A 115,343-nucleotide genomic window follows, 5' to 3' on the forward strand; every position below is an offset into this window, starting at 1 on the left:
TGCGGAGGTGGGACAACGAAATCGAATTCTAACGAATTACCGATTTCTGTCCCACTCTCTTTTAATACAAGAAAAAGACGAGAAATCTCTCGTCTTATTCTTGTTCGATTAGTTTACGAAGTTCAACAATGCCAAGAAGCTTTCTGGATCAAGTGATGCACCACCAACAAGAGCTCCATCAACGTCTGGACAAGCCATGTATTCAGCAACGTTTTCAGGTTTCACTGAACCACCGTATTGAACACGTACTTTGTCAGCTACTTCTTGACCGAAGTCAGCAGCTACAACGTCACGAACAACTTTACACATTTTTTGTGCGTCGTCTTGTGAAGCTGATTTACCAGTACCGATCGCCCAGATTGGCTCGTAAGCGATAACTGATGCAGCAACTTGATCAGAAGTCAAACCAGCCAAAGCAGCAGATACTTGAGCACCTACGAATTCAGCCGCTTTACCAGCTTCGTAAGTTTCAAGACTTTCACCACAACAGATGATTGGAAGCAAACCATTAGCAAAGATAGCTTTTGCTTTTTTGTTGATGTCTTCGTCTGTTTCGTGGAAGTAGTCACGACGTTCTGAGTGACCGATTACCACGTAGTCCGTACCGATTTCTTTCAAAACTTGTGGGCTAGTTTCACCAGTGAAGGCACCAGCGTTTTCAAAGTAACAGTTTTGAGCAGCAACTTTAAGGTTTGAACCTTTAGCAGCAGCAAGAACAGTTGTCAAGTCAAGTGCAGGAGCTGCAATCCCAGCTTCAACAAGATCAGATGAAGGAAGTCTTGATGCTACTGCTTCAACAAATGCTTTTGCTTCTTCTGGGTTTTTGTTCATTTTCCAGTTACCAGCAATAAATGGTTTACGTGACATTTCACATACCTCGTTTTTCTAATTTTATACAACCTATTTTACCATAATTTTCGTGATAATGAAAGGTTGCACAAACTCTTTTACTTTTTAAAACAATAAAAACCCCGTCTTCACGGGGTTTTCTGTCTGTCTATATAATTGTTAATCTGGGAACTAGATCGAATTAAGCTTCGATTTCAGTAACCATACCTGAACCAACAGTACGTCCACCTTCACGGATAGAGAATGTAGTACCTTGTTCAACGGCGATTGGGTGGATCAACTCAACGTCGATAGTCACGTTATCACCAGGCATTACCATTTCAGTACCTGCTGGAAGTTCGATAGATCCAGTTACGTCAGTTGTACGGAAGTAGAACTGTGGACGGTAGTTGTTGAAGAATGGAGTATGACGTCCACCTTCTTCTTTAGAAAGGATGTAAACTTCACCTTTAAATTTAGTGTGTGGGTTGATTGAACCTGGTTTAGCGATAACTTGTCCACGTTCGATTTCATCACGTTGGATACCACGAAGAAGCACACCAACGTTGTCCCCTGCAAGACCTTCGTCAAGTTGTTTACGGAACATTTCAACACCAGTAACAACCGCTTTTTGGATTTCTTCTTTAATACCAACGATTTCGATTTCGTCGTTGACTTTAACGATACCACGGTCGATACGTCCTGATGCTACAGTACCACGTCCAGTGATTGAGAATACGTCTTCGACTGGAAGAAGCAATGGCTTGTCAGTATCGCGTTCTGGTTCTGGGATGTACTCATCAACAGTGTTCATCAAGTCCATGATGATGTCTTCGTATTTAGCATCACCTTCAAGAGCTTTAAGAGCTGAACCTTGGATAACTGGAAGGTCATCACCTGGGAAATCGTATTCTGAAAGAAGGTCACGGATTTCCATTTCAACCAACTCAAGCAATTCTTCATCGTCAACCAAGTCAACTTTGTTCATGAAGACGATCAAGTGTTTAACACCAACCTGACGTGAAAGAAGGATGTGCTCACGAGTTTGTGGCATTGGTCCGTCAGTTGAAGCTACTACAAGGATAGCTCCGTCCATTTGAGCGGCACCAGTGATCATGTTTTTAACGTAGTCCGCGTGTCCTGGAGCGTCGATGTGAGCGTAGTGACGTTTTTCAGTTTCGTACTCAACGTGCGCAGTGTTGATAGTGATACCGCGTTCGCGTTCTTCTGGAGCAGCATCGATAGACGCATAGTCTTTAGGTTGGTTAACTGATGAAGGCAAGCGACGTGCCAAAACAGTTGTGATAGCTGCAGTTAGGGTAGTTTTACCGTGGTCAACGTGTCCGATAGTACCAATGTTAACGTGTGGTTTACTACGATCGTATTTTTCTTTTGCCATTTGAGTAAAAGCCTCCAATAAAATATATTTTATAGATAGACAGTAGGCAATACAGTCTAACTTTCCTTACTATTTTATCAAATTTCGTCTAAATTGCAAGTGTTTTACTAGCTTTTTTTCTTATTTCTTTTTTCTTAAAGGAATTTATCCAAATGAAAGTTTGTGAAATCTCCTTTCCACTTCTTTTTTGAAATAAACAGCTAGATATTTCATTCTTTGTGACCTATTTTACGTGTTTTTTCACAATCATTTTCACTTTATTCCAGTAAAAAACCAATCCCTTTAATCGAGATTGGTTTTAAGGGTTCACGATTAACCAGAATTACGCAATCCTGTCGCGACACCATTGATCGTGATATGAATCAATTTGTCCTGATCAGTAGGCAATTCGCCACGTCTCTGGCGTTTAATTAATTCTAATTGAATATAGTTCAGAACATTAAAGTATGGCATACGATAATCTAAACTATCTTTTAGATAAGGGTTCTCAGCTAAGAGTTCATCATGACCTTCAATCTGTAAAATAACATCCTTAGTCAATTGCCACTCGTCCAGGATAATATTGAAGATGTCACGAACCTCCTCTTCCTCACACAGCTTGGCGTATTCAAAAGCAATGTTCATATTGGCTTTTGAGAGCACCATGTCTACGTTTGAAAGAAGAGACTTGAAGAATGGCCATTTTTGGTACATATAACGCAAGGTTTCAATGTTTTCAGGATCTGCATCAATAAATTCTTTAAAGCTAGACCCTACACCGTACCAACCAGGGAACATCACCCGGCTCTGTGACCATGAGAAGACCCAAGGAATGGCACGCAAGCCACCGATTTCTTTGATAGTCTTTCGGGCTGCTGGACGAGAACCAATATTGAAACTAGAAATAGCCTTAATCGGACTGGATTCGAAGAAGTAATCATAGAAATGCTCATTGCCAAACACCAGTTCACGATAAATATCGTAGCTACGATTGACAATCTGGTCCATTATCTCATTGTACTGATCGGACATGCTCCTTTCACTCTTCTGCTTAGCAATCATGCGGTTAATCGTTGCAGATACCAACATTTCCAAGTTGTAATAAGCTGCATCCTTGTTCCCATATTTATTGCCAATGACCTCACCTTGCTCCGTCAAACGAATGCGGTCATTAATGGATCTCAATGGTTGTGAGGTGATGGCTTCATAGGTTGGACCGCCCCCACGACCAACTGTTCCACCACGGCCATGGAAGAAGGTAATCTTCACACCAAACTCGTCACCAATCGCTGTTAATTGTTGCTGGGCCTTATAAAGAGTCCAACAAGAAGATAGATAACCACCATCTTTGTTACTATCTGAATAACCAAGCATAATTTCTTGGTAGTTATTCTTAGAAGCAATCCAGCGTTTAGCAATTGGAAGTGATAGATACTTTCTCATTGTATCTTCAGATTGATCCAAGTCTTCGATCGTCTCAAAGAGGGGAACAATTTGTACACGTGCGCTTTCCTTGTCAATCAGTCCCACTTCTTTCAACATGATAGCCAACTCAAGCATATCCGATACACTGGTTGCATGAGAAATAATGGTTTGGCGAATAACATCTTCTCCTAAGCGGTCTTTTAATTCACGCGCTGTTTGGAAAATATCTAATTCTTTTTCAAGCAATTCTGATTTTTCTGCATGGGTAGCAGATAAAATACGAGGATCTTCTAACAACTCTTGTAAAAGCAACTCGCACTTTTCGTCTTCTGACAAATCACTGTAATGGTCATTGATTCCAGCTTCTTTGAGAAGTTCCGCAACACAAGCTTCATGGACACTCGAATCTTGACGCATATCGATCGAAGCCAAGAAGAATCCAAAAACTTCTACTGCTTCTAATAACTCAGCAAACTCCCCTGAGATTAAAGCTTCTGCCTTATTTTCAATCAATGACTCTTGAATAAGGGTCAAATCCTGTTTAAATTCTTCAACTGTTTCGTAATAAGGAGGGCGATCTTCTGCCAACTCTTGGATCGCACCACTGATTCGGGTACCGATATAATCGGTAACCACTCCTTGTTGATGGGTGTGAGCACCGAGAAGACGCTCAACCGGATGACGGTCATCTACTGTTGAGCCAACGACAGACCATCCCTTGATATTCAACAAGGTTTGGACCAACTTGGATTGAATATAATGGAAGGCCCGACGGTAGGGCTCCTTCTCTCTAAAGACAGATGTATCACTGGAACGGGCTGCCATCTCTTCAACCGCTTGACTGGTTTTTGAAAGATTGGTAGAGAGGGAGAAGTTCCGATAAAGACTAGAGATTTTCTGAATATAATAGTTCAGAATGACTTCACTTTGAATCGTAGCTGATCGCTTCAAGGTCTCTGCGGTTACAAAAGGATTCCCATCCCGGTCTCCACCAATCCACATTCCCATCGTAATCGGTTTGGGCTGTTGCAACTCAATCCCTTGCTCCTTGGCAAGACGTTTGTATTCCAACATTAAGTTGGGAACAGCCTGAAGGAAGGAACTATTATAGTATTCCATGACGTTGGTAATCTCATTAGTTACCTTGAGTTTCTTTTCACGGATCATATCGGTTTGCATCATAATTTCGATATTACGACGCAAATTATTGTACCATTTAGTCTCGTTCATCAAGCCAGCTTTTACATCTCGGTGTTGGCGTAAAAGACTGTGAATGTGAGTGGTTAAGTCCAACATGGTTTTCCGTTGCACTTGGGTCGGATGAGCGGTCAATACCGGTACTACATTGAGGTGTTCCAAGATTTCCTGAGCATTTTCAGTCTCAGCCACCTGGCGAATGGTGGACGACAGCTTTCCAAGATAGTCCTGTCCCACATTATTTTGATGATTGATTTCAAAAGCCAAATCGACGTCTTCAGAGATATTAATCAACAAGGGAAGAATGGCAAAGTAGCGAGAAATCACAGTCATCTCTTCATTTGATAGCTCTTTGACAATTTGATCCAATTTTAAATAATCTTTTGAAACAGATAGTTTTTTCAATTCAAGAATCTTATCAAGGGTTTCTGGACTCACCAAATTTTTAGCAATATCTTCTAAAATAGTTGTTAAAATCTCAGCTTCTTCTTTGATAATCTCTTTGTTGGTGTAGCTCTCTAGTTTTTGTAAAGTCATGATAACTCCTTTCTTTACTCACTCCGATTTAGTAGTAGCTCTGAATTTTCTGAGGCTTCTCGTAAGAAGGGTCCTCTTGAGTAGCTAGGGCGCGCTTTTCACTCGCATCAATATTCAAGACAAGGGCAATCGCAATGGATAAGACCCACAAACTATTTCCTCCTTGTGAAAGGAAGGGGAAGGTCACCCCTGTCGAAGGAATCAGCCCAGAAATCCCACCAATGTTGATGAAGGTTTGGGTCAGGAGCATCCCTCCTATACCAATCGCCATCATTGAATTAAATGGATCTCTTGCCCGAATCCCGACAAGAATAATGCGCAAAATTAAGAAGAACAACAAGGCTAGGATGAGACTAGCTCCCACAAAACCAAGTTCTTCAATAACGATTGAAAAGACAAAGTCTGTATGAGCTTCTGGCAGATACCCTTGCTTTTCAATCGAATTTCCAAGTCCCAAGCCAAACCAGCCCCCATTACTCATGGCGTAATAAGAATTGGCTAGTTGGTGTCCCGAATCTGATAAATCATTAAAGGGGTTGTAAAAAGCACTGAAACGTTTCGCTACATAGCCAAAGACAGGGATTTTAGAGAAACGCTCTACCCCAATTAGCTGAATGGAATAAAGAAGAACGGTTGAGCCTCCCACTAGTATGGCTAATAGGCTTGAAAACCAGCGGTAAGCTATCCCACTTGCACTAATCATAATTAAGGTTGTCAGTGCAAGAATGGTCGCATTTCCTAAGTCTGGCATGATGACCACAATAGCAATCAGGAAGAGCACCATCCAACGCCAATCCGACAAATCTCGAGGAAGCCATTGATTGTGGGTTAACGCTTGGTAATCATATCGTTGAATTTCTTCTTGCTTTTTAGAGAAGACCAAGGCCAAGTACCAGACGATGATAATCTTCAAATACTCAGCTGGCTGAATAGAGAAACCTCCAAAACTCAACCATCCATGCGCACCATTCACCGTATCTGTGATGAAACGCGATAGCAAAAGAAGGATCGTCTCAGCTATAATGAAAATTCCGATGAAGCCCTTTTTCTTAAGGACATTTAATTTCACCTTATAGGTAATCAGAATAGTGATCAAACTTAGAACAAAAAAGATCCCCTGGCTTCTGATCATCCCGAAAGGACTAAGCCCTTTTTGGATGGCTAAGGCACTCGTTGTCGAGTAGACTACTATCAATCCCAATACTGACAAAAGGAGGTAAGGGATCAGGATCGAATAGTTTAAAAAATGACGTTTTTCTAATTTCATGTAACACCCATACTTCTAATTTTCAAATTTCATTATATCACCTTTCAATAGTAAAAAAAAGGAAAGACCAAATAAGATTCGGTTTTCACTTTCAAAAGATGATCAAACAAACCAGTCTGACTCTTATTTCTACTCCAACTATTGTGAGGAAGCAAAGAAAATCGATCCTCTGATTCACTATCATATCATCTTGTTTTTCCTGTTTTCAGGCCCTTTGTTTTGCCTTTTTCCGTCTTTTACGGTAAAATGATTCTGTATGAGAAAAAGGATTAAACCAATTGTCCTCTTTGTCTTTTTCGCAAGTATCTTTTCCTTTTTGGTAATTTCTAAAACAGTAGCAGATATCCAAAGAAATCAACTTGCTAAAAACAAGACCCTACAAGAGGCAAAGAACACCAATCAAACAAAAATCCCATCTTCCTCTTCTTCTGACTCAGTTGAAGAATTAGATCAAGAATTTTTGAATCGACCAATTATCGATATCTCTGGTTGGCAATTGCCAAGCGAGATTGATTATGATCTCTTAGCACAAAATGTTTCCGGAGTCATTGTTCGAGTTCATAGTGGAGCTCAAGCTAAAAAAGAAAATGCCGCGACTTATTTAAATGGAATAGACAAATCATACGAAACTCATATTAAAGAGTTTCAAAAACGAAATATTCCAGTTGCGGTATATGCTTACGTAGCTGCCAAGGACAAAAAAGAAATGGAAAAGGAAGCAGAAGAGTTCTATCAGGCATCCAAAAAATACAAACCAACCTATTATTGGCTGGATGTGGAAGAAAAAACGATGGGTGATATGAACGCTGGCGTGGAGGCCTTCCGTGCCAAGCTAGAATCATTGGGAGTCAAAAATATCGGAATCTATATCGGGACCTATTTCATGGAAGAACATAGTATCTCCACTGATAAATTTACCGCCCTCTGGATTCCAACTTATGGTCATGATGACGGCTACTACAATGCAGCACCATCTACTGATGACGAGTATGATCTTCATCAGTACACCTCTCAGGGACAATTGAATGGTTTCACCCACTACTTGGACTTGAACCAGATCGCTCCTACACAAAATCGAGAAAAAATCTACCGAAAACTATTTACTGTAGAAAAGAATTAAAAGAGGCAACTGCCTCTTTTTCTCTTGAACGGAAACTCAAATAGTATGATATAATGTTAGGAAATTAAGAGAAAGAGAAGAGTGAGATGGCAAAAAAACAAAAAGTAAAAAAAACATTGGTTGAACAAATACTGCAGAAAGCAAAAATCGACCATACAGGATTGCAAATCAATGCTCTTGAGGGAATCATCCCAGAAGGGATTACGACTGATCAAATCTATAAGACACTGGCTCTAACAGGTGATAAAACTGGTCCTGTCATTGGGATTGTTCCCATCTCTGCCCACTTATCCGAAAAAAAATTGGCTAAACTATCTGGAAATAAAAAAGTTAGTATGATTCCGCAAAAAGACTTGGAAAAGACAACAGGCTATGTCCACGGTGCCAATAATCCTGTTGGCATTCGACAAAAACACAACTACCCTATTTTTATTGACCAGTCTGCCCTGGAACTTGATCAGATGATTGTTTCTGCAGGTGAAGTTGGGCACAGTATTCAAATCAAGGCGCAAGATTTAGCTGATTTTGTCAAGGCTAGCTTCGAAGACTTAGTCGAGTAAAGGATAAAACCAATATGAAATTATATTTTGTCCGTCACGGACGTACCGAGTGGAATGAAGAGGGACGTATCCAAGGGGCAAATGGTGACTCTCCGCTTTTAGAATCTTCCATCCAACAGTTAAAAGCCTTGGGCCAGCATTTATCTCAAACATACTTTGATGCAGCTTATTCAAGTGACTTGCCTAGAGCTGTCCATACTGCTCAAATCATTCTCGAGCAAAATCAACATCCTATCTCCCTCCAAGAGACTCCTGCTCTACGGGAATGGCGGCTTGGTAGCTTAGAAGGTAGAAAAATTGTGGAGTTGAAGGCTCTCTATCCGGAGGAAATGAAGGCCTTTCGTCATAATTTAGCTGAGTTTCACTACGATATTTTCGGAGCAGAATCCGTTGAAGAAACCACCCAACGGACCGGAAATTTTATCAAAAGTTTAAAAGACAAGTCTGGCGAGGCCATTCTAATCGTTGGCCATGGGGCTAATTTAACCGCTTCTATTCGGAGCCTACTTGGCTATAAAACAGAGGAACTCCGTAAAAACGGTGGCCTCAACAATGCTAGTGTGACCATTTTGACAACAGATGATTTTGAGCACTTTTACTTAGAAACTTGGAATGATACTTCTTATTTAAAAGACTAAAAAACACTGATCTTGTGATCAGTGTTTTCTTTTAGCTTATTTCATTGTTGGGAAGAGCAATACGTCACGGATAGTAGTCGTATCAGTAAGGAGCATGCAGAGACGGTCGATACCGATTCCCAATCCTCCTGTTGGTGGCATACCATATTCAAGAGCTTCTACATAATCGTAGTCAATTCCAGTTGCTTCGTCGTCTCCCAATTCTTTGGCACGTGCCTGCGCTTCGAAACGTTCCAATTGGTCGATTGGATCGTTCAATTCTGTAAAGGCATTAGCATATTCCTTGGTCATGATGAAGAGCTCAAAACGGTCCGTGAAACGAGGATCCTCGTCATTCTTCTTAGCCAATGGAGATACAGCTACAGGGTGTCCATAGACAAAGGTTGGTTGTGTCAAGGTTTCTTCTACATATTCCTCGAAGAAGGCATTGATAATATGCCCCACTTCAGTGTAGTGTTTTTCAACTGGCACATGTTTTTCTTTAGCAAGGGCTACTGCTTCTTCAAAGCTCATTTCCTGCCAGAAGTCAACACCAGCAATTTCCTTGATTGCATCCACCATGTGGACACGCTTGAATGGTTCATTGATCTTGATTTCAGTTCCTTGGTAGTTAACAGGACCATCCCCATGAATGGCTTTCGCAGCGTGTTGGATAATCCCTTCCGTCAAGTCCATAATATCTTGGTAGTCAGCATAGGCTTGGTAGACTTCGATGGAGGTGAATTCAGGGTTATGAGTAGCATCCATTCCTTCGTTACGGAAGATACGTCCGATTTCATAGACGCGCTCCATTCCACCAACGATCAAACGTTTCAAGTGAAGCTCGGTCGCGATACGAAGGACCATGTCAATGTTTTGGGCATTGTGGTGAGTGATAAACGGACGCGCAGATGCTCCACCAGCTTCATTGTGAAGAACAGGTGTTTCTACTTCAAGGAAGCCTTGACCATCTAAGTAACGACGGATTTCTGAGATGATTTTCGAACGGGTTACAAAGCGGTTAAAGCTTTCACGGTTCGAAATCAAATCCAAGTAGCGTTTGCGGTAGATGGTTTCCACATCAGACAAGCCATGGAATTTTTCAGGCAAGGGACGAAGGGCTTTAGACAAATGGGTGATGTGAGTAGCTTTGATGGAAAGTTCACCCATGTCTGTCCGCATCACTTCACCTTCTACCCCAAGGAAATCTCCAAGGTCAGCCTTTTTAAAAATTTCATAATTTTCTTCACCGACCGCATCTTTCCGAACGTAAATTTGGATTTGACCTTCACGGTCTTGAAGGTGGGCAAAGCCAACCTTCCCTTTCCCACGTTTGGTTACAAGACGACCCGCAATAATGGCCGTTTCGTTCAAATCATGAAGTTGTTCTTTATCTAATTCTGAATATTTTTCTTTCAATTGACCAGAATCTGCAGTTCGTTCGAATCGCTTTCCAAATGGGTCGATTCCTTGTTCACGAAGGGCCGCCATCTTTTCGCGACGGACAATCTGCTGGTCATTTAATTCTTCCATATGTTCAGTAGTCATTTGGAACCTCCTAAGTTATTCTCCCCTATTTTATCATATTTGACGGGGAAATACACTATTCTTGAGCAGGAAAAATGAAAAAAGGAATGGAAGGAAAGGGTTCCTTCTCCCTTTTCCATCACATTCCATTCATTCATAATCAAATTCTACTTCATCCGAGTCAAGCATGTAGGGCATCCATCCTTATTCATAGCGAAGAGCTTCAATCGGATCGAGTTTTGATGCCTTGCTTGCTGGTAGGATACCGAAGACAATTCCAACGCAAGCTGAGAAGATGATACTTCCGATAGCCACCGACATGGAGACGACTGGTGGTCCTTCTAGAGAACCTGCGGCAGCTGTGGCGATGAGGGCATTGACACCATAGGCCAATCCCAGACCGAGAATTCCTCCCATCATGGTCAAGACCATGGATTCGATGAGGAATTGAATCAAGATTTTTCCACGAGTAGCTCCAAGAGCTTTTCTCAGACCGATTTCACGTGTCCGCTCAGTCACAGATACCAACATGATATTCATGACCCCAATCCCACCAACGAGAAGGGAAATTCCTGCAATCGCACCAATGACTGTTGTCATAATACTGAGCATTTGATTGGTCTGCTCCAAGATACTATCCATGTTAAAGATTTGGAACTCTCCTTGGCGAACTCCCGACAACTCGGTTAACTTTTTCGCCGCTTCGATCCCAGTTGGTTTAATCTGTTTGACATCCGGGATATGCACCACAATAGTAGAAATTTCTTCTGTTCCAAATTCTGAAGCTACTTGGGTATTAGCCATCAAGGCACTTCCTCCAGAAGAAACCCCATATAATGCAGATCCAGCATTTGGATCCTTGAAGATCCCTACCACCCGATAGTTGTTGTCTCCGACAGCAACCACTTGGTTGAGGGCACTTTCCGTTCCAAACAAGGTCGAAGCTAAGCCTTCATCCAACATGATGACCCGTGAGAAACTCTGATAATCTGAAGGATTTAGTTTTCTTCCTGAAACCAATTCAAATTTTCTTACTGAGAAATAAGTATCATTGACTCCCATGATATTGACCCCTTCAGATTTTTTCTTTTGATAGGAGATAGTGGCATTAGCTGTATTACCAACATAGTAGCCATCAATACCAGGAATCTTGGTCAATTCTTTGACCCATTCTTCTTGAACAACGGGTGGTGTTTCAAGGATTGGATTGTCAACGTCCTCGCTACTTTCCTCTCCATAGCCAGCTGGCGGTGACATTCCTTGGTCTCCTTCACTAGCAACACCGCCTTCACCACCACCTTCTTCTGAGACAGGTTCTGGTCCAAGATTAAAACCAGTCATGTAGCCACTCTTTCGGGCGGAATAAGAAATCTGAACATATTGTTGATCCTTGGTAAAGGTCTTAGTCACTCCCGCTTTCATCCCATCTCCGAGAGCCATGATGACAACGACTGAGGCAACCCCGATGATAATCCCTACCATGGTTAAGAACGATCTCATTTTATGTCCCATAATGGAACTAATAGCGAATTTCCAGTTCTGCATCAGGCCCTCCTTTCGTTGCGGCTATCCGAAGAAATCACTCCATCTCGAATGACAATCTGACGTTTGGCATAGGCAGCAATCTCCGTTTCGTGGGTCACCATGATAATGGTTTTGCCTTCTTGATTGAGGGCTGTCAAAAGCTCCATAATCTGATCGCCGGTCTTGGAGTCGAGAGCTCCTGTTGGTTCATCCGCTAAGATAATAGAAGGATGATTGACCAAAGCACGCGCGATGGCCACCCGTTGTTTTTGCCCTCCGGACAGTTCCGAAGGAAGGTGGTGCATCCGCGTATCTAGCTCAACTTTCTTTAAAAATTGTTCAGCTAATTCCTTTCGTTTAGAAGGATTCACTCCTGCATAAATCAAGGGAAGCTCGACATTTTGAAAAGCATTGAGTTTCGATAGAAGAAAGAATTGTTGGAAGACAAAGCCTATTTGCTCATTGCGAACCTGGGCTAATTTCTTCTCACTAAGATTTCCTACTTCTTCCCCCTCTAGCCTATACTCACCGCTGGTCGGACGATCCAGAAGACCAATGATGTTCATTAGGGTAGATTTCCCAGACCCGGAAGGTCCCATGATAGCTAGAAATTCCCCTTCTTCCACATCTAAATGGATATCCTTTAATACCTGTAGGGTTTGATCGCCATTTTGATAACTTTTATTGATGTTTTTCAGCTCAATCAATTTTGTCATATTTTCCGACCTCTTTCCCATCTTCCAAATCGCCAGAAGGGTTGGTGATGACTTGAGCATCCTTGTTCAAACCAGATAAGATTTCTTGATTTTCTGCATCTGCATTTCCTAAGGTAACATTGACTTTTTTAGCCTTGCCAGCTTCAATCGTCCAAACATAGCTTTGATCGCCGTCTGATAAGACACTTGTCACAGGAACCAAAGGATGGATGGTTGAACTTTTTACTTCAATATTGACAGAGAAACCTTGTTTCAAATCACCAATCTCACTGGTAATCTCTACCGTAAACGGATATTTAGCTCCCCCTGTTCCTTGTCCAGAACCTGCGGCATTTGCACCAGCCTGACCAGCTTCTGTCGGATAATTGGCAACGTAGCTAATCTTTCCAGTCCATTTTTTCCCAGGATAGACCTTAGAGGTTAAGGTCACTTCCTGACCAACTGAAATGTTGGCTAGATTGTACTCAGACAACTCACCTTTTACTTGAAGGTTACCGTTGCTGACAATATGAACAAGGGTTTGGTTGGTTCCGGTTGTTGATTTGGAGACATCTTTATTGACTTCTACAACCGTTCCATCTGTACTACTTTTTACGGTTGTAGCATCCAACAAAGCTTTAGCTTTTTCCATATTGGCTACAGCATCCGCACGGGCATCGCGCAAATCACCCACTTGTGTGTCCAAAGAACGTTGGGCTTGAGAGGCTGATTTGCTATCTGCTTCCTCATCCCCTGTTGTATCAATGGTAACTCCATTGGTCATGAGATCGTTCAATTGACGATCTGCCTTATTGACCGCACGTACTGCCGCGTCATAGGCAGTTTGCGCTTCTGTACTACTATATTGAACAATAGCTTGGCCAGCGGTTACTTGATCCCCGACATTCACTAGGATGGATTGCAAATCTCCTTTGGTTCCGTCAAAATAAATATATTGTTCTTGATTGGCTGTGACCTTACCTGTCAATAAAACAGAGGAAGCAATCGAACCTTCTTTCACAGTTTGTACCATAGGTGTCATATCGACCATTTCTTCAGGGCCACTACCTGATTTTCCAAAAGCAAGCCAGCTCCCCATTCCTACAACTGCTATAGCAGCACCAGTCGCTGTAATAATTTGCCATTTTTTAAATTTTTTCATTTCTTTCCTCCAATATTCGAAAGCGTTTCAAATTATAAGTTTAGTATATCATATTTCCTCATTTTTCAATTCAGAATCATCTGTTTTGCACGTTTTTTTTGCTATCTTGTTTTCTCCTCCTATTCAACGATGGCAATTTCTTGATTTTTGTAACCTTTGTTGTTACAATGAAAGTGTAAATCAACAAAGGAGTACTAACCATGAAAGAATTTGATATTATCTCCATTGGTGGAGGTAGCGGAGGGATTGCTACCATGAACCGAGCTGGAGAACATGGAGCCCGAGCTGCTGTTATTGAAGAAAAGCAACTAGGTGGGACCTGTGTCAACAAAGGATGTGTCCCTAAAAAAATTATGTGGTATGGCGCCCAAATTGCTGAAGCCATTCGTGATTACGGTCCAGATTATGGGTTTACTTCTGAACAGACCAATTTTGATTTTGCGACCTTAAGAAAAAATCGCGAAGCTTATATTGATCGGGCTCGTTCTTCTTATGATGGCAGTTTTAAACGAAATGGTGTGGAGTATATCCAAGGTCGCGCTCGCTTTGTCGACGCCCATACAGTCGAAGTCAACGGGGAAACCATCAAGGCTAAACACATTGTGATCGCTACAGGGGCTCATGCTTACATCCCAGATCTACCTGGAGCAGACCTAGGAGAAACCTCTGATGATGTCTTTGCTTGGGAAGAACTACCAAAATCAGTTGCCATTATTGGCGCTGGCTACATTGCGGTAGAACTAGCCGGTGTGCTACATGCCCTTGGTGTTAAGACAGACCTCTTCGTTCGAGGTGATCGTCCTTTAAGAAAGTTTGATTCATACATTGTCGATGGCTTAATGGAGGAGATGGATAAACAAGGATTGCCTCTCCATCCTCACAAGGTTCCTGTCCGACTCACGAAGGAAGAAAATGGTCAAGTCCGAGTCTATTTCGAAGATCAATCATCTTTTGTCGCTGATCATGTCATCTGGGCAACCGGCCGAAAACCAAACGTCCAAGACCTCGATCTAGAAGCTGCAGGCGTCACCTTAAATGAAAAAGGATTCATTGCAGTGGATGAATACCAGAATACGGTTGTTCCTGGCATCTATGCTCTTGGAGATGTCACGGGCGAAAAAGAATTAACTCCTGTCGCTATCAAGGCAGGGCGTACCCTATCCGAACGTCTCTTTAATGGAAAAACCGATGCTAAAATGGACTACGCAACCATTCCGACCGTTATCTTTTCCCATCCCGCTATTGGTACAGTCGGTCTCACTCAAGAAGAAGCCGAAAAACAATATGGAAAAGAAGCTATCAAGGTCTATACTTCAAGTTTCGCCTCTATGTATTCAGCTGTGACCCAGCATCGTCAGTTGGCTAAATTTAAACTCATCACTGCAGGACCGGAAGAAACCGTTGTCGGTCTCCATGGTCTTGGGTATGGGGTAGATGAAATGATCCAAGGATTTGCCGTTGCTATCAAGATGGGAGCGACAAAAGCTGATTTCGATGCGACCGTCGCTATTCATCCAACTGGATCCGAAGAATTCGTTACCATGCGCTAACATTAGAAAAGGTTTGTCTGACAAGCCTTTTTCTTCTGTTTAAATTTTAATGGATCATCATTGGAGCTACCATAGTCTAATCTTTCATTTTAACTCTCTTTCCTTACATTTTTGTAAGATAACAAGGTTTGATAAGATAACCATCAGATTCAAAAATAGATTTCAACATCCATATAAAAGAGCCTGAAGATTCGCTTCAGGCTCTGTTTTTTTAAGGCAAGATAGCAATGGCACGGACAGGTGAACCAGTTGCCTTGTCCCAGTGAGGGAAGGCAATTGAAATCAAGGCACCTACGGCTGGCACTTGATCCAAGTGGTTCAAGACTTCTACTTGGTAGATATTTTGCTCCAAAAGGTAGTATTCATTGACCAAGCCATGCTCTGCTGCTGGAATACCAGCATCTGTGTCGAAGGTTTCATGGCCCACAGCCTTGACATGGCGTTCATGAATCAAGAATTCCAAGGCTTCACGGCTCCATCCTGGACTTTGTTGAACCCCATTTTCATCCAGATTACGCATAGCATCTTGATCTGGCCAACGTTTTGACCAATCACTACGGAAGGCAACAAAAGCACCCTCAGCAATTTGTCCATGTTCAGCTTCAAAATCCAAAATATCTTGTTTGCTCAAGATAAAGTTTGGATTGGCTGCAACTTCTTTAGACTTGTCGATAACATAGAGTGGCAAGAGGAGATCTTTGAGGTCAATCTCATCCAACCAACGACCACCTTCAACAAAGTGAATTGGTGCATCAATATGCGTTCCGTATTGACCAACCACTGTAAATTTTTGAACATGGAAGCCATCTTTTAATGTGAAGAGGTCTTCTTGTTGCAAGGCAGGAAGAGCTGGGAAGTGTGGACTTTCTGCATTAATTTGGTGACTCAAGTCCACCCATTTTTTAGCTTGCAATTCTTTATAAATACTTAATAAATCTGACATATGGATTCCTTTCCTATAAGTGCTACATGAGATAAACGAATAAGGTTATTATAACAGTCTATCCCATCATCCACAATGATTTGCGTTAATCTTGTTTTCTTGAATGGGATATAGTTTCAAACTATAATTATAGAAAGCAGCAAAAAAGAGGCTGGGACAAAAGTCCTAGTCTCTCAATTGTCTATGGATTATCGAGCAAGACGCAGTGGTTGAGGGGGCTCTACCACGCTGATTTCATCAGCTTTTACAACCCTACTCAACTATGCGGAGTTGGGACGACGAAATCGAATTCTAATGAATTACTGATTTCTGTCCCACTCTCTTTCTTACTCAGCCTATTACTGTTTAAATGCATCTAGCAGAACTTGGAATTCTTCATTGGTGAGCGTGATCCCCTTGCCCATCTTCGTATGGTCTGGGCTCCAAGTTCGGATATCATACTTGGCAGGTGCTCCATTAAAGCTAACCCGGTTTAACTCCTTGGTCCATCCTTTTTCATTTTCAGATAAGACCAAGAGTTGTTCTTCAATTTCAAAACTAAAATCTGCCATTTAATACTCCTTTCAATGTCTTTCACCTTAATAATTCGTAAAAAATTTTACAAAATGAATGAAATTTTCTATAATATATTGTATCAACTTATGGAGAATTATGCTATGAAAAGATTTCTTGAGCTTCTCAAGGACCGAGCCAATGAATTTTTCAACGATAAAACCTCTCAACCAGCTCCTTTAGAGGATGGTAAAACGATTCAAATTATTGAACTGGCCCTTCGAAAAAAACAAGGAGTCCATGTCATCTTCCAAAATAAGAGTTTTACAGGCGATATCGTGAAATATGATCAGGAACGAAAACAACTCATTGTCAAGAATTTTAAAAAGAGTATGTCAACTATCATTCGAATTTCAGACATTCAAAAGATTAGTCTCGTTCCACATACGATTCGAATCGCACAACAAAAAACACCGTAAACTTCCAAGCTTGGGAAGCATGCGGTGTTTTTTTTACGTTTTAGGCACGAACTGTTTGGCTAGTTCCATCTTCTTTATAGAGGTTGATCAAGCCCTCTTTGAGTGCACGGATCATATCACCTGGTTCAACTGGTGTTGGCATATGAATGGTCAATAACTCCATCGGATTTGGAGCCCGATCAATTTTATTGCCCTTGGCATCATGCAAATCTTCAATGACTGTTTCAAAATGACGGAACCCAGGTCCGTAAAATTCTACTTGGTCTCCTTCATTGATGACATTCCGTTGTCGAATGGTCGCAATTTGCTTGTCCACATCATAGGCTACCACTTCTCCGACAAACTTGTACTCTGGAATCTTCCGACGAGCCCCAAACAGTTGCTCATTTTCAGATGGTGTTCCGTAATAGAATCCTGTAGCCAACTCACGTTGGGCTACCTTCCACATTTCATCTACTAGATCTTGCTTAATCGCTTCAAACTTCTCAGGACTTTCCAAATAAGCATCAACAGCTGCCTTGTAGCAGTTCGTTACGGTAGAGACATAGTGAATGGACTTCATCCGACCTTCAATCTTGAGACTGTCCACTCCATTTTCAATCATATCAGGGATATGGTCAATCATCGACATATCCACAGCTGACATCGAGAATTCTTCAGGGATTTCCCCTTTGAGACTCTTACGTTCTTGGCCAAATGGCATATCGTAGAGATCGTACTTCCAACGACAAGATTGGGAACATCCTCCACGGTTGGCATCCCGCATACTCATATGATTGGACAAGGTACAACGGCCAGAGTAGGAAATACACATTGCTCCGTGAACAAAGGCTTCAATCTCAACGTCCGTCCGCTTACGAATTTCCGCTAGTTCTTCCATCGAAACTTCCCGAGCCAAAACGACCCGTGTCAAGCCCAAGTCTTTCCAAAACTCTAGAGTTTCATAGTTGGTGGCACTAGCTTGGGTAGAGAGGTGAATTTCCAAACCAGGTGCTTCTGTCGCTGCGATGGTAATCAGGGCAGGGTCTGATACAATGACCGCTGCGATTCCGATATCCCGTAAGCGACGGAACCATTCACCAGCTCCAACTTCATTTCCTTCATGCATGACCATATTGGCTGCAACATAGACCTTGGCTCCATACTTGGCCGCAAATTGGACACCTTCTTCCATTTGCTCAAAGGTGAAGTTTCCTGCACGGCTACGAAGACCATAGGCCTGACCACCGATGAAGACTGCATCCGCACCATAGCGCACAGCAACCTTTAGTTTCTCAAGTGTTCCCGCAGGTGATAGAACCTCAGGACGTTTCAATTGTTTTGTCATCATATCTCCTAGTATATTACAAGTATATTAGTTAGATTATCAATCTTGTCTATTTTATAGCAAATCCAGTCGAAAGGCAATGGTTTGGGAATTGTTTTGACAATTCTCATTCTTTACCATCACCAAAAAGGAAGGCCCGCACTCTTGGCAGGCTTTTCTCCTTTATTTAACCATGTCTGGATCGTAATCATAAAATCCAGTGTCAAGGAAACGATTCTTAGGATGCAATTGGTGAATCTGTTCATCCAATAAGAAGGCTTGATCAGATGTGAAAGTCCCAGCTTCTAGAAGCTCACGCGCTTTCACAAAACACTTGGCAATTTCCACAAAGTTTTGACCAGGTGTATAAATCCCCTCTAACTTCCAGTGGGTGAAATCATGCTCGACTAACTCAGAGAGTTTGGTCATCAAATCCAGGTCATTATTGGCAAAAATATGAGTTCCATGCTTGTCCTCAAAGATAGAATAGTGGCTTTCTGGATCTCCTGGTTCTGCCAAAAAGAGATCGCGCTCTCTCGTCTTTTCGTCATCGATGTGCGTAAAATTGTAGTAATTCTGCAAAAGAGGGCGTTTGGAATGGTGAATCACACTAGCCCCATAAACCAATACCTCAGCAGGAATCTCTAAGATTTCTGGCATCTTGAAAAGCTCTGCAGATGGGATTTCTCGAGCAAGAACAGCTTCTGAAGCACCAGCCTTTTGTCCCCAGAAATTAATCTGACGGCTACTTGTCACCATAGTTGAAGCATCATAAATGGTTTTAAAGCTGTAGCCATCCCGCTTCAATACATAAAAGACGCCTGCATCTCCTACCGTGATATAATCGACGTTAATCGAAGCAAGGAAATCTAAAAATGGTTTGATACGATCCATCATGTCTTGGTGCATCAAGGCATTGACAGCCACTGTCATTTCCTTACCTGCCGCATGGACTAGATCAGAAATTCGACTTAATTCGTCATACGAGAAAGTGTGAGGAAGTCGTAATCCAAATTCCTTTTCTCCGACATAAATACGGTCCACACCTACTTCTAGAAGGGCTTGAACCTGTTCAATACTTTCAGCTGTAGCTGTAATAATTATCTTTTTCATGAAAACTATTATACCAAAAAAGTCATTTTGCTCTCTAAATTTCTTAATTTTGTAAAAATTGTAACAGTTTTGTAACATTTCTATGCTTGAAAACGTGTTAAAATAATAGAGTACTGTTAGGAGAGAGAAATATGCCCGCAAGAAAACTTAGAGTTGTTGAAGAATACGACTATGTCGAAGTCCCTCTTCAACAAGAGAATACAACAACTAATTATGATTTTAACCTTGATACTGAACCAGCTCCGCAATTAAGTGAGCTACTATTTTTCCTTAATATTGCTGTGTTTTGTGTCTTAACTGTTTTATTTAGTTTCGTCTTTTTATCAATGAAGATGAATACCTTCTTTGCTTTTGCCTCAGCAATTGCTTGTAGTTTGGGAAGTATCCAAGCTTTCCGCATTTTCCAGTTAAAACGGAAACAGGACTAAGATTACATTTTTAGCCTCCTTCGGGAGGCTTTTTGGCATTTCCCATCCTCGTTTGTCATTTCATAAAAGAAATCCCTCACCATTGGTGAGGGATTATTGAATATTGACTAACCATTGTGTTACATAAAACAGCTTAACGATTTTCAAAAAATGACTTTTACTTTTTTAGCCATTTGAGAAGATTAAAAACTTTCCGCTGTGAGAAAAGTGCCTGAAACAAAGTTGTTTCAGGCACTCGGGAGTTTTGAGACCTTAGGCTCAAAACTAAGTCATGGAACTTCTTCGAAGTTCGCTGACGTCCGTACTCACCTAAGGGAAGTTTTTCAGAAGACTTTATCTTCAATCTGAATCCCTCACCAATGGTGAGGGATTATTTTATTCTTCTTCTACAGCTGTTTCTTCTAATTCAAGGACAATCTCTTCACTTTCTTTTTCCTGTTTAGGCTGAAAAGGACTTGCTTGATTGCCGGTCTTTTGCTGGATTTTTTCCTTAATCGTTTGGATAGCATCTTGTGAAAATTCTACCACATCCTGCGTCTTATCTTTCACTGTCTCGATAACAGTGTCTTTGTTGATCTCGCCACTTTCAACTTTTTCTTTGGTTTGCTGAATAGCGTCTGATGCTTGCTTGGATAGCTCCATTGCAGATTGTTTCACTGAATCATGAACTTCTTGTGGATTTTCTTGGTATTCTTTTACAAAACCTTTGACTTTCCCAGTCAACTCTTTCCCTTTTTCTGTTGTCAGGAAGTAGGCAACAGATGCGCCAGTGATCGTTCCAATTAACAATGATGATAAACGTCCCATAATGTACCTCTTTTCTTATTTAAATAATTTCATAGCCATGCGAGCTGCTTTTAATCCGACAGATGTTTTAACGGTTTTCCCACCAACTACGACAGCTTTTTTGCTAATCTGACGCGCTTGATCATTCAGATCTGATACAGATACAGACAAATCTGCCACTGCAGTGAAGAGTGGATCAATGGTTGCAACTTTTTGATTCAAATCTTCTGTCAAAACATTCACTTTTGCTAACAACTCATTGGTTTGGTGTAAGGTTACATTCACATCTGATGTCAAGGTCTTAATCGTTACCTGAGTCTCATCTACAACTTTTCCAATCTTTGAAAACAAGATAATCAAGTAGATGACCAAAACTACTAAAGCTAACCCTAAAAGCCCATAGGCAATTTCAATAAACATTTCTTTTCTCCTTAATCTATTTCCGTTCTATAAAATGGTGCATTCTTTTTTCGTTGATAGATCATGATGCTGATTCCAAGTAGGATGAGGATCAGGGAAAGCCATTGTGAAACTCGAATTCCCAAAAACATCAAGCTATCTGTCCGCATTCCTTCAATAATCATTCGACCAAAGCCATACCAGATCAGATAGAAAGCAGTAACTTCGCCCTTTCTCAAAAGTTTCGGACGACGACGCAAGTAAAGAATCAGCACAAAACCAAGCAAGTTCCAACAAGATTCATATAAGAAGGTCGGTTGGCGGTAATGTCCATCAATCAACATCTGATTCCGAATGAAAGAAGGTAAATAATCTAAATTCTTAACAATGGCTCCGTAGGCTTCTTGGTTAACAAAATTGCCCCAACGGCCAATACTTTGAGCAATCATGACACTCGGTGCAGCGATATCTAAAAAATCAACTGGATCAATCAAACGACTGCGTGAAAATAGGTAGAGGACCAGAGCTCCTGCCAGGAGTCCACCATAGATAGCGATCCCACCGTTCCATACGGCAAAAATCTCTCCTGGATTTTCCCTGAAATATGACCATCGAAAAATAACATAGTAGAGACGGGCCCCTATGATCGCTACTGGAAAAGCAATCAGAATGAAATCAATGATATCGTCTGACTCTATCCCTTTACGAGGTGCTTCTTTCATAGACAGGATGACTGCCAAAAGGAGACCGAGGATAATACAAATCGCATACCAACGGATACTAAAGGGACCGAGTTGAATAGCTACTGGATTCATACTTTCACCTCATTTTGATCAATCAACTGGGTCAATCGATCTTCAAAGGTTTTAGTAGCATCATATCCCATTTCTTTGGCGCGGTAGTTCATCGCAGCTGCTTCAATGACAACGGAAATATTGCGACCTGTCTTAACAGGGATGCGAATTCTTGGAATAGTCACTCCACAGAACTCAATTTCTTCTGCATTATTGCCAAGACGATCATAGGTTTGTTCCTTGGTGTAGTTTTCCAAGTAAACCGCGATTTGAACTTGAGAAGAATCTTTCACTGCACTAGCACCATAGAGACTCATAACATCAATGATCCCTACTCCCCGAATCTCTAGCAGATGGCGTAGAATTTCAGCAGGCTCACCCCACAAGGTCATCTCATCACGGGCGAAGACATCTACCCGGTCGTCTGCTACCAAACGATGGCCTCGTTTGACTAGCTCTAACCCAGTCTCACTCTTCCCGATTCCGCTATCTCCTTGGATCAGAACCCCCATACCATAGATATCCATCAAGACACCATGGACACTGGTTCTTTCCGCAAGGAGAGAATCTAGGTAGCTTGATAGTTCACCAGACAATCGACTAGTGGGAACGCGACTGCTGAGAATAGCGATTTGCTTTTCCTCAGCGGCGAGAAGCATTTCTTCGGGAACCTCTAGATCCCGCGCGATGATGAGTACCGGTGTTTCCGGCTGGAACATCTTTCTCAAAACTTGGTGACGATTGTGGGAGGTCATTTTGATGAGGTAAGACCACTCTTTCATCCCAACCAATTGAATTCGTTCTGGAGTATAGTAATCAAAATATCCTGTCATTTCAAGTCCAGGACGTGAAATATCTGCCGTTGTGATTTCTTTTTCAAATAGGCTTTCATTGCCGTACACAACCTTCAAACGAAGCTTATCAATTAAATCTCGGACTGTTATTGCCATAGGCTTCTCCCTTTTTGTTTTCTCTTACTATTATAGCAAATTATCCCAGGTAAGACTTGCTCAAGCATCTTTTTTTGGTATCGAAACTGATGCTATTATTCTCACACTTATTCCAGTACTCTTTGATGTTTCTCTTTATCCTTGTTATCCCATTTTTCCATCGTCCTCTTTTTTAGTTAAAAAAACAAAGATGGAGAAAGGCCAAGCCCTTCTCCACATTCTTATTCGATTCATGAAAATTCTTTAAAAGAATGGATCATCGTCTTTGATTACTTGTGCATCCTTCCGTTTACGAGGTCCGAGGCCATACTTTTCTCTTTCAAGGTCTTCTTTATACGGCAAGGAGAAGGCACACAGGCAATAAATAGCCAAGCCTACAAGCCCATAAGCATGAAAGATACTAAAGAGCACAAAGAGAAAACGCAATAGGTTTGCATCGAGCCCAAATCGATCCGCTAGTCCAGCAAATACTCCGAAAACGATTCTGCCTCGACGTAATTTATAAAAAGTTGGATTCAAGGGCCTACCTCCTATTATTTTAGAACAGTATATCCCGAAATCAAGTCACTGTCATCCGACTCAAGGCCGATTTCCTGGATCAATTGTCCCTTGATACTTAAGTAGTCCTCGACACCGCCCACAGCGGTACTTTTGCAAATCAATCTGCCGCTTTCTCCTGAATTCTTGCCCACAGCTCGTACAAATATAAATCTTATAGTTTCCCTTATCAACTGAAGGGGCATACCGCAAGCCGTCTACCTTTTTGAGCAAGGCCTTGAAATCTTGATCCTGATGGCGATAGCCCTTTTTCATATAGTAGAGATGGTAGTGACACAACTCATGGCGAACAATCTTTCGAAAAATTTCCCAGCCAAATCTTTCTAGGATTCTGGGATTGAAATCCAGATGGCCATCTTTTGGAAAAAACCGACCGCCAGTCGAACGCAAGCGAGGATTCCAGATGGCTTGGTGAAGAAATGGGCGACCAAAATCTTCCAGCGACACTTCTTGAACGTATTTAGTCAGATTCATGTGGTGCCAAGAGGGAAAGATTTACCTTTTCCCGTTCTAAATCAATCTTGTAGACCCAAACGGTCACTAGATCACCAACTGAAACAACTTGACTTGGATGCTTGATAAATTGCTGACTCATCTGTGAAATGTGGATCAAACCATCTTCATGAATCCCAATATCGACAAAGGCTCCAAAGTCAACAACATTGCGGACAACTCCTTCTAGTTTTTGACCAATCTTCAAGTCTTTCAAATCAAGAACATCCTGACGAAGGACAGGAGCATCAAAAGAATCACGTAAATCGCGACCTGGTTTGAGAAGATCTGCGACAATATCTTTCAAGGTTTCAGGGCCAATTTCAAGTTCCTGGGCCATAGAAACCGTGTCAATTTGTTTCAATTTAGCTTGGGCCTCTTCATCCATTTCCCGAATCCCTAGTAAGGTAAAGAGCTTCTTCACTGCAGGGTAACTTTCTGGATGGACCCCTGTCCGATCGAGGAAATTCTCACTTTCTGGAATCCGTAAGAAACCAGCTGCTTGTTCAAAGGCCTTGGCTCCCAGACGAGGTACTTTTTTAATTTGCGCCCGAGAGGTGATTAACCCTTCTTCTTCCCGGTATTTCACGATGTTCTCAGAAATGGTTTTATTGAGACCAGCCACGTGAGACAAGAGGGCTGGACTAGCAGTATTTATATTAACACCGACTTGGTTCACCACAGTATCGACAACAAAATCAAGGCTTTCAGATAATTTCTTCTGGCTGACATCGTGCTGGTACTGGCCGACTCCGATTGATTTCGGATCAATCTTGACCAACTCAGCCAATGGATCCTGCAAACGACGGGCAATGGAGATGGCTGAACGCTTTTCAACCGTCAGTTCCGGAAACTCATGGCGAGCCAATTCACTAGCTGAATAGACAGATGCCCCGCTCTCGTTCACAATGACATAGCTGACATTTGGAACTTCCTTGAGAACTTCCGCAACAAAGGCTTCGCTCTCTCGACTAGCCGTCCCGTTCCCAATCGCAATGATTTCCACGCCGTATTGACGAATCAGCCGTTTCAGTTCTTCTTTGGCCGCTTCAATTTGTGCTGGTTTAGCCGGCGCAACAGGGTAAATCACCTGGGTGGTCAACATCTTTCCTGTCTGATCGACAACAGCTAATTTAGCTCCTGTCCGAAAAGCTGGGTCAAATCCCAAGACCACGCGCCCCTTGAGGGGAGCAATCAGCAAAAGGTGTCGAAGATTTTCAGAGAAAAGCTGAATGGCTCCATCTTCTGCCACTTCTGTCAGTTCTGTCCGAATTCGACGCTCCATAGCTGGTAGCATTTTCTTTTTCAGAGCCTGGTTAATGACTTCTTCAATGTAGCTATTCTTCGATTTAAATCGGGCTTCAAAGTGACGAATCAAACGGTCTACAGGATGCTCAAATCCAACCTTTAATACCCCCAATTTCTCTCCACGGTTTAAGGCCAGGGTTCGGTAGCCCTGCATGTTTGCAATCTTCTCAGAAAAATCATAATAGATTTGGAAGACTTGCTTCTCGTCTTTGCTTTCATCCTTCAAGCTAGAGGTGATTAAAGAGTGTTTGCGAATCTCCTGGTAGGTAAGGTTGCGCAATTGTGGATCTTCTGCAATAGCTTCGACCAAGATATCGATAGCACCAGAAATTGCATCCTTTACAGTTGGAAATCCTTCAGATAGGAATTCTTCTGCTGCTGTTTCCAAGTCCTTTTGATCTTGCAGAATCATCCGAGCAACTGGGAAAAGTCCTGCCTCACGCGCAATGGTTGCCTTGGTCCGGCGTTTTTCCTTGTAGGGGAGATACAATTCTTCCACATCCGCCAATTTTTCAGCTTGCTCAATCGCTTCTTTTAAGACTGGGGTCAGTTTCCCAAGCTCTTCAATCTTAGCGAGAACCGTTTCTTTCCGATCGGCTAAGGCTGTTAAAGACTTGTCCATGTCGATAATAGCTTTGATGGCTACTTCATCTAGATTCCCTGTAGCATCTTTTCGATACCGAGCGATAAAGGGGATGGTGGATCCCTCTGCTGTTAAGGTCAAAACAGTATCAATTTGTTTGAGACTGACACCTAATTCTTGGGCTATTTTTTCATATTTTTCCATAGCTTCTATTATACCATAGAAGGCCTTCTATACTGCTTTTTCATCTTACTTTTAAACTTGATTTTCCCCTCTTTTTTGAGAATTTGATATAATGAGAAAAAAAGAAAAGGAGACCTATCATGGCGATTAAATTTTCAAAAACAGACGATTTAGACAAACTCTTTGAGGAATTTGCTGTCTTCCCAGATCCCCCTCAAGTCACTTTACCAGATGACAAGAAGAATGAAACAACAGGGGAAAAAGAGCAGAAGGATTCTGACAAATGAGTTTCTTCCAACAACTGCCAATCAGTGTCCTTCAGGCTGGAGCGATTTTTCTTTCGATTATGATTGAAGCCCTTCCCTTTGTTTTGATTGGAAGTATCATTTCAGGGGCGATTGATGTCTACATCACCCCTGAAAAAGTCTACCGAGCCCTTCCCAAAAATAAATGGGGGAGAATTCTATTTGGGACCTTGATTGGCTTTATTTTCCCTTCCTGTGAGTGTGGTATCGTCCCCATTATCAATCGCTTTTTAGAGAAGAAGGTGCCTAGCTATACAGCTGTGCCCTTCCTAGTGACAGCCCCAGTTATTAACCCCATTGTCCTCTTTGCCACTTATTCTGCCTTTGGCAATTCTATTCAAATGGCTCTCTTACGAGCGATCGGCTCTATCCTGGTGGCGACTGTTCTGGGAATTTTCCTAGGTTTTTTCCAAACAGCTTCTATTCAACGGGCCAACCGCAAGGAAGTCCATATTCATGACTTTTCAAAACTATCTGCCGGTCAACGCTTCTTCCAAGTGTTTGTGCAGGCCATTGACGAGTTTTTCGACACTGGACGCTATCTGGTCTTCGGTTGTTTATTTGCCAGTGTGGTTCAGGTTTATGTGCCAACTCGCGTGCTAACTTCTATTTCAGCGACGCCACTCCTAGCCATACTCCTCCTTATGCTTCTCTCCTTCCTCCTCTCCTTGTGTAGTGAGGCGGACGCTTTTATCGGCTCTTCCCTTCTCTCGAGTTTTGGCTTAGCTCCCGTTTTAGCCTTTCTGGTTATCGGACCTATGTTAGACGTCAAGAACCTCTTGATGATGAAGAATTATCTGACCAATCGCTTTATTGTCCAATTCATTAGCATCGTCAGTCTCGTTGTCTTGGTTTATGCTTGGTTTGTGGGGGTGGTCCTATGATTCGATTTCTCATTTTAGCAGGCTATTTCGAAATTACTATGTATTTGCAGCTTTCTGGTAAGCTCAACCAATACATTAATATGCATTATTCCTATTTAGCCTATATCTCTATGATTCTTTCCTTCCTCTTGGCTGTCGTCCAGCTCTATATTTGGATGAAGAATCTGCCCGTTCATAGTCACCTCACCAGTAAAAAAGCCAAAGTCATGAGTATTCTTCTGCTCCTGATTCCCTTGATTGTAGGGATTGGCTTCCCGACAGTGACCTTGGATTCCCAAACGGTTTCAGCCAAGGGCTATCATTTTCCCATCGCGGCTGGCTCTTCCAAAGATATTCAAAATGATGAGGGGACAACCAACCAATACCTCAAGCCAGATACTAGCAGTTATTTTACCAAGTCTGCTTATGAATCTGAGATGAGGGCTGCAGCCAAGAAGTACCTCAAGCAAGATCATATCCAGATCACGACAGAAAACTATATGGAAGTCATGGAAGTGATCTACGACTATCCAGATGAATTTGCTGGAAAAGCCTTTACCCTAACCGGCTTCATTTATAAGGATCCCCAGGATCCGGGCAGTCAGTTCCTTTTCCGTTTTGGAATTATCCACTGTATCGCTGATTCAGGAGTCTATGGTTTGTTAACCAAAGGAGCCTCCCAAACCTATGACGATAATACCTGGGTCCAGGCTACTGGAACTCTCAAGATCCAATACCATAAACAACTTGGCCAAACCCTTCCTATCTTAGAAATAAAGGAAGCCCACTCAGTAGAAAAACCTACGAATCCTTATGTCTATCGGGTCTTCTAAAGGACGTTAAACATCTCTCGGTTGTGACCTTTCGGTCCAACCTTTTTTAGTGGCTTCTTCCACTTTCATTCTCTTTTAAAGTCCGAATCCTTTTACTTTCAAAGAGAAATTTTCTGAATTTTATGGTAGAATATGGTTTATCAAGTTAGAAAATAGGTATGAACATGTCCTCAAAAGTAATTGTAACCATTTTCGGGGCCAGTGGAGATTTAGCTCAACGCAAACTCTACCCTTCCCTTTTTAGACTCTATAAAGCCGGAAATCTTTCCGAGCATTTTGCAGTGATAGGAACTGCTCGTCGACCTTGGAGCAAAGAATACTTTGAATCCGTTGTCGTTGAATCCATTTCGGATTTAGCAGACAGTCCTGAACAGGCGCAAGAATTTGCCAGCCATTTTTACTACCAAAGCCACGATGTCAATGATACGGAGCACTACATCAAGCTTCGTGAACTTCAAAATCAGCTCAACGATACCTACCAAGCTGAACATAATAAACTCTTCTTCTTATCCATGGCACCTCAATTCTTTGGTACGATTGCCAAACATTTGAAATCTGAAGGCATTGTGGATGGAAAAGGCTTTGAGCGTTTGATCGTTGAAAAACCATTTGGAACGGATTTGGAAACAGCTAGTCAGCTCAACAAAGAACTGGAAGAAACCTTTGAGGAAGAGCAAATTTTCCGGATCGACCATTATCTTGGTAAAGAAATGATCCAGTCCATCTTTGCCCTCCGCTTTGCCAACCTAATTTTTGAAAACATCTGGAATCGTGACTATATCGACAATGTTCAAATCACTTTCGCAGAACGACTAGGAGTCGAAGAACGTGGTGGCTACTATGATGAATCTGGTGCCCTTCGCGACATGGTCCAAAACCATACCCTTCAACTGCTTTCTCTTTTAGCTATGGACAAACCAGCTTCCTTCACCAAGGAAGACATCCGTAAAGAGAAGGTGAAAGTCTTTGAACAATTGGTCAACCCATCTGATGAAGAATTAAAGAAACAATTTATCCGAGGTCAATACCGTTCTGGAAAAATTCAAGGGAAAAAGGACATCTCTTACCGTAGTGAACCAAATGTCAACCCTGAATCCATGACCGAGACCTTTGCCTCTGGAGCCTTCTTTGTGGATAGCGATCGCTTCCGTGGAGTACCTTTCTTCTTCCGTACAGGAAAACGTCTGACCAAAAAGGGTACCCATGTCAATGTCGTCTTCAAACAAATGGACTCTATTTTTGGTCAGGAAATTGCACCAAACGTGCTTACCATCTACATTCAACCAAATGAAGGTTTCTCTCTCAGTGTCAACGGAAAAGAAGTTGGCGAGCAGTTCCAGATTGCTCCCATTTCCTTCGACTATGTAACAGAAGCTACTGCAACTGGTGCTTCTCCAGAGCCTTACGAAAAGTTGATCTATGATGTCTTGAACAATGACTCAACCAACTTCAGCCACTGGAATGAAGTTAGAGCCTCTTGGCAGTTAATTGACCGAATCGAACACCTGTGGGCTGAAAATCAAGTCCCTCTTCATGAATATAAATCTGGAACCATGGGACCTCAAGCTTCCTTTGACCTCTTGAAGGATTACAATGCGGAATGGGTCTGGCAACCAGCAATTGAAGAATAAATTGTCCGACTGACTAAAAGTGCAACAAAAAAACTCATCTCTTTCTTGAGATGAGTTTTTTGTTTATATCAAGCCTTCTAACAAGCCACGCATAAAGTTTTCAGAATTGAATTCACCGATGTCATCAATTTTTTCACCAAAACCGATTAATTTCACTGGAATATCCAATTCTTCTCGAATGGCAAGAACCACTCCTCCTCGAGCTGTTCCATCAATCTTAGTGAGGACGATACCAGTAATCGGCGTGATCTTAGAGAATTCCTTGGCTTGGACCAGGGCATTTTGTCCTGTAGACGCATCCAAGGCCAAGAAGGTTTCATGAGGGGCTGTAGGATCCACGCGCTTGATAATGCGACCGATTTTTTCTAATTCAGCCATCAGATTGTCTTTATTCTGAAGGCGACCAGCCGTATCAATCATCAAAACATCGACTTGTTCTGCCACTGCTCGTTCCATCCCATCAAAGACCACACTTGCAGGATCTGATTTTTCAGGACCTGTGACAACGGGCACATCCACACGACGTCCCCATTCAGCCAACTGAGCAACAGCTCCTGCCCGGAAGGTATCTGCTGCGACTAGCATCACTTTTTTCCCTTCCTTCTTGTACTTATGAGCTAGTTTTCCGATAGAAGTGGTTTTCCCAACGCCATTCACTCCGACGAAGAGCATGACGGTCAAGCCGTCCTTAAAGTTGATTTGCTCATTGTATTGGCCATCTTTTTCATAGAGATCCACCAATTTTTCAATGATCACTCGACGCAAGGCATCCGGCTTCTTGGCATTTTCCAAGCGTGCTTCATAGCGGAGCTCTTCCGTCAGATTCGAAGCGACTTGGACTCCGACGTCACTCATGATCAAGAGTTCTTCTAACTCTTCAAAGAATTCTTCATCGACAGAACGGAAGTTAGCAAAGAATGCATTAAGGGCAGCACCAAAGCCAGTCCGAGTTTTCTTCAAGCTTCGATTGTATTTTTCTTGAACCGTTTCTGTTGGTTCAGCAATCTCTGGCTCACTTGTCGTTTTTTCTACTAAAGACTCTTCTTCAACTTCTTCTGAAATTTCAGGTTCGCTAGTAGGTTCCTCTACTGACAATTCTGCTTCAAGCTCTTCTGTATCTTCAGGTTCGCTAGTTGTTTCTTCTACTGGAGTGTCTTCTTCAAACTCTCCTGTTTCTTCCTCTGAACTTTCAGTAGTTGCTTCTTCAATTACTTCCTCGGGTTCTTTGGAAAGACTTGAAGTTTCATCTTCTGTTTCATTCTTTGCAAGAACATCTTCTTCAAAGGATTCTTGGGGAAGATCTGATGAAGAATTCAGAGGCTCATCTTCAAGATTCTCTTCTTGTAAAGCTTCTATTTCTATAGTTTGTTCTTCAGGAACAGGGGCAGGCTCGGTTACTTCCTCAGGAGAGCTATCCTGCTTCACTTGAGAAGGGTCCTCTTCCTCGATAGCTGTTTCCTGATTTACAGGCTCTTCTGAAGGAACTTCTTCTTCAATAGATGCTGTCGACTCTTGCGATGATCGCGCTGATTCGGCAGCCATTCGCTCTTTTAATTCTGCATAGTAGGCTTCCATTGCCGAAATCTTTGCTTCATCACTTTGTGAAGCCTTTTGAGATACCGGCTCAGCTGGCGAGCTTGCTTTCTCAGGGCTTTCCACAAGCTCTTCTGTAAGATCCTGAACTTGTGGTTTTGTTTCTTCTTTTCTTCCAAATAGTCGGTCAAATAATCCCATTATTGACCCTCCTTCAATACATATTCTTCAATCGCTCTTCCGACTGCATCTTCATCATTGGTGTAGTCTGAGACTAGTGTGGCAATCTCTTTCACCTTATCCACCGCATTAGCCATGGCGATTCCTAGGCCTGCCCATCTTAACATGCTGGCATCGTTGGCTTCATCTCCACACGCCATGACTTGGCTAGCATCGATTCCTAAATACTCCACCAAAGCTTCCAAGCCTCGATCCTTTTGAACGCCTTTGGGGCACCATTCCAAGAGCATGTCTCTGGATTTAAAAATCTCAAAACGCTCCCTTAATTCAGGAGAAATCTTTGGAATAGCGCCATCCAAATAGTCCTGTTGAAAGGCCGTTACACACTTATTGTAGGAAATCTGACTGGACAAATCTTCAATAGAAACGGGAATAAAGTTCAAGTAAGGATTATAGAGAGGGTAAAGAGATTCTTGATCAGATACAAGTGTATAAACAACCCCTTCGCTGATGGCATCTAGGGGCAAACCAAGGGCCTCTGTCTCCTCATAAATACGGACGACATCATCACGAGAGAAAACTGTCTTCGCAATGATCTCCCCTGTATTCTTTTGTACCAAGCCACCATTAAACGTAATGGTGTATTCATCTGACAAGCCGGCAGTCCCAATCTCTTGAAGCAGAAAATCCATAGCCTTGAGGGGACGACCCGTCGTCAAAACTACCTTGACCCCTTTTTCTTGAGCTGCACGAATGGCAGCTAAGTTCCGAGGGGAGATTTTCTTATCTGAGTTTAAGAGAGTACCGTCCAAGTCTAGTGCGATAACCTTAATCTGACTCATAATTCTTCCTCCATGAAGCGAAGGACAGATCCTGTCGAATGGTGAGCTAATACTTTTTCAGCCAATTCCAAAATCTCTGGACGGGCATTTTCTGGCGCAATTGGATGGCCAACAACCTGCATCATATGAAGATCATTGAGGTTATCCCCAAAAGCTAGGACTTGATCTCGACTAATGCCTAGCTGATCCATTAGTGCTTGGATGGCGACTCCCTTGTCCACATAATCCAAGACAATATCAATGCACTCATAACCAGTGGTCATAGCCTTAACACCCTCAACATTTTGGGTAACCCAGGCTTCCCCTTCCGCTAATACTTCTTGGTCAAAATTGGTGGTCATCTTAAAGACAAGATCATCAATTTCTGAAAAATCAGACACCATTTGAATATTTTCATTGTAGTTTTGTGAAGCAGCTAGATAGTCTGGATCAACGGTTTTTAGAACATAGCTCCCACGTTTTCCCGTTAACAAGCACTTATTTTTATCAAAATAAGGACTTTCTTGTAACTTGGCAAACATGGCTTGGTAAAATTCAGGACTCATGGTCGCTTCATAGACATCTTCACCATGAAACTCAACAACACTGCCGTTTTCAGCTATAAAAATAATCTGATCCTGAACCTCTTTAAAGATTGTCTTCAAAGAGAGGAGAGGCCGACCACTTGCTGCCGCAAAGTAGATCCCTTTTTCTTGAAACTTCTTTAATACCTTTAGGAATAAAGCTTGATCAAATTGATGATTTTCATCCAAAAAGGTCCCATCCATGTCTGTTGCGACTAATTTAATTTCCATTATCCATTCCTTCTATATCTTTCAGCTTCACAGATACAATCTTAGAGACTCCAGATTCTTGCATGGTCACTCCGTAGATGGAATCTGCTGCCGCCATGGTTCCCTTACGGTGGGTGACCACAATAAACTGACTTTCCTTATCAAAACGATTGAGGTAATCCCCAAAACGTTTAACATTGGCCTCGTCTAGAGCCGCTTCTACCTCATCCAAGATGACAAATGGAATAGTCTTGACACGAATGATTGAGAAGAGCAGCGCCAATGCTGACAAAGCTTTCTCCCCACCACTCATCAAATTCAAGGATTGAATTTTCTTACCTGGCGGTTGAACAGAAATCTCGACCCCAGCAGACAAGAGATCCCCATCCGTCAAGATGAGATCTGCTGATCCTCCCCCAAACATCTGTTTAAAGGTTATTCGGAAGGATTCACGAATCGCTTCAAACGTAGACTTAAAGCGTTCTTTCACCTCATCATTCATGTCATTAATGGTTTCAAGAAGAAGATTCTTCGCTGCCAAGACATCTTCTCGTTGACTGGAAAGGAAATCAAACCTAGTCTTGACCTCATCGTATTGTTCGATAGCATCAATATTGACAGGTCCTAAGGCTTTAATCGCTTTTTCCAAGTCTTTTAAGACTTGCTCAGACTGAGCTAGATTTTCTAGTTCGTTGGCCTGATTAGATGCCTCTTCAAAACTCATCTTGAATTCATCGGTCAGAGCTAACATCAATTTATTTAGCTTATCCGCCAAGCGATCACGATTGGATTCTGCTTTGGCCTGTAGGCGAATCCACTCCTCATTTTGACGACGGGCTTGTTCCATATGACCCGCTACATCTTCAGACTGGCCTTCCAAATCCTCTAATTCAAATTGCTTACGAATCACAGCTTGCTCCAGAGCGGTTTTCTCTTGAAGGGTTGCTTGCAGTTGTTTTTCAAGGACAGAAACATCGATTTGCTCATGTCGATCTTCTCCCTGCTCAATCGCATATTGGAGAGCTTGGATTTCCCGTTCAGTAGAAGCCAACTCTTGCTGCAAGCGTTCGGAATCTGTCTGGTCATAGGTCAATCGACTCTTCAACTCTGTTTTTTGTAATTGAAGCTTGGCAATGGCTACTCGTAAATTTTCAATTTTCTCAACAACGACATCTTTATTGAGCTTGACTTCTTCAATCTCAGCAGTGACTTGCTCTTTTTCCGCCTCAATTTCTTTCAGCCGCGCTTGCAAGTGATCCCGTTTTTGGAGGAGCTCCTGGTCGCTACCTTCATCCAGCTCTGTACGGATAAGTTCTAACAGTTCTTGGGCATCCAAGAGTTGCTGGTGAGCTTGCTCAAAAGCTAATTGAAGGCGTTGCTCTTCTAGTCGCGCCACTTCTCCTTGGCCTTTCAAAGATTCTAGTTTTTCTTGTGATTGGCTCACTTGGTCCTGTTGCTCTTGAACCTGCCCTTCTACTTCTCGCAAGTTCTTCTGAAGAGAGGCCAATTCTTGGTGCAAGCGATCCAGTTCTGGCTTGATAAAAATCGAATTATTGGTTCGATTCGCTCCCCCTGCATAGGAACCACCCGTGCGCAGTTCGGTTCCATCGAGCGTCACGATACGAACTTGGTAGGCAACTTTGCGAGCAGCCGACTTGGCGTGCTCAATTGTATCAAAAATAGCTGTGACACCCAAAAGGTTTTGAAAAATCGACTCGAGGGAAGGATCATAGTCCACCAAACTGCTAGCCATCCCTAGGAACCCTGGACAGGCTTCAATCAGTTCTTGATTCTTTCCTGCAAGGTGACGTGGTTTAATGGTTGTCAAAGGAAGGAAGGTTGCCCGACCCGAGCGATTCTTCTTCAGATGTTCGATTGCCCGTGTTGCTGCTCCTTCGTCTTCTACGATAATATGCTGACTGCTAGCTCCTAGAGCAATCTCTAAGGCAGTCTGATACTCTGGTGAGAAGGAAAGTTTTTCACTGACAGCTCCCACGATCCCACCTAAGCGAGCCGCTTCTTGCAAGACACTCTTTACGCCCGCATAAAAATTACTATGATTTTTTTGAATCGCCTCTAAACTGTTAATGCGAGCCTGTTTTTCCTTACTTTGATCCAGTAAATCAAACATCTTGGCTTGCGCTTCTTGATAAGCCTGGCGAGCTTCCTCAAACCGTTTTGCCTCTGATTGATAGGTCTCAAGCAAGTGTTTCAGATGCTCTTGAGCTACTTGATAAGCTTCTTGAGCAACCTGGTCTTTTTCCTGCAATTCTCTTACGATTTGAACTTGCTTTTGAAAGTCTTCTTTCTTGCTCTGAGATAATTGAGCTGAGGCTTCCAGTTGATTTTCAATGGTTGTTAATTCGTTTGATCGCTCCGCTTCATCCTGCATCAAGGCCACGTATTTTTCACGTAAATAATCGATTACCTGATCTGGATCTTCTGAGAAGCTGGCCAACTCTTTCTCCAGACCTTCCAGAGCTACTTGGCTCTTTTGTAGTTCTTCTTGAAGACTCTTTGTATTGGCTTGTTTTTCTTCCAACTGGTTCCGAAGAACTTGTAGGCGCACTTCCAGACTATTGACCCGCTCTTGATTTTCCTGACGACTTCGAGCGACCTGTTGGGACTCCAAGCGTGCCAATTCGATTTGTTTCTCCAAATCACTTAAGAGACGAGTCAATTCCAAGAGGCTAGCTTGATCATCTGACAATTGGTGTTGAAGAGTCTGACGACTCTGTTTCAATCGGAGACTTTCCGCCTCATACTCTTCTCTTTTCTGGTAATAAGCCTTTAATTGCTCTTGGATGGAGGCTTCTTCTTGGACGGCTTGATCATAGTCTTTTTTATTGACTTCAATTTGTGCAATCAAAACATCCAAATAAAGAACCTGGCGTTGTTGATCCAATTCTAAGAAACGTTTGGCCACAAGGGCTTGCTTTTCAAGAGGTTTGATTTGCCCCTCTAACTCAAAAATAATGTCTTCTAGACGGTCCAAATTATCTTGTGTCTGAACCAACTTAGATTCTGTTTCCTTGCGACGCGTCTTAAATTTAAGAACCCCAGCAGCTTCCTCAAAAATAGCCCGTCTCTCTTCTGGTTTGGAATTAAAGATTTCTTCAACCTTCCCTTGAGAAATAATAGAGAAAGAATCTCTCCCAAGTCCAGTATCCATAAAGAGATCATGGACATCTCTCAAACGGACTTTCTTGCCATCAATCTTGTATTCACTATCACCCGATCGATAAATATGACGCTCCACGCGGATTTCTTTAGCAGCTTGTTTGATAAAGCCATCCCGGTTATCCAGTACTACCGTTACGCAGGCGTAGTTTAAGGGTTTCCGAGTTTCAGTCCCAGCAAAAATCACGTCCGGCATCTTGCCACCACGTAGGCTCTTGACACTCGATTCACCTAAGGCCCAGCGCAGACTTTCCGTAATGTTCGATTTTCCAGATCCATTAGGGCCAACCACTGCGGTTACCCCTTGGTCAAAGATGACTCGGGTCTTATCTGCGAAAGACTTAAATCCTTGAATCTCAATTTCCTTTAAATACATGAGGGATCCACCTTATTCTCCACTGCTTTTTTTGCTGCTTCTTGTTCTGCAGCCTTTTTAGACCGGCCACGTCCTTGACCGATGATTTTCCCATTGACAGACACTTGCACTTCAAACTCCTTGGCATGAGCCGGTCCTGATTCACTCGTCACCTCATAGGTAATCAAGACATCCCCATGGATTTGAAGGATTTCTTGCAAGCGCGTCTTATAGTCAATCACTTGCTCAAATTGACCTGCCTCGACTTTAGGAATCATGACTTGCTGAATGAAGTTCCGCACCATCTCTACTCCCTTATCCAAGAGTAAGGCGCCTAAAAAAGCTTCAAACAAATCTCCTAAGATGGTATCTCGGTTACGTCCACCAGATTTTTCCTCTCCCTTGCCAAGTTTGATAAATTGATCGAAACCACAATCACGGGAAAAACCTGCCAGGCTTTCCTCACGAACAATCATGGAACGCATTTTTGACAAATCTCCCTCTGGCTTACTTGGGTAGAGGGCAAATAAATATTCGGAAATCACTAACTGGAGAACAGCGTCTCCTAAAAATTCCAAACGTTCATTATGTGAAATTTTTAAGAGGCGATGCTCATTCGCATATGAGGTATGTGTAAAAGCTGTTTCCAACAATTCTGTATCGTCAAAAGTCAGCCGAAATTTCTCAGCAAGAAGGTTATATAAGGCTTGCATCACGTTACTACTTTCTTTCTTCATTTATGCATCTGGATTGAATCCTGTGACCTATTCCGTCCAAAAGATACACCCCTCTATTATACCAAAAAAGAGTGCGTCTCGCACTCCTTTCCCTTGTTTTCAAGATAGGATTTAGGACCTATTCTGTCCTTATATCATTCTTCTTTATCCGGAATCACTTTGAACAAATAATAACTGATAAAAATAGTTAATCCCAGTAGACCTAATTTTACAAACCAGAGTGGTGCCAGGTAAATGGAAATCCCCATCAAAAGATAAATTTGTAGAATAATTCTTTTTTTCCGCTTTTTTGAGATCGACTTGGTTTCCCGATAATCCGCTACATAAGTTTGGTACAACTTGGTCCCATGCAACCATTTTTCAAAGCGTTGAGAACTCTTGGCAAAACAAGCCATAGCTAATAAAAGAAACGGGGTCGTTGGTAAAATAGGTAATGGAATCCCAATAATCCCTAATCCTAAGGAAATAAACCCTACTGTTATATACACATATTTCAAACTAACTGCTCCTATCCTTTCCACTCATTTCAAGCCTACACTACTGACCTAAAAAGGAGATGAGCTCATCTCCTTTTTTAATCATCTAGATATCTACTAATGGAGTCGCTGTATCTGGAGATGTATCCAAGACGTCAAAATCATGCCCCACTGCTAGATCTGCTCGAGCCAGTTGATTAACCATGGTCATATGGGCCAATTCCTTGATATTGTTTTCCTTGGATAAGTGGCCCAGATAAATCTTTTTGGTCTTATTGCCTAGGGTCCGAATCATGGCATCTGCGCCATCTTCATTAGAGAGGTGACCCAAATCGGATAAGATCCGTTGCTTTAATCGCCAAGCATAAGAGCCTGCCCGTAGGATTTCTACATCGTGGTTGGACTCGATCAAATAGCCATCTGCATTTTCAACAATCCCTGCCATTCGATCACTGACATAACCTGTATCCGTCAGCATGACAAAACTCTTCCCATCTTTCATGAACCGGTAGAACTGGGGAGCCGCAGCATCATGGCTGACACCAAAACTTTCCACATCCAAATCCCCGAAGGTTAAGGTCTTGCCCATTTCAAATAAATGTTTCTGGGAGTCATCGACCTTCCCAAGGTACTTGCTTCCCTCCATGGCCTTCCAGGTAGCTTCATTGGCGTATAGGTCCATCCCGTATTTACGAGCTAGCACACCAACGCCATGAATGTGATCCGAATGTTCATGTGTGATTAAAATAGCATCAAGATCTTCGGGTTTGCGATCAATCTCTGCAAGCAAACCTGTAATTTTCTTCCCGGACAAGCCTGCATCTACTAGAATTTTCTTCTTAGGAGTCTCTAAGTAAAACGAATTGCCACTCGATCCTGAAGCTAAAATACTATACTTAAACCCTTTTTCATCCATTAGTTTTCTTATTCATCCTCATTATCCCATCCATCATCCAGGATAGCATCTTTATCATATGGTAGGACAATCGTGAAAGTAGAACCTTTTCCATATTCACTCTTGGCCCAGATAAATCCTTTGTGTTGCTTGATAATTTCCTTGGCAATGGCCAGTCCTAAACCAGTCCCACCTTGGGCGCGACTACGTGCCTTATCCACGCGATAAAAGCGGTCAAAAATTCGTGGCAGGTCCTTTTTAGGAATCCCTAAGCCCTCATCCGAAATAGAGATAATCAACTGGGCATCTGTTGTTTTCATCCCCACACGAATTTCCCCACCATCTGGGGAATATTTGATAGCGTTATTTAAGATATTGTCTAAGACCTGTGTCATCTTGTCTGTATCAATTTCAACCCAGACAGGAGAAATTGGATAATCACGAACAATATCATATTTCTTCTCGCCAGCCTGGTTCTTCATCTTATCAAAGCGGTTCAAAATGAAGGTGATGAAGGCTGTAAAGTTGGTCAATTCAACATCCAATTGACTGGTTTCATTATCGATCCGTGAAAGACTTAATAGATCCGTCACCATCCGCATCATCCGGTTGGTCTCTGTCAAAGATACTTTGACAAATTCCGGTGCAACTGGCTCCGTAATGGCTCCGTCATCCAAGGCTTCCAAGTAAGATTTAACACTGGTCAGTGGTGTTCGGAGTTCATGACTAACGTTGGATACGAATAAACGACGTTCCCGCTCTTCCTTGTCCTGTTCGGTTGTGTCATGCAAGACGGCAACCAGACCAGAAATAAAACCAGACTCTCTCCGAATCAAAGCGAAGCGAACCCGTAAAGAGATGTACTCCCCATTTTCATCCTGCGAATCGATAGTCAATTCTGGAACATTGGTAATCAAGTCACGCAGTTCATACTCTTCACTAATGCCAAGCAGATCTAGAATACTGATGTTCATGACCTCTTCTACCACAACATTGAGTTGTTTAGCAGCCATTTCATTAACCAAGATAATCTGCCCCCGACGATTGGTCGCTAAGACCCCATCTGTCATATAGGAAAGAATACTGGTCAAGCGCTTGGTTTCCTGTTCCAAATTTTCATGCGTCAATCGAATCACTTCAGATAAATCATTGATATTGTTGGAAATCTCTGTTAATTCAGGACCCCCTTGTAAATCAATGATATCCGAATACTCTCCAGCAATCAAACTCTTAATTTTATCATTCAACAAGCGTAGCTTCATGTTATCCCGACGATTTTCTAGGATCAGTAAGGCTACCACGATAATGAATCCAAGAGTGATTAAAATAAAAACAAAATTATAAGAGGTCATGACTTCTTTGATGTGATTAATCATTATTTCTCATATAGTAACCGACACCACGGCGCGTTAAAATATACTCTGGACGGCCAGGAATATCTTCGATTTTTTCACGCAAACGTCGAATCGTTACGTCCACTGTCCGAACATCACCAAAATAATCGTAGCCCCAGACTGTTTCCAGCAAATGCTCACGAGTCATGACTTGGCCTACATGGGTTGCCAAGTGATAGAGCAACTCAAATTCGCGATGGGTCAACTCAAGCTCTTTGCCCTTTTTCTGAGCAAGGAAGGCATCCGGAATGATTTTCAAATCCCCAATCACAATCTCTGAATCTGATGTAGACTCTGTTTGTGATTCTACCGTTAGTTCTGTCCGACGCAATAAAGCTTTTACGCGAGCTTGAAGCTCACGATTTGAGAATGGCTTGGTCACATAGTCATCCGCCCCAATTTCAAGACCGATAACTTTATCAAATTCGGTATCTTTGGCAGAAAGAACAATAATCGGCACATTACTAGTCTTCCGAATGGTACGCGCCACTTCCAAGCCGTCAATTTCAGGAAGCATGAGGTCCAAAATCAAAATATCTGGGTTCTCAGCTTCGAAAACAGCCAGTGCTTCTTTCCCATCGAAGGCAGTCAAGACTTCATAGCCTTCTTTGGCCATATTGAATTTTATAATATCCGAAATCGGCTTTTCATCATCTACAACAAGAATTTTCTTCATACATGTACCTACTTCTATTTTTTCTTTGCTTCTTCAAATCTCTGTCCTTTCATTATAGCAAATTTCTTTGAAAAATGGGAGTTATACTTTGATTTGTAAAGAAAGAGAAAGAAAAAGGTTATGCAATGGAAAAAATAATTATCACAACATAGGGGTCACTAAAACAGCGCTTGAATAGTTATTTTCAATCCACAAAAAAAAGCTAGGTTAAAGCCTAGCTTTTCTATCTGTTAGTTTGCTACACGAGATTTATTGGCAATATCTGCAAGAATCAATTCTACAAATGCATCTACTGGCATTGTTTCTGTTTCTTTTTGTCCATAACGGCGAACGTTTACGGCTTTCTCTTCCATTTCCTTGTCACCAACGATCAATTGGTAAGGAATTTTTTGAGTTTGAGAAGCCCGGATCTTGAACTGCATTTTTTCATTGCGCTCATCCACATCTGCACGAACCCCACGGTCACGAAGTTTCTTAGCTACTTCCCAAGCGTAGTCCACATGTTTTTCGTTAGAAACTGGAATAAGAGTTACTTGGTGTGGTGCCAGCCATGTTGGGAAGGCACCCTTGTAGTTTTCGATCAGGATCGCTGTGAAGCGTTCCATCGTTGAGATAACACCACGGTGGATCATCACTGGACGGTGTTCTTCCCCATCCGCTCCGATGTATTTAAGGTCGAAGCGTTCTGGAAGCAAGAAGTCAAGCTGGATAGTAGAAAGAGTTTCTTCTTTACCAAGGGCAGTCTTCACCTGAATATCCAATTTTGGTCCGTAGAAGGCTGCTTCCCCTTCTGCTTCAAAGTAGTCCACGCCCATTTCATCAAGAGCAGCACGAAGCATGGTTTGGGCATTTTCCCACATCTCATCGTTATCAAAGTATTTGTGAGTATCTTGAGGGTCACGAAGAGAGAGGCGGAAGCGGTATTCGTTTAGGTTGAAGTCCCCATATACATCAATAATCAACTGAAGGGCACGTTGGAATTCTTCTTGGATTTGTTCTGGAGTCACAAAGAGGTGACCGTCGTTAAGAGACATCTCACGCACCCGTTGGAGACCAGTCAAAGCACCAGATTTTTCATAGCGGTGCATCATTCCGATTTCAGCGATACGGATTGGCAATTCACGGTATGAGTGAACATGGTGTTTGAAGACTTGGATGTGGTGTGGGCAGTTCATTGGACGAAGGACAAATTCTTCACCGTCTCCCATATCCATAGTTGGGAACATATCTTCTTGGTAATGATCCCAGTGACCAGAAGTCTTGTAAAGTTCTACAGAAGCAAGTGGTGGAGTGTAAACGTGTTGGTAGCCAGAAGCCAATTCTTTGTCGACGATGTAGCGTTCCAACTCACGACGGATAGTAGCCCCGTTTGGCAACCAGAATGGAAGACCTTGACCAACCTCTTGAGAAATCATGAAGAGGTCAAGCTCTTTACCAAGTTTACGGTGATCACGTTCTTTGGCTTCTTCACGCATTTGAAGGTAGTTCTTCAAGTCTTTCTTGTCGAACCAAGCTGTACCGTAAATCCGTTGCATCATAGCATTGTCGCTATTACCACGCCAGTAAGCACCAGCTACATTGAGAAGGTGGAAGATTTGAATGCGACCTGTTGATGGCACGTGTGGGCCACGGCAAAGGTCAACGTACTCACCTTGACGGTAGATGGTCAAACCACCTTCGTCTTCTGAGTGCTCTTCAATCAATTCCAATTTGTAGGGATCGTTTTTGAAGATTTCACGCGCTTCGTCTTTAGACACTTCTTCACGGATTGATGGGAAGTTTTCTTTAACGATTTTTTGCATTTCTTCTTCGATGCGAGGAAGGTCTTCGTTAGAGATTTGACCAGCTTCATTGTCAGTATCGTAGTAGAAACCATCTTCGATCGCTGGACCTACACCCAAATGAATGTCTGGGAAGAGGCGACGAGCGGCTTGGGCAAACAAGTGTGCTGCTGAGTGGCGCAAGATTGGAAGAGCATCTTCGTGATCAGGTGTCACGATTTCGATGCTTCCATCTTCAGTGATAGCACGAGTAGTGTCGATGAGTTTGCCGTTAAATTTACCAGCAAGGGCTTTTTTAGCCAAAGAATTGCTGATGGATTGAGCAATTTCAAAAGTTGTCACGCCAGATTCGAATTCACGAACAGCGCCATCTGGGAAAGTAATCTTAATCATAATCTTCTCCTTATAAATTTTTAAATATCTTAGTTATAGTGAAACTCTTTTTGATTTCTTCATCAAAAAAACAAAAAAGCGACCTCCTCGAAAGGACGTCGCAACGTGGTTCCACCTTCATTTATGTTCCTCAAAAAAGAGGAACACCTCTGATTGGCTCTAACGTGGCCACCGTTTTATGTTTGCATAAAAAGTTCACCGAGTAGTCCCAAACCTATCCTCTACGCGATTTCCAGCCCCACGCGCTCTCTTTTAGATTTCCTAGATTTGATATGTCTCTGACTAGTATTATAGCACGATTGAAATATTTTGCAAGAGGAAAAAGCTTCCTATCCCCTATGCCAGGAGCCTTACTTTAGGCCCCCTAGCTTTTGAGATGAACTCTAATCCAATAACTTGGTAATGTTGCGAATCTTTTTCACCTGTTTAAAGGAACCCTTCATGATTCTCACAGACCCATTCACAGGCATAGCGATAACTTTTTTTGGAATTTTCACAATAGACTTGGTCACCCGTTTGGTACGGCTTTCCTCAGGATGACGTTCATTATAAAAATCTTTCGAAATAATGGCATCCAGATAGAACTCATAGACCCTGCGACCAAAATTTGTCGAAGAAATTTCATAAAGCTTCTCCTCCCACTTAGCCTCATCTTTTTCTGGTGTGGCTAAGGTCGCTTCTAAAATAGCTGCTGCCAAATCTTCTTCCTGGTCATACAAGATTCCGAACATCCGATCATTGATTACATTATCTAAGTAAGGATTACTTTGAGCAATTAGGGGGGTCCCACTAGCGATACTCTCTAAATAGGTCAAGCCTTGCGTCTCACTAGTCGAAGCTGAAATGAAGAAATCTGCCGCCTTATAGTAAAGAGCTGTTTCGTTTGGTGGAATCATTCCTGTGAAGACGACCGCATCTGACACACCAAGCTTGGTCGCTTGTTTTTTTAAATCATCTAGATAAGGCCCATCTCCAGCCACAATCAATTTAATATGCGCATTTTCTTCTAACACTTTAGGCAAGGCCGCAATAACGGCTTGGATATTTTTCTCGTAAGAAACCCGTGACAAGCTCAAGAGCATGATTTCACCCTCTTGAATGCCTAATTTTTCACGAAGGGCTTGCGTCTCCACTTGTGTGATTTCAGGTCGTTCAAACTTCGCCAGCTCAATTCCTGTCGGAATAATCCGTTTTTCAGCCTTGACCTTATAGTTCAGCAAGAGGTCATAGACAATCTCACTCGGGCAGATGACCCCATCCAAGTCATTCATATAACCACGAACAATATATTTGACCATACTTGGTCGGATAACCATCCCCTTGGCAATATAACGCACATAATCTTCATACTGGGTATGATAGGTATGAATTACTGGAATCCGAAGCTCCTTAGCAATCCAAACCCCGAGTAGTCCTAAAGAAAACTCTGTCTGTGTATGGATCATATCCAGTTTGTATTGTTTGGCAATGGCCAAAGCCTTGGTAAAGCCGCGATAAGCAATCCGCCGATCCTTAAAAGCAAAGAAAGGGATACTTGGAATGCGGATAATTTGCCAGTCCTCATAGCGGTTGACATCCTTATCCGTCGTCGTAAAGATAAAAACAGTATGTCCCAACTTCTCCAATTCTGTTTTAAGGGTTCGAATACTGGTCGCAACCCCCGATACCTGCGGAAAATAAGTATCTGTAAATAATCCAATACGCATATTACATCTCCAATACTTGCTGATAGGCTTTCACTAGTTGATCCGCTACCAAATCAATTGAGCGACTTTGAGCTACTCGATCCCCTGCATCGCGCTTGTCCACTTGACCAGACAAGACTTTTTCAAGAGAGTCCACAAACTCATCCACTGAATGACACAATTCTGCCGACTCTTGGTCCACCCAACCATGATAAACTGGAATATCCCGGAGGACGACATGCTGGTGACCCGCTAAGGCCTCTAGGACAACAATCCCTTCCGTTTCCTCATAAGATGGGAAGAAGAAGGCATCCGCACCTGTCATAGCACCTTGGAACACAGCTCCCTTAAAATAGCCAGGGAATTCAACATTGCTCGGATGATCTTTCTCGACCAGACGACGAATAGCCCGAGGGATTAACCATTTATTAATCGACCCCAACCAAATAAAGCGGACATCTGGCATCCGACGAGCCACTTCTACAAAGTCTTCAATCCCTTTTCGTCTAAAGTAGAGACCCGCACATAAAACGACCTTCTCTCCTTCTTGGATATTAAAGTGCTTCCGAAAAACCTCTTCTTTTTTGGGATCTTTTTTATATTTAGACAAATCAATCCCATTAGAAACAGCGACAATTGGAGTCTTGACCCCGTAGGACTGAATCAGTTGTTTCGAATACTCTGAAGGGGTAATAATAAAATCGGCTTTTTTATACATATGAGCCAAATATTTGCCAAATAAGGGAGCAAACAAATTGGACCCAATAAATGAATTTTGGAAATCTTCCCGTGTGGAATGTCCATGCATAATGACCTTTTTCCCTCGACGTTTGGCAGCATGCAATAGCAACAAACTCCGAGGACCATAAGTATTAATATGAACCACATCGTAGTCCCCTAAAATATCTGTGGTGTAGGGGATTCCAGCCAAATCCAAGGCATGCATCTGGTGTTGGAGAGCTCGACCGATCCCCGATTTTTGTAAAACGGATTTTCCTTCTAAATACAGTAATACTTTCATACCCTCTATTATACCTAATTTAGCAGACCCCTTCAAGTTTTACCGGAGATTCATGCAGAGACAAGAAAAAAGGAAGCCTTGGCTTCCTTTGATTTTTACTTCTTCGTAGTCCCACGATGATTGATGGTATGGGCAAGAAGAACTTCTCTTTCTTCCAATTCTTCCTTATGCATAATTTTTGTCAGCATCCGCATACTGATAGCCCCCAAATCATAAAGTGGTTGGCCAACAGTTGAAAGATTTGGACGAGTGTAGCGTGTAATTTGTGAATCATCACTGGTAATCAACTCAAAATCTTCCGGTACGTTCACACCTTGATCAGCTAGACCATTAAGCAAACCTGCTGCCAATTCATCCCCAGTTACAAAGGCTGCTGTTGCTTTAGATGCAATGATGCGTTCAGCCAAGTTATAGCCTTCTTCATAGCGGTACTTAGACTCAAAGACCAAGCCTTCACTGTAAGACAATTTTTTTGCTTTCAAAGCATCTTTGTAGCCAGCCAAGCGAATCTTACCGTTGATATCATCTACTAATGGTCCACTTACAAAAGCAATCTTTTTATTTCGTTTAGCCAATAGTGTAACCGCGTCTACTGTCGCTTGCTTGTAATCGATATTGACACTTGGCAATTGATGTTCGACATCAACTGTCCCAGCAAGGACCACCGGTGTCCGAGAACGAGAGAATTCTGAACGAATCTTTTCTGTCAAGTGATAACCCATGAAGATAATCCCATCGACCTGTTTTGAGAAAAGAGTATTGACAACAGAAACTTCTTTATCATCGTCTTCATCGCTGTTGGCAAGGACGATGTTGTACTTGTACATTTCAGCAATGTCATCGATTCCCTTTGCCAGAGTAGAGAAATAACTATTGGTAATATTTGGAATCACAACACCTACCGTTGTGGTTTTCTTACTCGCAAGTCCACGAGCTACTGCATTCGGACGATAGTCCAAACGTTCAATGACTTCCAATACTTTTTTACGAGTATTTTCCTTAACGTTCTTATTTCCGTTCACGACACGGCTAACAGTCGCCATTGAGACACCCGCCTCTCGGGCAACGTCGTAAATGGTTACAGTATCGTCTGTATTCATATTACTTCCTTTCTTTATTGAAAATTTCGTTTTCAGTCTTCTATAACAACTATTTTATCACTTATTGTAAACACTTTCAAGCATTTTAACATCTTTTTGCAAACTCTTGATTTTTTAGGGAAAATCTGACAAAATATTATCAATAGAAAGAAGGTAGCTTATGTCTAAATTAGATCAAATTGTAGCATTTCTTGAAACCGAAAAAACGGATGTTGCTGTTGTATCCGATCCTGTCACCATCAATTACCTAACTGGATTTTACAGTGATCCTCACGAGCGTCAGCTCTTCTTGTTCGTTTATCCAGACCATGAACCGCTTCTTTTTGTCCCTGCTCTTGAGGTAGAACGGGCGACTGCAGTTGTGGATTTCCAAGTGGTAGGGTATGTGGATTCTGAAAATCCTTGGGAAAAAATCAAAGGGGCTAGCGCTAATCCAGAAGCCAAAACGGTCGCTTTGGAATTTGATAATTTGATTTTGACCAAGTACCATGGACTTCGTTCAGTCTTTGAACAAGCAACATTTACCAATCTCAGCCCTCGGATTAACCGGATGCGCTTGATCAAATCTGCTGATGAGATCCAAAAAATGTTAGTTGCTGGTCAATATGCAGATAAGGCTGTCAATATGGGATTTGACGCCATTTCTCTGGATAAAACTGAGACGGATATCGTCGCAGAAATCGACTTTGGCATCAAACGCTTGGGCTATGAAATGAGCTTTGAAACTATGGTCTTGACTGGTAACAATGCAGCCAACCCTCATGGCATCCCAGGAAGCAACAAAATTGAAAAAGATGCTCTTCTTCTCTTCGACTTGGGCTGTATGGTGAATGGCTATGCTTCAGATATGACGCGAACAGTCGCGGTTGGAAAACCAGATGATTTCAAAAAAGAAATCTACCACTTGACTTTAGAAGCTCAGCAGGCTGCCCTAGATATGATCAAACCGGGTGTAACGGCGCATGAAGTAGACCGTGCTGCCCGAAGCGTCATTGAAAAAGCAGGTTACGGCGAATACTTCAACCACCGCCTCGGACACGGTATCGGAATGGATGTGCATGAATTCCCTTCTATCATGGAAGGAAATGACATGGTCATCGAAGAAGGCATGTGCTTCTCAGTCGAACCAGGCATCTACATCCCTGGAAAAGTCGGAGTTCGGATTGAAGACTGTGGCTATGTCACAAAAGATGGCTTTGGCCTCTTTACCGAAACCAGCAAAGACTTGCTCTATTTTGATTAAGTTAGAAACTAAGGAGATTGTTGTATGATTGTTTGGCGTGGTAAAGGCTTGCTCGTTCCCCTTGCTCTTATGATTGGAGGAGCTTTGGCGAATATGATTTATTCCTTCCTGCATCTTAATGTAAATAAGAGTACAGATAGTATCATCTTAGGATGTATGTTGGGGATTCTTGCTGCAGCAGTCAATTATTTGCTAACAAAGAAATTTGTTTCCGATCAAGTTCGGTATCTGATTGATGAGGAAACAGGGCAACGCATTGCTTTCCGCGATCGTTCTTCCTTCATGTTCATTCCTAATCGTTACTGGACATGGATTTTTGCAATTGGATTTATTCTAGTCAGCTTCGTAGCCCTAGTGAAGTAAAGCTAGAAGGAGTGTTGCTATTTTACTCAATGAACACAAAAAGCCTTTCAGTCTATACTGAAAGGCTTTTTTATTTCAAGTTTCTTACAGACTCAAATCAAGAAACGGTTGCTAGCTCCATCTGTTTCTTGGTTTGCTCCACCACTTCTTTGAGGCTGGTCTGAGCCATTTCCTTTTCCATGGCCAATTGAATCTTTTCCAGCTTCCCATCTAGGACGCCATGGATGCTATTTCCAATCGGACAAGCTGGATTTGGATGCTCGTGGAAACCAAATAATTGACCAGTCTTCCCAAGGCATTCAACCGCCTGGTAGATATCTAACAAACTAATAGCTTCCAATTCTTTGGCCATCTCGGCCCCACCTGTTCCACGCGCTACATGGATCAAGCCTGCCTTTTTTAATTGAGACAAGGTCTTTCGAATAATGACAGGGTTCACCCCAACACTGCCAGCAATCATATCACTGGTCACCTTGGTGCAATCTCCTTTTAAAGCAATCATGACTAATACATGGGTTCCAATGGTGAAACGACTTGAAATTTGCATGGATACTCCTCTCTTCCATCTAGATAGGGATGTCTTAAACTGGATCTAAAGCCATCAGTAACTAGACACATTTACTCTTCAGACGTTAAAATTCTTTCTTTTAGTCTATTATACCCTTATTTGTTGTAATGTCAACTGTTACACTAATTGAAAAAGTCTCTCAACCATGCGTCTACTTCTACATTGTGTCCCTCTCGCTGGGCTATTTCATGTAGAAGCTCATGATTATGGGTATGGTGGATCCCATTGACTAAACTTTCATAGTAAACTTGGAAGTAAGGGAGTTTCAGATCCTTAGCGAGCTGGAGTTCTTTCTCAATGTCATAGGACACCCGCCGAAAGTCAACATCTTTCAAACCCGATTCATCAAACTCTAGAATAGCATACATGGCCCGGAGATCCTTTCGAAGATTGGCTTGCAAAAAGAAGGGTTGGCCGATGGAACCTGGATTCAAGATGAGCTCTCCACCACTTCCATATCGGAAAAACTGTTGGTGGATATGACCATAGACTGCTAGATCACAAGGGGGATTGGTTACGAGGCGATCAAAATCTTTCTGGTCTCCTATATGGATCAATTCGCGTCCCCAGTTTTTGTCTGGCAGATGATGGGTAATGCCCACTCTTAAGCCGGAAACTTCCCGATGCACTTGCATGGGCAGACTTTGCATGGCCTCTATCTCTTCTGGACGAATTTCTTCTAAGATATACTGACAATGGCGCATCAAATAACGGTGACTAGCCCTTGATGGATCCAGCATCCCCTTCATCGCTCGCCACAAGCTATCTTCCCAATTTCCTAAAATCTGTACGGTAATGGGCAATTCTTCAAGTAGGTTCAAAAGATGTCGTCTACCAGTTCCCGGCATAAGGACATCCCCTAATAACCAGTATTCTTCTACACCTGCCCGCTTGGCATCTCCAAGCACAGCCTCTAAAGCAGTTGTATTCCCATGTATATCCGAAAGCAAAGCAATTTTTGTCATGTCTCTTCTCCTTCTTTCATTATACCAAAGCTCTAAAAAACTTCCACCCTAGGGTAGAAGTTTCTTTTTTATTCAACAGATTTCAAAGCCTCCAGCATGTCTACCTTACGAAGATGATGATTGACCAAGATTCCTAAGCTAGCTAGGATCAGAATGACGCAAGCGATAGGATAAAGATAGACACCAAGGGCCACCCGCGGATAAAAGAGAATGGCATCTGGGGCGATCATGGCAATCAAGAAGCGATGGAGATAAAAGCCTCCTAGCAAACCCAATCCTATCCCTACAAGAGACAAGAGGATAGTTTCTCGATAAATATAAAGGGTGACTTCTTGATGATGGAAGCCGAGGACCTTAATGGTGGATAACTCACGGATTCGTTCTGCCACATTGATATTGGTCAAATTATACAAAATAACCATCGCTAGCAAAATAGATACCAAAACTAAAATCATCATGGTCTTATTCAATGATTGGGCTACAGAACTGAAGAGAGAAATCAAGGAAGTATTTTGCGTAACAGCAAGCACCGCCCCTTCTTCCATCATGTCCCGACTGACCTTCTGGACCAACTGCTGAGAAGAAGACTGTAATCGGACCAAATAGGCATTCTTCTTAACACTTCTTCCATAGGTTTTCTGATAGGTCGCTTGATTCATATAGACAAAATGGCCAACATAATTTTCGGTAATCGCAGCCACCCTAATCGTATGGCCATCTATCCGCAAGTCATCTCCAACGCCCACCTTGGCCAGCTGCGCTAATTTGCTGGTAATTACCGCCCCATTGGATAGGTCGAGTCTTCCCCCTTCTGAGCGGAGACTGATAAAAGGTTCCAAGCTGTCTTTAGAGGACACCATTAAGGTCATGCTTTGTTTTCCACGTCCGGAAGGATAAGAAGCCTCCACTTGTTTTGTAAAAATGGCTTCTGTCTCTTTTATATCTGCTTGCTTCAAGCGCTTCTTCAAGGATTCTTCCTCTTCGTCTGTCAGGCTGGATTTGGTCGAGAGAATCATATCGTACTTGAGGATTTCCCCAAACTGGCGTTGGGGTACTCCACCGACTGAGGATTGAATCCCCAAGCCCGCAAAAAGAAGAGCAACCGAACCAGCAACACCAAATATGGTCATCACCATCCGCTGTTTATAGCGAAAAATATTTCTAGCGGTCACCTTTTGGGTGAAACTCAGACGTTTCCACAAAAACGGTAGCCGTTCGAGCAAAATACTGGATCCGGAAACTGGCGGTTTTGGAAGGAGGAGGTTACTGGCTTCTTCCTTCAACTCTCTCTTAGCGACTAGATAAGCTGGAAAGACGCTAGAAAGAAGGGAGAGCCCCAAGGCTAATAAGCTATAGGACCCATAAAAATACTGTTGACTAGTTCCTACGACCATCCCCTGCGTAATAATTTGCGAAATGGTTCCAGATAAAACATAATGACCGAGAAGAGTTCCGATGCCTGTCCCAACTGTTCCAGCAACCAAGCCATACAAGAGAAACTTTGCTAAGATATCTTTCGTTCGATAGCCCAAGGCCTTGAACAAGCCCGCATGGCTCCGTTCTTCATCAACAAAACGAGTCATGGTCGTAAACGTGACCATGGCAGCGACTGCGTAGAGTACCACAGGAAATAGATTGCCTACGGCGGAGATACTGGCACTGGCATTACTATACATGAGGTAACCCTGGCCACCTGGAATGGTTTTTCGATCATAGACATGATAGTTTGGTTGCTCTATATTTTTCAGATCTTCCTTGGCCTTTTCCAGGTCCTTCTGTTTAGTTGCTAGTTCCGATTCACCTGTCTGAATGTTGACCAATTGCTGATCTAGTTGCTTTTGAGCTTCTGCCAACTCGAGTCGCCTTGTTTCTAGTTCTTCCTTGGGCAAGAGTGTAGACAGTTGATTCAGTTTATTGGATTGCTCCGTCAATTGTGTCTGTGCTTGACCTGCCTTTTCGCGTGCGTCTGCTAACTGTTTGTTGGCAGCATCAAGTTCTTCTTGCCCTTTTTGGATTTTTTGTTTCCCATCAGCCTGTAGCTTTCGATAGCGCTCCTGACCATTTCCAGCTAAGAGTTCTTCCAGGTCCTTTTGATGGGAGGCCAGACGATCTTGATAGCTGGTTGAGAATGGATTGAACCCCCTCAAATCATCAAACCGAATCCGAGCAAGGCTATAAACAGGACTAGTAAAGGCTTCTTTTGAGAGGACACCATAGGCATCCAAAGAACCACTCCCACTCCTAGCTTGGCCCAAGTCTTTTTCGGACCACATCTCAGCAGACTTTACAAAGCCAACAATTCGATAGTTTTTTGTCTTTAAAACAGATGGACTTCCAGCTTTTTCATGTATCCTTAGCTGATCCCCAATCTGGTAACGATCTTTCCAAAACGCTGCTAGAGCGACCTCATCTTCCTTCTGCGGAAGCCGCCCTGCAGCCAGCTGAAAGCGTGAGATGGTTTCTGGAGTGGAAAAAAGTCGAACAGCTTCGTCCTTTCCGTCAATCGTCACATCTGTCAGGTAGGAAAACTCCAAGCTGGCCCCCGTCAATCCTTGTAGCTCTTCTTGGTCAGTCTTATCCAAACCAAGATCTCCCATGACAGCGAGGTCCAGCATCTCTTGTTGGTCTATAAAGCGCTGGGCAGTCCGATGCATATTTGGGGTCGTTACTTTTAAACCGACCAGGGCTAAGCTACCCAGCATCATCAGCGTTAAAATGGACAAAAAGCGCCCTTTGGAACTGGTAAAGGAATGACATAGATCTTTCCAATATACTTTTCGCTTCATGAACAACCTCCCTAATACTCTAGGCTATCGATATCTAGTGGAGTGTTATGGATGGTCACCGATTTTACTTGAGCATCATGCATCTGAATGACACGATCGGCTATTGGCGCTAAAGAAGCATTATGAGTGACGATAATCACTGTTGCCCCTTTTTTACGAGACATGTCCTGAAGAATCTTTAAAACCTGTTTACCGGTTTGGTAGTCTAAAGCCCCTGTTGGTTCATCACAAAGGAGAATCTTAGGGTTCTTAGCCACTGCGCGCGCAATGGCTACCCGTTGTTGTTCCCCACCAGATAGCTGGGCTGGAAAGTTGTTCAAACGCTCACCCAATCCAACCTCTCTCAAGACTTGTTCAGGATCTAAGGCATCAGAAACAATTTCAGAAGCCAGCTCAACATTTTCCTTGGCTGTCAAATTAGGGATGAGATTATAAAACTGGAAGACAAAGCCAACATCATTTCTGCGATAATCCGTTCGTTGGTGCGAGGAGAAGCTTGAGATGGCTTTCCCATCCACTAAAACCTCCCCTTCATCATTGGTATCCATACCTCCCAAAATATTGAGGACTGTTGATTTTCCTGCGCCTGATGCCCCCAAAATGATGACCAATTCGCCTTTCTCAATTTCAAAAGTAACATCTTTATTGGCAATGATGTCAGTTTCTCCTGACGGATAGCGTTTATAACTATGTTTCATCTCAATATAAGCCATATCTTTTCTCCCACTTAAACACAAGTTCCTATCTTTATTATAGTCCTTTTTTACCGGAAGACCAAGAACAATCAATCCCTTAAAACGACTAAAAAACAAGAAATTTGTGAGGGATGCATTTCCTCTATTTTATGAATAAAGCTATCCAAGAAACTAATACTTTTCTATGCAAAAATAGACAAGGAAAAAGCTTGATCTTATCTAGTTCCTGATATAGAAATCTTCAAGCATCATCTGCCCTCCTCTCTTTAGTTTGTGATATAATAACAAATAAGTATGAATTGTTATGATCGTTTAAATAACTGATATTTCAAGTTTTTCTTTCATTTTTATATAATAGCCCCTTTGAAAGTAGATCTGGGAAAAAATTTTATAATCCTTCCAAAATGGCTTTTATAGTATAAGAATAAGACCTGATTTCAAGCCATTTAGACTTATAGAATGATACTAAAATTTTATTCTGTTGATGAATAAATTTGATTTCTGTATAATATGATGATTAGTGAACAACATTTATACAAAATACATGATAAAGGAGGAACTATGACCCGAAAAAAGAGAAAAACGAATTCTAAAAATGCTATCCGAAGCGCCCTATCACGCCTGCTTCTTGAACAATCACTTGAAAGTCTTACAATTAGCCAACTAACAAAGGAAGCCGGCATTAATCGAGGTACCTTTTACCTCCATTATGTAGACAAACAAGATATGTTCAACCAGCTAAAATCTGAACTTTTAGGCGAGTTGGGAGAACTTTTCGCTACAAGCACCGTCAATCGAGCAAATTTTCTTGCCTCACTTCAATATATTCAAGATAATTATGACTTTATCTATGCCTTGATGCAGATGGATTACCAAGAGTTTCATTTTCTAATGAAAAATTTCACCCTGCAACTTCTTGACGATACTCCACACGCCAAAGACCACTTGGTTAATAAATTCCAAGTTCCTTATAAGTATGCTGTTGAGATCTTTGCAGCTACGATTGAAGCCGTAATCACAAAATGGTTGTCAACTGGTGCAAAAGAAGAGCCGATTGAAATCGCGACAGTCGTATTAAGTGTAACTGACTTTACCACTTGGAACCACCCCATAACAGAATAAGAAAATGAGAAAACGAAAGTTTTCTTTTTTTTATGGATAAGAGCAACTAGCTGGAACCTAAACGCTCTCACAAGATTATTTGCCCAACTATCAGAAAACGTTTTCCTTTTCTTTCCTTTTTAGCTATAATATTTAGTATGGAAAAAAATAGAAATGAGGACCGTTTATGAAAAAGAAGAAACTTCTTTTACCGATCTTATTGCTTGCTCCTGCCTTCCTAGCTTCTCAGGTAGCTGCAGATGAGCAAACAGCTCCAGAAACTAACCTTGAAGTAGCTGCTGCTTCCACAAATGCTACAGATGCTGCTACTCCTGCTTCAACAGAAGCTAATACAGCTACTTCAGAAGGCGCTACAGAGAGCTCAGCTGACTTGCCTGAAGCAAATATCATTCATACCAACGATGTCCATGGTCGGATCGTCGAAGAAAAGGGTGTGATTGGTGATGCTAAATTAGCCGCAGTCATCGATGAAGAACGGGCGAAAAATCCATCTACTTTGGTCGTAGATGCTGGAGATGCCTTCCAAGGGCTACCGATTTCAAATAGTTCAAAAGGGGAAGAACGAGCTAAAATTTTGAACGAAATTGGCTACGATGCTATGGCAGTCGGAAACCATGAGTTCGATTTTGGTTTGGATGAGGCTAAGAAATACAAAGAAATCTTGAACTTCCCACTTCTCAGCTCCAACACCTACATCAACGGTGCTCGTTTATTTGAGGCTTCCACCATTGTCGATAAAGATAAGAATGTCGTTGGGGATGAGTTTGTCGTCATCGGGGTGACAACGCCTGAAACAGCCACTAAAACTCACCCTAAGAATGTCCAAGGTGTTACCTTTACAGATCCTATTTCAGAAGTAAACAAGGTCATCGATGAAATTGAAGCACGCGCTACTGCAGAAGGCAAGACTTACAAAAACTATGTTGTCCTTGCTCACTTGGGAGTAGATACGACTACACCAATCGAATGGCGAGGATCTACCTTAGCTGAAGAACTTTCTAAAAACTCAAAACTGAAAGGAAAACGCGTCACCGTTATTGATGGGCATTCCCATACTGTTCAATCAACCACATACGGAGATAATGTCACCTATAACCAAACCGGTAGCTACCTGAACAATATCGGTAAAATTACTTACCAAGCCAACCAATTGCTTGGTAACCCTCAACAAATTTCAGCAGCTTCAACCAAAAATGTCGTGCCAAATGCCAAAGTAGCTGCCATGGTCCAAAAGATCAAGGAACAGTACGATGCTGAGAATGCAAAAATAGTTCGTGACAATAGTCCGGTAGAACTAAATGGTCAACGGGAAAATGTCCGTGTCCGCGAGACCAACCTTGGAAATGTTGTAGCGGATGCCCTCTACGAATATGGACAAACTGGCTTTAGTCACAAGACTGACCTTGCTGTAACCAACGGTGGTGGCTTGCGCGAAACCATTGCAAAAGATAAGCCAATCACCAAAGGAAACGTTATTGCTGTTCTCCCATTTGGGAATACCATCTCTCAAATTAAAGTAACTGGTCAGAATATTGCCGATATGTTTGCTAAATCTCTTGGCTCTATTTTACAAGAAAAAGATGGCAAAACTGTTCTTGACGAAAACGGTCAACCCCTTCTTGAACCAAGCGGTGGCTTCCTCCAAGTATCTGGAGCGAAAGTTTATTACGATACAACCCTACCAGCTGAAAAGCGCGTCCTCTATATCGAAATTAAAAACCCAGAAACTGGTCAATATGAACCGCTCAACCTTGCTAAAGATTACTACTTGACTACCAATGACTTCTTAGCAGCAGGTGGAGATGGCTACACCATGTTAGGTGGAGCTCGTGAGGAAGGTCCTTCCATGGACGTTGCCTTTGCAGATTACCTTGCTAAGGCAGATCTCACAGCATATGCAACCATCAATCCAAATTCTCGTACCATTTCTATTTCTGCTAACAAAGATACCGATGGAGATGGTGTGGCAGATATTGAGGAAATCAAACAAGGAACAGATCCTGCTAATCCAAAGTCCTACCCAGGAAGCAATAACCAACCAGTTATCCCATCTACCGGTAAAAATGCTCAACCAACTAATCCATCTACCGGTAAAATGGATCAAACATATATTCCAGCTCTAGTTGGTACGAATTCTCCTAATCAACTAGCTAGCCAAACAAAGAATACTTTTACATCTGCTAAGGACGATACACAGATCAAGGCCAACAACCATCACTTGTCAGTGACAGTCGCTAAAACATTCACAGCGGGCTCTGCTACCCTACCAGAAACAGGAACTTCCGACTCTCCTGCTATCTACATGATCGCTCTGTTGACATCCGTCTTAGCCTTCTTTGGTCTAAAGAAAAAAGAAGAAAACGAATAGTCACTGTAAAAAATAGTCTGGGACAACATTGTTCTCAGCCACAAAAAAGCTAGAGATTTCCAATTATGGACCTCTAGCTTTTTAATTTTGAGTAGTTTTCTTATTGTATTTGAGGAGATTATTGGCCATGAGTACTAATCCCATGTCATTTATTACCTGACGCTTGGATTTCTTTTACTTTTAAGAGCTGATACCTCTCATTCACATAGAGCCCCTTTTATGGAGCCAAGTCAGCTTGTTCTGCCTTATAAACCATATTTTCCTGTCTAAAACCTGTTGTGCTATGCCTATGTTTGAGGTGATCAAACTGGTATACCCAACTCTCTGGATGGGTGTAGGTATCAGTTGTTTCATCGTAAGTCCAATTATCCAGATTCATATCAGATTCTTTGTATTTTTCTTCTGTTCCTTGTCAAAAAGACTATATTTAATAAAATGCTCAATACCCATCCTATCTAAGGTAAGAAGAATCTCCACGCTACCGTATCCCGCATCGGCGACAGCTCTTTTTAACTCATGTGTATAGGTTTCTAAAAATGGCAACAGCGTTCTGGTATCTGTTGGATTTTGATAGATGTCATCGTGAAGGACGAACTGATTTTCAGTAGCGATTTGTAGGTTGTAAGCAGGTTTGAGTCCTACGCTTAAATAAGCTTCAATTTCCCTCGTTCAGCTTCAGATAAGTACTTGTAGGATTGATTTGTGGTAGGATAATTAGCAGACATGTTCATCTTCCTTTATACTGTTTTTCGAAACTCTAGTATATCAGATGAACATGTATTTTGTGTTGCACTTCATTTTACAACAGAGCATGTGGTCTGTTTTCAGAAAAGGTAATTTTCTAGACAAGTAGTTGTTGAATAAATAAGACAGGTTCTATTCATTAACCTATCAACCAACTCTTTAGTTTGTAAGTTGGCATCTTGTATACTGAAAAAGAAACAATACTAATCAATTCAACTTACTTGACAAAAGCGTTGCTTAGTGGTTTAATATACCCCATAAGGGTATATCGGAGGTGCCTATGTTTCACTTATTTACAAAAATTGATAGTATTTCTACCAGCGAATTAGAAGCTAAACTCAAGGAACCAATTCAGCTACTGGATGTGCGGACGCCTACGGAATTCCGTAGAGGCCATATCAAAAACGCCAAGAATGTTCCTCTAACCGAAATCGGAGCTTACACACCTGCGACAAATGAAACACTTTATGTCATTTGTCATTCCGGTGTTCGAAGCAAGATGGCTGCTAAAAAGCTCAAGAAAAAAGGCTATGATGTTATCAACGTCCGAGGTGGTATGAGCGCTTGGCCTGGTGATGTTGAATAAATAAAAATCAAAAAGAGCAATTGGTCTAATTTCAAGAAAACCAACTGCTCTTTTAATCATTTGTTCACTATTTAAGAGAAACGTATGTTTTTTATTACTTGCGTTTAATCAAGTATTTAACCGCCTTTTCCAATCTTTCCTTCTGTGCTTGAGGATCCTCTAAAGGGTCGTTAATACAAGTTGTTAAATTCTCCGTTATCATCAGTTCAATAATACGATCAACACTGGACCGCACTGCTGTTAATTGAGTAATGATATCAATACAATCACGCTCTTCCTCCATCATTTTTTGAATACCTCGCAATTGACCTTCTGAGCGTTTGAGGCGTGTAATGTACTTTGATCTTGTCATATCTTTATCCTAAAACGATTTTTCTACATTATATCTCTAATACAGTCCTTTGTCAAAAGGAGCATTTATCTTAAAGACAAAGACTTCTAGTTCTCCACTCTGACTCTCGTTATAATTCCATCTTTATCTGTAATGGAGAATTCAGAAAGAGAAATCCAGTGGGTTCTAGCCTTGTTTCTCTGAGCTTGCGTAAGCAAATTGACCAAAAACTCTTTATTCTCAACTTCAACCAAATAGTAGGCAAGACCTACCATTCCATTCTCACGAGGAGCTAAGTTTTTACCACCCCATTCATTTACTGCTAGATGATGGTGATAATTCCCTGATGCTATCCAACTGACATGTGGAATCGTGAATTTATCCTCAAGACCTAGAGACTCTTGATAAAATGCATATGCCTCTCGGCTATTTTTAACAGATAGGTAAACATGGCCCATGCGAGTGCCTTCTGCGATCACAAAAGGATCAAGTTCTTTGCCTAATTCATAGATTTCTTGCGCAGACAGCTCTTCTGTGATTCCAGTAATTCGACCATCCTCACGAATATCCCACTCGTTCACAGGCTTGTCTCTGTTGAGTTCAATGCCATTGCTCTCTAAATCTTCTAGATAGACAGCTTCACTATAGCCATGATCAGCTCCGCCAACTAGTGGAACCTTTAGGTCTAACAAGCGTTTAAAAATATTTGCCAGATCTTATCAACTTGGATAGGATGGGTATTGAGCATTTGATTAAATATAGTCTTTTTGACAAGGAACAGAAGAAAAAACACAAAGAATCTGATAGGAATTTGGATAATTGGACTTACGATGAAACAACAGATACCTACACCCATCCAGAGAGTTGGGTATAGCAGTTTGATCACCTCAAACACAACCATACCACAACAGATTTTAGACAGGAAATTAGGGTTTATAAGGCAGAACAAGCTGACTTGGCTTCACAAAAGGGGCTCTATGTGAATGAGAGGTATCAGCTCCTAAAAGTAAAAGAAAGCCAAGCGCTTTTATCTGTCGAAGGCAGTCACATCTTTGCCCAACGCAAGGTTAATGTGGAACCTGTCTTTGGGCAGACAAAGGCTTGTTTGGGTTACAAGAGATGTAATCTAAGAGGCAAATGACAGGTTAAAATTGACATGGGATTGGTTCTCATGGCCAATAACCTCCTCAAATACAATAAGAGAATGACTCAAAATTAAAAAGCTAGAGTTCCACAATTGGAAATCTCTAGCTTTTTTGTGACTGAGAACAATGTTGTCCCAGACTATTTTTTATTTCCTGACTACCAAATCCATCTCTTACTGTTTCTTTAAAAGGTTTAGATTCGGATTTTTATGAGTAAAGAGCACGACCTCAATAAAGGTTCCCACTTGGAAGGCAAAGAGCAAGCCTACCAAAATATTGACCCGATGGTCTGTTTCATAGAATGGGGAATTCCATAAGAAGTGATTGGTCACCGTGGAAACTACACACCAGAGACCAAAGAGCTTTTCTTTTTGCTTGGTGCACTGAGACAGGATGAGAAAGGCTCCAACAGATACAACAGCTGTGTAGACTGCATGAGATGCTAAACCACCAGAAATGCGGTTCACTGCCTCTGTTACTGCTGAGAGGTCTCCAGTTCGCGTTTGACGCGCCACATAACCTAGATCTTCAATGATTTGGAAACCAAGACCAGATCCAAAGCCGGCAATTAAAATCGATTTCAAATCCTTACGACCCAAAATCAAGAGGATCCAGAAGGCCACCAGAGCTTTGAAAAATTCTTCAGAAAAAGGTGCTGTCAAAGCATCTGTCCATTTATTAAAGGTACTAACATCCTGAATGAGATGACTATTGAAATGGTCAATGAGGCTGTTCCCTGAAAAACTGAGCCAGCCAGCAACAAAAGCACCACCAAACATGGTCGCCCACAAAACAAGAAGAGGAACCTCAAATCTTTTTGCAAGTCGCTTAATAAAGAGATAAAGAGGAACGACAATCACCGCTAAAACGAGCAGATTTAATACCAAATCTCTTCCTGCTACTTGGTTAAACTCTTGTTGAGAGAGAGAGCCTAGCTCAAACTCCATCCCAATCCCTGCTAAGACCAAAAATAGGAAGAGCAATATTCGTTGAAACTTATTCATCCTTCTTACCTCCCTTTGCTTTCTTTGATTTAATGAAGAAAATTCCTACTCCTATCACTGTCACAAGGGCTAAGCCAATCGTGATGACGAAGTCATAATCAAATGGTACCAAATTGATTTCTTCTTCTTGGTTTGCATCTTCTTCATCTGTTAAATCGTCAATAGCACCTTGTCCATATTGAGCAATCACCTTTTCTTCTGCTTCTTGACGAATTTCTTGCAGACGATCGAAGGTCTTTTGAGCTCGAGTCATGCTCGTTTCTGTCGCTTTTAGGCTCGCCTGCTCTGGCTGCGAAGCGAGGGCAATTTGTTCTTGGTCACTGATTTCTTGCTCAGCCATCCATTGAGATTCTAGGCGTTCCATTTCAGTACGGATGGCTCCATCTCCGAACAAATCAGGATATTTGGCAACTAAATCATTAATGCGAGACATGGTCCAATACCAAGATTGGGGATTATAGGCTGTCCCTAATTCTTGATAGGCTTGGTAGGTATTGGTGATATTGCCATAGTAAGGCAGGTAAGGAGCATTTCGTGGGCTTCCCATCGCTAACCACATAGTTCCCCCACCAGCACTATCAGGAACATTGTCCTTTAATTGGAAAATATGGGCTTCCATGACATTCGGGTTCGAAATCGGGTATTTATAGACTTCATCAAACTTCCCTTTTTCTGGAATCCCTTTTCCATCTAACTCCATTTGATCTTGTGGTTTGAAGTCTGTTCCTTCTAACCGATTGCGTTGGAGATTCATCGCATCACGTAGCGTCAATTTCCGATCCGTTGTATGCATCAAGTCAAAATACTCGTCATCGTAGTTCACATCTGCATCTGGATCCAGTGACTTAATACCAGACCAAACACGAGAACGATCTGCCTCATGCAAAGGTGGATTGTAGGATTGAGACACATGGAACTGGCCATCGATTTCTTTATAGGTTCCTGCATCACGGGCGACTTTTTCAACATCCTTCGAGGCAATAGTCCGTTCCTTATCTGAAAAATCAACATGTCCTAAGAAGAAGGTATTTGGAAAGACTGCATAGCGATCTTCTGGGAAGAGAATCGCTACATATTGGTGACCAGAAAGGATCTCCATGTACCAGATACCTTCCTTGTCCGCGATCGTCACAATATTTCCTTCTGCTGCCCCTTTTTCTTCCACAATTTTCGCAATGAGCTCGACTCCTTCACGAGCCGTTTTGACACTTGGAAGAACGACAGTGGTGAGGGCAGACTCAGCCAAGCCGTCCTCTACATAAGGATCGACCTTTTTAATGTTGTCATTTGCTGAAGCTGAGACGGTCGCCGAGATGGACACACCATGCTCATTAAAACCAGCTTCATCAAATACACCCTGTTCTGGTGTAACATCTGGGACAGCTGTATATTTATAACTTACTTCTGGGAGCTCATACTTAAAGCCATTGGTGGCATCTTCAAAGACCTCCCCTTTCTTGTTATAAGTTCGTTCTCTGACCACAAAGTTCTTATTGTGGTTTGGTTCTAAGTCCTCCGTACGTCCGTACAAAGCATTCCCATCTGCTGTTAACTTTTTACCGATGATAAAACCTGTACAGGCCTCTACCGGTTGGGCAAAGAGGAAGAGAGCAGTGATCAAGCCCAAGGCTGATCGAGCATAACGTTTCTTCATATTGAACTCCTTTAACTAGATATTAACCGTATAACCTCTTTTAGTATACCTTTTGAACCAAAGTTTGGCAAGCGCTTACAACGACTGTAATCAATTAGTAATCTATCTGAAAATTGTTTGACCTTCAAATTATTAAACAACCTTCTCTATCTAACTGTATACAAAAAAGCTCGGAACTTCTTCCAAGCTTTTTCTGAATACTCTCTACCTTTTTAGGAAAGAATCAGGCTCGCGACAAGGGGACTTATAAAGACGTAGAAAACGCCAGTTATCCCAATTGCTAAGCCACCCATAGCTCCGGCTACTTGACCATACTGAAAGGCTGTACCAGTCCCCACCGCATGACCTGTACCCCCAAGGGCCAAACCAATGGCAACAGGATCCTCTACTTTTAGGAACTTAAGAATCGTTGGTCCTAGGACACTTGTCAGGATACCTGTCGCTACAACGACAACTAGGGTAATGGTAGTTATTCCCTGCATTTTTTCAGAAATCCCCACTGCCATGGCTGTTGTCACAGACTTAGGAAAGAGGGAAATAGCTAGAAAGTACTTCATCCCAAAAAGCTTAGCCAAGACAGCTGTAAAAAGCGTGTTGACTACTACTGCTAGAAAACTACTAAGAAGAATACTCTTGGCATGGTGCTTCATCAAATGGAAACTCTTATACAAGGGAATTCCCAGGACAACCGTTGAGGGCACAATCAAATTACTGAGGTAGGTCCCGCCAATATTATAGGCCTTATAGGAAATCCCTGTCAGCTTTAAGAAACCAATGATCAAGACCGTTGCAACTAAGAGGGGGGTCGTGATGGGATGGGGAAAACGACGAAAAATCATCATCCCAATCAGATAGGCAAAGACTGATAAAGAAATCCCAAAGAGAGGATTTGACCACAAACTTTCCATTATTTTATCCCTCCTTCATAATCCCCCTCATACCTTGTCTTGATAAAACCGACAACTAAGGCAATAAGGGTTACATTGATGATGATAGCCCCTAAAATAATCAATACGATGGGCAATAAATAAGGCTGGATAACATCAAACTTATCCATAATCCCAACCGCTGGAGGTAAAAATAAAATCGTCATATTGGCTAAGAGAAAAGATCCGACCAGATTCACATGGCGGATACGAAGCCATTTCAACTGCAAGCAAAGAAATAAAATCAGTAGACCGATAATACTTCCTGGAATTGGCAAATGAAAGAGGGTCGATATCCCTTCCCCAATCAAAGAGATGGTAAAGATAATCATCAGTTGAACATATAGTTTCACGCGCTTCTCCTCAAAATTCTTGAAAGATACACTAACAGTCTACTCCTTTTCTGTAAAAAATCAAGTATTTTCAGAAAGTTTTCAGATATAAAAAGACAAGGACGACTGCAAGGGTGTCCTTGTCTAGAGAGCTATTTATATTTTCTTGGCTAGCATGGTCGCAAAGCGTAAGGCAATTCGATTGCCATTTTCATCACGTCGGTGCAGATGCCCTGGATTTTCATTGTATTTAACGAGTTCCCAATCTTTGTAGTAGTCTGCTAGCTCGCCTTCCTTAAAAGTAAAGGAGAAAGGAACCTGGCAAGGATAGTCCTCTGTATCCATGGCACAAACGATCAAGTTATAGCCACCTGGATTGGTCTGGTCTTGCATATTTCGAATAATCGCCGGAATGCGATCCGCTTGCAAGAACATGAGGACAACCGTTGAAACAATCAAGTCATAACTTTGTTTTAGGTTCGCTGAGTTGATATCATAGAGTCCCACAGTCATTTCCAAATCTTCTTGCTCTACAATACTTTGTAGGATCTCTAGGGCCAATTCATTTTGATCGACTGCTGTCACTTCAAAGCCATGTTGGGCTAAAAAGAGAGCGTTTCGTCCTTGTCCACACCCCAAATCCAAGGCCTTGCCTGGAGAAAGGGACTCCATGGCTTCTAGCACTTCTGAATGGACGGGATTGCTATTATATTTTTTGGGAAAATAATCTTTGGGTTCACAGTAGAATTCCAAAAACCATTCCACATCATCTGTAAGGGCCTCTACGCGGTGCCAAGCTTGAGGTTGTGCCATCGGGTTATCCGCACCTGCCTCAAACACATGGCTGGCTACTTCTTCCCCATCTTCCGTCAGCTCAACAAACTTGAGTTTTCCTTTGAGAACGGTAATCTTTCCCCAAGTACCTACTTTGGTATTGTGTTTTCTTTGGACTGCTTCAGGCATGGTATCCTTGGTCCACAAAGGCATCCGTTTATAAGCAATTAATTTTTCAGGCATCCGTTTCTTCTCCTTCTTTCTATCTATCCCTATCATACAAAAATTGCATGCAAATAACAATAAAAAGAGTGGAATTACAAGCTCCTTTTGTGAAGACTTCTATTCCACTCTCATAGAATCCAGTTGAGGCAGGATGCTGATTTAGCAGTCTCAGTCTACTTATTCTTCATTTTCATTCTTTTTTGATTTTTTAAAGTAGAAACCTGCCAAGCCAAATCCTGCAAGTGCCAAAACTCCTAAGACGGCAGATAAACTGCTGTTTGAATCACTTGCCTTGCTAGATGATTGACTAGAAGCTGTTTCTTCCTTCTTTTCTGTCTCTTTCGATGCATCTTTTTTAGCTTGAGCTGCTGCGACCAGATTGGCCTTGTTATAGCCATCATAAACAAAGTCTGCTTCCAAACCTTTTTCTGTACGAATCTTATCTTCCATCTCACTTTCAACTTGCTTGATTTGTTTGAAGATAGTTTCCGCACGTTTAAGTGAGTCACTTGTTACTTCGTCTGCAGTAGCTTTCGCTTGGTCATCAGTGAGTCCACTGTATTTTTGATCCAAAGCTGCTTGTTCTTTGATCCAGCCTTTTTCCAATTCTTTCCACTTCTCTTGGATGCTATTACCAAATAGATCTGGGTATTTCATGACCATTTGGTCAATATGCCAAACAGCCCAATACCAAGAAGTTGGATCATATTTGGCAGAGCGAACTTTGAATGGTGCGTAGGTATCGTTGACAATACCATAGAATGGCACATAAGGCGTGTTCCGGCTTTGAGCGAGACCTAACCAAACAACACCACCAAATGGTGTTGGCAAGTCCTTCTTAATTTGGTATACGTGGGCGTTAATGACGTTTTCATTTCCCAAAGCATATTTGTATTTATTGGTATCGACTTCTTTACCTGGTTCCACTAAGTCATCTGGTGTGTATTGTTTGAGGTGTTCGAACCGGTTCCGTTGTTCAGCGAAAACATCTTCTAGACTATACTTTTTAGAAGGATCCGTTGGTTTGTGCAAGAGGTCAAAGTGCTTATCATCATATTTGATGTCCGCTTTAGGATCCATCAAGGTAATCCCTGCATAGGTCCGTGAGCGGTTGCGTTCGGTATATTCATCTGGACCATATGAGTCTGCAATATGGAAGTTACCATCTTTATCAGTCTTGTAGTGGTCTGCCTTTTTAGCAACTGCTTCCACATCTTTTGAAGCAATGACATTGTCCTTGTCCTTGAAATCCACATGTCCTAGATAGTAGGTATTGGCAAAGATGGCATAGCGGTCTTGAGGGAATTTAATGGCTACATATTGGTGACCAGAGAGGATTTCCATGTACCAGAGTTCATCTTTATCTGCTACGACAATGATGTTTCCTTCGGCAGATCCTTTTTCATCAAGTACCTTGGCAACCAACTCAATTCCTTCACGAGCTGTTTTGGCACGTGGGAGAACCAAGTCTACCATAGCAGCTTCAGCCAAGCCATTTTTCACAAGTGGATCTGCTTCCAAAATCTTATCGTGTGGGGTTGCAGATACGGTAGAAGTCATGGAAACGCCCGCTTCGTTAAAGCCGTGTGCTCCGAAATTCCCGTTGGAACCATCTCCATGGGCTGCATCATAAGTTGCGGTATATTTCATTTCATGACTCAAGTGGGGATAAGCAAAGCCGTTGGATTCGTCCTCCAACATATCCCCATCCTTATAGTCTTTGGCAGGTACCACTTCGTAAGTTTTATTGTGGCGACCACCATCGGGAGCATAAGGATAGTCTTCAGTCCGCCCAAAGAGCATGGAACCATCTGTCGTGAGTTCCTTCCCAACAATGAAGGCTGAGCAGGCCTGCGCAACTTGAACTGGAATCAAGGCAAAGGCCATCAAAGCAATCATCAGTTTGACCAGTAGTTTTCTCATAGTCGATCTCCTTTATGACTACAAAAGAGGCTAGAAAATCATTTTCAAGCCGACGAAAAACAACTATACCAACGCTACCTTCAGTATACTCTTATCCAGATAATAATGCAAGCGGTTTCAAGAAAGGAAATTTAAAAATAGGAACAGTTTTCAGCCCTTGCTTCAGCTGTTCCTATTTCTTACTTTAACGCGTATTGTATTGCTTCATGACACGAGCAATGTCACGATTTTGCTCCCGCCGTTTGATGGATTCACGTTTGTCATAATCGTGCTTCCCTTTGGCTAAGCCCAGCAAGAGCTTGGCGTAGCCATCCTTAAGGTAAACCTTAAGGGGAACTAGAGTCATCCCTGTTCCTTTAGTCTCCTGCTCCAACTTTTGAATTTGCTTCTTATGCAGCAAGAGTTTGCGACGACGCTCTGGGTCTTGGTTCCAGATATTGCCTTCCTCATAGGGAGCAATATGAACATTGCTGAGCCAGACTTCCCCATTTTTGACTTGGGCAAATCCATCCTTGAGGTTGATACGAGCTGCTCGAACACTCTTGATTTCTGTACCAGTCAGGACCATTCCTGCTTCAATGGTTTCAACAATTGTATAATCGTGGCTTGCTTTCTTATTTTGTGCGACGACCTTTCCCTCGCCCTTTGCCATGCTTAGCTCCTTTCTTAGCTACTTCCTTGTAAAAAGGTTTCTTACTCTTTTTCTTCTTGTCTTTTGAAGAATGCTTGCGCTTGTTCTCTCTAATGCCTCCTTGCTTTCGTTCTTCTTTCTTAGAAGAAGCGCGCTTAGAGTGTCCATTTCGATCTTTACGACCCGATGTTTTAGTGACTTTTTCAATCAAATCCAGCTCACTTGGGATATAAGAAAAATCAATCTCGCCAGTCATCTTATCCGCTCTTTCGACCCTGATTCGGATCTCCTGACCGACACGGAAGGTCACGCCTGATTTTTCCCCACGCAAGGTCAAATCTCGCTCGTTAAAATGATAAAAACCAGGTAAGGTGGTGATGTGGATCAAACCTTCTACGGTATTTGGCAATTCAACAAAGAGACCAAACTTGACGACACTGGACACCAAAGCATCGTACTCTTCGCCAACATAGTCTTCCATGTACTCTGCCTTCTTCATGGCTTCTACTTCCCGTTCGGCATCAATGGCGCGGCGTTCCCGACTAGAGGATTGGCTAGCAATATCTGGAATGACCTGTTCAAAATGACTAGCTACTTCAGAATCTTTTCCATACTCTCGCACCATGCGGTGGACTAATAAGTCTGGATACCGGCGAATCGGACTGGTGAAGTGAGTATAGAACTCAGCTGCTAGCCCATAGTGGCCGTGGTTGTGCTCGGAATAACGCGCTTGTTGCATGGAACGAAGCAACATCATAGACAAGACATCAGCATAGGGTTCCCCTTCTACCTTCTTCATGATGTCCTGCAAGGTTTCCTGACTCATGGAACTAGCTGTCCCATAAATTGGAAGGCCAAAACTAGAAGCATAATCGATAAACTTTTGCACTTTCTCTGCTTTGGGTTCTTCGTGAATCCGGTAAATAAAGGGAAGTTTTCGTTTGGCAAAATGCTCTGCTACTGTCTCATTGGCGATCAGCATGAAGGATTCAATCATCCGTTCTGCAACCCCACGTTGGCGCAAGACGATGTCTACTGGTTTTCCTTGAGGATTGACTAGGATTTTTGCTTCACTGGTATCAAAGTTCAGAGCTCCTCGTTTTTCCCGCATTCCTTCTAAGATCTGATGAAGAGCAACCATGGCTTCGATACTTGGCACAATAGCTTGGTATTCCTCACGCTTCTCCTGGTCCCCAGCAATGATCTCATTGACATCGCTATAGGTCATACGGAAAGTCGTTTTAATGACCGTTTGGGTGATCTGGTAGCGAAGGACCCGACCACGCTGGTCGATCTCCATAATGGCTGATTGGGTCAAGCGATCCACTTGAGGGTTTAAGGAACAAATCCCGTTTGATAGACGCTCAGGTAACATGGGCACGACCCGGTCTGTGACATAGACAGAGGTCGCGCGGTTGAGGGCTTCCTTGTCCAAGGCAGAACCTTCGGTTACATAATAAGAGACATCTGCTATGTGAACGCCAAGCTCAAAATTCCCACCTTCCAAGCGCTTGATGTGAACCGCATCATCCAAGTCCTTGGCATCGGCACCATCAATGGTAAAGATGATTTCATCTCGAAGGTCCAAACGTCCCTCCATATCCTTCTCACTAGGCTGGTCTGGGATGCTTTCTGCTTCTTTGAGGACTGCTTCTGGAAATTCTGAGACGATATCCATAGACTCTAAAACTTCCAAGACATCGATCCCAGGATCTGTCACATGCCCAACCACATCTTGTACTGAGGCTATAAAGTAGTTGTACTTCCGACTTGGATACTGTTCAATAGCTACCTTGAGAACTTCCGTTCCCTCTAATTGTAGGGCAGGTTTTTTCACGTAAATGCGTTGACTAATCTTTTGATTCTTTGAAAGGATGTAGCCTGCATATTTGGGTTTTTCCTCATCCAAAACGATTTGGCCGACGACTGTTTGGAGGCTGTGCTCCAAGACATCAATGATTTTCCCCTCTGCCGCGGTCCCCTTTTGCCGATCGGCGACCTTGGTGATTACAACCTCAACTGTATCCCCATCAATGGCATGGTTGACATCATTTCGTCCAATAAAAAGGTCCTCTTCTTCCCCCTCTAAGCTGACAAATCCAAAGCCACTCTTATGAGCATGGAAAATCCCTTTCACAGTAATGACGCCTTTTGGCTTGGCATCAAGGAGACTTAAAAAACCATTTTCTTCAAAGGTTAGTTGACGACGTCGCTCCATCAGCGAAATGGTCTTAATCAGTTCACGAAAACCTTTGGCGTCAGTACTCCCAATGGCTTGAGCCAATTGATCAACCTGAGCTTTTCCCTCCTGTTTTAAATAATCAATAATTTTACTTTTCATATCTTGTGCTGGTCACCCAGCCTCCTTTATTTTCTTTCTTTCAGAGAGATTTCTTTACAAGTGACAAACTCCCTATCAAACGACCCATAGATGAAAAAATAGGCAAAGACAATGTCTAAGCCTATCTTATTTACTGGATAATACCATTAGAATCATCGCAATCAGTAACCAAAGGAAAATCATGACTCCTGTTAAACGTTGCATGACTGCTTCGAATCCACGAGCTTTTGAACGTTCGAATAAGTCATTTGAGCTTGCATCGAATACGTTGCTAGATTGATTTTTAGTTGGTTGCATGAAGATAGCAATAACAATTAATACAGATAGTACCAATAAAATAGTAATCAACGGTTTAGTCATAATTAAAAAACTCCTTAAAATCTTATCTATTTTACCATAAAAATCATTTTGTTTCAAGATGTAATGTCACTTTTCTCTCTTTGGGACAATACTTCAAAACTTCAATTTTTTCAGGGTGTGTCTTCATATTTTTACTTGTCAAATAATTCTGACTACCACAGCTCGTGCAGGTTAGTTGTACTTTAATGCGCACTGATTTCTCTCACTTTCAAATACTTTCTAAAGATGAATAAAAGGAAGGCCAAATCTATAAAGGCTAGGATAGCAGTCCCATAGAATACCCAATGGTAATTGACATGCATGGCAATACTAGAGCCCATCAGGGGACCAAGAACTCCCCCAACATAAAAGAAGAGCTGATTGTAACTAAAAATCCGAGAAATTCCTTCCTTGGGAGTCATGCGGTTTAAGAGAGCCGTCACTCCGGGCATTAAGGCTCCTGTTCCAATTCCAAATAGGAAGCGAAGAAGGCCTAATTGAAAAGGGGTCTGAGCAAGGGCACAGAAGATGTAGAGGATGCCACTATAGAGAAGAGATAAAAGTAAGAGGCGATGGTTGCCAATTTTATCTCCAAGCTTTCCCATCCATCCCGATGTTAGGATACTGGAAATCCCCATCGCTGATACGATCAGTCCAGATACAAAAATAACATTGTCGCTCTGGCCAAGTTCTCTCACATAGAGTGGAAGAATGGGAGAAATGGACTGACCGATCATCTGAATGGTCATACTGGTCAAAAAGAGGCCCAGTAAAATGTCCTTATGCTGGATAGAAGCCAGTAATTCCCAGCTTGAAAGGTGCTCCTCTTTCGATATTTGTTGGTAGTCTTCCTCAATGCCCCACCAAGTCAAGACAGAGACAAGAAAGAGGAAAAAACCAACGAGGAGAAAGACATTCCGCATACCAAATTGCTCTGCGATCAATCCCCCCAACAAGGGGCCCATCAAGGTACCGGCAACGGTTCCCGTCGATAAGGTTCCTAGAGCATATCCAGATTGATTCTTTGGTACCTGACTGGCAATGAGAGCCGTGCTATTAGGCACAAAGCCTGAGAAGACACCATTTAATAAGCGTAGGAGCAGCAACCAAAAGACGGAAGGGACAAAAGCAATTCCTCCCATGGTCAAGGTCATAGCAATCGAGGCTCTCAACATCATGGGTTTCCGACCATAACGGTCCGCCAAACTCCCCCAGATTGGGGCCATTAGAGCGGAAGTCAAAGAGGAGGAGGCGACTGCAATCCCAGCATAAAAAGGAACTGCCGGACCTTTCACCCCCAATTCCTCCACAAATAGAGCCATAAAGGGAACCACTAACGAAAGACTAGCACCTACGAAAAAGCAGCCAATCCAGGCAATAAAAAGATTTTTACGCCAATTGATTTCCAGTGAAATAGGATCATCTTCTTTCTATTTGTTCTAAAGCACGATCGATTTCCTGATAGAGGTGATCACGCTGGCTATTGTTATCGATCACGAGATCGACAAGAGTTTTTTTCTCATCTAGAGGCATCTGGGCTGCTAAACGATCGCGCGCCTGGACCTCTGTTAAGGCATTGCGCTCCATCAAACGTTCTAACTGAGTATCTTCCGTCACATATACCAGCCAGACTTGGTCAAACCAGTCCAGATATCCCTGCTCGATTAACAAGGGGATATCCATGAAAAAGATGTCTTCTGTTGCAGCTTGTCGGTCCCGTTCTCGCGCCAGAGCTTTGCGAATGATGTCCCCTTGTACTTGGTTGGACCAGGCAATCTCTTTCTGGCTTGAAAAGATGCGTTGAGCCAGAGCAGGACGATTCAAGTCTCCTGTATCTAGAAGGATGTCCCTTCCAAAATGATCTACCAAAGCTTGATAGAGTTCTCCACCTGGTGCCTGCAAATCATGGACTACTTGATCAGCATCAATGACAGGATATCCTTTTTCTCTCAAATAGGAGGTGACAGTAGACTTTCCTGAAGCAATTCCTCCTGTTAATCCGATGATTCTTGCCATCTAGTTCTCCTTTTGACAGTGGGGGCAAAAATGGGTTCCGCGTCCCCCCAGCTGGATTTTCTCAATCGGAGTCCCGCAGCGCAAACAAGGCTGGCCTGTTTTCCCATAGACCTGGTGTTCTTCCTGCATGGTGCCATCCTCACCAAATGCATTGCTGTAGGAGCGAATGGTGGAACCACCCTTTTCAACAGCCTGAGCAAGCACGGCAATCGTTTCTTTGCGAACGGCTTTGGCTTCTCTAGCAGTCAAGCTTTGACCCAAACGGGCTGGATGAACCTTGGCTCGATAAAGAACCTCATCCACATAAATATTGCCCAAACCAGCTACTAATTTTTGGTCTAAAAGAGCTGATTTAATGGGTTTCTTTGATTTTTTAAGAGCTGCTTGGAAGGCTGGGTCTTTAAAATCCGCTTCCGTCGGCTCTGGACCAATTTTTTTCGCCAAAAAATAGCTGTCGACAAGCTCAGGTACTAGGACTTCCATGGTCCCAAACTTGCGGACATCTTCATAGACCAGAGTGCTACCATCTGTAAAATGAAAGAAGACATGGGCATGCTTGCGAAGAGGAACCTCGTCTGGATAAAAGAAATACTTGCCTTCCATCCGCAAATGCGAGATGAGGACCAGATCCGTCAGATAAAATAAAAGGTATTTCCCACGGCGCCCCATGGCCCGAATTTCTTGACCTGGAAGATCTTGACAAAAAGCATCTAGATCCGTATGAATCATCTTTGGATACTTTACTTCCATTGACTGAATGGTTTTTCCAAGAATTAATTTCTCAAGACCGCGTCGGACAGTCTCTACTTCTGGTAATTCAGGCATAGAACTCCTTTCAAAAACAAGAAGCAGGCTTCTGCCCACCTCTTTTTAATATTCTTTTTCGTTGTATCCGAAATCGGCAAGATCCAATTTCTTATCCCGCCAATTTTTCTTGACCTTGACCCAGGTTTCTAGGAAGACCTTATCCCCTAGCATGAGCTCGATATCCTTACGCGCAAGGGTCCCGATCTTCTTGAGCATGGCCCCACCTTTTCCGATGACAATGCCTTTTTGGCTATCGCGCTCGACCATGATGGTTGCACGGATATGAACCTTATCTGTCTCTTCATCCCGCTTCATAGAATCCACCACTACGGCAACAGAGTGGGGAATTTCTTCCCGCGTTAAATGCAAGACCTTCTCACGGATCATTTCAGAGACCAAGAAACGCTCTGGGTGGTCAGTGATTTGATCAGCAGGGAAATATTGGAAACCTTCTTCTAAGTTTTCGCTCAAAATATCAATCAAATGCGAAACATTGTTTCCTTGAAGGGCTGAAATCGGCACAATTTCTTTGAACTCCATCTGACTACGGAAGTCATCGATTTGCGCCAAGAGTTGGTCAGGGTGCACCTTGTCGATCTTGTTGACCACCAGAATAACCGGCACCTTAGCAGCCTTGAGGCGCTCGATGATCATGTCATCGCCTTTCCCACGTGGCTCATCTGCTGGCACCATAAAGAGAACGGTATCGACTTCTCGAAGGGTGCTATAGGCCGACTCTACCATGAAGTCTCCAAGCGCTGTCTTGGGTTTGTGAATCCCTGGGGTATCGATAAAGACGATCTGTTCCTTATCGGTCGTGTAGATTCCCATAATCTTGTTGCGCGTTGTCTGCGCTTTATCACTCATGATGGCAATTTTTTGCCCCATGACGTGGTTCAAAAAAGTTGACTTCCCGACATTGGGACGTCCTAAAATGGCTACAAAGCCTGATTTAAATGTCATAGTTTCCTTTCATGAGGGAAGTCTCCCTCTTATCCAAATACCAAAGCCCACAACTTGGGCACAAATATGATGAGACCTGTCACAAAGGCAAAGCCCGAAATAACGAGAACCGCTCCTGCGGCCATATCCTTGGCATTCTTTGCCAGCATGGAGAAATGGTAATCACTCGCCAAATCCACTACATTTTCAAGAGCAGAATTCATGATTTCAAAGGCAATGACCAAAGAAACACTTAAGAGTAGAAAGAGCCACTCTGTTGCTGAAATGCCAAAAAGGAAGCCTGCAACAATCGCTAAGATAGCTGAAAGTGCATGCTTACGCATATTTCGTTCCTCTTTAAAGGCTGTGAAAATCCCTGTTAAAGCAAATTCAAGACTGGCAATCAGTTCTCGATTTTTCCATTTTCGTTTATTGTCTTGTGAGTCCATAGGCTGTCAAAATCTCTTCCTGTAAGCCAAACATTTCCTTCTCTTCTTCCGGCGTATAGTGATCATAACCGTTGATATGAAGGAAGCCATGCACTGCTAAAAAGCCCATCTCGCGCTCAAAGCTATGGCCATACTCAGCAGCTTGCTCACGCGCCTTGTCTACAGAAATAAAGAGCTCTCCAATATAGGTATCAAACTCTGCCATCATTTCTGCCAATTCTGGATGGTCTTCTAAATCTTCTTCCGAAAAAGCAATGTCCATCTCTGGTTTGTATTCCAGACTGATCACATCCGTTGGGCGATCCGTATCCCGGTATTCCAAGTTCAATTCATGGCTACGTTCGTTGGTTACAAAGGTCACTGCCATTTCCTTGTCTTCTTTGCCCAATTTTTTTGCAGCAAATTCTAAAATTTCCTGGGTTTGTTTGATCATTTCTTCAGAGACTTGACCGGTCTCATCAACCATTTCAATATACATCTTGGATCACCTCACTATCATTTCAATTATAGCATAAAAATAGCGTATATACTAGAATACACGCTACTTTTACTATTTGAAGAATGCCCTTTTATTCAACCGTCTGTTGGATAGCTTGCATCTGGGCATAGATACCACCATGGGCAATCAAGTCTTCATGTTGGCCCCGTTCGACAATGCGTCCTTCTGATAGAACCAAGATCTGATCCGCATCTTGAATGGTCGATAAGCGATGGGCAATGATAAAGGTGGTCCGCCCCTTTTGCAGGACTGCCATAGCCTTCTGGATAACTTCTTCTGTTTCCGTATCGATGTGAGAGGTAGCCTCATCCAAAATCAGAATTTGCGGATTCATATAGAGGGTCCGAGCAAAGGAAATCAATTGGCGCTCCCCGCTTGAGAAGGCAGATCCCTTTTCAACCACTGGATGGTCAATTCCCTTTTCTAATCTCTGGATCATAGGCAGGGCACCGACCTGTTTTAGAGCATCCAAGACGCGATCACGGTCGATATCTGTTTGACTCATGGCCACATTGCTAGCAATGGTCCCTGAGAACAGATAGGGATCCTGCAGGACAATCCCCATATGGCTTCGTAGGCTCTCACGAGAGACTTGGCGAATATCTTGACCATCGATCAAAATCGCTCCTTCTTGAGGATCATAAAAACGATAGAGCAGGTTCATAATCGAAGACTTACCTGATCCAGTATGGCCCACAAGAGCGATGGTTTCCCCTGGACTAGCCTGAAAGGCAATATCCCGCAGAACTGGTTTGCCTTCTTCATAGGCAAATTGAACGTCGTCAAACACGACTTCTGCCTTTTCTATCTTCAGTTCCGATGCACCATCGGCCTCCAAAGGTTGGTCCAAGAAAGCAAGGACGCGGCTCCCCGTTTCTAAGGATCGCCGAATATTTGGGAATTGACGACTAAGGGCAGCCATTAGTTCAAAGAGATTCATGACATAGTTGATATTGATAAACAAGAAACCAGCCGTCACACCAATATTCCCTTTTAAGTAAGACATGCCAGCGATGGTCAAAATACCTGCAATGACCAAATACTTGAGCAATTCCGTCAAGGTCCAAGAAGCGATTGAATCAGCTAAAAGAATCCGGTCATTAGCCCCTAGCATCTTCTGCGTAGTGGCTTCAAACTCCTCGATAACATGGGGCTCTTGACCGTAGAGTTGGATCATGCTGGCACCATGCAAGAGTTCATTGACCTGGGTATTGACCTCGCTTCTCGCATCAAAGAAATCCTTCATCGGTTGGTCCGTCATAACCTTATAGAGATACTGGATCCCATAGAAAATCGGAAAGACCAAACACAAGAGAAGGCCAATCATAGGACTCAGGTAAAAGAGAATCCCTAGAACGAAGAGAAAACGTACTAAAAAGATGATCAACACCATACAGGAGTTATAAAACTGAGTCCGCAAGGTTTCCGTATCATTGACAATTCTTGTCGCGATCTTTCCAGCCGGCTTATCATCAAAATAAGAGATAGGTAGCCCTTGCATGACTTGAAAGGCTTGGTCTCTTAGGTTAGCCGTCACTTGATTGCTTCCGTGTAGCAAGATCCGATTTCCTAGGTAGCTAATCAGCTGTCCAATGCTCAAGACCAAGAGATAAAAACCTCCCATCTGGAGTAGCTGATCTTGCTCTCCACCATGGGTCAGTGCAGTCAAAGGCCCATCAATCATCTTTTGAAGAACGAATGGAGACAACTCAGAAAAGATGGTGGCTAATAAGAGACAAATAAAGCCAACAAGAAAGACTGTAGGATAAAGCGTGATCCTAGATAATAATCGTTTCAATACTTTCATCTTATTCTCCTTCCTGTTTTTGTTGCCGTTGGTATTGTTCGTAGTACCAACCCTCTTGAGCCAGCAGATCACAAGCCCTGCCTTCTTCTACAATCTGTCCTTGATCCAAGACGATGATCCAATCCGCCTGATGGACAGCAGACAAGCGATGGGAAACAATAATGGTCGTCTTGTCTTTTCGTTCTTTTTGAATGGTGTCAATAATGGCCTGTTCGGTCTTGGCATCCACTGCTGAAAGGGAATCATCTAACAACAAGAGATCTGCATCTCTTAAGAAGGCACGCGCCAGAGAGATCCGTTGTTTTTGACCTCCTGATACAGAGACCCCTTTCTCACCGATCATGGTGTCCATTCCCTGAGACATCCGCTCGAGATCATCCGCAAAAGCAGCTTGGGCTACCGCTTCCACTATATCCTCGTCACTAGCACCATTTTTACCCAGAGCGATATTATCACGAATGGACTTGGAGAATAAAATATGTTCTTGGGAAACGTAACCAATTTTATCTTCAATGGAACGCCGATTGTAGGCAACGACCGGTTGCTGGTTAATCAAGAATCCTCCCTCACCAACTGGGTACTGTCGCAAGAACTGTCGGATTAGGGTCGTCTTTCCTGATCCTGTACGACCAACAATCCCTACTGTTTGGCCTTTCTGAACGGTCCAATAAATACCTGACAGGCTCTTTCGCTCAGCACCAGGATAGCGGAAGGAATAATCCTTAAACTCTACCGAATCAATTTGTGTCAAGTAATGCGGACCATCTGGCTCTAAATCATCTGTTTCATCAATCACTTCTTTTAACTTCTTAAAGGACATTTGCCCTGTCTGATAGACCAAGATAAAATCTGATAGCATCCACATAGGCTCAACCAAGAAGACCAAATACAGTTGCAAGGCCAAGAGTTTTCCTAAGCTCAATTGCCCACTAGCTAAGGATTGACCTCCAAATACCAAGAGTAAGACAGTCGAAACTCCAATAAACAACAGAGCTAAAGGGCCAAAAGAATATTGAATAGAGGCGATCTTATCTCCTGTTTTAGCAAGACTAGCTGTTTTTGTTTGGAACTGTTTGACCTGCTGCTCCCGTCTACTATAGGCACGCATGACCCGAATCCCTTCGATAGACTCCAAGACCTCATCGTTTAACTGCGCAACTGCTTCCCGGTTTTGCTCAATGTAGTCCTCCTGCTTTTTACTCAAAAAATAGGTGGATACGACAAGAAAAATCATGGGAATAAAGCAAATCAAGGTCAATTGCCAAGAAAGGAAAAACATGGCCAATATAATAAAGGTAAATAAACCGCCACCATAAAGGATGATCATCATACCATAACCAGCCATATCGGCCATGCCATCGACATCTGTCGTGAAGCGCGTCAAGAGATCTCCTGAACGGAATTTCTCAAAAAAGGGACGTCGCATAGCTACTAGCTTACGAAACGCTTGCTCCTGAAGGGTCGACTTAAAATGGATGGACGACTGAAAAAGGCGCAACTGCCAATAAAAAGCCGTCAAATAGTTAAGGATGGCCGATCCTACCAAGAGGACCATATCCCATACAAAGTTAGATTGTGTCAGCGTCTGCTGACTCAAATGATCCACTAAGCGCTGGATGACTTGCGTCGGGATCAATAAAGTGTAATCATAAAGAATCAGGACCATAGCGATCTTCACATATCGCCACTTGCGCTCCCTGATATACTCCCAAATAGCTCTGATCATATATTCTCCTTTTCAAAATGGCACAGAAAAAACCCAAGCAAGGAGCTGAGTACATACTCAGTCCACACTTGGGCCTTCTGATGCCTATCACCAATTCAGTTAAGGCGGGTAAAAATGCATACAAAAAACCCAAGACAGACTCCTCCATCTTGGGTTCCATTTATAGTTTACATTGAACTCAACTGAGATTGGAGAAGCTGTGTATTCAATTGTGTCATCAAAACATCTACTTTGTTCATGATGGTTTTCTCCTTTCTCTTTGTTGTTCTAACTTTACCACTTATTTCCTTGCTTGTCAACGCATTTTTGAAAATTGTTGAAAAAAGCTGGACTTTTAAAAATGGACTCGCAAAAAAAGAAGCCTAAATCTTCTCTAAGCTTCTCTCTTCTGCTATGCTAGTTGCCGGGATTGAACCGGCGACCTCATCCTTACCATGGATGCGCTCTACCGACTGAGCTAAACCAGCAGTACCTATCTAATATATCATGGAGATAGGTCTTTTGTCAATATTCTGACTCATTTTTCTGCGAAATATTCTTCCTTTGTGAGGACATAATGAACTCTCGTCACCATTCGCCCTTCTTCATGCAGGTCTAGCATCGCGTAGGGTTCTTCGTGAGAAAATTTCATCCCTGATTTGGCCATCACCCGTCCAGAAGCTGGGTTGTCCTGATCACGGGCGGCAAGGAGCTGGTTCATCCCCCATTCGTTTCCCATACTTTCTTGAGGAAAGAAACTTCAATTTTTTCTTGCTTTTTAACCCACTTTTCTATAAAATAAAAACAATCAATTAAAAGAGTTGGATAAGGAGTGAAAAGGTCATTGAGTTAGGAGAGGAATCTCACACCAATGGCCTTTTTACACCCATATCTAAGTAAGGAGAAATAATCATGTTAATCGGTATCCCAAAAGAAATTAAAAACAATGAAAATCGTGTTGGTTTGACACCTGCAGGTGTACAAAGCTTGGTGAAGAAAGGCCATCAGGTTTTGGTGGAAACCAATGCCGGACTCGGTTCTGGCTTTGCAGATGAAGATTACGTTAAACAAGGGGCAACTATCGTTGCAACTGCTGCAGAAGCTTGGTCAGCTGAATTGGTGGTCAAAGTCAAGGAACCCCTCGCTGAAGAGTATGGCTTCCTTCGTGAAGACCTCTTGCTCTTCACCTACTTGCACATGGCTGCTGCCCCTGAATTAGCAGATGCCATGGTGACTGCCAAGACAACTGGGGTGGCTTACGAAACGGTACGAGACCTTGAAGGACAATTGCCTCTTTTGGTACCAATGAGTGAGGTTGCTGGACGAATGGCCGTTCAAATCGGGGCTCACTTCCTCACTAAACAAGAAGGTGGATCTGGCGTCCTCCTAGGTGGGGTACCTGGTGTTCCTAAAGGGAAAGTTACCATCATCGGTGGTGGAGTCGTTGGAACCCACGCAGCTCGGATCGCTCTTGGACTCGGCGCCCAAGTTACCATCTTGGATATCAGCGCTAAACGCTTGTCTGTCCTAGAAGATGTCTTTGGTCACCAAATCCAAACCCTCATGTCCAATCCATTTAACATTGAAGCCAGTGTCCGTGATGCCGATGTTGTCATCGGAGCCGTCCTAATCCCTGGAGCTAAAGCTCCTAAATTAGTGACAGACGATATGGTCAAACAAATGCGTCCAGGTTCTGTCATCGTGGACGTAGCCGTCGACCAAGGTGGTGTTATTGAAACTGCAGACCGTGTGACAACACATACGGAGCCTGTTTACGAAAAACATGGTGTGCTCCACTATGCCGTTGCCAATATCCCAGGCGCTGTCGCTCGTACTTCTACCATTGCCCTCACCAATGTAACCCTTCCTTATGTCGAATCTTTGGCTGACAAAGGTTTCCATAAGGCCATCGCCCTTGATGAAGGATTGCGCCAAGGTGTTACTACTTACCAAGGCCATATCACAAGCCAACCAGTTGCAGAAGGGCTAGAACGCAACTTCACACCAATTGATGAATTGGTTTAATTTCTAATATTTAAAAGGCAAAGATCATAAAATCTTTGCCTCTTCTTTTATTCTGCTTCTTCTTCCACATCCAGTTTTTCTTTGAGGACTGGATTCGGAATGGGCTCGTAGGCCCGGATAATCTCTGCTACTACTGGATGACGAACAACATCCTTGGCAGAGAAATGCACAAAGTCAATCTGAGAAATATTTTTTAATTTCTCCTGAGCATCAATCAAACCGGATTTGACATTTCGAGGGAGGTCAATCTGGCTGGTATCTCCATTGACAATCATCTTGGAGTTAAAACCAAGACGGGTCAAAAACATCTTCATCTGCATGATGGTGGTATTTTGCGCTTCATCGAGGATGACAAAGGCATCGTCCAAGGTCCGCCCCCGCATATAAGCCAAAGGCGCAATCTCGATAATCTCCCGCTCCATCATCCGAGTAGTTTGGTCTTTCCCTAAAATCTGGTAGAGAGCATCATAGACCGGTCGTAGATAAGGGTCCACTTTTTCCTTGAGATCTCCTGGAAGGAAACCAAGGCTCTCTCCTGCTTCTACAGCTGGACGGGTCAAAATGATCCTCTTAACTTGACCACGCTTGAGGGCGGTGACGGCCAAGGTCACCGCTAAGAAGGTTTTCCCTGTCCCGGCTGGTCCAATCCCGAAGGTCACATCATGGTGCTTGACACTATCGACATAAATCTTTTGCCCCAGCGTTTTGACCCGAATGGGCTTGCCGTAGCTATCCTTGATGATTTCTTCTTCATACAAGGCGACGAACTTATCCAACTCATCATTACGAACCATTTGAATAGCTGTTACGACATCCGGCGTCCCGATGATCATACCACGATTCACCAAGATCAGCAAAGCCTCAATGACTTGTCTAGCTTTCTCACAATCTTCTTCTTGCCCAATGACCTGGACAATTTCTGTTCGTGCATGGATGATCACATCCAACTCTTGCTCCATCAAACGCAAATGACGCTCATTGGATCCAAACAGATGGAAGAGATCATCTGGATGACTTAATTGAATATCAATTGAATGTTCTTTCAAATAAAGAACCTCTCTATTTCTGTAAGTTTTCTCTATTATAACAAAGTGACCGAGAATTGACCATCCCCGGCTCACCACTATCTCCTGTTACTAATGACCTAAGTATTCTTCCCAGATCGCATCAAATTCTCCTAGATTAAAGGAGAAACTGGCATGTTCTTCCAGAAAGCGGCTGACCTCATCAAAATCATCTGTATGTTTTGGAAAGGCAGACTCATGAAAAGCTAGATCAGCTAGCAAGGCTTTCGGAGCATTGCTTTTGGGATTGCGCTCTGTCATCAGCCAAGTGTAAAATGATTTTCGCATAAGGCTCCTCTTAGATTAGTTCCGTTCCAAACTGGTCTTGCTTGATTTTTTTCGCTTTCATCAAGCCACCCAGAGCCTTTTTGAACTGCCCCTTGGAAATTCCAAAGGTTGCCTTAATCTCTTCTGGGGAGGACTTGTCATTCAAGGTCATAAAGCCACCATTCCCCTCCAAGTAGGCCAAAATCATCTGCGCATCGTTTTCAAGCATTTCAAACGAGCGTGGTTTCAAGGACAAATTCAAGGTCCGATCCACCTCTCGGAAACCGATGACCCGAGCATCTAAGACTTGTCCCAAACGGGGTTCGGCATAGCGCTCACTTGGATGGATAAAGCCCAGCATATTGTTTTCAGGCAGGTAAACAAAGGTCCCTGAAAGTTTTAAGCGATAGACGATGGCCGGCCAGTTCTGGTTTTGCATATTGTTGTAGGCTGGACGAGCAATTCGTTGGAAGTCTTCTTGGTAGGCCAAGACACCCCAGATCCGATCTTTTTTATCAACTTCTAGGCTAACAAAGAGTTTATCGCCTTTTTTCGGCCACAGATCCTTGATTTCTGGCAAAATATCCAGAGAGACGACAATCTCCTTATCGGGTAGACCCGTATCGACAAATACACCCAGGTCCTTGCGAACTTCAGTCACTGTCCCCCAGCCAAATTGGTCCTGACGGGCTGTGACTTCTAGGGTGGTCAGACGCAAACGTTGCTTCATATCCGTATAGGCAAAGCCCTTGACGGATTCTCCAAGTGCATGCTCTCCTTCAGACTTGTCCAAGGCATAAGTCTGCCCATCCTTCTGGACAAAGTAAAAGCGATCATTCTCATCCGTTACAAGGCCCACGATATCATGTGCGAGGTTGGTATTCATTTTTTCCTTCTTTCTGGCTAAAGCTCATCAATAGCCCCTTAATGGAAATAAAACTCAGCCAGCAGTGCCAACTGAGTTCATTTCCTCTGTAAACTGCTGGAAATGATTAAACTTCAAGCAATTCTTTTTCTTTGTGTGCTGTCATTTCATCAACATGTTTCACAGCATCATCGGTTACTTTTTGGATCTCTTTCTCAAGATTCTTCAATTCATCTTCAGTGATTTCTTTAGCTTTTTCTTGCTTCTTCGCTTCATCCATCGCATCACGACGAATGTTACGGATCGCTACTTTAGCATTTTCACCGACTTTTTTCACTTCTTTGGCCAAGTCACGACGAGTTTCTTCTGTCAAAGCTGGGATGACCAAACGGATAACCGAACCATCGTTGGCTGGAGTAATGCCAAGATCAGAAGCATTCAAAGCGTGCTCGATATCTTTCAATGAAGACTTGTCAAAAGGTGTGATCAACATCACACGAGCTTCTGGAATGGTAATCGATGCGATTTGATTCAATGGAGTATCAACTCCGTAATATTGAACATAAATACGATCCAAGAGACTTGCATTTGCACGGCCTGCACGGATACTTCCAAATTCACGTCCCAAACTTTGGTGAGACTGAGTCATTCTTTCTTTAGCTTTTTCTACGATTGGATTTGCCATTTTATTCCTCTAACTTCCTTATTTTTCTACATTATTAGAAACAGTAGTACCGATATTTTCTCCAAAGACAACGCGTTTGATGTTCCCTGGCTCATTCATGTTGAAAACGACTAAGTCAATATCATTGTCCATTGAGATGGTCGATGCTGTCGAATCCATGATACGAAGGCCTTTATTGATGACATCACGGTGAGTTAATTCTTCAAACTTCACAGCTGTCTTGTCTTTCTTTGGATCAGCATTATAAACGCCGTCAACACCATTCTTAGCCATCAAGATTGCGTCTGCTTCAATTTCAGCGGCACGAAGAGCAGCCGTTGTATCCGTTGAGAAGTATGGAGAACCAATGCCTGCACCAAAGATAACAATACGCTCTTTTTCCAAGTGACGAAGGGCACGGCCGCGGATATAAGGCTCAGCGACTTGTTGCATGGCAATCGCTGTTTGGACACGCGTATCTACTCCAACCTGTTGAAGAGAATCCGCCATCACCAAGGCATTCATAACTGTTCCAAGCATTCCAGTGTAATCTGCTTGAACGCGATCCATACCTGCTTCCGCCGCAGGTTCTCCACGCCAGAGATTTCCTCCACCGATAACGAGAGCAATTTCAATTCCAAGGTCATGAACTTCTTTGATTTCAAGGGCCATCTTTTGAACCGTTTTGATATCAATTCCGACACCACGCTCACCAGCTAATGCTTCACCTGATAACTTAATTAAAATACGTTTATACTTAGGTTCTACCATTTTGTCACTCCTTCTTTAATCTGTATTATTTTACCACAAAAAGCGTTTTTTATATAGTGATATTTATCAAAAATATTTTAAACCTTCCAACTTCAATTCCCTGCCAGAAGTTAGATATATTTTTAGAATTAAGTGAAAGAATTGTCAAAAAAGCTACCCGAAGGTAGCTTTGATTTCTAATTAAAGTGAGTTAACATCCACTTTGATACCAGGACCTTGAGTTGTAGTCAAAGTCAAGCTAGTTACATAAGTACCTTTAGCTGTAGCTGGTTTTGCTTTTTGGATAACATCGTTGAAAGCTTTGAAGTTTTCAGCCAATTTGTCAGCGTCAAATGACACTTTACCGATGATCGCTTGTACGATACCTGCACGGTCAGCACGGTAAGTGATTTTACCACCTTTAGACTCTTCAACTGCTTTAGCAACATCCATTGTTACAGTACCAGTTTTAGGGTTTGGCATCAAGTTACGTGGTCCAAGGACACGTCCAAGACGTCCAACAAGAGCCATCATGTCAGGTGTAGCGATAACAACGTCGAAGTCCAACCAACCATCGTTGATTTTCGCAACAAGGTCATCTTCACCTACGAAGTCTGCACCAGCAGCTTTTGCTTCTTCAGCTTTTGCACCACGTGCAAATACAAGAACGCGAGCAGTTTTACCAGTTCCGTTTGGCAATACCATTGCACCACGGATTTGTTGGTCAGCTTTTTTCACGTCGATGTTCAAGTTGTAAGCAACTTCTACAGTTGCGTCAAATTTTGCAAAGTTAGTTTCTTTTGCAAGAGCTACAGCTTCTTCTACGCTGTATGCTTTTGTGCTGTCGATTTTTTCAAGTGCAGCACGAAGTTGTTTGCTTTTTTTAGCCATTTTATCTTTCTCCTTGTAATGTGGTCATATCGATTTTCATCTCCCACGTCACTCGTCTCATGATCAAGTGTATTGCGGGCAAATAGGATTGTTACAATTAGTCAGTAACAGTGAATCCCATAGAACGAGCAGTACCTTCGATCATACGCATTGCAGACTCAATGTTTGCAGCGTTCAAATCTGGCATCTTAGTTTCAGCAATTTCTTGTACTTGCGCACGAGTAACTGTTGCAACTTTCGTTTTGTTAGGTGTACCTGATCCTTTTTCAACACCTGCAGCTTTTTTCAAAAGAACAGCAGCTGGTGGTGTTTTTGTAACGAAATCAAATGATTTATCTTCATAAACAGTGATCACAACTGGGATAATCATTCCAGCTTGGTCAGCTGTACGAGCGTTAAACTCTTTAGTGAATCCCATGATGTTGATACCTGCTTGACCAAGTGCTGGTCCAACCGGTGGAGCTGGAGTAGCTTTACCAGCAGGGATTTGCAATTTTACAAGTTTTTCGACTTTTTTAGCCATTTCTTAAATCCTCCTTTGTGGTTTTGGCGGTAATTACAGATTTTTACCTCCCACAAGTATGCTCTGCGCATACCTTTCTATTATACACTATTTTCTTCCGAATGCAAGAAAAAATTTCATTTCCATCACACTTTTTTTACTTTTGTGATAAAATGGAGGTATGTTAATAAAAGTTGCTTCCCTTGTATTTATTTTTTTGACCCTGATTCTCAGTGGGATTATTATTCGAGTCTTTAAACTGCATCGATATGGCTGGAATTTTGCCGATCTAGCTTTTCCTCTGTTCGCGCTTGAATACTATTTAATTTCAGATGCGGCTTACTATCATAATTTGTTGCCGCAATTATTATTGGCCTTGTCCCTCTTAGCTATCGGCTTGACTATCTATTTCTTGAAAAAGAGACATAGCTTTTACTATCCGAAATTTTTTAAGTACTTTTGGCGCGCAGGTTTTCTCATTACCTTCTTCCTATACCTCATTATGACGATTAGTCTCTTTATCTGATTTTAATAATAAAATAACGGTATTAACTAGATCCAAGATGGTTTAGCTAATACCGTTTTTCTATTTGTTTCTGGACTTATGCAGATGGGTCACCAAGGTATATACAAGACGATTCATCACCCATAAGACTCCTTCCATGACTAGTCCTAGGACAAGGGTCAAGATCCAGCCAGTCAGATGAAGCTGACTGAGATTAAAAATGGAAGAAAATACAAAGACCGACAGACAAAATCCTGCTACATTTAGAAGGATAATGCCCAATTTTACATGATTAAAGGGAAGGCTGAGTTGGTATACTTTTGTAAAGCCAATCAAAGCTAGCAGGTAAATCGAGATGGTCGAAATATCTCCCTGACTTAATCCAAGGAAAGGACCCAGAACCACAAGAAAAAGGACCGATATGAGATTGGTCAAGGCAGCTGGAAGAGCCTGCTCTATCACGGTTTCAATAAAGTCTCCTTCTATCCGGGCACGATTCTTCTCCAGGGCTAGTAAGAAACCGGGGATTCCAATGGTAAATCCACTGATCAAGGACATTTGAGAAGCCTGAATGGGATAAGTGAAAGCAAAGAGAATAGCCAAGATAGCCAATAATATTGAAAAGATATTCTTGACCAAAAAGAGACTCGCTGAACGTTGAATATTGTTGACCACTCGGCGACCTTCATCCACAATCGACGGCATGTGGGAGAAGTCTGAGTCTAAAAGCACAACCTGAGCTACCTTTTTGGTCGCATCGTGTCCCGTATTCATGGCAATACTACAATCAGCTTTTTTCATAGCGAGGATATCATTGACCCCATCTCCTGTCATTCCAACCTTATGACCATCCGCCTGCAAGCTCTCTACGAGGATTTGTTTTTGCTCTGGACTAACTCGTCCAAAGACTGTGTAGGACCGTGCTGCATCTACTACCTCCTCATATGTCTTAAGCTGACTCGCATCGACCACTTGATCTGCATCAGGAATACCTGCTTTCTGAGCAACGGCAGCAACTGTCACAGGATGATCCCCTGAGATAACTTTGATGGTCACCCCTTGTTTTTTGAAATAGGCGAAAGTTTCAGGGGCAGTCGATCGTATAGGATTCTCCAAGACCAAGGCTAGAAGGGGAAGGACTGGAGCTTCTAATACTTCCGTCAACTGCTCCCCCTGGTAATGCCCCAAAATAAGGACACGCGCTCCTCGTTCGATCTCTCGCTGCCAGACTTCTTGGTAAGCATCGAGATCATCTCTGAGCAAAACATCCGGTGCTCCTAATAGGTAGATCCCTTGTTGGAACTGAAGTCCCCCGAATTTCTTCTTAGATGAAAAAGGAAGACGGTCTTGGACGGTCCAAACTTCACTTGTTTGGACTGAGTGATACTGCCGAATGGCCGTGATGGTATCATTCTGATCCTCACTGGCCTGAAGATAGTGACTTAATATTTCTTTGCCTTCTTTTTCATCTAGTGCCAAGGGGAGGAGATCACTCACCTGCATCCTGTGTTCGGTAATGGTTCCCGTCTTGTCTAAACAAAGGACGTCGATACGAGATAGGGTTTCAATTCCCTTCATACTGTTGAGTAAGACCTTTTGAAGGGCTAAGCGGGTTGCTCCAAGCACCAAGGCCAGGGTCATTAAGAGGTAGAGTCCTTCTGGGATCATCCCAATGATGGCACCAACCATAGAGGTGATGCTAACTTTGAGGGAGTCTTGATTTCCTAGATAGCTCTGCAAGAACAAGAGCAAGCCAATCGGGATGAGAATCATTCCGATCATTCGGACGAGACCATCCACCGCATGAACCATTTCGGATTCTTCGTGTCCCTTGACTTTCTTAGCAGATAGACTCAGCTGATTAATATAAGACGCATCTCCTACTTGTTCTAAGACGGCAACTGCTTGACCAGAGATGACAAAACTTCCTGACATGAGTTTCTGATTCTCACCTATAGGGATTTCATCTGCTTCACCTGTTAATTGAGACTCATCGACCATGATCGAGCCATCCAGAACCTTGGCATCCGCATAGATTTGATCCCCTGCTTGGAACAAGACGACATCCCCCTCTACCACCTGGTCGACAGGAAGATCCAGCCGTTCTCCTTCTCGAATCACTCGAGCTTTCTCCACTTGAAGGAGGCGCATCTTATTCAAAATCCGCCGAGACCGCAATTCTTGAACAATCCCAATCAAGGAGTTAACGACCACAATGGGAACAAATAACATATTGTTCCAAGACCGTACTAGTATCAATAAGATAGCTAGAATACCAAAAACCAGGTTGAAATAGGTAAAGACATTTGAATAAATAATCTCTCTGGTCGACTTTTCTGCCGTGATGGTTACTCGATTTTGTTTTCCTTCTCTGATTCTGCTTTGGACTTGCTCATTCGTTAGCCCGCTATATCGCTTCTCTTCCATATTTTCTTCTTTCTTTTTTCTGTATCTAGTTTAGCAAAAAGAATGTCTTCTGGCTTGGGACTAGAGACCGAAGATTGTGTAGACCTATTCGTGAAGTTCAAGAGGCAAGCCATCGGGATCAAAGAAGAAGGCCATTTTGCGCCCATCAAAATCATCCACCCGTAGTTCTGTATGAGGGATTCCTAATTGGTCAAACTCTGCTAGACAGGCTTGGACATCTTCCACTTTAAAAGCCAGATGACGGAGACCGGTATGCTCTGGATGAGGGAGAAAGGGTCTCTTGGGGGCATCTGGTTTGATAAATATTTCCAAGGTCAGGTTTCCTTTTCGAATATTAAAGAGAATATCCTGCTTTTCTGGTCGATGGTGTTCGTCTAAAGGTTCAAAGCCTAACTTATCTACATAAAATTCTCTGGTTTTATCATAATCGTGGCCAATAATGGCAATGTGGTGAATGGTATCGAGATGCATCTACTGTCCTTTTCTTTTTTATCGTAAACAAAACCTGCCCCTTGTACAGGCAGGTTTTTGCTATTGTCAAATATCTCATTCCTTCTTCATTTAAAGAAAGATTAATTGGTCTGTAAGACCTTTCTTGGCTTGGTTCCTTCAGCTGGTCCGATGACACCCGCTGCTTCCAAGTCTTCCATGAGGCGAGTGGCCCGGTTAAAACCAACCGATAAGCGACGCTGAATCATCGAAGCACTGGCTTTTTGAGTTTCAATCACGAGCGCCTTTGCCTCTTCAAAGAGAGGATCGCCTTCGTCTGAGCCACCCATACCTCCATCAAAGTCTGACTCAGATACTTCACCTGGATCAAAGGCATCATCATAATCCGCTTCAGCTTGCTCTTTGACGAAGTTAACAATCCGCTCCACATCGTCATCTGAGATAAAGGAGCCTTGCAGACGGATTGGATGATTTTCATCGATCGGTTTAAAGAGCATGTCTCCACGACCAAGCAGTTTCTCCGCTCCATTTTCATCCAAGATGGTCCGTGAGTCGGTCCCGGATGATACCGCAAAAGCGACACGAGAAGGCACATTGGCCTTGATCAAACCTGAGATAACGTCAACCGATGGCCGCTGGGTTGCCAAGATCATGTGGATCCCTGCTGCACGCGCCTTCTGTCCCAGACGAATAATGGCATCTTCCACTTCTTTACTTGCGACCATCATCAAGTCTGCCAACTCATCGACAATGACCACAATCAATGGAAGGGGCACTTGCTTCATCTCAGACTGGACATTGTACTCAGCCACCTTGGCATTAAAGCCAGCAATATTGCGAGCTCCCACTTTTGAGAAGAGCTCATAGCGATTTTCCATCTCATCGACAACCTTTTGTAGGGCCCGACTGGCCTTGCGTGGGTTGGTCACCACTGGGATCAAAAGGTGGGGAATATCATTGTAGACAGAAAGCTCCACCATCTTTGGATCGACCATCATAAATTTGACTTCGTCCGGACGGGCCTTCATCAAGATACTCGAAATAATGCCATTGACCGCTACCGACTTACCAGAACCGGTCGAACCCGCTACCAAGAGGTGGGGCATCCGAGCCAAATCAAAGGTCCGAGCTGAGCCATCTACAGCCTTCCCAAGAGGAATCTCAAGGAGTTTGGTAGGATCAGTTTTGGACTGTTCCCACAATTCACGGAAAGAAACGGTCGCAATCTCTGAGTTGGGCACCTCAATCCCGACCAGAGACTTCCCTGGAATCGGTGCTTCAATCCGCACATCCTTGGCTGCTAGGGCCAAGGCCAAATCATCTGCTAGGTTGGAGATGCGGTTGACCCGCACACCGACAGCCGGTTTTACTTCATACTTAGTAACAGAGGGGCCGATTTCCGCCCGCTCCACTGTCGCCTTGATATTGAAACTTGCAAAGGTCTCTTCCAAAATGCGAATATTCTGACGAACGATATTTTTCTCTTTGGATTGATTTTTCGGCTTGTCAGGTGCGAAGAGATCAATGGTTGGAAGTTTGTATTGAAGGAGTTCCTTAGGCGTGAAGTCTACAGTGACTTCTTCATCCATATCCTCCTCTTCTGCGACTTCCTCCATCTCCTCTGGGTAGTCCTCCGACCATTCTTCCGAATAGCCTTCCTCTTCATTTGGTAGATAAATTTGAGGGTAGGCCTCCTCTGCAGGCGCTTCTGTTTCGATCACAGGTTCCATGACCTCGCCTGTCTCAAGATCTACAGGATAGCTTTCTATACTCATGGGACTAGCTTCTGCAAGTTGCTCGATGCGGGCAGCCTCCTCTGCTTCTGCTTGAAGGGCCTTCTTCTCTTCACGCTCGACAAAGCGCTCTTGGCGACGAATTTCCCGTTTTTCCATAAAGGAGTGAAAAGCTGCGACAGCCTGCTCGTACAAGTCATAAACCGAATAAGAACTCATCAAGAGAAGTCCTAATACAATCAAGAGCCCTCCAATGAAATAAGTCCCGATGTTCGAGAGCAAGAAGGCAATCGGCGTATATAAGATCGCTCCCAGTAAACCACCTCCTGCAAAAGAAGAGACGCGAAGGTGCACGAGGTCCCCTAAGATACGTGAGAAGGTTGGCCCGAAAGAAGAACCTTCAAGTTTCAAGAGGGAGACAAAGTAAGCTTGATAGATCAGTAGCAAGCCTGCAAAAAGACTTAAAAAGCCAGACAAGGTTCCCTCATGCTTCTCAATCCATTTAAAAAAGAAGAGGTAGACAATAACAGCCGTCATCGCTACGTAAGCCAGACTACCTACCAAGAGACGGATAAGGTTGTAGGTCACTAAGCCTAAGGCCCCTAATCGTAAAAAGGCGAAAATGAAGACGAGAGTTAAGACAATCGTCATAATCATTCGGCGAATTGCTTTTTTTCTTTCTATTTCTGCTTTAGACAGTCGTCTTGTCGACCGTGTTTTTTTTGATTGATTATTGTTTGCCATAACCTTAATTATACCACATTTCTAGACTAGTTCTCTAGTAAAATCCTTTTCTCTCATCTGCGAAAGCAACAACAAAAAACAGCACCTCACAGGTACTGTTACTTATAGATTTTTCTTTGGGTGGCGGTCGACGATAACTTGATGCTCTTTCAACGCTTGTTTTCCTTTTTCCGTCAACTGATAGCCCCGAACTGTGAACTCTTGTGCCAACTCTTCTTCGGTAAAGTGATCCGCCAAAGCTTGGTTCAAATCGGCTGCTTTCATTTTGGACAAGCCCGCGACTCCCTTCTTTTTGAGAATGGCTTTTTTCATGGTCGCATTGATATGGTCCAGCGAATCAAAAGCGGATTCGATAACTGCATACCCCTTATCTACCAAAGCCTTCAAATGTTCCGGCGCATGAATCCCATAAGTATATTCGAAGTACTTAGGAAACCAAGTCTCCGTCGTAAATGTTCCAAAATGGATCCGCTACAAGAGAATGATATCCCCCGCAAGCAAGCCATCTTGGAGCAACTCCATATTTCGTTTAGAAACAGGCTTTGGATCCAACAACCAAGCTTCCAAGTCTCTCTCAAGCGAAATATAAGGTTTCACCTCGTAATCTGCATAAAATTTTTCTAGTATATCTGAAATAGTTGTCATCTGTTTCTCCATTTTAATCCTATCTCTCTTTACCTATTTATACCTTCATTTGGAAAAATTCTGTTTTGATTGGAGGATTTATAGATAATTCCCCTCATCCTTCAAGTATTGTTGCGCCTTTCGAACGATATAGAGCGACTCATCTTCTGAAACCAACTTGCGAAAGAGCTCTTCCGCTCTAGACTTATCGCCTTTAAGAGTAGCATTCAAGGCTTGGTAGTAGATCATTTCCAACTGCTGGTACTTGAAATCATTACATAAATCTTCGAAATAGTCATTGCTTTGGTGGGCAATGGTTAAATCATAAAGAGCGAGACAGACCTTTTTAGTTTTCTCAGCTAGTGTAGGGTCTGTAATGGTCAAACCATTTAGCCTAGCCTCCAGCTCTTCTCTAGACAAATCAGTATCTGTCAGCACGATCGAACGAATAAGATAACTCTCAAAAAAGTTCTTATATTTCTGCGGTAGTTCCTTCTGGCTGAGTGCTTCCCTAGCTTCTTTTATGACAGTATCGAAATCTCCCATCATAAAAGAATAGGCAACCGATGTCAGCTTCATATCTATCTGTAAAATGGGCTTTTTCACATTCTTGTTCAACTGAAGGTATTGCTGCCAAAAAGCTAAATCTAAGTCTACATGCAGCAAGGTGTTGCACTTTTTGGTGTAGCTCTTCTTGAGCCATTGGATGAATAAAAACAAGCCTGCAAGGACCAATAAGAGGCCAGCAGTCTGAAGAAGAGTATCTCTGACCACGAACCCCACGCAAATAATCAAAAGCATTGCTAAGACGCCTGCAGATCTAATATAGAGTCCATAGTTTTTACGTAGAGTTTTATAATCCATCTTGTAGCCTCCTTTCCATGATTTGTTTTATTTTAGGAATTCGTTCATTTTCCAACAAAACGACTTACCTCCCATCATACCTCATTTTTCATAGGCCCGCAAGCTGAATATCGCCTCATTCCAAGGCTAGATTTGAATCAAATGGAAAATTAAGGTACAATAGAGGATAGACTAATGTGTTGAAAGGATTAATATGAAAAAATTAATTGCCCTACTTGTATTTTCCGGTTTAGCTTTGGCAGGATGTGGCTCTAATCAATCAGATACAAAGACATCCTCTAGCTCGGCTTCAGAAACTAAGCAAACAACTACTTCTAGCGTAGATGCTAGTGAACAAAAGAAATTAGATCAGCTTCGTAAGGATATCCAAGATGCGATGACCAATGAAAATGCGGTCTTTCCTCAGCTCTCCAACGAAGTTGCTGAAGATGAAGCTGTCGTGAAAATCACGACCAACAAAGGGGACATTACCGTTAAGCTCTTTCCGAAATACGCACCTTTAGCCGTTGAGAATTTCTTAACTCACGCTAAGGAAGGCTATTATAATGGTCTCCTCTTCCACCGCGTGATTAATAACTTTATGGTCCAAACAGGAGATCCTAAAGGAGATGGTACAGGTGGTGAGTCCATTTGGAAAGGAAAAGATACCTCTAAAGATTCAGGAGCAGGCTTTGAAAATGAATACTCCCCTTACCTCTACAATCTTCGTGGTGCTTTAGCTATGGCCAATTCTGGACCAAATACAAATGGTAGCCAATTCTATATTAACCAAAATAAAGAAGACTGGTCCAGCAAGCTTCCAACTGAGCGCTTCCCTGCTAAAATCATCGAAGCCTATAAGAATGGTGGGAACCCTACCCTTGATGGTGGGAACTACACTGTCTTTGGACAAGTCATCGACGGCATGGATGTAGTCGACAAAATCGCCGAAGTTGAAACGGACGACAAAGACAAACCAAAAGAAGATGTCAAAATTGAAAAAATGGAAATCGTAAAAGACTACGATTTCAAGAAATAAGCAAAAGAGAACCAAGCGGTTCTCTTTTTGTGTTTACGTCAATTCATTAAAGTCCCAGATTTGGTCCATCCAACCTTCATAGAAATCTGGCTCGTGGCAAACCATGAGGATCGATCCCTTGTACTCTTTAAGGGCCCGTTTCAATTCATCTTTGGCATCCACATCCAAGTGGTTGGTCGGCTCATCTAGTACCAAGACATTGTTTTCACGGTTCATCAAGAGACAGAAGCGTACCTTGGCTTGCTCCCCACCGGATAGTACCTGAATTTGGCTCTCGATATGCTTGGTCGTCAAGCCACAGCGAGCAAGGGCAGCACGAACCTCTGCTTGATTGAGAGCTGGAAAGGCATTCCAGACTGCTTCCAGCGGTGTCTGACGATTGCCCCCTTCGACCTCTTGCTCGAAATAGCCAAGCTCTAGGTAATCTCCCCGCTCTACTTCTCCAGCAATCGGTGGGATGATTCCTAGCAAGCTCTTCAAGAGAGTGGTTTTCCCGATCCCGTTGGCCCCGATGATGGCTACCTTTTGATTGCGTTCAAAGGTTAGGTTCAAAGGCTTGGTCAAAGGACGATCATACCCGATTTGAAGGTCCTTGGCTTGGAAAATGAAGCGTCCAGGAGTTCGGGCATTTTTAAATTCAAAGGATGGTTTTGGTTTCTCACTTTGCAACTCAATGAGTTCCATCTTGTCAAGCTTCTTCTGACGAGACATGGCCATATTCCGTGTAGCCACACGCGCCTTATTACGCGCTACGAAATCTTTCAAATCAGCAATCTCTTTTTGCTGGCGCTCATAAGCCGCTTCCAATTGCGATTTCTTCATTTCATAGACTTCAAGGAATTGGTAGTAATCTCCTGAATAGCGGGTCAACTGTTGATTTTCCACATGGTAGACGATGTTGATTACATCATTCAAGAAAGGAATATCGTGGGAAATGAGGACAAAGGCATTTTCATAGTTCTGCAAGTAACGTTTGAGCCAATCGATATGCTCCGCATCCAAGTAGTTGGTTGGCTCGTCCAAGAGAAGGATATCTGGTTTTTCAAGGAGCAATTTAGCCAAAAGGACCTTGGTCCGCTGCCCACCTGAAAGGGCCGTTACATCTGTCTCCATGCCAAAATCCATGACCCCAAGAGCCCGCGCCACTTCATCTATCTTGGCATCCAAGGTATAGAAATCCCGACTCTCTAACCGATCCTGGAGCTCTCCGACTTCTTCCATGAGAGCATCCATATCCGCTCCATCTTCAGCCATTTCCATATAGAGGTCATTGATGCGAGCCTCTGCTTTAAAGAGCTCGTCGAAAGCTGTCCGCAAAACATCGCGCACCGTTTGCCCTTCTTTTAGGACAGCATGCTGGTCAAGATAGCCAGCGGTCACATACTTAGACCACTCAACCTTCCCTTCGTCGGGTTGCATCTTGCCGGTCACGATGCTCATGAAGGTGGATTTCCCTTCACCATTGGCTCCAACCAAACCGATATGCTCTCCCTTTAACAAGCGGAAGGACACATCCTCAAAAATAGCCCGGTCTCCAAAGCCGTGGCTTAAATTTTTCACCTCTAAAATACTCATGATTGACTCTCTTTCATTGATTTCACTCGTATGATTATATCATCTTCAAGACAGAATTAAAAGGGAGTCCAACTCCCTTTTTTCTTACAAACCTAAGTCCGCATATGGCTTCCGGTAGCCTACTTGAACAACTTTTCCATCCTTCACTAAGAGAGGGCGTTTGATCAGCATGCCATCGCTAGCTAAAAGGTCTGCCGCTTCTTCTACCGAAAGCTGATCCACCTTGTCTTTCAAGCCCAATTCCCGATACTTCATCCCACTGGTGTTAAAGAATGATTTGATTGGTAGGGAAGACTCCTTGATCCAGGTTTGTAGTTGCTCACTGGTCGGTGTGTCTACCACGATGTCTTGGCTATCAAACTCACAGCCTAAGCTCGTTAATTCCGATTTCGCCTTGCGACAGGTCGAACATTTTGGGTATTCAATAAATGATAACATTTTTTCTCCTTATTCTTTCCAAGATATGGCCTCATGTTGCAACAGCCAACGCTTGCGATCTAGTCCAGCAGCATAGCCTGTCAACTTTTTCTCCGTCCCCAGCACCCGGTGACAAGGGATGAGGAGGATCAAGGGATTCCGACCTACTGCTTGACCGATGGCTTGGGCCGATCCACAAGACAAGGCCCGGGCAATCTCTCCATAAGTCTGACTTTCCCCATAGGGAATCTGAGCTAGATAGGCCCAAACTCTTTGTTGAAAGTCTGTCCCTTGAGGAGACAGGGGAAAGGGCATGGAAGGATTTTCCCCTAAAAAGTACTGATCCAGCCATTCAAAGACAGCCTCATGAAGTGGCTGACAAGCTGCTTCGATATGCTCAAGCCCCTGCTCACAATTGGCTTGGTCACAAAACCAGATCCCAACTAGGCTTTCCTCATCCACCACAATAGATAGAGGTCCCAAGGGACTCTGATAGAGTTGCCGATAGAACCTAGTCATTTTGAGACTGTTCTGCACGGTAGTCCCAACGATCATCTTCGCTAATCACTTGGAAGAGGCTGGTTTCTGCCTTTCGTTTGATCTTCTGATAAGCGAGACGAACCCCATCAATTGGCACTTTTCCACAGTAATGGAAGCCTAACTTCTCTAAAAGATGTTGCATAACCTTGTTGTCAGGATGGGTATCACAGCGGAAATCTGGGCCCTTTTCTCCTTCGATCAAGCCTTGAAGGAAGGTTTGGGCTACGCCTCGTCCAGCAGCTTCTTTGGCAACAGCGATCCGGTGAAAACTGATATAGAGATAGTTATCATGTTCCCATTTTCCGTCATAAATGTCATTATAAGCTGCTTCATTTCCCTTGTAGAGAGCGGCATAAGCTACGACTTCTTGATTCTCTACAGCTACATAACCACGGCTTTCTAGGATATCCTCAAAAATGATTTCTTGATCCGGATAACCATCCTGCCATTGGTCCACTCCAGCTGCAGCTAAGCTGTCCTTGCCATCTTGAATGATTTCCATAATCCGATTGATTTCATTGGGATAGGCCATTCTAATTTCCATCAGACTCTCCTTATTCTTCCTCTTGGTGGTATCGGGCATAGAGATCACTCTTTTGCTGCCCGAATTGTTTGGCAACCTGTTTGATTGCCTGGTTCTTTTTCATGCCAGACTGGACCAGAAGATCAATCTCTTGGATCAGATCCACTTCTTCTAGATCTAGCTCCTGTTCACTGGCTCCCTCTACAATCAGAAGGCACTCTCCTTTAAGGGGATTTTCCTCCAGATAGTCCACTAACTCTGCGATGGTCCCTCGCGTGTATTCTTCATAGATCTTGGTCAGTTCTCGGACCAGCACAACTGGACGGTCTCCATATACTGCCAGCATATTTTCAAGGGTCGCACGAACTCGGTGCGGAGACTCATAAAAGATCTGAGTCTCAGGATAGGCTAGCTTTTCCTGGAAAAAGGCCTTTTGCTGCCCTTCCTTGCGTGGAAGAAAGCCATAAAAGATATGGGGCTGGGGTGCCAAGCCACTGGCAATTAGGCCGGTAATGCCGGCGCTCGGGCCAGGAACTGCCACAACAGGGATTTCTCGTTCAATAGCCGCCTTGACCAGGTCGTGACCTGGATCCGAAATACTGGGCAGTCCTGCATCCGATACCTGGGCCAGGTCCTTTCCAGACTCTAAATGAGCTAGCAAATCAGGGATTTTCTCCATGGCATTGTGCTCATGGAAGCTAGTTTGTGGTGTCGCAATCTCAAAATGCTTGAGCAAGAGTCCTGTATTGCGTGTATCTTCTGCTGCTATCAGATCCACCTCTTTTAGAGTTTGGATCATGCGGTAGCTCATGTCATCCCGATTGCCAATTGGGGTTGGCACTAAAAATAGAGTCCCTGTCGCTTTATCCCCTTTAAAACTTCGTTGAATCTGCATATTTACTCCCTAAATAACAATTCATCACAGAAAATACACTCTTCATCATTTTCACGACGTTGACCATAGGAGTCTGTACAAACATGAAATCCATCATTGTAAATTCTTTGTAAATTTTCACGACCATTGCGATGGAATTTAGGGGAGCTGGTTTTCTCCACTTCTCCTAAGCGCTCTCTTAATTTATCATTTTCAAGACGCAGAGCTGTATTTTCCTCGACAATGAGTTTGAGATTTTTCTTAATGGCTTCAACCTCTGCTAATGTAACCAGCAATTCCTGGGAGAAGCCATCCAAAGCATCAAATAATTCTTTTTTATTCATCTCTTTACCTTCTATTTTTCAACTGTAGGACCATATACTCGAGAGCATTTTGAAAACTCACATTCCGTTCCCACATCTGTTTGGCCAAGACCAATTTTTCTAGATAGTCTCTTCCTAAGGACTGACCGATGGAGCGTGCAAAGAGCAATTCCAACAAGCGAAAGGCTTGAGCCTGCTTTTCTTTATCATCCGTCTCTTGAACCAAGCGAGAGACCAGTAAGTAGATATGCGGATCTGCTTTTAGACAAGCTGCAACGAAACGCTCACACTCCCTCGTCAGATCGAAAAAGGAGGTATTCTGAGCGAGAATTTGAGCCTCTTGGAAACCTTGACTAAAGTTGGCTAACAAATCTGCTTGTTGAAGCAAGAGACCTTCCTGAAGGAGATACTCTTTTAGGAAATCTTGGTTTTTTGGAAAATGGACCTGCTGCGCCCGACTTTTTATGGTCGGGAGAACCAGCTGCTCATCTGCTGTCAGCAGAAAAATATGAACTTCACTCTGAGGTTCTTCAATGACCTTGAGGAGGGAATTGGCCGCATTGACATGCATCCGGTCTGCATCGCAGATGATAAAGACTTGCTTGGATCCTTCGTAGCCTGACTGAGAAAAATGCTGGATCAAATCCCGGATCCGATCCGTTTTGATGATTTGATTGACCGGTCGGACAACCGTTACATCTGAGAATTCATCCTCTTCAATCAAGCGACAAGCCCGACAAGTCCCACAGGGCCAAACACCCTTCTTGTCCGTACAAAAGAGACTTTGGGACAAGAGCTGGGCCATCTCAAAACTGCCAAAATCTCCTGTAAAGAGATAGGCGTGGCTCAAGCGGTCTTGTTCTAAAATAGCTTGGAAGCGATCGACTAACTGAGGTTGAAGTTTTTGCACTTGTTCTAACTTCATTCACTGATCTCCAAGATTTCTTTCAATAATAGCCAAGTATCTTCGACCACCTGGTCAAAAGGTTGACTGGCATCAATTTTCACCACACGTTGTGGTTCTTTTTCGAGGATAGCCAGATAGCCTTGACGGACTTTCTGATGGAGACTGAGTCCTTCTAGATCCAAGCGATTGACTTCACGGCTAGCACTCTTAGCAATTCTCGCCAACCCTTCTTCTACATCAATGTCAAAGTAGAAGGTCCGATTGGGTTTCAGACCATCAGTCGCAAATTGGTTCAACCATTCAATATCTGCTACTGCTAATCCACGCCCAAAGCCTTGGTATGCTACCGAACTGTCGATAAAACGATCCATGATAACTAGCTTCCCTGCTTTCAAAGCTGGAAGGACACGTTCTGCCAAGTGTTGGCGACGACTGGCGATATAAAGAAGCAATTCTGTCTTGGGATCCATTTCCGTATGGGATGGATCTAGAATGACCTCGCGTATTTTTTCTGCTATTTCGACGCCCCCTGGCTCCCGCGTGGTAATATAGGCAATCCCTGCCTTTTCCAAGCGTGGTAGCAAGGCTTCTAAAACGGAGGATTTCCCTGCACCTTCTGGGCCTTCAATTGAAATTAATGTTCCCTGTTTCATTCTCTTATCTTAACTTTCTATACTCATTTCTCTAGCATGCATCACTTCTTTTTATTTTACCAAAAATAGGGGTAAAAATCCTGTCCGAATTCGTGAAAATTGATGAAAATTATTTCCTATTTTTCATTTTTTTTGGTAAAATGTATGGTGAAAAATGAATAGGAGAACGAGCATGTTTAAGGCAAAAAATATTCTGGCCATTATTTTGGGGGCTGGCATTTTTTCTTTTGGAATCTTCTTTTTAGTCATTCCATTTCACTTTTATGAGGGAGGAGCTACAGGGATTACCCTGATTACCTACTACCTCTTTAAAATTCCCGTTTCGGTCATGAACTTGGCCATCAATATTCCCCTCTTTTTCCTAGCCTGGAAATTACTGGGGCTCCGATCCCTCTATCTCAGTTTGATTGGAACTTTTTCGGTCTCTATTTGGATGGCCATCTTCGAGCTGATCCCTGGAAGTCATCATCTTCAAACTGCAGTCTTTACGGCTCTTGACGGAGATATCCTTCTGGCCTGTATCGGATCAGGGGTTATCCTTGGAACTGGACTGGGGATTATCTTCAACGCTGGAGGAACAACAGGTGGAACCGATATTGTCGCGCGTATCTTTAACAAGTACACGACGCTTTCCATGGGACGCCTCATGTTAATTGTGGATGCCATCGTCTTGACAACTGTTTTGATCGTCTTCAAGGACTTCCGAATTGCAGCCTACACCCTCCTCTTTATCCTGATTGACACCGTCGTCATTGATATCGTCGGTGAAGGAGGTTTTGCAGGAAAAGGATTCCTCGTGGTTACATCTAAACCGGATGAAATTGCCAAACAAATCACGACTGATTTGGGCCGAGGAGTCACCTTCGTAAACGGCATGGGCTATTATAGCCAACAAGAAATGAAGATTGTCTACTGCGTGGTCTCACGGAATGAAATGAAACAAATGAAAGATATCATCAATAAGATCGATCCATTTGCCTTCATTACCATTACAGAAGCCCACGAAATCCTAGGAGAAGGATTTACCTTGGATACCAACAAGCAACCCATTGCTCGCTAAAACAAAGAGCCTGAGAATATCTCAGGCTCTTTCTTTATTTAAAAGGCTTTTGCAGATGTGCGACTAATTTCATCCACACGAATACCATTTTCTTCAAATTTCTTCTTGATAACTTCCGTATCGGTAATGCCATCAATCTGAACTTCGATAACGACATGATCATCTTTGGTTGGGATATTGACTGTATTGGCGATATTGTATCCTTCTTCTACAATCAAATGAATGATTTGTTCTAGAACACCAACCTTATCTTCTGTCACAAAGCGAACACGAACTCCTTCTTCTCCATAACCGGATACTTCGAGGAAGGCACGGAAAATATCACGGTCTGTGATGACACCGGATACTTGGTCATTGTCTACAACCGGAAGAATTCCCACCTTGTTCTTATACATGAGATAGGTCGCATCTTCGAGGCTGGCAAATTTAGAGACAGTAATGATATCACGAAGCATGACATCTTTGACCTTGGTCTTGTTCAACAGATAGTTCATCTCAAAAATAGACAAGCTTGTTGCTTTAGATGGACTTGCTTCTGCAATCGTGCCCTCTGTCACCAAGCCGACCAATTGGTCATTTTCAATGACTGGCAAGCGGTGCAAGCCTTGTTCCCGCATCAAATCTGCCGCATGAGCAATTGTTGTATCTGGACTAATATACACTACTTTACGGGTCATAAAATCTTTAACAGCCATAATCATTCTCCTATGCTTTTCTTAGTTTTATTATACTTGATTTTTAGAATGATTTCAAACGCTTTCAGCAGTTTTCTCTTGTTTTCAAAATTTAGAAAAATCAAACAAGAGATGAAAAAAGAAAGGCCTTTAGGACCTTTCCTTTCAAACAAACTTTAAAAATCTTATCCACCAAGGTAGGCCTTGCGGACTTCTTCTGAGGCTAAGAGTTCTTTTCCTGTTCCGGTAAGAACGACTTTCCCTGTTTCGAGAACATAACCGCGGTCTGCGATGGCAAGGGCCTTGTTGGCATTTTGTTCAATCAAGAGAACAGTTGTTCCTTGTTTTTGGATATCTTGGATGATATCAAAGATTTCTTGGATAAAGATTGGGGCCAATCCCATAGAAGGTTCATCCAGGAGCAAAAGTTTTGGCGTCGACATGAGGGCACGACCCATTGCAAGCATTTGTTGCTCCCCACCAGATAGGGTGGCTGCATCTTGGTTCTTCCGTTCTTCCAAACGTGGGAAACGGGAGAAGACCTTCTTCAAGTTAGCTTGGTTTTCTTCTCGGTCTTTCTTCAAGAAAGCTCCCATTTCCAAGTTTTCCATAACGGTCAAGCCTGGAAAGACGTGGCGACCTTCTGGAACTTGAGAGAGTCCTGCTGCTACAATCTTTTGAGCTGGAACCTTTTGAATCTCCTGACCCAAAAACTCAATTTTCCCAGCACTTGGACGCACCAAACCTGAAATGGTACGAAGAATAGATGTTTTCCCAGCACCGTTAGCACCGATAAGAGAAACAACTTCTCCTTCATTTACCTCGAAACTGACATCACGGACAGCCTGGATCATGCCATAGTGTACAGAAAGATTTTCAACTTTTAACATAGACATTAGGCTTCACCTCCTAGATAGGCTTCGATTACGCGTTTGTTATTCTTGATTTCATCTGGCGTACCATGGGCAATCAAGCGGCCATATTCCAATACATAAATCCGTTCTGTTACTTCCATGACCAAGCTCATATCGTGCTCGATCAGCATGATCGTAATATTAAATTCTTTTTGAATGCGACGGATCAATTGGGTCAATTCTGCTGTTTCTTGAGGGTTCATCCCTGCAGCAGGTTCATCCAAGAAGAGGATTTTTGGCTCTGTCGCAAGGGCACGAACGATCTCCAAGTGACGTTGTTGTCCGTAAGCCAAGTTTTTAGCCAAAGTATCTGCTTCTTTTTCCAAACCGAAAATGGCTAACAATTCAAGGGCTTTTGCTTTCAAAGCTTCTTCATTCTTGTAATAGCTTGGCAAGCGGAAAAGACTCGCAAAGACATGTGGTTTGTGGTGGTTGGCAAAGGCAATCAAGACATTGTCCAAAACGCTCAAATCTTTAAAGAGACGAATATTTTGGAAAGTCCGTCCCAGACCACCTGCAGCGATTTTATAAGGTGCTTTACCATTTAATAGGTGACCGTCTAAGGTAATGGTCCCTTCACTTGGTTCATACACTCCTGTTAGGAGGTTGAAGAGGGTTGTTTTACCGGCACCGTTGGGCCCGATCAACCCAACCAATTCCCCTTCATTGAGTTCCATGGTCACATCCCCAACGGCTGTCAAACCACCAAAGTTTTTTGTTAAATTTTTTACTTCAAGAAGTGCCATTAGTTAGCCTCCTTTTTTGAGAGTAGTTTTTTCAAGCTGAATTCCCATGTTCCAAGAAGACCACCTGGACGGAAGATCATCACGAGAATCAAAGCCAATGAGTAAATGATCATACGTACACTTGAGAAGTCTTGAAGCACCATGTTCAAGATCCCCAAGACGATAGCTGCCACAACTGTTCCTGACATTGATCCCAAACCACCAAACACGACAATGATCAAGACATTAATAGTATTGGTGAAAGAATAATCTTTCGGAACGACAGATCCAATGAAACCTGCTTGGAGAGATCCTGCAATCGCTGCTGTGATCGCACCGAAAACAAAGGCGATGACTTTAACTTTGGTCGTATTGATCCCAACAGATTCTGCTGCGATTTCATCTTCACGAACAGAGAGGGTAGAACGTCCAATTGGACTGCGTAAGAAGTTGATGGTAAAGATGGTTGTAATCACGACAAAAAGGTAAACCAATTGCCAGGTTGTAAAGGCTGGCAAACCAAGGATCCCAGCGGCACCATTGGTGAGAGTACCACCATTGACGATCAAGATCCGGATGATTTCAGAAACCCCCAGTGTCGCAATCGCGAGGTAGTCCCCTTTCAAACGAAGGGTTGGAACCCCAACGATCAAGGCAACGAGACCTGCGATCAAAGCCCCTAAAACCATCGCACCAAAGAAAGCCCCGTAGGTTGGTGATTTAGAACCGAGAATGGCTGCAGAATAGGCACCAATCGCCATAAATCCGGCATGACCGAGTGAGAATTGACCTGAGAAACCAACAATGAGGTTCAAGCCAACTGCAAGGATAATATTAATTCCGATTTGTTCTAAAATTTGGATATAGAAGAGGTTGAGCACACCCGCTGCAACCAAGACTTGGATCAAGGCAAAACCTGCGACCAAAAGACCAAGCCAGACTAAATTCACTTTTAAATTTTGTTTCATGGCTTACACCTTCTCTTTCACATTTTTACCGAGGATACCTGCTGGACGGATGAGCAAGATCACAATCAAGATGGCATACACAATAGCATCACGGAAGTCTGAAAGACCAATCGCTGTAGCGAAAGTTTCCAATAAACCGATGACAAAGCCACCTAGGGCCGCGCCTGGAATGATTCCGATTCCTCCAAGAACGGCTGCGACAAAGGCTTTGATCCCTGGTGTCATCCCCATCAAAGGTTCGATTGAGTTGTAATACAAACCGATCAAAACCCCACCAGCACCCGCTAAGGCTGATCCCAAAGCAAAGGTAAAGCTGATGGTCCGGTTTACGTTAATCCCCATCAATTGAGCGGCATCGCTATCAACAGAAACGGCACGCATGGCTTTCCCCATCTTTGTCTTTTGGATAATAAATTGAAGAGCGACCATCAAGAAAATAGACACTCCTAAAATCATCAACTGAATGTTAGAGATCGAAATGGGACCAAAATTGTAACGAACAGTTTCAATGACTTGCGGGAAGGAACGGGTATTGGCCCCTACAAAGAAGACCATCCCATATTCAAGCAAGAAGGAAACCCCGATGGCTGTGATCAAGGCTGCAATCCGAGTCGAATGACGAAGCGGACGATAAGCCAGATATTCAATCACAACCCCTAAAATAGCTGTCCCGACCATAGCTAGAAGCAAGGCTACAAAGAAGTTAACTTTCAATGAGTTCAATAAGAAATACCCCATAAAGGCACCTACCATGTAGATATCCCCATGGGCAAAGTTGATCAATTTGATAATTCCATACACCATAGTATAACCAAGGGCTAAGAGTGCATAGACACTTCCCAAGATTAGACCGTTCACTAATTGCTGGAGCATTTGAACCATCCTTTCTAATAATAAAGAGCGAGGCCAGGAATTTTCATTCTCCCAGCCTCTTGTACAAACAACAAATGATAATTAAGGTTTAACCGACTCAACTGACTCAACTTTACCATCTTTTAAGCCAATCATAAGTGCAGATTTAACCGGATTATGGTCTTTGTCAATAGACATTGTACCAGTAACACCTTCCAAGTCTTTCAACTTCGCAAGGTTGTCTTTCAATTCGACAGAGTTCTTAGCACCTTTAGATGCTTCTGCAACCATGTAAACTGAATCATACGCCAAAGCTGCAAACATTGAAGGTTCTTCGTTGTATTTTGCTTTATAAGCTTCTACGAATTTTTTGGCTTTATCAGTCATTTCACCTTCAGTAGAGAATCCAGCTACGTAGTAGATGTCTGTAGCTGCAGCAGGTGTTGCTTGTTCAACGAATTTAGCATCGCTAAATCCATCACCACCAATGATTGGTTGTTTGATTCCCATACCACGTGCTTGGTTTACGATTTTACCAGTTTCAGTGTAGTACCCTGGAAGGACAATCGCATCGAAGTCTTTGTCTTTGATTTTTGTAAGAGCAGCTTGGAAGTCTGTATCCTTAGATTGGAAAGTTTCTGTTGCTACGATTTCACCTTTATAAGATTTCTTAAAGGCTTCAGCAATCCCTTTAGCATAGTCAGATGAATTATCGTAGTATAGAACAACTTTCTTCGCTTTCAAGTTATCCGTTGTATATTTAGCAATGATTTGTCCTTGGAAGCTATCGATGAAGGTTGCACGGAAAAGGTAATCTTGACCTTTTGTCAAATTATCTTGTGTTGCAGATGGTGTTACCAATGGAACACCTGCTTTACCAGCATTCGCAACAGCTGCGGCAGTGGCACCTGAAGTAGCAGGCCCTACAAGAGCGTTCACTTTTGATTGAGTGACAAGGTTTGTAGTGATTGTAGCTGCTTCAGCTGTTTCAGATTTGTTATCTTTGTCTGTGACAACAATCTTCTTACCATCAGCTCCACCATTAGCATTGATTTCATCAACGGCTAATTGAGCACCTTTTTGTTCAGCACTACCATATGCTGCTACTTCACCAGTTTTTTCAAAGTTAAAACCGATTTTTAGTTCTTTGCCGATTTCGTTACCAGTTGTGTTTGAACCTGAAGTTGAAACTTCACCACAGGCCGCAAGAAGAGCGACACTTGCAATTGTTAAAAATGAAAGAGCAAATTTTTTCTTCATTTGTAATAATCTCCTTAAATAATCTTAAAATAAATACATATTAAGAATATACCGAATTATCTGACAATTGTCAATATAAAAAACGCAATCCTTTAAATGATTGCGTTTTCTACTTGTGTTTCATCCTGTTGACGATGCAAACTTCCTACAAAATCACGATCCAATTCTTGAATATGGCAAATTTGAACCTTCTTTACAAAGCGTTCTTTTTTTAATTGCTGCATAATTTCAAGAACTTGAGGACTATCGACATAGACCTGGACATAGCGCATTTTTTTGGAATGATAGATCACATCCCCAATTTCCTGTAATTTCTTTGCATCTCGATTATAATACAATTTTACAATTAAGCCTGTTCTAGCTTGCTTCTCAAACATACACAATCCCTTTCTGCTTCTGTTACAAGTATAGCAAATTTCAGGTAAAAATACTATCTTTTTCTAGAAAGTAAAGAATGTCTTAAAAAAACCTCTCCTGTCAAAGGAGAGGGCTGGATGGTTAAGATTTCTTATCCGAGATTGTTGTTAGCCATGATTTCATCGATGAAACCATAAGCTAAGGTTTCTTCTGCAGTCATCCAATTATCCCGTTCTGCATCAGCGTGGATTTTCTTGATGGTTTGACCTGAATTTTCTGCCAAGATTTTTTCCAATCTGTGACGTGTTTTCAAGAGGTGTTCTGCTGCAATGGCCATATCCGTTTGTTGAGTACCGCCACCAGTACCACCCATTGGTTGGTGGATCATGTACTCAGCATTTGGCAACATGAAGCGTTTGCCTTTGGCACCACTTGATGCAATCACAGTCCCCATTGAAGCTGCCATCCCCATGACGATGGTTTGGACGTCTGATTTGATAAAGTTCATGGTATCGACGATTGCCAAACCTGCAGAGACAGAGCCTCCTGGCGTATTGATATACATATAGATATCTTTGGTATTATCTTGGGCATCCAAGAAGAGTAATTGGGCAATAATCGAATTGGCCATTTGGTCTTCTACCGGTCCTGTCACCATGATAATACGGTCTTTTAAGAGGCGTGAGTATATGTCGTATGAGCGTTCGCCACGACTAGTTTGTTCAATTACTACTGGAATCATTCATTCATCTCCTTTTATCCATTATAACCGGCACCATCTCACGAGTTTCATCCGGTTGATTCGAGAGGCTAGCTCTCCTTCCATTCTTTATAAAAGCTATTATATCCCATTGGTCAACAAAGGTCAAATTTTTACTTTCCTAAAGATAGATTGGAAATGTGCTTATTTGGTACCAAACAAACGGTCCCCAGCATCACCTAAACCTGGAACGATATAGCCGTTTTCGTTGAGCCGTTCATCCAAGGCTGCAGCAAAGATTTCGACATCTGGATGAGCTGTTTGAAGAGCTTCCACTCCTTCTGGTGCTGCAACTAAGCAGACAAATTTAATATGGCTTGCACCACGTTTCTTTAATGAATCTACCGCTAGGATTGCAGATCCCCCAGTCGCCAACATTGGGTCTACCACAAAGATTTGACGTTGGTCGATATCTTCTGGCAATTTCACCAAGTATTCAACTGGTTTCAAGGTTTCTTCATCGCGGTACATTCCGATGTGACCAACTTTAGCAGCGGGTACCAAACTCAAGAGTCCGTCTACCATCCCGATCCCTGCACGAAGGATTGGAACAATCGCTAGTTTTTTACCAGCAATCTGTTTTTGAACTGTTTTTGTAATGGGTGTTTCGATTTCTACGTCTTCAAGAGGAAGTTCGCGCAAAACTTCGTATCCCATCAACATAGCAATTTCATCTACTAATTCACGAAAAGCCTTTGTAGAGGTATCAGTCCGACGCAAAATAGACAATTTATGCTGAATCAGTGGATGTTTAATAACTTCAAGTTTTCCCATTGTGGTTCCTTCTTTCTCTATATTCATCTTATTATATCAAAAAGGAAGAAAAAGGCCTACAAATATGCAAACCTTTTCTTTTCTTATTTTAATGTCTATCTTATAGCCACTCTTTGTACTTGCCAATATAATAGTGTTTGACCAGGGTGACACTTGCCATATAAAGGAAAAGGATTCCCGCAAGTAATAGGAAGTAAAGACTATTTAGTGGCGCTACTTTCAACAAGGAAGCCAGTGGGCCATATGGTAGGAAGGTCACAAAGAGGGCGCCCAATAGGGTCGTTGCCATGACTGCAAGGGCTGGCCGACTTTGAACAAAAGGCAATTTTGGAGAGCGGAGCATATAGATGACCATAGTTTGGGACCACATGGACTCGATAAACCAGCCGGTTTGAAAGAGCATGATGAAGAGTCCCGCACTGTCTGCTCCATGGACATAGCCATAGCCTGTAATCATCGGTACGATGATAAAGTAGAGAGCGATAAAGGTCAAGATGTCAAAGACAGAGGAAATAGGACCAAACCAGGCCATAAAGCGGGTAATGGATTTTGCTTCCCAAATCCGAGGTTTCTTCAAGAAGTCCTTATCAACCCGGTCGAAAGGCAAGGCGATACAGGAAAGGTCATAAACCAAGTTCAAAACGATGAGATGGATAGGGGCCATTGGAAGGAAAGGAAGGAAAATACTAGCAAAGAGAAGAGAGAAGATATTTCCGAAATTAGAAGAAACAGTCATCTTGATGTACTTGGTCATGTTGGCATAAACTTTGCGGCCTTCTACCAAGCCTTTTTCGAGGACCATCAAGTCTTTATCCAGAAGGATAACATCTGCTGTTTCTTTGGCAATATCGACAGCTGTATCAACCGAAATCCCCACATCTGCCACTTTCATAGAAGGAGCATCGTTGATCCCATCTCCCATATATCCGACCTTGTGGCCATTTGCTTTGAGTTGCAAGATAATGCGTGCTTTTTGATCTGGAGATAATTTTGCAAAAACGGTGGTGATTTCTACTGCTTGGGCCAAGTCTGAATCAGAGAGACTGTCGATATCGCTACCCAGCAAAATGCGGTCAACATCCAGTCCCACCTTTTCACAAACCGCTTGGGTCACTTTCTCATTATCACCCGTAAGGATTTTAGTAGCAACTCCGTATTCCGCAAGGGTATTGATGGCTGGTGCTGCAGATGGTTTTGGTGGATCTAAGAAGGCTAGGTAGCCCGTCAAGATCATGTCTGCTTCATCTGCCACTTCAAAGGCATAGCCTTCCTCAAGATTTGATTTGTAACTAACCCCTAGCACGCGCAAACCTTGTTCATTCAGTTGAGCTACTTCTGCCAAGACTTCTTCCCTCACTTGGTCTGTTAGGGGGATAATCTTATCCTTGTATTCCACATAGTTAGAGACTGCTAGCATTTCTTCCAGGGCCCCCTTGGTGACCATGCTCACGACTCCCTGCTCATCTTTGACAATGACACTCATCCGCCGGCGTTCAAAGTCAAAAGGCAATTCATCAATTTTTTGGAAGCTTTGGTCCAAGCCTCTGACAATCTCATGTTTCTTAGCTTCTCTTTCTGTCCGACTGATAATAGCGCGGTCCATCAAGTTTTTGAGGCCGGTTTGGAAGTAAGAGTTGAGGTAGGCCCGACGAAGGACGGACAAATCCAAGTCCCCACGAATGTCGAGTGGGTATTCGAGTACAATCTCATCTTGGGTCAAGGTTCCTGTCTTGTCGGTACAGAGGATATCAATAGCGCCTAGATCTTGAATAGCATTGAGCTTTTTGATGACCACCTTTTCTTTGGCCATGATAATGGAACCCTTGGCCAAGCTAGCGGTGATAATCATTGGGAGCATTTCTGGAGTCAAGCCCACCCCTACACTAAGGGCAAAGACCCCTGCTTCCAGCCAGTCCCCATCTGTCAAACCATTGATAAAGAAGACGATGGGTACCATGACCATCATGAGTCGGATCAACAACCAAGAGATGGTGTTCATTTCTCGTTCAAAAGAGGTTGGTTCATCATAAGTATTGATGGTTTGCTCAATCTCTCCCATCATGGTTTCATCCCCAACGACCAAGACCAAGGCTGTTGCTCGACCTGAGATGACGTTGGTCCCCATGAAAGCTAGACTTTCACTCTCCAAAAGACTGTCCAGATTTTGGCCAGTCGCTTTTTTCAAGCAGACTTTTTCGACAGCATCGCTCTCTCCAGTCAAACCAGACTGTTGAACGAAGAAGTCTCGAGAATCTAACAAGACCACATCCGCTGGGATCATGTCGCCTGCACTCAATTTGATCAAGTCTCCCACAACGATCTCATCAATGGGAATTTCTTCTTCTTTGCCTTCTCGAATGACCGTTGCTGTATTGACAATCATGCGAGAAAGGTTGCTAGCAGCCTTGTCACTTCGCAATTCTTGGATAAAGCGAATCCCTCCAGAGAGAAGGACGAGTACGACAATGATGAGAGAGGTCGTTGGATCTTCCTCTCCTGGTTTGGCTAACCAAACATTGGTCACCAGAGAAACAAGGGCAATGAGCAGTAAGATGACCGTGAAGGGATTGATGATGGATTCAACAATCCGTTTCCAGATAGAATTATCTTGCCCCTTTGTGAGGACATTTTCTCCATAGCTATCTCGGTTCTCCTCTACCTGGTCTTCCGTCAAGCCAGACCAGCTAGATTGATAGGTTGCTAAGGTTTTTGTTTCTGCATCTTGTAATGCAGCAATGAGTCTTTCTTTTGTTGTTTGCATTGGAATCTCCTTTTAAATCAGGAGCCAAACGCTTATAGAGTCCCGATGACACAAATCAGCGATTGGCTGGCTATGTGCGGTTCGGGATGATCGTCGATTTGTATCATAGTGCTCTCCTTTTCTACTTGATAGGTTGGGAGGCTTCTTAAGCATAAGAAAAGAGCCCTCCCCTTTTACAGGTAGGACTCATTAAACTCGTCGTTTATTTTTTAATGAAAATTCTCAAAAAATAGACCGTCCAAGCTTTAGCTCCGCAAGGCAATGAAATGAGCTTAGTCTTGACCTTTGCGATCAGGACTGTTGACCAACGAGTAGTGTCTCCACTGCTTTGCGGTAGTCATCCGTATCCTTGTGGTAGCCTCACCTACCGTTATTCCCTTTGAGTATACTCCTCCCCTATAGAAAAGTCAACCCTTAAAATCAACCTTTTTTAGGAAAATTTGTTACGATCCGATCGACAATCTCTTGGACTAGGGTTTTCGGAGCTGCCACATTCAAACGGGCATGTTGCTTCCCTTCTACTCCAAAGTCTGTCCCTTTATTGAGGATGACCTTAGCCTGGTCATGAAGTCTAGCATGGAGTTCTTCCTCTGACAAACCGTAGGCAGAAAAATCAAGCCAGAGTAGATAGGTCCCTTGCGGTTTCATCACACCAATGTCTGTCTGCTCACGCAAAACTTCTATAGTGTAATCGATATTTTCTTCCAAGACTTCCTTTAAGTCCTCTAACCAAGCCTTTCCATTCTGATAGGCGACTTCGGTGGCGATAAAGCCAAGGGCAGAAATCTCATGTTGATTGTTTCGCAACTGCCGAGCTTGGAAGGATTTTCTTAGTGCATCATTTTCGATGATGGCATAGGAATTTTTTGTCCCTGCGATGTTGAAGGTTTTGGTCGCACTCGATAAGACAAGGGTGAAGTCCTTAAAGCTTGGATCTACCGTATTAAAACATACGTGCCGATTTCCAAATAGCACCAAGTCTTGGTGAATTTCATCTGAAACAAGCAAGACCCCATGTTTTTGACAGAGACGACCAATCTTTTCTAGGACTTCTCGTTCCCAGACGCGACCGCCTGGGTTATGAGGATTGCACAGGATGTAGAGCTTGACTTGGTGCTCTTCAAAGTCTTTCTCCAATTGCTCAAAATCAATTTGGAAGAGTCCATCCACTTCTACTAAGGAATTGGTCACTAATTTGCGTTGATTGAGGCGGACGCTACGGGCAAAGGGTGGATAAACTGGCGTATTGATGAGAACAGCCTCGCCTTCCTTAGTGAAAGCCTGAATAGCCGTTGAAATAGACGGAACCACACCTTCCATAAAGACAATGGCTTCCTTCTCAAACACATATCCATGCTCTGACTTTTCCCACTCCTGAACAGCTCGGTAAAGCTCTTCACTAGGATAGGTGTAGCCGTAGACCAATTGATCCGCGTAATCTCGAATGGCTTGTCGAACCGCAGGCAAGGATTCAAAATCCATATCTGCAATCCAAGCAGGAAGAAGTTCTGGATCTTGCTCTGACTCCTTCCACTTGCTAGTATGATGCCCCAAACGATTAGGGACAGTCAAAAATTGTTCTTTTCCCATGATGGACTCCTATCTAGCCAATGCTTGTTCTAAATCCTCAATCAAATCCCGTGCATCTTCAATTCCGATGGAAAGGCGAAGCAAGTCATCCGTTAACCCATAGGAATGACGAACCTCTGCAGGAATATCTGCGTGGGTCTGTGTAGTTGGGTAGGTAATCAAACTCTCCACTCCACCTAAGCTTTCTGCAAAGGTAAAGACTTGCAAGTGGTTCAAAATGGTTGGAATCTTTTCTTGGTGGCTTACTTTAAAGGAAACCATGCCTCCCTTGCCGGTATACAAAACTTCCTTAACGGCTGGATGCCCCTTCAAGAATTCCACTACCTTCTTCGCGTTTTCTGTAGAGCGCTCCATTCGAAGGGCTAAGGTTTTTAACCCACGGATCAATTGGTAGCTGTCAAAAGGAGAGAGAACAGCTCCAGTTGTGTTTAAGTTATAAAAGAGTTGCTCATAGAGACCTTCATCATCAGTCACTACAACACCAGCCAAAACGTCATTATGACCCGCTAGATACTTGGTCGCTGAGTGAAGGACGATATCTGCTCCTTCTTCAATTGGACGTTGGTAGATAGGGCTATAGAAGGTGTTGTCTACAATCACTTTTGCCCCTTTTTCATGAGCGAGTTTAGCTAATTTCTGGATGTCAAACTCCAGCATGAGTGGGTTAGTAGGCGTTTCAATATAGAGAATATCCACCTCTCCCTTCAATCCCTCTACCAATTCTTCTTCAGAATTTGCATAGGTAAAGAAAAAGCGTCCTTCTTGTTCCATTTGGTTGAACCAGCGGAAAGAGCCTCCATAAAGATCTCTTACTGCCAAGACCTTACTGCCAACTGGAAAAATACTAAAAGCTAAGACAATGGCAGACATACCTGAGCTCGTCACCAAGGCATGCTCTGCACTCTCAATAGCTGCCAAGGTCTTTTCAGCGTTTACCCGCGTCGGATTCTTGGTACGGATATAGTCAAAACCAGTAGATTGACCAAACTCTGGATGCTGGTAAGTGGTTGAAAAATGAAGCGGAGTAATCAAAGCCCCTGTTGCTGGATCCGACTTGATTCCCGCTTGAGCTAGGATGGTGTTAATATTCTTTTTGTGACTCATACAAACCTCCAATGGACGTAAATTCAATTGTCTCTATTGTATCACTTCTTTAGATGATTCGGTTTTTCCTTTTTCAAGAGCTAGATATAGCTTCAAACTATAATGAAAAAAGAGGTGGGATAGCCCCAACCTCTACTGATTATGAAATATGAAATTTATTTCGAAGACTAGCTGCCTTGCTACCAATGAAGCGATCTAAGAAACGAAGACGAAGACCAAGGCCACCGTATACCACGATTCCAACACCACCAATCAGAGCTACATAAATCATGCTTGTCACTCGACCATTTGGTTTGATCACCAAGCCGAGGATAAAGCCTGCAACTAGGACCACCAAGAGCATGATCAAGGTGAGAATGGCTGTCAATAAGCTCCGTTTGAAGACTGTCTTGCGATTGAAATGAGTCACCTGATGAATTTCCTTGTACATAAGAACAATCGGAATCATGAGACCAATTGTAGTAGAAAGAAGAGGACCATAGGCTTTAAAGACATAAATGAACGGTACTTGGAGAATCAGTTTTACCAATACTCCATAGCCAAAGTAAAGAATTGCCTTCCAATTTTGGAAAAGAGCCTGGATCATTGGAGAGAGAACCGTATACAAGCCTAGGATGACCGTTTGTAACATGGCTAAGATAAAGAGTCCCAAAGCCAGGGAATCTGGTTTCCCGTAAAAGACCGTATAGAGAGGCTCTGCAATGGCTACTGCTCCAATCGTCGCTGGAAGCAAGAAGGCTACTAGCATGGTCAAATTATCTTGAACCAGCTTACCTGCAGCCCGGAAATCACCCTTGACATAGTTCTCTGTAAGAAGAGGGATTCCCACCCCACCGATCGATGTCGCAACTGCAATTAAAATCATGGTAATCTTGTTCGGATTCGCTGAGAAGTAGCTGAACTGAACCAACAACTCTGAACGAGTGAAGTTGGTGAACCAAGACATGACATTGCTATAGGTCATCTGGTCGATAATTTGAAAGAGTTGAATAGCTGATCCTGTCACAATGAACGGAATCGCTTCACGAATGGTATCCCACAAGAGAGCCTTGGTATCAATCTGGCTATCAGACTCTGGGCGATGGATAATGTGCTGTAGAAGCCCTGTTTTCCAGAGGTAATAGACGAGGACTAGAAGACTCGCTCCCATCCCAATAAAGGCTGCAAAAGTGGACTGGGTTACGGCTTCAACGTAATCACCTGAGCCGACCTTCATAATGAAGTAAGCTGTCAAGAGCATCCAGATAACCCGAATCACTTGCTCAGCAATTTGACTGATGGCGTAAGGTTTCAGATTGTTATGCCCTTGGAAGAAGCCACGAACGACACTCATGGAAGGAAAAATCAAGACTGCCCAAGACAAGCTCTGCATGACAGGGATTAGGTCTTTCCCACCTCCAGACAGATTTGCAAATACTGGGGAAAGCACATACATGATAATAGCAAAAACCAAGCCCAATAAAGACATGAACTTAAGGAAGCCACGAATCATGGCAAAACTGTGCTCTTCTTGCCCCTTGGTATTGTACTTGGCCACCTGCTTAGCGACTGCTACTGGGACGCCTGCTGTTGAAATCAGCAAAAACCAAGCGTAGATATTGTAGCCCATGGTAAAGAGACCGTTTGCCTCTGCGCCATGCTTGCCCATCCAGATATACCAAGGGATGATATAGGCCGCTCCTAAGAGACGACTAATGAAATTACTGGCTGTTAACCAGACTGTACCTCGAAGCATCTGGGCCTGTTGATTACTTGTTTCGTTACTCATATGTTTCCTCTGCTTTATAGTCTTCTTTCATTATAAACTTTTCCTTTACACTTGTAAAATAAGGTCTTTCAGTTTAAAATAGGATTATGATAAAGATAGAAACTGTACTAAACATTTTAAAAGAGGATCACAACTTTCGTGAGATCCTACAAGACGGAGAATACCACTATTCAGCAAGTGGTGTTTCTTTTAATCAAATTAGCTACGATAGTCGAAAGGTCAACTCCGAGACCCTCTTTTTTGTCAAGGGGGCAAATTTCAAGAAGGAATTTTTGGAGCAAGCGATCGAGCAAGGTCTCCAGTGGTATGTCGCTGAGCAAGACTTTGAGGTCAGCATCCCAGCCATTATCGTTACGGATATCAAACAGGCTATGAGCTTGATTGCCATGGAATTCTACGGCCACCCTGAGCGCCAGCTAAAACTCTT

Annotated in this window: 107 protein-coding genes, 1 tRNA gene, 6 pseudogenes and 1 riboswitch (1 of these 115 running past the window's edge); of the genes and pseudogenes, 21 read left to right on the forward strand and 93 right to left on the reverse strand. The window is 42.8% G+C overall.

Annotated elements, in window-relative coordinates; translation table 11 throughout:
• Positions 1-108: 108 nt before the first annotated feature.
• From tpiA to ftsW, 4 genes are all read right to left on the reverse strand, one after another.
• Positions 109-867, reverse strand: coding sequence for a triose-phosphate isomerase (gene tpiA, locus ADH49_RS03140; protein WP_048689443.1), 759 nt, complete (start codon positions 865-867; stop codon positions 109-111).
• A gap of 163 nt (positions 868-1,030) precedes the next feature.
• The gene (gene tuf, locus ADH49_RS03145; RefSeq protein WP_048689446.1) at positions 1,031-2,227 is read right to left on the reverse strand and encodes an elongation factor Tu; all 1,197 of its coding nucleotides are present in this window, start codon (positions 2,225-2,227) and stop codon (positions 1,031-1,033) included.
• Positions 2,228-2,539: 312 nt separating this feature from the next.
• A complete protein-coding gene (gene ppc / locus ADH49_RS03150) occupies positions 2,540-5,365 on the reverse strand; it encodes a phosphoenolpyruvate carboxylase (protein ID WP_048689450.1) in 2,826 nt (941 codons plus the stop codon).
• Positions 5,366-5,393: 28 nt separating this feature from the next.
• The gene (gene ftsW, locus ADH49_RS03155) at positions 5,394-6,632 is read right to left on the reverse strand and encodes a cell division peptidoglycan polymerase FtsW (RefSeq protein WP_048689453.1); all 1,239 of its coding nucleotides are present in this window, start codon (positions 6,630-6,632) and stop codon (positions 5,394-5,396) included.
• Between the two features lie 256 nt (positions 6,633-6,888).
• On the opposite strand from ftsW, the gene ADH49_RS03160 reads away from it, so the two are divergent.
• The 3 genes from ADH49_RS03160 to ADH49_RS03170 all read left to right on the forward strand — a co-directional run bounded on the left by ADH49_RS03160 (position 6,889) and on the right by ADH49_RS03170 (position 8,950).
• Entirely contained in the window at positions 6,889-7,752 is an 864-nt protein-coding gene (locus ADH49_RS03160; protein WP_048689456.1) for a GH25 family lysozyme, read from the forward strand.
• Positions 7,753-7,838: 86 nt separating this feature from the next.
• Positions 7,839-8,312: an aminoacyl-tRNA deacylase gene (locus ADH49_RS03165; protein ID WP_048689458.1), complete on the forward strand. Its 474-nt coding sequence runs from the start codon at positions 7,839-7,841 to the stop codon at positions 8,310-8,312.
• Positions 8,313-8,326: 14 nt separating this feature from the next.
• On the forward strand, positions 8,327-8,950 hold the full coding sequence (locus ADH49_RS03170; protein WP_048689460.1) for a histidine phosphatase family protein: 624 nt from the start codon (positions 8,327-8,329) through the stop codon (positions 8,948-8,950).
• 36 nt (positions 8,951-8,986) lie between these two features.
• Here the strand turns inward: ADH49_RS03170 and lysS are convergent, their stop codons facing one another.
• The 4 genes from lysS to ADH49_RS03190 all read right to left on the reverse strand — a co-directional run bounded on the left by lysS (position 8,987) and on the right by ADH49_RS03190 (position 13,837).
• On the reverse strand, positions 8,987-10,477 hold the full coding sequence (gene lysS / locus ADH49_RS03175; RefSeq protein WP_048689463.1) for a lysine--tRNA ligase: 1,491 nt from the start codon (positions 10,475-10,477) through the stop codon (positions 8,987-8,989).
• Positions 10,478-10,660: 183 nt separating this feature from the next.
• Entirely contained in the window at positions 10,661-12,001 is a 1,341-nt protein-coding gene (locus ADH49_RS03180) for an ABC transporter permease (RefSeq protein WP_048689466.1), read from the reverse strand.
• Positions 12,001-12,696: an ABC transporter ATP-binding protein gene (locus tag ADH49_RS03185; protein WP_006595919.1), complete on the reverse strand. Its 696-nt coding sequence runs from the start codon at positions 12,694-12,696 to the stop codon at positions 12,001-12,003. Before ADH49_RS03185 ends, ADH49_RS03180 begins: the two co-directional genes overlap by 1 nt.
• Positions 12,680-13,837 (reverse strand): efflux RND transporter periplasmic adaptor subunit, encoded by a 1,158-nt coding sequence (locus ADH49_RS03190; protein WP_048689469.1) that lies wholly within the window; start codon positions 13,835-13,837, stop codon positions 12,680-12,682. The genes ADH49_RS03185 and ADH49_RS03190 overlap by 17 nt, the downstream gene beginning before the upstream one ends.
• Before the next feature lie 200 nt (positions 13,838-14,037).
• Between ADH49_RS03190 and gorA the strand changes: the two genes are divergently transcribed.
• Positions 14,038-15,387 carry a glutathione-disulfide reductase gene (gene gorA, locus ADH49_RS03195; RefSeq protein WP_048689474.1) on the forward strand — a complete coding sequence of 450 codons (1,350 nt, stop codon included), beginning with the start codon at positions 14,038-14,040 and terminating at the stop codon, positions 15,385-15,387.
• Positions 15,388-15,598: 211 nt separating this feature from the next.
• Here the strand turns inward: gorA and ADH49_RS03200 are convergent, their stop codons facing one another.
• Positions 15,599-16,330: a cyclase family protein gene (locus ADH49_RS03200; protein WP_048689477.1), complete on the reverse strand. Its 732-nt coding sequence runs from the start codon at positions 16,328-16,330 to the stop codon at positions 15,599-15,601.
• A 338-nt stretch (positions 16,331-16,668) separates the two neighbouring features.
• Complete coding sequence (locus ADH49_RS03205) at positions 16,669-16,881, reverse strand: YdbC family protein (RefSeq protein WP_006597402.1); 213 nt, start codon at positions 16,879-16,881, stop codon at positions 16,669-16,671.
• Between the two features lie 90 nt (positions 16,882-16,971).
• Between ADH49_RS03205 and ADH49_RS03210 the strand changes: the two genes are divergently transcribed.
• Positions 16,972-17,301, forward strand: coding sequence for a hypothetical protein (locus ADH49_RS03210; protein WP_040803002.1), 330 nt, complete (start codon positions 16,972-16,974; stop codon positions 17,299-17,301).
• Positions 17,302-17,341: 40 nt separating this feature from the next.
• On the opposite strand, the gene ADH49_RS03215 is transcribed toward ADH49_RS03210, so the two are convergent.
• Together ADH49_RS03215 and ADH49_RS03220 are read right to left on the reverse strand one after the other, a co-directional pair.
• A complete protein-coding gene (locus ADH49_RS03215) occupies positions 17,342-18,628 on the reverse strand; it encodes a peptidase U32 family protein (RefSeq protein ID WP_048689484.1) in 1,287 nt (428 codons plus the stop codon).
• A 162-nt stretch (positions 18,629-18,790) separates the two neighbouring features.
• Positions 18,791-19,720, reverse strand: a complete 930-nt coding sequence (locus tag ADH49_RS03220; protein ID WP_048689487.1) for a peptidase U32 family protein — start codon at positions 19,718-19,720, stop codon at positions 18,791-18,793.
• 131 nt (positions 19,721-19,851) lie between these two features.
• Here ADH49_RS03220 and ADH49_RS03225 point away from each other — a divergent pair, with 131 nt between their 5' ends.
• The gene (locus ADH49_RS03225; RefSeq protein ID WP_048689491.1) at positions 19,852-20,148 is read left to right on the forward strand and encodes a DUF3270 family protein; all 297 of its coding nucleotides are present in this window, start codon (positions 19,852-19,854) and stop codon (positions 20,146-20,148) included.
• 375 nt (positions 20,149-20,523) lie between these two features.
• Here the strand turns inward: ADH49_RS03225 and ADH49_RS03230 are convergent, their stop codons facing one another.
• The 7 genes from ADH49_RS03230 to ADH49_RS03260 all read right to left on the reverse strand — a co-directional run bounded on the left by ADH49_RS03230 (position 20,524) and on the right by ADH49_RS03260 (position 26,222).
• The gene (locus tag ADH49_RS03230; RefSeq protein WP_048689494.1) at positions 20,524-20,955 is read right to left on the reverse strand and encodes a YtxH domain-containing protein; all 432 of its coding nucleotides are present in this window, start codon (positions 20,953-20,955) and stop codon (positions 20,524-20,526) included.
• 15 nt (positions 20,956-20,970) lie between these two features.
• Positions 20,971-21,354, reverse strand: coding sequence for a DUF948 domain-containing protein (locus ADH49_RS03235; RefSeq protein ID WP_006595909.1), 384 nt, complete (start codon positions 21,352-21,354; stop codon positions 20,971-20,973).
• An 11-nt stretch (positions 21,355-21,365) separates the two neighbouring features.
• Positions 21,366-22,148, reverse strand: a complete 783-nt coding sequence (gene lgt, locus ADH49_RS03240; protein ID WP_048689498.1) for a prolipoprotein diacylglyceryl transferase — start codon at positions 22,146-22,148, stop codon at positions 21,366-21,368.
• Complete coding sequence (hprK, locus tag ADH49_RS03245; protein WP_048689500.1) at positions 22,145-23,077, reverse strand: HPr(Ser) kinase/phosphatase; 933 nt, start codon at positions 23,075-23,077, stop codon at positions 22,145-22,147. Before hprK ends, lgt begins: the two co-directional genes overlap by 4 nt.
• A 243-nt stretch (positions 23,078-23,320) precedes the next feature.
• Entirely contained in the window at positions 23,321-23,596 is a 276-nt protein-coding gene (locus ADH49_RS03250) for a PspC domain-containing protein (RefSeq protein WP_048689503.1), read from the reverse strand.
• A gap of 60 nt (positions 23,597-23,656) precedes the next feature.
• Positions 23,657-24,109 (reverse strand): SprT family protein, encoded by a 453-nt coding sequence (locus ADH49_RS03255; RefSeq protein ID WP_048689506.1) that lies wholly within the window; start codon positions 24,107-24,109, stop codon positions 23,657-23,659.
• The gene (locus ADH49_RS03260; protein ID WP_048689508.1) at positions 24,096-26,222 is read right to left on the reverse strand and encodes a Tex family protein; all 2,127 of its coding nucleotides are present in this window, start codon (positions 26,220-26,222) and stop codon (positions 24,096-24,098) included. The genes ADH49_RS03255 and ADH49_RS03260 overlap by 14 nt, the downstream gene beginning before the upstream one ends.
• A gap of 119 nt (positions 26,223-26,341) precedes the next feature.
• On the opposite strand from ADH49_RS03260, the gene ADH49_RS10255 reads away from it, so the two are divergent.
• From ADH49_RS10255 to zwf, 4 genes are all read left to right on the forward strand, one after another.
• Positions 26,342-26,488 (forward strand): SPJ_0845 family protein, encoded by a 147-nt coding sequence (locus ADH49_RS10255; RefSeq protein ID WP_192831862.1) that lies wholly within the window; start codon positions 26,342-26,344, stop codon positions 26,486-26,488.
• Complete coding sequence (locus ADH49_RS03265) at positions 26,485-27,390, forward strand: permease (protein WP_048689512.1); 906 nt, start codon at positions 26,485-26,487, stop codon at positions 27,388-27,390. The genes ADH49_RS10255 and ADH49_RS03265 overlap by 4 nt, the downstream gene beginning before the upstream one ends.
• Positions 27,387-28,202 carry a TIGR03943 family putative permease subunit gene (locus ADH49_RS03270; RefSeq protein WP_048689515.1) on the forward strand — a complete coding sequence of 272 codons (816 nt, stop codon included), beginning with the start codon at positions 27,387-27,389 and terminating at the stop codon, positions 28,200-28,202. The genes ADH49_RS03265 and ADH49_RS03270 overlap by 4 nt, the downstream gene beginning before the upstream one ends.
• Before the next feature lie 164 nt (positions 28,203-28,366).
• Entirely contained in the window at positions 28,367-29,833 is a 1,467-nt protein-coding gene (gene zwf, locus ADH49_RS03275) for a glucose-6-phosphate dehydrogenase (protein ID WP_048689762.1), read from the forward strand.
• Between the two features lie 63 nt (positions 29,834-29,896).
• Here zwf and ftsY read toward each other — a convergent pair whose 3' ends face one another.
• From ftsY to ccpA, 13 genes are all read right to left on the reverse strand, one after another.
• Complete coding sequence (gene ftsY, locus ADH49_RS03280) at positions 29,897-31,567, reverse strand: signal recognition particle-docking protein FtsY (protein WP_048689519.1); 1,671 nt, start codon at positions 31,565-31,567, stop codon at positions 29,897-29,899.
• Positions 31,567-32,388, reverse strand: coding sequence for a Cof-type HAD-IIB family hydrolase (locus ADH49_RS03285; protein ID WP_048689523.1), 822 nt, complete (start codon positions 32,386-32,388; stop codon positions 31,567-31,569). The genes ftsY and ADH49_RS03285 overlap by 1 nt, the downstream gene beginning before the upstream one ends.
• On the reverse strand, positions 32,385-33,182 hold the full coding sequence (locus tag ADH49_RS03290; protein WP_048689525.1) for an HAD family hydrolase: 798 nt from the start codon (positions 33,180-33,182) through the stop codon (positions 32,385-32,387). Before ADH49_RS03290 ends, ADH49_RS03285 begins: the two co-directional genes overlap by 4 nt.
• On the reverse strand, positions 33,172-36,717 hold the full coding sequence (gene smc / locus ADH49_RS03295) for a chromosome segregation protein SMC (protein ID WP_048689528.1): 3,546 nt from the start codon (positions 36,715-36,717) through the stop codon (positions 33,172-33,174). Before smc ends, ADH49_RS03290 begins: the two co-directional genes overlap by 11 nt.
• Positions 36,708-37,409, reverse strand: coding sequence for a ribonuclease III (rnc, locus tag ADH49_RS03300; RefSeq protein ID WP_048689531.1), 702 nt, complete (start codon positions 37,407-37,409; stop codon positions 36,708-36,710). Before rnc ends, smc begins: the two co-directional genes overlap by 10 nt.
• Before the next feature lie 158 nt (positions 37,410-37,567).
• Positions 37,568-37,930, reverse strand: a complete 363-nt coding sequence (locus tag ADH49_RS03305) for a YbaN family protein (RefSeq protein WP_006596984.1) — start codon at positions 37,928-37,930, stop codon at positions 37,568-37,570.
• A gap of 85 nt (positions 37,931-38,015) precedes the next feature.
• The gene (locus tag ADH49_RS03310; RefSeq protein ID WP_048689535.1) at positions 38,016-38,825 is read right to left on the reverse strand and encodes an MBL fold metallo-hydrolase; all 810 of its coding nucleotides are present in this window, start codon (positions 38,823-38,825) and stop codon (positions 38,016-38,018) included.
• A gap of 8 nt (positions 38,826-38,833) precedes the next feature.
• On the reverse strand, positions 38,834-40,180 hold the full coding sequence (gene vicK / locus ADH49_RS03315) for a cell wall metabolism sensor histidine kinase VicK (RefSeq protein WP_048689538.1): 1,347 nt from the start codon (positions 40,178-40,180) through the stop codon (positions 38,834-38,836).
• Positions 40,173-40,874, reverse strand: coding sequence for a response regulator YycF (gene yycF, locus ADH49_RS03320; RefSeq protein ID WP_048689541.1), 702 nt, complete (start codon positions 40,872-40,874; stop codon positions 40,173-40,175). Before yycF ends, vicK begins: the two co-directional genes overlap by 8 nt.
• Positions 40,875-41,104: 230 nt before the next feature.
• Positions 41,105-43,048, reverse strand: a complete 1,944-nt coding sequence (gene thrS / locus ADH49_RS03325) for a threonine--tRNA ligase (protein WP_048689544.1) — start codon at positions 43,046-43,048, stop codon at positions 41,105-41,107.
• Positions 43,049-43,431: 383 nt separating this feature from the next.
• A complete protein-coding gene (locus ADH49_RS03330) occupies positions 43,432-44,754 on the reverse strand; it encodes a glycosyltransferase family 4 protein (protein ID WP_048689547.1) in 1,323 nt (440 codons plus the stop codon).
• A 1-nt stretch (position 44,755) separates the two neighbouring features.
• The gene (locus ADH49_RS03335) at positions 44,756-45,754 is read right to left on the reverse strand and encodes a glycosyltransferase family 4 protein (protein WP_006597024.1); all 999 of its coding nucleotides are present in this window, start codon (positions 45,752-45,754) and stop codon (positions 44,756-44,758) included.
• A 95-nt stretch (positions 45,755-45,849) separates the two neighbouring features.
• The gene (ccpA, locus tag ADH49_RS03340) at positions 45,850-46,854 is read right to left on the reverse strand and encodes a catabolite control protein A (RefSeq protein WP_006595886.1); all 1,005 of its coding nucleotides are present in this window, start codon (positions 46,852-46,854) and stop codon (positions 45,850-45,852) included.
• 160 nt (positions 46,855-47,014) lie between these two features.
• On the opposite strand from ccpA, the gene ADH49_RS03345 reads away from it, so the two are divergent.
• Complete coding sequence (locus tag ADH49_RS03345) at positions 47,015-48,097, forward strand: M24 family metallopeptidase (RefSeq protein WP_048689552.1); 1,083 nt, start codon at positions 47,015-47,017, stop codon at positions 48,095-48,097.
• A gap of 24 nt (positions 48,098-48,121) precedes the next feature.
• Complete coding sequence (locus ADH49_RS03350) at positions 48,122-48,460, forward strand: hypothetical protein (RefSeq protein WP_048689555.1); 339 nt, start codon at positions 48,122-48,124, stop codon at positions 48,458-48,460.
• A gap of 97 nt (positions 48,461-48,557) precedes the next feature.
• Here ADH49_RS03350 and ADH49_RS03355 read toward each other — a convergent pair whose 3' ends face one another.
• The 4 genes from ADH49_RS03355 to ADH49_RS03370 all read right to left on the reverse strand — a co-directional run bounded on the left by ADH49_RS03355 (position 48,558) and on the right by ADH49_RS03370 (position 53,492).
• The gene (locus ADH49_RS03355) at positions 48,558-49,007 is read right to left on the reverse strand and encodes an Rrf2 family transcriptional regulator (protein ID WP_023023935.1); all 450 of its coding nucleotides are present in this window, start codon (positions 49,005-49,007) and stop codon (positions 48,558-48,560) included.
• Positions 49,008-49,150: 143 nt separating this feature from the next.
• Positions 49,151-49,993, reverse strand: a complete 843-nt coding sequence (locus ADH49_RS03360; RefSeq protein ID WP_048689558.1) for a metallophosphoesterase family protein — start codon at positions 49,991-49,993, stop codon at positions 49,151-49,153.
• Positions 49,994-50,061: 68 nt separating this feature from the next.
• A complete protein-coding gene (locus ADH49_RS03365) occupies positions 50,062-52,779 on the reverse strand; it encodes an FtsX-like permease family protein (RefSeq protein ID WP_048689561.1) in 2,718 nt (905 codons plus the stop codon).
• Between the two features lie 11 nt (positions 52,780-52,790).
• The gene (locus tag ADH49_RS03370; protein WP_006597027.1) at positions 52,791-53,492 is read right to left on the reverse strand and encodes an ABC transporter ATP-binding protein; all 702 of its coding nucleotides are present in this window, start codon (positions 53,490-53,492) and stop codon (positions 52,791-52,793) included.
• A 543-nt stretch (positions 53,493-54,035) separates the two neighbouring features.
• Here ADH49_RS03370 and ADH49_RS03375 point away from each other — a divergent pair.
• Complete coding sequence (locus tag ADH49_RS03375) at positions 54,036-54,596, forward strand: TetR/AcrR family transcriptional regulator (RefSeq protein ID WP_048689565.1); 561 nt, start codon at positions 54,036-54,038, stop codon at positions 54,594-54,596.
• Between the two features lie 166 nt (positions 54,597-54,762).
• Positions 54,763-56,964 carry a cell surface ecto-5'-nucleotidase Nt5e gene (nt5e, locus tag ADH49_RS03380; RefSeq protein WP_048689568.1) on the forward strand — a complete coding sequence of 734 codons (2,202 nt, stop codon included), beginning with the start codon at positions 54,763-54,765 and terminating at the stop codon, positions 56,962-56,964.
• Positions 56,965-57,045: 81 nt separating this feature from the next.
• On the opposite strand, the pseudogene ADH49_RS10495 reads toward nt5e, so the two are convergent.
• Together ADH49_RS10495 and ADH49_RS10355 are read right to left on the reverse strand one after the other, a co-directional pair.
• Positions 57,046-57,600, reverse strand: a pseudogene (locus ADH49_RS10495) (transposase); the annotation flags it as partial.
• A pseudogene (locus ADH49_RS10355) lies at positions 57,589-57,695 on the reverse strand (IS30 family transposase); the annotation flags it as partial. The pseudogenes ADH49_RS10495 and ADH49_RS10355, both read right to left, overlap by 12 nt.
• Positions 57,696-57,988: 293 nt before the next feature.
• Here ADH49_RS10355 and ADH49_RS03395 point away from each other — a divergent pair.
• Positions 57,989-58,294, forward strand: a complete 306-nt coding sequence (locus tag ADH49_RS03395) for a rhodanese-like domain-containing protein (protein WP_048689571.1) — start codon at positions 57,989-57,991, stop codon at positions 58,292-58,294.
• A 94-nt stretch (positions 58,295-58,388) separates the two neighbouring features.
• Here ADH49_RS03395 and ADH49_RS03400 read toward each other — a convergent pair whose 3' ends face one another.
• Complete coding sequence (locus ADH49_RS03400; RefSeq protein WP_048689573.1) at positions 58,389-58,646, reverse strand: metal-sensitive transcriptional regulator; 258 nt, start codon at positions 58,644-58,646, stop codon at positions 58,389-58,391.
• Between the two features lie 86 nt (positions 58,647-58,732).
• A pseudogene (locus ADH49_RS03405) lies at positions 58,733-59,338 on the reverse strand (VOC family protein); the annotation flags it as partial.
• Between ADH49_RS03405 and ADH49_RS10500 the strand changes: the two are divergent.
• Positions 59,338-59,844 (forward strand): annotated as a pseudogene (locus ADH49_RS10500) (transposase); the annotation flags it as partial. The pseudogenes ADH49_RS03405 and ADH49_RS10500 sit on opposite strands and share 1 nt — an antisense overlap.
• Positions 59,845-59,943: 99 nt before the next feature.
• On the opposite strand, the gene ADH49_RS03420 reads toward ADH49_RS10500, so the two are convergent.
• The 20 genes and pseudogenes from ADH49_RS03420 to ADH49_RS03510 form a co-directional block, all read right to left on the reverse strand.
• The gene (locus ADH49_RS03420) at positions 59,944-60,774 is read right to left on the reverse strand and encodes a PrsW family glutamic-type intramembrane protease (RefSeq protein WP_048689576.1); all 831 of its coding nucleotides are present in this window, start codon (positions 60,772-60,774) and stop codon (positions 59,944-59,946) included.
• Positions 60,767-62,428 (reverse strand): C69 family dipeptidase, encoded by a 1,662-nt coding sequence (locus tag ADH49_RS03425; protein WP_048689579.1) that lies wholly within the window; start codon positions 62,426-62,428, stop codon positions 60,767-60,769. Before ADH49_RS03425 ends, ADH49_RS03420 begins: the two co-directional genes overlap by 8 nt.
• Before the next feature lie 212 nt (positions 62,429-62,640).
• Positions 62,641-63,336, reverse strand: a complete 696-nt coding sequence (locus tag ADH49_RS03430; RefSeq protein ID WP_048689583.1) for an LrgB family protein — start codon at positions 63,334-63,336, stop codon at positions 62,641-62,643.
• Positions 63,336-63,707 (reverse strand): CidA/LrgA family protein, encoded by a 372-nt coding sequence (locus ADH49_RS03435; protein ID WP_048689585.1) that lies wholly within the window; start codon positions 63,705-63,707, stop codon positions 63,336-63,338. The genes ADH49_RS03430 and ADH49_RS03435 overlap by 1 nt, the downstream gene beginning before the upstream one ends.
• A gap of 135 nt (positions 63,708-63,842) precedes the next feature.
• Positions 63,843-64,703, reverse strand: coding sequence for an SAM-dependent methyltransferase TehB (tehB, locus tag ADH49_RS03440; RefSeq protein WP_048689588.1), 861 nt, complete (start codon positions 64,701-64,703; stop codon positions 63,843-63,845).
• A 159-nt stretch (positions 64,704-64,862) separates the two neighbouring features.
• Positions 64,863-66,608: a C69 family dipeptidase gene (locus tag ADH49_RS03445; RefSeq protein ID WP_048689593.1), complete on the reverse strand. Its 1,746-nt coding sequence runs from the start codon at positions 66,606-66,608 to the stop codon at positions 64,863-64,865.
• A gap of 184 nt (positions 66,609-66,792) precedes the next feature.
• Complete coding sequence (gene smpB, locus ADH49_RS03450; RefSeq protein ID WP_048689598.1) at positions 66,793-67,260, reverse strand: SsrA-binding protein SmpB; 468 nt, start codon at positions 67,258-67,260, stop codon at positions 66,793-66,795.
• Positions 67,223-69,580 carry a ribonuclease R gene (gene rnr / locus ADH49_RS03455; protein WP_048689600.1) on the reverse strand — a complete coding sequence of 786 codons (2,358 nt, stop codon included), beginning with the start codon at positions 69,578-69,580 and terminating at the stop codon, positions 67,223-67,225. The genes smpB and rnr overlap by 38 nt, the downstream gene beginning before the upstream one ends.
• A 126-nt stretch (positions 69,581-69,706) precedes the next feature.
• On the reverse strand, positions 69,707-69,940 hold the full coding sequence (gene secG, locus ADH49_RS03460) for a preprotein translocase subunit SecG (RefSeq protein WP_048689602.1): 234 nt from the start codon (positions 69,938-69,940) through the stop codon (positions 69,707-69,709).
• Between the two features lie 43 nt (positions 69,941-69,983).
• Positions 69,984-70,133, reverse strand: coding sequence for a 50S ribosomal protein L33 (gene rpmG, locus ADH49_RS09705; protein WP_081453577.1), 150 nt, complete (start codon positions 70,131-70,133; stop codon positions 69,984-69,986).
• Positions 70,123-71,322, reverse strand: coding sequence for a multidrug efflux MFS transporter (locus ADH49_RS03465; protein ID WP_281281321.1), 1,200 nt, complete (start codon positions 71,320-71,322; stop codon positions 70,123-70,125). The genes rpmG and ADH49_RS03465 overlap by 11 nt, the downstream gene beginning before the upstream one ends.
• A gap of 16 nt (positions 71,323-71,338) precedes the next feature.
• Entirely contained in the window at positions 71,339-71,935 is a 597-nt protein-coding gene (gene coaE, locus ADH49_RS03470; protein ID WP_048689609.1) for a dephospho-CoA kinase, read from the reverse strand.
• Positions 71,936-72,760, reverse strand: a complete 825-nt coding sequence (mutM, locus tag ADH49_RS03475; RefSeq protein WP_048689612.1) for a DNA-formamidopyrimidine glycosylase — start codon at positions 72,758-72,760, stop codon at positions 71,936-71,938.
• Between the two features lie 45 nt (positions 72,761-72,805).
• The gene (era, locus tag ADH49_RS03480; protein WP_048689615.1) at positions 72,806-73,705 is read right to left on the reverse strand and encodes a GTPase Era; all 900 of its coding nucleotides are present in this window, start codon (positions 73,703-73,705) and stop codon (positions 72,806-72,808) included.
• Between the two features lie 29 nt (positions 73,706-73,734).
• Complete coding sequence (locus ADH49_RS03485) at positions 73,735-74,133, reverse strand: diacylglycerol kinase family protein (protein ID WP_048689618.1); 399 nt, start codon at positions 74,131-74,133, stop codon at positions 73,735-73,737.
• Entirely contained in the window at positions 74,114-74,611 is a 498-nt protein-coding gene (gene ybeY, locus ADH49_RS03490; protein ID WP_048689623.1) for an rRNA maturation RNase YbeY, read from the reverse strand. Before ybeY ends, ADH49_RS03485 begins: the two co-directional genes overlap by 20 nt.
• Before the next feature lie 91 nt (positions 74,612-74,702).
• Positions 74,703-76,439, reverse strand: a complete 1,737-nt coding sequence (tetB(46), locus tag ADH49_RS03495) for a tetracycline efflux ABC transporter Tet(46) subunit B (protein ID WP_048689626.1) — start codon at positions 76,437-76,439, stop codon at positions 74,703-74,705.
• Between the two features lies 1 nt (position 76,440).
• Positions 76,441-78,165, reverse strand: coding sequence for a tetracycline efflux ABC transporter Tet(46) subunit A (tetA(46), locus tag ADH49_RS03500; RefSeq protein ID WP_048689629.1), 1,725 nt, complete (start codon positions 78,163-78,165; stop codon positions 76,441-76,443).
• Positions 78,166-78,559: 394 nt separating this feature from the next.
• Positions 78,560-78,632, reverse strand: a tRNA-Thr gene (locus ADH49_RS03505).
• A 50-nt stretch (positions 78,633-78,682) separates the two neighbouring features.
• A pseudogene (locus ADH49_RS03510) lies at positions 78,683-78,868 on the reverse strand (N-acetyltransferase); the annotation flags it as partial.
• A 188-nt stretch (positions 78,869-79,056) separates the two neighbouring features.
• Here ADH49_RS03510 and ald point away from each other — a divergent pair.
• Positions 79,057-80,169, forward strand: a complete 1,113-nt coding sequence (gene ald, locus ADH49_RS03515) for an alanine dehydrogenase (RefSeq protein ID WP_048689632.1) — start codon at positions 79,057-79,059, stop codon at positions 80,167-80,169.
• Positions 80,170-80,216: 47 nt separating this feature from the next.
• Here the strand turns inward: ald and ADH49_RS03520 are convergent, their stop codons facing one another.
• The 7 genes from ADH49_RS03520 to rplK all read right to left on the reverse strand — a co-directional run bounded on the left by ADH49_RS03520 (position 80,217) and on the right by rplK (position 85,193).
• A complete protein-coding gene (locus ADH49_RS03520) occupies positions 80,217-81,215 on the reverse strand; it encodes a PhoH family protein (protein ID WP_172605100.1) in 999 nt (332 codons plus the stop codon).
• 90 nt (positions 81,216-81,305) lie between these two features.
• Positions 81,306-81,521, reverse strand: a complete 216-nt coding sequence (locus ADH49_RS03525) for a YozE family protein (protein ID WP_048689636.1) — start codon at positions 81,519-81,521, stop codon at positions 81,306-81,308.
• Between the two features lie 10 nt (positions 81,522-81,531).
• The gene (cvfB, locus tag ADH49_RS03530; RefSeq protein ID WP_048689640.1) at positions 81,532-82,386 is read right to left on the reverse strand and encodes an RNA-binding virulence regulatory protein CvfB; all 855 of its coding nucleotides are present in this window, start codon (positions 82,384-82,386) and stop codon (positions 81,532-81,534) included.
• A 106-nt stretch (positions 82,387-82,492) separates the two neighbouring features.
• Complete coding sequence (gene frr, locus ADH49_RS03535; protein ID WP_048689643.1) at positions 82,493-83,050, reverse strand: ribosome recycling factor; 558 nt, start codon at positions 83,048-83,050, stop codon at positions 82,493-82,495.
• Between the two features lie 18 nt (positions 83,051-83,068).
• Positions 83,069-83,800 (reverse strand): UMP kinase, encoded by a 732-nt coding sequence (gene pyrH, locus ADH49_RS03540; protein WP_006595852.1) that lies wholly within the window; start codon positions 83,798-83,800, stop codon positions 83,069-83,071.
• 180 nt (positions 83,801-83,980) lie between these two features.
• Positions 83,981-84,670 (reverse strand): 50S ribosomal protein L1, encoded by a 690-nt coding sequence (gene rplA / locus ADH49_RS03545; protein WP_048689645.1) that lies wholly within the window; start codon positions 84,668-84,670, stop codon positions 83,981-83,983.
• 97 nt (positions 84,671-84,767) lie between these two features.
• A complete protein-coding gene (gene rplK / locus ADH49_RS03550) occupies positions 84,768-85,193 on the reverse strand; it encodes a 50S ribosomal protein L11 (RefSeq protein WP_006595850.1) in 426 nt (141 codons plus the stop codon).
• 160 nt (positions 85,194-85,353) lie between these two features.
• On the opposite strand from rplK, the gene ADH49_RS03555 reads away from it, so the two are divergent.
• On the forward strand, positions 85,354-85,698 hold the full coding sequence (locus tag ADH49_RS03555) for a DUF3397 family protein (RefSeq protein WP_048689649.1): 345 nt from the start codon (positions 85,354-85,356) through the stop codon (positions 85,696-85,698).
• Between the two features lie 60 nt (positions 85,699-85,758).
• Here ADH49_RS03555 and ADH49_RS03560 read toward each other — a convergent pair whose 3' ends face one another.
• The 5 genes and pseudogenes from ADH49_RS03560 to ADH49_RS03585 form a co-directional block, all read right to left on the reverse strand.
• Positions 85,759-88,104: an HAD-IC family P-type ATPase gene (locus ADH49_RS03560; RefSeq protein ID WP_048689652.1), complete on the reverse strand. Its 2,346-nt coding sequence runs from the start codon at positions 88,102-88,104 to the stop codon at positions 85,759-85,761.
• Positions 88,105-88,188: 84 nt separating this feature from the next.
• Entirely contained in the window at positions 88,189-88,575 is a 387-nt protein-coding gene (locus tag ADH49_RS03565; protein WP_048689655.1) for a VOC family protein, read from the reverse strand.
• 101 nt (positions 88,576-88,676) lie between these two features.
• A complete protein-coding gene (locus ADH49_RS03570; protein WP_048689658.1) occupies positions 88,677-91,031 on the reverse strand; it encodes a DNA translocase FtsK in 2,355 nt (784 codons plus the stop codon).
• Between the two features lie 102 nt (positions 91,032-91,133).
• Positions 91,134-91,688: pseudogene (locus ADH49_RS10475) on the reverse strand (hypothetical protein).
• A gap of 66 nt (positions 91,689-91,754) precedes the next feature.
• Positions 91,755-92,519: a hypothetical protein gene (locus tag ADH49_RS03585; protein WP_048689665.1), complete on the reverse strand. Its 765-nt coding sequence runs from the start codon at positions 92,517-92,519 to the stop codon at positions 91,755-91,757.
• A gap of 193 nt (positions 92,520-92,712) precedes the next feature.
• On the opposite strand from ADH49_RS03585, the gene ADH49_RS03590 reads away from it, so the two are divergent.
• Positions 92,713-93,537, forward strand: a complete 825-nt coding sequence (locus tag ADH49_RS03590; protein ID WP_048689668.1) for a peptidylprolyl isomerase — start codon at positions 92,713-92,715, stop codon at positions 93,535-93,537.
• Positions 93,538-93,570: 33 nt separating this feature from the next.
• Here ADH49_RS03590 and ADH49_RS03595 read toward each other — a convergent pair whose 3' ends face one another.
• From ADH49_RS03595 to tmk, 8 genes are all read right to left on the reverse strand, one after another.
• Positions 93,571-95,112, reverse strand: coding sequence for an ABC-F family ATP-binding cassette domain-containing protein (locus tag ADH49_RS03595; RefSeq protein ID WP_048689672.1), 1,542 nt, complete (start codon positions 95,110-95,112; stop codon positions 93,571-93,573).
• 84 nt (positions 95,113-95,196) lie between these two features.
• Positions 95,197-95,550 (reverse strand): arsenate reductase family protein, encoded by a 354-nt coding sequence (locus ADH49_RS03600; RefSeq protein ID WP_048689675.1) that lies wholly within the window; start codon positions 95,548-95,550, stop codon positions 95,197-95,199.
• A 9-nt stretch (positions 95,551-95,559) separates the two neighbouring features.
• The gene (locus tag ADH49_RS03605) at positions 95,560-96,048 is read right to left on the reverse strand and encodes a methylated-DNA--[protein]-cysteine S-methyltransferase (protein WP_048689678.1); all 489 of its coding nucleotides are present in this window, start codon (positions 96,046-96,048) and stop codon (positions 95,560-95,562) included.
• Complete coding sequence (locus tag ADH49_RS03610) at positions 96,041-96,613, reverse strand: GNAT family N-acetyltransferase (protein ID WP_048689681.1); 573 nt, start codon at positions 96,611-96,613, stop codon at positions 96,041-96,043. Before ADH49_RS03610 ends, ADH49_RS03605 begins: the two co-directional genes overlap by 8 nt.
• 10 nt (positions 96,614-96,623) lie before the next feature.
• Entirely contained in the window at positions 96,624-97,487 is an 864-nt protein-coding gene (rsmI, locus tag ADH49_RS03615) for a 16S rRNA (cytidine(1402)-2'-O)-methyltransferase (protein WP_048689684.1), read from the reverse strand.
• A 2-nt stretch (positions 97,488-97,489) separates the two neighbouring features.
• Positions 97,490-97,810 carry a DNA replication initiation control protein YabA gene (gene yabA, locus ADH49_RS03620; protein ID WP_023024026.1) on the reverse strand — a complete coding sequence of 107 codons (321 nt, stop codon included), beginning with the start codon at positions 97,808-97,810 and terminating at the stop codon, positions 97,490-97,492.
• 4 nt (positions 97,811-97,814) lie between these two features.
• Positions 97,815-98,714, reverse strand: a complete 900-nt coding sequence (locus ADH49_RS03625) for a DNA polymerase III subunit delta' (RefSeq protein ID WP_048689687.1) — start codon at positions 98,712-98,714, stop codon at positions 97,815-97,817.
• On the reverse strand, positions 98,711-99,349 hold the full coding sequence (gene tmk / locus ADH49_RS03630) for a dTMP kinase (RefSeq protein WP_048689690.1): 639 nt from the start codon (positions 99,347-99,349) through the stop codon (positions 98,711-98,713). Before tmk ends, ADH49_RS03625 begins: the two co-directional genes overlap by 4 nt.
• Positions 99,350-99,521: 172 nt before the next feature.
• Between tmk and ADH49_RS03635 the strand changes: the two genes are divergently transcribed.
• The gene (locus ADH49_RS03635; RefSeq protein ID WP_048689693.1) at positions 99,522-100,409 is read left to right on the forward strand and encodes a YitT family protein; all 888 of its coding nucleotides are present in this window, start codon (positions 99,522-99,524) and stop codon (positions 100,407-100,409) included.
• A gap of 38 nt (positions 100,410-100,447) precedes the next feature.
• Here ADH49_RS03635 and ADH49_RS03640 read toward each other — a convergent pair whose 3' ends face one another.
• From ADH49_RS03640 to ADH49_RS03700, 13 genes are all read right to left on the reverse strand, one after another.
• Positions 100,448-101,104 (reverse strand): CBS and ACT domain-containing protein, encoded by a 657-nt coding sequence (locus ADH49_RS03640; protein WP_048689698.1) that lies wholly within the window; start codon positions 101,102-101,104, stop codon positions 100,448-100,450.
• Between the two features lie 164 nt (positions 101,105-101,268).
• Positions 101,269-101,979: an ABC transporter ATP-binding protein gene (locus tag ADH49_RS03645; RefSeq protein WP_003005434.1), complete on the reverse strand. Its 711-nt coding sequence runs from the start codon at positions 101,977-101,979 to the stop codon at positions 101,269-101,271.
• Positions 101,979-102,743 carry an ABC transporter ATP-binding protein gene (locus tag ADH49_RS03650; protein ID WP_048689704.1) on the reverse strand — a complete coding sequence of 255 codons (765 nt, stop codon included), beginning with the start codon at positions 102,741-102,743 and terminating at the stop codon, positions 101,979-101,981. The genes ADH49_RS03645 and ADH49_RS03650 overlap by 1 nt, the downstream gene beginning before the upstream one ends.
• A complete protein-coding gene (locus ADH49_RS03655) occupies positions 102,743-103,690 on the reverse strand; it encodes a branched-chain amino acid ABC transporter permease (RefSeq protein WP_048689708.1) in 948 nt (315 codons plus the stop codon). The genes ADH49_RS03650 and ADH49_RS03655 overlap by 1 nt, the downstream gene beginning before the upstream one ends.
• Before the next feature lie 3 nt (positions 103,691-103,693).
• A complete protein-coding gene (locus ADH49_RS03660) occupies positions 103,694-104,563 on the reverse strand; it encodes a branched-chain amino acid ABC transporter permease (RefSeq protein WP_009731472.1) in 870 nt (289 codons plus the stop codon).
• An 81-nt stretch (positions 104,564-104,644) separates the two neighbouring features.
• Positions 104,645-105,802: an ABC transporter substrate-binding protein gene (locus tag ADH49_RS03665; protein ID WP_006595827.1), complete on the reverse strand. Its 1,158-nt coding sequence runs from the start codon at positions 105,800-105,802 to the stop codon at positions 104,645-104,647.
• Between the two features lie 92 nt (positions 105,803-105,894).
• Positions 105,895-106,179 carry a DUF2129 domain-containing protein gene (locus ADH49_RS03670; RefSeq protein ID WP_048689712.1) on the reverse strand — a complete coding sequence of 95 codons (285 nt, stop codon included), beginning with the start codon at positions 106,177-106,179 and terminating at the stop codon, positions 105,895-105,897.
• A 131-nt stretch (positions 106,180-106,310) separates the two neighbouring features.
• Positions 106,311-106,901 (reverse strand): ATP-dependent Clp protease proteolytic subunit, encoded by a 591-nt coding sequence (locus ADH49_RS03675; RefSeq protein ID WP_023024046.1) that lies wholly within the window; start codon positions 106,899-106,901, stop codon positions 106,311-106,313.
• Between the two features lie 162 nt (positions 106,902-107,063).
• On the reverse strand, positions 107,064-107,693 hold the full coding sequence (gene upp, locus ADH49_RS03680) for a uracil phosphoribosyltransferase (protein WP_048689715.1): 630 nt from the start codon (positions 107,691-107,693) through the stop codon (positions 107,064-107,066).
• 100 nt (positions 107,694-107,793) lie between these two features.
• Positions 107,794-110,454: a magnesium-translocating P-type ATPase gene (mgtA, locus tag ADH49_RS03685; RefSeq protein WP_048689717.1), complete on the reverse strand. Its 2,661-nt coding sequence runs from the start codon at positions 110,452-110,454 to the stop codon at positions 107,794-107,796.
• A gap of 224 nt (positions 110,455-110,678) precedes the next feature.
• Positions 110,679-110,833, reverse strand: a riboswitch (M-box (ykoK) riboswitch).
• A gap of 41 nt (positions 110,834-110,874) precedes the next feature.
• Positions 110,875-112,044, reverse strand: coding sequence for a MalY/PatB family protein (locus ADH49_RS03690; protein ID WP_048689720.1), 1,170 nt, complete (start codon positions 112,042-112,044; stop codon positions 110,875-110,877).
• A 9-nt stretch (positions 112,045-112,053) separates the two neighbouring features.
• On the reverse strand, positions 112,054-113,148 hold the full coding sequence (locus tag ADH49_RS03695) for a cystathionine gamma-synthase (RefSeq protein WP_048689723.1): 1,095 nt from the start codon (positions 113,146-113,148) through the stop codon (positions 112,054-112,056).
• 139 nt (positions 113,149-113,287) lie between these two features.
• Positions 113,288-114,916, reverse strand: coding sequence for a putative polysaccharide biosynthesis protein (locus ADH49_RS03700; RefSeq protein ID WP_048689726.1), 1,629 nt, complete (start codon positions 114,914-114,916; stop codon positions 113,288-113,290).
• An 86-nt stretch (positions 114,917-115,002) separates the two neighbouring features.
• On the opposite strand from ADH49_RS03700, the gene ADH49_RS03705 reads away from it, so the two are divergent.
• On the forward strand, positions 115,003-115,343 hold the beginning of the coding sequence (locus tag ADH49_RS03705; protein ID WP_048689730.1) for a UDP-N-acetylmuramoyl-L-alanyl-D-glutamate--L-lysine ligase. 1,105 nt of this gene lie beyond the right edge of the window; 341 of the gene's 1,446 nt are visible here — the first part of the coding sequence; its start codon is at positions 115,003-115,005; the stop codon falls past the right edge of the window.

Origin of the sequence: Streptococcus sp. 400_SSPC (assembly GCF_001072745.1) — a bacterium.
Taxonomy (GTDB): Bacteria; Bacillota; Bacilli; order Lactobacillales; family Streptococcaceae; genus Streptococcus; species Streptococcus xiaochunlingii.

What these genes read in the sequence shown, in the direction of transcription:
- tpiA (WP_048689443.1), bottom strand. Translation starts at nt 867, where the DNA reads ATGTCACGTAAACCATTTATTGCTGGTAACTGGAAAATGAACAAAAAC.
- tuf (WP_048689446.1), bottom strand. Translation starts at nt 2,227, where the DNA reads ATGGCAAAAGAAAAATACGATCGTAGTAAACCACACGTTAACATTGGT.
- ppc (WP_048689450.1), bottom strand. Translation starts at nt 5,365, where the DNA reads ATGACTTTACAAAAACTAGAGAGCTACACCAACAAAGAGATTATCAAA.
- ftsW (WP_048689453.1), bottom strand. Translation starts at nt 6,632, where the DNA reads ATGAAATTAGAAAAACGTCATTTTTTAAACTATTCGATCCTGATCCCT.
- ADH49_RS03160 (WP_048689456.1), top strand. Translation starts at nt 6,889, where the DNA reads ATGAGAAAAAGGATTAAACCAATTGTCCTCTTTGTCTTTTTCGCAAGT.
- ADH49_RS03165 (WP_048689458.1), top strand. Translation starts at nt 7,839, where the DNA reads ATGGCAAAAAAACAAAAAGTAAAAAAAACATTGGTTGAACAAATACTG.
- ADH49_RS03170 (WP_048689460.1), top strand. Translation starts at nt 8,327, where the DNA reads ATGAAATTATATTTTGTCCGTCACGGACGTACCGAGTGGAATGAAGAG.
- lysS (WP_048689463.1), bottom strand. Translation starts at nt 10,477, where the DNA reads ATGACTACTGAACATATGGAAGAATTAAATGACCAGCAGATTGTCCGT.
- ADH49_RS03180 (WP_048689466.1), bottom strand. Translation starts at nt 12,001, where the DNA reads ATGCAGAACTGGAAATTCGCTATTAGTTCCATTATGGGACATAAAATG.
- ADH49_RS03185 (WP_006595919.1), bottom strand. Translation starts at nt 12,696, where the DNA reads ATGACAAAATTGATTGAGCTGAAAAACATCAATAAAAGTTATCAAAAT.
- ADH49_RS03190 (WP_048689469.1), bottom strand. Translation starts at nt 13,837, where the DNA reads ATGAAAAAATTTAAAAAATGGCAAATTATTACAGCGACTGGTGCTGCT.
- gorA (WP_048689474.1), top strand. Translation starts at nt 14,038, where the DNA reads ATGAAAGAATTTGATATTATCTCCATTGGTGGAGGTAGCGGAGGGATT.
- ADH49_RS03200 (WP_048689477.1), bottom strand. Translation starts at nt 16,330, where the DNA reads ATGTCAGATTTATTAAGTATTTATAAAGAATTGCAAGCTAAAAAATGG.
- ADH49_RS03205 (WP_006597402.1), bottom strand. Translation starts at nt 16,881, where the DNA reads ATGGCAGATTTTAGTTTTGAAATTGAAGAACAACTCTTGGTCTTATCT.
- ADH49_RS03210 (WP_040803002.1), top strand. Translation starts at nt 16,972, where the DNA reads ATGGAGAATTATGCTATGAAAAGATTTCTTGAGCTTCTCAAGGACCGA.
- ADH49_RS03215 (WP_048689484.1), bottom strand. Translation starts at nt 18,628, where the DNA reads ATGACAAAACAATTGAAACGTCCTGAGGTTCTATCACCTGCGGGAACA.
- ADH49_RS03220 (WP_048689487.1), bottom strand. Translation starts at nt 19,720, where the DNA reads ATGAAAAAGATAATTATTACAGCTACAGCTGAAAGTATTGAACAGGTT.
- ADH49_RS03225 (WP_048689491.1), top strand. Translation starts at nt 19,852, where the DNA reads ATGCCCGCAAGAAAACTTAGAGTTGTTGAAGAATACGACTATGTCGAA.
- ADH49_RS03230 (WP_048689494.1), bottom strand. Translation starts at nt 20,955, where the DNA reads ATGGGACGTTTATCATCATTGTTAATTGGAACGATCACTGGCGCATCT.
- ADH49_RS03235 (WP_006595909.1), bottom strand. Translation starts at nt 21,354, where the DNA reads ATGTTTATTGAAATTGCCTATGGGCTTTTAGGGTTAGCTTTAGTAGTT.
- lgt (WP_048689498.1), bottom strand. Translation starts at nt 22,148, where the DNA reads ATGAATCCAGTAGCTATTCAACTCGGTCCCTTTAGTATCCGTTGGTAT.
- hprK (WP_048689500.1), bottom strand. Translation starts at nt 23,077, where the DNA reads ATGGCAATAACAGTCCGAGATTTAATTGATAAGCTTCGTTTGAAGGTT.
- ADH49_RS03255 (WP_048689506.1), bottom strand. Translation starts at nt 24,109, where the DNA reads ATGAATCTGACTAAATACGTTCAAGAAGTGTCGCTGGAAGATTTTGGT.
- ADH49_RS03260 (WP_048689508.1), bottom strand. Translation starts at nt 26,222, where the DNA reads ATGGAAAAATATGAAAAAATAGCCCAAGAATTAGGTGTCAGTCTCAAA.
- ADH49_RS10255 (WP_192831862.1), top strand. Translation starts at nt 26,342, where the DNA reads ATGGCGATTAAATTTTCAAAAACAGACGATTTAGACAAACTCTTTGAG.
- ADH49_RS03265 (WP_048689512.1), top strand. Translation starts at nt 26,485, where the DNA reads ATGAGTTTCTTCCAACAACTGCCAATCAGTGTCCTTCAGGCTGGAGCG.
- ADH49_RS03270 (WP_048689515.1), top strand. Translation starts at nt 27,387, where the DNA reads ATGATTCGATTTCTCATTTTAGCAGGCTATTTCGAAATTACTATGTAT.
- zwf (WP_048689762.1), top strand. Translation starts at nt 28,367, where the DNA reads ATGTCCTCAAAAGTAATTGTAACCATTTTCGGGGCCAGTGGAGATTTA.
- ftsY (WP_048689519.1), bottom strand. Translation starts at nt 31,567, where the DNA reads ATGGGATTATTTGACCGACTATTTGGAAGAAAAGAAGAAACAAAACCA.
- ADH49_RS03285 (WP_048689523.1), bottom strand. Translation starts at nt 32,388, where the DNA reads ATGAGTCAGATTAAGGTTATCGCACTAGACTTGGACGGTACTCTCTTA.
- ADH49_RS03290 (WP_048689525.1), bottom strand. Translation starts at nt 33,182, where the DNA reads ATGGAAATTAAATTAGTCGCAACAGACATGGATGGGACCTTTTTGGAT.
- smc (WP_048689528.1), bottom strand. Translation starts at nt 36,717, where the DNA reads ATGTATTTAAAGGAAATTGAGATTCAAGGATTTAAGTCTTTCGCAGAT.
- rnc (WP_048689531.1), bottom strand. Translation starts at nt 37,409, where the DNA reads ATGCAAGCCTTATATAACCTTCTTGCTGAGAAATTTCGGCTGACTTTT.
- ADH49_RS03310 (WP_048689535.1), bottom strand. Translation starts at nt 38,825, where the DNA reads ATGGATGAAAAAGGGTTTAAGTATAGTATTTTAGCTTCAGGATCGAGT.
- vicK (WP_048689538.1), bottom strand. Translation starts at nt 40,180, where the DNA reads ATGATTAATCACATCAAAGAAGTCATGACCTCTTATAATTTTGTTTTT.
- yycF (WP_048689541.1), bottom strand. Translation starts at nt 40,874, where the DNA reads ATGAAGAAAATTCTTGTTGTAGATGATGAAAAGCCGATTTCGGATATT.
- thrS (WP_048689544.1), bottom strand. Translation starts at nt 43,048, where the DNA reads ATGATTAAGATTACTTTCCCAGATGGCGCTGTTCGTGAATTCGAATCT.
- ADH49_RS03330 (WP_048689547.1), bottom strand. Translation starts at nt 44,754, where the DNA reads ATGCGTATTGGATTATTTACAGATACTTATTTTCCGCAGGTATCGGGG.
- ADH49_RS03335 (WP_006597024.1), bottom strand. Translation starts at nt 45,754, where the DNA reads ATGAAAGTATTACTGTATTTAGAAGGAAAATCCGTTTTACAAAAATCG.
- ccpA (WP_006595886.1), bottom strand. Translation starts at nt 46,854, where the DNA reads ATGAATACAGACGATACTGTAACCATTTACGACGTTGCCCGAGAGGCG.
- ADH49_RS03345 (WP_048689552.1), top strand. Translation starts at nt 47,015, where the DNA reads ATGTCTAAATTAGATCAAATTGTAGCATTTCTTGAAACCGAAAAAACG.
- ADH49_RS03350 (WP_048689555.1), top strand. Translation starts at nt 48,122, where the DNA reads ATGATTGTTTGGCGTGGTAAAGGCTTGCTCGTTCCCCTTGCTCTTATG.
- ADH49_RS03355 (WP_023023935.1), bottom strand. Translation starts at nt 49,007, where the DNA reads ATGCAAATTTCAAGTCGTTTCACCATTGGAACCCATGTATTAGTCATG.
- ADH49_RS03360 (WP_048689558.1), bottom strand. Translation starts at nt 49,993, where the DNA reads ATGACAAAAATTGCTTTGCTTTCGGATATACATGGGAATACAACTGCT.
- ADH49_RS03365 (WP_048689561.1), bottom strand. Translation starts at nt 52,779, where the DNA reads ATGAAGCGAAAAGTATATTGGAAAGATCTATGTCATTCCTTTACCAGT.
- ADH49_RS03370 (WP_006597027.1), bottom strand. Translation starts at nt 53,492, where the DNA reads ATGGCTTATATTGAGATGAAACATAGTTATAAACGCTATCCGTCAGGA.
- ADH49_RS03375 (WP_048689565.1), top strand. Translation starts at nt 54,036, where the DNA reads ATGACCCGAAAAAAGAGAAAAACGAATTCTAAAAATGCTATCCGAAGC.
- nt5e (WP_048689568.1), top strand. Translation starts at nt 54,763, where the DNA reads ATGAAAAAGAAGAAACTTCTTTTACCGATCTTATTGCTTGCTCCTGCC.
- ADH49_RS03395 (WP_048689571.1), top strand. Translation starts at nt 57,989, where the DNA reads ATGTTTCACTTATTTACAAAAATTGATAGTATTTCTACCAGCGAATTA.
- ADH49_RS03400 (WP_048689573.1), bottom strand. Translation starts at nt 58,646, where the DNA reads ATGACAAGATCAAAGTACATTACACGCCTCAAACGCTCAGAAGGTCAA.
- ADH49_RS03420 (WP_048689576.1), bottom strand. Translation starts at nt 60,774, where the DNA reads ATGAATAAGTTTCAACGAATATTGCTCTTCCTATTTTTGGTCTTAGCA.
- ADH49_RS03425 (WP_048689579.1), bottom strand. Translation starts at nt 62,428, where the DNA reads ATGAAGAAACGTTATGCTCGATCAGCCTTGGGCTTGATCACTGCTCTC.
- ADH49_RS03430 (WP_048689583.1), bottom strand. Translation starts at nt 63,336, where the DNA reads ATGGAAAGTTTGTGGTCAAATCCTCTCTTTGGGATTTCTTTATCAGTC.
- tehB (WP_048689588.1), bottom strand. Translation starts at nt 64,703, where the DNA reads ATGCCTGAAAAATTAATTGCTTATAAACGGATGCCTTTGTGGACCAAG.
- ADH49_RS03445 (WP_048689593.1), bottom strand. Translation starts at nt 66,608, where the DNA reads ATGAGAAAACTACTGGTCAAACTGATGATTGCTTTGATGGCCTTTGCC.
- smpB (WP_048689598.1), bottom strand. Translation starts at nt 67,260, where the DNA reads ATGGCAAAGGGCGAGGGAAAGGTCGTCGCACAAAATAAGAAAGCAAGC.
- rnr (WP_048689600.1), bottom strand. Translation starts at nt 69,580, where the DNA reads ATGAAAAGTAAAATTATTGATTATTTAAAACAGGAGGGAAAAGCTCAG.
- secG (WP_048689602.1), bottom strand. Translation starts at nt 69,940, where the DNA reads ATGACTAAACCGTTGATTACTATTTTATTGGTACTATCTGTATTAATT.
- coaE (WP_048689609.1), bottom strand. Translation starts at nt 71,935, where the DNA reads ATGGCAAGAATCATCGGATTAACAGGAGGAATTGCTTCAGGAAAGTCT.
- mutM (WP_048689612.1), bottom strand. Translation starts at nt 72,760, where the DNA reads ATGCCTGAATTACCAGAAGTAGAGACTGTCCGACGCGGTCTTGAGAAA.
- era (WP_048689615.1), bottom strand. Translation starts at nt 73,705, where the DNA reads ATGACATTTAAATCAGGCTTTGTAGCCATTTTAGGACGTCCCAATGTC.
- ADH49_RS03485 (WP_048689618.1), bottom strand. Translation starts at nt 74,133, where the DNA reads ATGGACTCACAAGACAATAAACGAAAATGGAAAAATCGAGAACTGATT.
- ybeY (WP_048689623.1), bottom strand. Translation starts at nt 74,611, where the DNA reads ATGTATATTGAAATGGTTGATGAGACCGGTCAAGTCTCTGAAGAAATG.
- ald (WP_048689632.1), top strand. Translation starts at nt 79,057, where the DNA reads ATGTTAATCGGTATCCCAAAAGAAATTAAAAACAATGAAAATCGTGTT.
- ADH49_RS03525 (WP_048689636.1), bottom strand. Translation starts at nt 81,521, where the DNA reads ATGCGAAAATCATTTTACACTTGGCTGATGACAGAGCGCAATCCCAAA.
- cvfB (WP_048689640.1), bottom strand. Translation starts at nt 82,386, where the DNA reads ATGAATACCAACCTCGCACATGATATCGTGGGCCTTGTAACGGATGAG.
- frr (WP_048689643.1), bottom strand. Translation starts at nt 83,050, where the DNA reads ATGGCAAATCCAATCGTAGAAAAAGCTAAAGAAAGAATGACTCAGTCT.
- pyrH (WP_006595852.1), bottom strand. Translation starts at nt 83,800, where the DNA reads ATGGTAGAACCTAAGTATAAACGTATTTTAATTAAGTTATCAGGTGAA.
- rplA (WP_048689645.1), bottom strand. Translation starts at nt 84,670, where the DNA reads ATGGCTAAAAAAAGCAAACAACTTCGTGCTGCACTTGAAAAAATCGAC.
- rplK (WP_006595850.1), bottom strand. Translation starts at nt 85,193, where the DNA reads ATGGCTAAAAAAGTCGAAAAACTTGTAAAATTGCAAATCCCTGCTGGT.
- ADH49_RS03555 (WP_048689649.1), top strand. Translation starts at nt 85,354, where the DNA reads ATGTTAATAAAAGTTGCTTCCCTTGTATTTATTTTTTTGACCCTGATT.
- ADH49_RS03560 (WP_048689652.1), bottom strand. Translation starts at nt 88,104, where the DNA reads ATGGAAGAGAAGCGATATAGCGGGCTAACGAATGAGCAAGTCCAAAGC.
- ADH49_RS03565 (WP_048689655.1), bottom strand. Translation starts at nt 88,575, where the DNA reads ATGCATCTCGATACCATTCACCACATTGCCATTATTGGCCACGATTAT.
- ADH49_RS03570 (WP_048689658.1), bottom strand. Translation starts at nt 91,031, where the DNA reads ATGGCAAACAATAATCAATCAAAAAAAACACGGTCGACAAGACGACTG.
- ADH49_RS03585 (WP_048689665.1), bottom strand. Translation starts at nt 92,519, where the DNA reads ATGGATTATAAAACTCTACGTAAAAACTATGGACTCTATATTAGATCT.
- ADH49_RS03590 (WP_048689668.1), top strand. Translation starts at nt 92,713, where the DNA reads ATGAAAAAATTAATTGCCCTACTTGTATTTTCCGGTTTAGCTTTGGCA.
- ADH49_RS03595 (WP_048689672.1), bottom strand. Translation starts at nt 95,112, where the DNA reads ATGAGTATTTTAGAGGTGAAAAATTTAAGCCACGGCTTTGGAGACCGG.
- ADH49_RS03600 (WP_048689675.1), bottom strand. Translation starts at nt 95,550, where the DNA reads ATGTTATCATTTATTGAATACCCAAAATGTTCGACCTGTCGCAAGGCG.
- ADH49_RS03605 (WP_048689678.1), bottom strand. Translation starts at nt 96,048, where the DNA reads ATGACTAGGTTCTATCGGCAACTCTATCAGAGTCCCTTGGGACCTCTA.
- ADH49_RS03610 (WP_048689681.1), bottom strand. Translation starts at nt 96,613, where the DNA reads ATGGAAATTAGAATGGCCTATCCCAATGAAATCAATCGGATTATGGAA.
- rsmI (WP_048689684.1), bottom strand. Translation starts at nt 97,487, where the DNA reads ATGCAGATTCAACGAAGTTTTAAAGGGGATAAAGCGACAGGGACTCTA.
- yabA (WP_023024026.1), bottom strand. Translation starts at nt 97,810, where the DNA reads ATGAATAAAAAAGAATTATTTGATGCTTTGGATGGCTTCTCCCAGGAA.
- ADH49_RS03625 (WP_048689687.1), bottom strand. Translation starts at nt 98,714, where the DNA reads ATGAAGTTAGAACAAGTGCAAAAACTTCAACCTCAGTTAGTCGATCGC.
- tmk (WP_048689690.1), bottom strand. Translation starts at nt 99,349, where the DNA reads ATGAAACAGGGAACATTAATTTCAATTGAAGGCCCAGAAGGTGCAGGG.
- ADH49_RS03635 (WP_048689693.1), top strand. Translation starts at nt 99,522, where the DNA reads ATGTTTAAGGCAAAAAATATTCTGGCCATTATTTTGGGGGCTGGCATT.
- ADH49_RS03640 (WP_048689698.1), bottom strand. Translation starts at nt 101,104, where the DNA reads ATGGCTGTTAAAGATTTTATGACCCGTAAAGTAGTGTATATTAGTCCA.
- ADH49_RS03645 (WP_003005434.1), bottom strand. Translation starts at nt 101,979, where the DNA reads ATGTCTATGTTAAAAGTTGAAAATCTTTCTGTACACTATGGCATGATC.
- ADH49_RS03650 (WP_048689704.1), bottom strand. Translation starts at nt 102,743, where the DNA reads ATGGCACTTCTTGAAGTAAAAAATTTAACAAAAAACTTTGGTGGTTTG.
- ADH49_RS03655 (WP_048689708.1), bottom strand. Translation starts at nt 103,690, where the DNA reads ATGAAACAAAATTTAAAAGTGAATTTAGTCTGGCTTGGTCTTTTGGTC.
- ADH49_RS03660 (WP_009731472.1), bottom strand. Translation starts at nt 104,563, where the DNA reads ATGCTCCAGCAATTAGTGAACGGTCTAATCTTGGGAAGTGTCTATGCA.
- ADH49_RS03665 (WP_006595827.1), bottom strand. Translation starts at nt 105,802, where the DNA reads ATGAAGAAAAAATTTGCTCTTTCATTTTTAACAATTGCAAGTGTCGCT.
- ADH49_RS03670 (WP_048689712.1), bottom strand. Translation starts at nt 106,179, where the DNA reads ATGTTTGAGAAGCAAGCTAGAACAGGCTTAATTGTAAAATTGTATTAT.
- ADH49_RS03675 (WP_023024046.1), bottom strand. Translation starts at nt 106,901, where the DNA reads ATGATTCCAGTAGTAATTGAACAAACTAGTCGTGGCGAACGCTCATAC.
- upp (WP_048689715.1), bottom strand. Translation starts at nt 107,693, where the DNA reads ATGGGAAAACTTGAAGTTATTAAACATCCACTGATTCAGCATAAATTG.
- mgtA (WP_048689717.1), bottom strand. Translation starts at nt 110,454, where the DNA reads ATGCAAACAACAAAAGAAAGACTCATTGCTGCATTACAAGATGCAGAA.
- ADH49_RS03690 (WP_048689720.1), bottom strand. Translation starts at nt 112,044, where the DNA reads ATGGGAAAAGAACAATTTTTGACTGTCCCTAATCGTTTGGGGCATCAT.
- ADH49_RS03695 (WP_048689723.1), bottom strand. Translation starts at nt 113,148, where the DNA reads ATGAGTCACAAAAAGAATATTAACACCATCCTAGCTCAAGCGGGAATC.
- ADH49_RS03700 (WP_048689726.1), bottom strand. Translation starts at nt 114,916, where the DNA reads ATGAGTAACGAAACAAGTAATCAACAGGCCCAGATGCTTCGAGGTACA.